Annotated in this window: 75 protein-coding genes and 1 riboswitch; of the genes, 39 read left to right on the top strand and 36 right to left on the bottom strand. The window is 71.1% G+C overall.

The window, feature by feature from the left end:
• From ACIQCZ_RS35505 to ACIQCZ_RS35485, 5 genes are all read right to left on the bottom strand, one after another.
• A partial coding sequence (locus ACIQCZ_RS35505; protein WP_402288940.1) for a carbohydrate ABC transporter permease occupies nucleotides 1-738 on the bottom strand: 738 nt, incomplete at its 3' end.
• A 110-nt stretch (nucleotides 739-848) separates the two neighbouring features.
• Entirely contained in the window at nucleotides 849-2,108 is a 1,260-nt protein-coding gene (locus ACIQCZ_RS35500) for an extracellular solute-binding protein (RefSeq protein WP_402288938.1), read from the bottom strand.
• Nucleotides 2,109-2,191: 83 nt separating this feature from the next.
• Nucleotides 2,192-3,448: a Gfo/Idh/MocA family protein gene (locus ACIQCZ_RS35495; protein WP_402288936.1), complete on the bottom strand. Its 1,257-nt coding sequence runs from the start codon at nucleotides 3,446-3,448 to the stop codon at nucleotides 2,192-2,194.
• Nucleotides 3,449-3,543: 95 nt separating this feature from the next.
• Nucleotides 3,544-5,694, bottom strand: a complete 2,151-nt coding sequence (locus ACIQCZ_RS35490) for a peptidase C14 (RefSeq protein ID WP_402288934.1) — start codon at nucleotides 5,692-5,694, stop codon at nucleotides 3,544-3,546.
• Between the two features lie 208 nt (nucleotides 5,695-5,902).
• On the bottom strand, nucleotides 5,903-6,760 hold the full coding sequence (locus ACIQCZ_RS35485; protein ID WP_402288932.1) for an IclR family transcriptional regulator: 858 nt from the start codon (nucleotides 6,758-6,760) through the stop codon (nucleotides 5,903-5,905).
• Nucleotides 6,761-7,051: 291 nt separating this feature from the next.
• Here ACIQCZ_RS35485 and ACIQCZ_RS35480 point away from each other — a divergent pair, with 291 nt between their 5' ends.
• The 6 genes from ACIQCZ_RS35480 to ACIQCZ_RS35455 all read left to right on the top strand — a co-directional run bounded on the left by ACIQCZ_RS35480 (nucleotide 7,052) and on the right by ACIQCZ_RS35455 (nucleotide 14,789).
• Complete coding sequence (locus tag ACIQCZ_RS35480; RefSeq protein WP_402288930.1) at nucleotides 7,052-8,422, top strand: aspartate aminotransferase family protein; 1,371 nt, start codon at nucleotides 7,052-7,054, stop codon at nucleotides 8,420-8,422.
• The gene (locus ACIQCZ_RS35475) at nucleotides 8,422-9,609 is read left to right on the top strand and encodes a mandelate racemase/muconate lactonizing enzyme family protein (RefSeq protein WP_402288928.1); all 1,188 of its coding nucleotides are present in this window, start codon (nucleotides 8,422-8,424) and stop codon (nucleotides 9,607-9,609) included. Before ACIQCZ_RS35480 ends, ACIQCZ_RS35475 begins: the two co-directional genes overlap by 1 nt.
• On the top strand, nucleotides 9,606-10,451 hold the full coding sequence (locus ACIQCZ_RS35470) for an amidohydrolase family protein (RefSeq protein WP_402288926.1): 846 nt from the start codon (nucleotides 9,606-9,608) through the stop codon (nucleotides 10,449-10,451). Before ACIQCZ_RS35475 ends, ACIQCZ_RS35470 begins: the two co-directional genes overlap by 4 nt.
• A gap of 189 nt (nucleotides 10,452-10,640) precedes the next feature.
• Nucleotides 10,641-11,480, top strand: a complete 840-nt coding sequence (locus ACIQCZ_RS35465; protein WP_402288924.1) for an SDR family NAD(P)-dependent oxidoreductase — start codon at nucleotides 10,641-10,643, stop codon at nucleotides 11,478-11,480.
• A gap of 220 nt (nucleotides 11,481-11,700) precedes the next feature.
• Nucleotides 11,701-13,860 (top strand): peptidase C14, encoded by a 2,160-nt coding sequence (locus tag ACIQCZ_RS35460; protein WP_402288922.1) that lies wholly within the window; start codon nucleotides 11,701-11,703, stop codon nucleotides 13,858-13,860.
• Nucleotides 13,857-14,789 (top strand): GNAT family N-acetyltransferase, encoded by a 933-nt coding sequence (locus ACIQCZ_RS35455; protein WP_402288919.1) that lies wholly within the window; start codon nucleotides 13,857-13,859, stop codon nucleotides 14,787-14,789. The genes ACIQCZ_RS35460 and ACIQCZ_RS35455 overlap by 4 nt, the downstream gene beginning before the upstream one ends.
• 71 nt (nucleotides 14,790-14,860) lie before the next feature.
• Here the strand turns inward: ACIQCZ_RS35455 and ACIQCZ_RS35450 are convergent, their stop codons facing one another.
• Both ACIQCZ_RS35450 and ACIQCZ_RS35445 read right to left on the bottom strand, forming a co-directional pair.
• Nucleotides 14,861-16,252: a uracil-xanthine permease family protein gene (locus tag ACIQCZ_RS35450; RefSeq protein WP_402288917.1), complete on the bottom strand. Its 1,392-nt coding sequence runs from the start codon at nucleotides 16,250-16,252 to the stop codon at nucleotides 14,861-14,863.
• Nucleotides 16,253-16,714: 462 nt separating this feature from the next.
• Entirely contained in the window at nucleotides 16,715-17,956 is a 1,242-nt protein-coding gene (locus tag ACIQCZ_RS35445) for an MFS transporter (protein ID WP_402288915.1), read from the bottom strand.
• Between the two features lie 145 nt (nucleotides 17,957-18,101).
• Here ACIQCZ_RS35445 and ACIQCZ_RS35440 point away from each other — a divergent pair, with 145 nt between their 5' ends.
• The 11 genes from ACIQCZ_RS35440 (at nucleotide 18,102) to ACIQCZ_RS35390 (ending at nucleotide 28,662) form a co-directional block, all read left to right on the top strand.
• Nucleotides 18,102-19,292, top strand: coding sequence for an ROK family transcriptional regulator (locus ACIQCZ_RS35440; RefSeq protein ID WP_402288912.1), 1,191 nt, complete (start codon nucleotides 18,102-18,104; stop codon nucleotides 19,290-19,292).
• Between the two features lie 521 nt (nucleotides 19,293-19,813).
• A riboswitch (FMN riboswitch) is annotated at nucleotides 19,814-19,944 on the top strand.
• A 159-nt stretch (nucleotides 19,945-20,103) separates the two neighbouring features.
• Nucleotides 20,104-21,204, top strand: coding sequence for a bifunctional diaminohydroxyphosphoribosylaminopyrimidine deaminase/5-amino-6-(5-phosphoribosylamino)uracil reductase RibD (gene ribD / locus ACIQCZ_RS35435; RefSeq protein ID WP_402288910.1), 1,101 nt, complete (start codon nucleotides 20,104-20,106; stop codon nucleotides 21,202-21,204).
• On the top strand, nucleotides 21,205-21,822 hold the full coding sequence (locus tag ACIQCZ_RS35430; protein WP_402288907.1) for a riboflavin synthase: 618 nt from the start codon (nucleotides 21,205-21,207) through the stop codon (nucleotides 21,820-21,822).
• A complete protein-coding gene (locus ACIQCZ_RS35425) occupies nucleotides 21,819-22,463 on the top strand; it encodes a nicotinamide riboside transporter PnuC (RefSeq protein WP_376216868.1) in 645 nt (214 codons plus the stop codon). Before ACIQCZ_RS35430 ends, ACIQCZ_RS35425 begins: the two co-directional genes overlap by 4 nt.
• A complete protein-coding gene (locus ACIQCZ_RS35420; protein ID WP_351084347.1) occupies nucleotides 22,460-23,758 on the top strand; it encodes a bifunctional 3,4-dihydroxy-2-butanone-4-phosphate synthase/GTP cyclohydrolase II in 1,299 nt (432 codons plus the stop codon). The genes ACIQCZ_RS35425 and ACIQCZ_RS35420 overlap by 4 nt, the downstream gene beginning before the upstream one ends.
• Nucleotides 23,759-23,788: 30 nt before the next feature.
• A complete protein-coding gene (gene ribH, locus ACIQCZ_RS35415) occupies nucleotides 23,789-24,274 on the top strand; it encodes a 6,7-dimethyl-8-ribityllumazine synthase (RefSeq protein ID WP_402288903.1) in 486 nt (161 codons plus the stop codon).
• Nucleotides 24,275-24,309: 35 nt separating this feature from the next.
• Nucleotides 24,310-24,582: a phosphoribosyl-ATP diphosphatase gene (locus ACIQCZ_RS35410; protein ID WP_073739434.1), complete on the top strand. Its 273-nt coding sequence runs from the start codon at nucleotides 24,310-24,312 to the stop codon at nucleotides 24,580-24,582.
• A gap of 83 nt (nucleotides 24,583-24,665) precedes the next feature.
• Entirely contained in the window at nucleotides 24,666-25,514 is an 849-nt protein-coding gene (hisG, locus tag ACIQCZ_RS35405) for an ATP phosphoribosyltransferase (protein WP_361458207.1), read from the top strand.
• 34 nt (nucleotides 25,515-25,548) lie between these two features.
• On the top strand, nucleotides 25,549-26,013 hold the full coding sequence (locus ACIQCZ_RS35400) for a PH domain-containing protein (RefSeq protein WP_402288901.1): 465 nt from the start codon (nucleotides 25,549-25,551) through the stop codon (nucleotides 26,011-26,013).
• 184 nt (nucleotides 26,014-26,197) lie between these two features.
• The gene (locus tag ACIQCZ_RS35395) at nucleotides 26,198-27,568 is read left to right on the top strand and encodes a hemolysin family protein (RefSeq protein WP_402288899.1); all 1,371 of its coding nucleotides are present in this window, start codon (nucleotides 26,198-26,200) and stop codon (nucleotides 27,566-27,568) included.
• Nucleotides 27,565-28,662: a hemolysin family protein gene (locus ACIQCZ_RS35390; RefSeq protein WP_402288896.1), complete on the top strand. Its 1,098-nt coding sequence runs from the start codon at nucleotides 27,565-27,567 to the stop codon at nucleotides 28,660-28,662. The genes ACIQCZ_RS35395 and ACIQCZ_RS35390 overlap by 4 nt, the downstream gene beginning before the upstream one ends.
• Nucleotides 28,663-28,719: 57 nt before the next feature.
• On the opposite strand, the gene ACIQCZ_RS35385 is transcribed toward ACIQCZ_RS35390, so the two are convergent.
• Nucleotides 28,720-30,624, bottom strand: coding sequence for an AAA family ATPase (locus ACIQCZ_RS35385; protein ID WP_402288893.1), 1,905 nt, complete (start codon nucleotides 30,622-30,624; stop codon nucleotides 28,720-28,722).
• Nucleotides 30,625-30,984: 360 nt separating this feature from the next.
• Nucleotides 30,985-31,614 carry a uridine kinase gene (locus tag ACIQCZ_RS35380; RefSeq protein WP_402288890.1) on the bottom strand — a complete coding sequence of 210 codons (630 nt, stop codon included), beginning with the start codon at nucleotides 31,612-31,614 and terminating at the stop codon, nucleotides 30,985-30,987.
• Between the two features lie 175 nt (nucleotides 31,615-31,789).
• On the opposite strand from ACIQCZ_RS35380, the gene ACIQCZ_RS35375 reads away from it, so the two are divergent.
• Together ACIQCZ_RS35375 and ACIQCZ_RS35370 are read left to right on the top strand one after the other, a co-directional pair.
• A complete protein-coding gene (locus tag ACIQCZ_RS35375; RefSeq protein WP_402288888.1) occupies nucleotides 31,790-33,154 on the top strand; it encodes a peptidase C39 family protein in 1,365 nt (454 codons plus the stop codon).
• Between the two features lie 245 nt (nucleotides 33,155-33,399).
• A complete protein-coding gene (locus ACIQCZ_RS35370) occupies nucleotides 33,400-33,558 on the top strand; it encodes an SCO1431 family membrane protein (protein ID WP_402288886.1) in 159 nt (52 codons plus the stop codon).
• An 18-nt stretch (nucleotides 33,559-33,576) separates the two neighbouring features.
• Here ACIQCZ_RS35370 and ACIQCZ_RS35365 read toward each other — a convergent pair whose 3' ends face one another.
• From ACIQCZ_RS35365 to eccD, 11 genes are all read right to left on the bottom strand, one after another.
• Nucleotides 33,577-34,944, bottom strand: a complete 1,368-nt coding sequence (locus tag ACIQCZ_RS35365; protein ID WP_402288883.1) for a hypothetical protein — start codon at nucleotides 34,942-34,944, stop codon at nucleotides 33,577-33,579.
• Nucleotides 34,941-35,633, bottom strand: a complete 693-nt coding sequence (locus tag ACIQCZ_RS35360) for a type VII secretion system-associated protein (RefSeq protein WP_402288881.1) — start codon at nucleotides 35,631-35,633, stop codon at nucleotides 34,941-34,943. Before ACIQCZ_RS35360 ends, ACIQCZ_RS35365 begins: the two co-directional genes overlap by 4 nt.
• Nucleotides 35,630-49,180: a hypothetical protein gene (locus ACIQCZ_RS35355; RefSeq protein WP_402288878.1), complete on the bottom strand. Its 13,551-nt coding sequence runs from the start codon at nucleotides 49,178-49,180 to the stop codon at nucleotides 35,630-35,632. Before ACIQCZ_RS35355 ends, ACIQCZ_RS35360 begins: the two co-directional genes overlap by 4 nt.
• Before the next feature lie 18 nt (nucleotides 49,181-49,198).
• Nucleotides 49,199-49,543 (bottom strand): hypothetical protein, encoded by a 345-nt coding sequence (locus ACIQCZ_RS35350; RefSeq protein WP_402288876.1) that lies wholly within the window; start codon nucleotides 49,541-49,543, stop codon nucleotides 49,199-49,201.
• 7 nt (nucleotides 49,544-49,550) lie between these two features.
• The gene (locus ACIQCZ_RS35345; protein ID WP_402288874.1) at nucleotides 49,551-50,051 is read right to left on the bottom strand and encodes a YbaB/EbfC family nucleoid-associated protein; all 501 of its coding nucleotides are present in this window, start codon (nucleotides 50,049-50,051) and stop codon (nucleotides 49,551-49,553) included.
• Between the two features lie 8 nt (nucleotides 50,052-50,059).
• The gene (locus tag ACIQCZ_RS35340; protein WP_402288872.1) at nucleotides 50,060-52,732 is read right to left on the bottom strand and encodes an AAWKG family protein; all 2,673 of its coding nucleotides are present in this window, start codon (nucleotides 52,730-52,732) and stop codon (nucleotides 50,060-50,062) included.
• 120 nt (nucleotides 52,733-52,852) lie between these two features.
• Nucleotides 52,853-53,296 carry a type VII secretion system-associated protein gene (locus ACIQCZ_RS35335; RefSeq protein ID WP_402288870.1) on the bottom strand — a complete coding sequence of 148 codons (444 nt, stop codon included), beginning with the start codon at nucleotides 53,294-53,296 and terminating at the stop codon, nucleotides 52,853-52,855.
• 13 nt (nucleotides 53,297-53,309) lie between these two features.
• Entirely contained in the window at nucleotides 53,310-53,633 is a 324-nt protein-coding gene (locus tag ACIQCZ_RS35330) for a WXG100 family type VII secretion target (RefSeq protein WP_402288867.1), read from the bottom strand.
• 126 nt (nucleotides 53,634-53,759) lie between these two features.
• Entirely contained in the window at nucleotides 53,760-54,125 is a 366-nt protein-coding gene (locus tag ACIQCZ_RS35325) for a hypothetical protein (protein WP_361453918.1), read from the bottom strand.
• Between the two features lie 103 nt (nucleotides 54,126-54,228).
• A complete protein-coding gene (eccB, locus tag ACIQCZ_RS35320; protein ID WP_402288864.1) occupies nucleotides 54,229-55,791 on the bottom strand; it encodes a type VII secretion protein EccB in 1,563 nt (520 codons plus the stop codon).
• Between the two features lie 17 nt (nucleotides 55,792-55,808).
• The gene (gene eccD / locus ACIQCZ_RS35315) at nucleotides 55,809-57,209 is read right to left on the bottom strand and encodes a type VII secretion integral membrane protein EccD (protein ID WP_402288862.1); all 1,401 of its coding nucleotides are present in this window, start codon (nucleotides 57,207-57,209) and stop codon (nucleotides 55,809-55,811) included.
• Nucleotides 57,210-57,508: 299 nt separating this feature from the next.
• Between eccD and eccCa the strand changes: the two genes are divergently transcribed.
• Nucleotides 57,509-61,453, top strand: coding sequence for a type VII secretion protein EccCa (eccCa, locus tag ACIQCZ_RS35310; RefSeq protein WP_402288943.1), 3,945 nt, complete (start codon nucleotides 57,509-57,511; stop codon nucleotides 61,451-61,453).
• A gap of 66 nt (nucleotides 61,454-61,519) precedes the next feature.
• Here eccCa and ACIQCZ_RS35305 read toward each other — a convergent pair whose 3' ends face one another.
• The 3 genes from ACIQCZ_RS35305 to ACIQCZ_RS35295 all read right to left on the bottom strand — a co-directional run bounded on the left by ACIQCZ_RS35305 (nucleotide 61,520) and on the right by ACIQCZ_RS35295 (nucleotide 67,654).
• Nucleotides 61,520-62,770, bottom strand: a complete 1,251-nt coding sequence (locus ACIQCZ_RS35305; protein WP_402288860.1) for a S8 family serine peptidase — start codon at nucleotides 62,768-62,770, stop codon at nucleotides 61,520-61,522.
• Entirely contained in the window at nucleotides 62,767-66,096 is a 3,330-nt protein-coding gene (locus tag ACIQCZ_RS35300; protein ID WP_402288858.1) for a right-handed parallel beta-helix repeat-containing protein, read from the bottom strand. The genes ACIQCZ_RS35305 and ACIQCZ_RS35300 overlap by 4 nt, the downstream gene beginning before the upstream one ends.
• Nucleotides 66,097-66,379: 283 nt before the next feature.
• Nucleotides 66,380-67,654: a glycoside hydrolase family 18 protein gene (locus ACIQCZ_RS35295; protein ID WP_402288856.1), complete on the bottom strand. Its 1,275-nt coding sequence runs from the start codon at nucleotides 67,652-67,654 to the stop codon at nucleotides 66,380-66,382.
• Between the two features lie 375 nt (nucleotides 67,655-68,029).
• Here ACIQCZ_RS35295 and ACIQCZ_RS35290 point away from each other — a divergent pair, with 375 nt between their 5' ends.
• A complete protein-coding gene (locus ACIQCZ_RS35290) occupies nucleotides 68,030-69,202 on the top strand; it encodes an acyl-CoA dehydrogenase family protein (RefSeq protein ID WP_402288854.1) in 1,173 nt (390 codons plus the stop codon).
• A 463-nt stretch (nucleotides 69,203-69,665) separates the two neighbouring features.
• Here ACIQCZ_RS35290 and ACIQCZ_RS35285 read toward each other — a convergent pair whose 3' ends face one another.
• Nucleotides 69,666-70,055, bottom strand: coding sequence for a hypothetical protein (locus tag ACIQCZ_RS35285; protein WP_351084316.1), 390 nt, complete (start codon nucleotides 70,053-70,055; stop codon nucleotides 69,666-69,668).
• 203 nt (nucleotides 70,056-70,258) lie between these two features.
• Here ACIQCZ_RS35285 and ACIQCZ_RS35280 point away from each other — a divergent pair, with 203 nt between their 5' ends.
• The 4 genes from ACIQCZ_RS35280 (at nucleotide 70,259) to fxsA (ending at nucleotide 74,385) form a co-directional block, all read left to right on the top strand.
• Nucleotides 70,259-70,699 carry an Lrp/AsnC family transcriptional regulator gene (locus ACIQCZ_RS35280; RefSeq protein WP_328892807.1) on the top strand — a complete coding sequence of 147 codons (441 nt, stop codon included), beginning with the start codon at nucleotides 70,259-70,261 and terminating at the stop codon, nucleotides 70,697-70,699.
• A gap of 46 nt (nucleotides 70,700-70,745) precedes the next feature.
• Entirely contained in the window at nucleotides 70,746-72,392 is a 1,647-nt protein-coding gene (locus ACIQCZ_RS35275) for an amidohydrolase (RefSeq protein ID WP_402288851.1), read from the top strand.
• 549 nt (nucleotides 72,393-72,941) lie between these two features.
• Entirely contained in the window at nucleotides 72,942-73,709 is a 768-nt protein-coding gene (locus ACIQCZ_RS35270) for a polyprenol monophosphomannose synthase (protein ID WP_402288849.1), read from the top strand.
• Nucleotides 73,710-73,794: 85 nt separating this feature from the next.
• Entirely contained in the window at nucleotides 73,795-74,385 is a 591-nt protein-coding gene (gene fxsA / locus ACIQCZ_RS35265; protein WP_402288846.1) for an FxsA family membrane protein, read from the top strand.
• A gap of 90 nt (nucleotides 74,386-74,475) precedes the next feature.
• On the opposite strand, the gene ACIQCZ_RS35260 is transcribed toward fxsA, so the two are convergent.
• The 4 genes from ACIQCZ_RS35260 to ACIQCZ_RS35245 form a co-directional block, all read right to left on the bottom strand.
• Nucleotides 74,476-74,850 (bottom strand): RNA polymerase-binding protein RbpA, encoded by a 375-nt coding sequence (locus ACIQCZ_RS35260; RefSeq protein WP_007262928.1) that lies wholly within the window; start codon nucleotides 74,848-74,850, stop codon nucleotides 74,476-74,478.
• Nucleotides 74,851-75,124: 274 nt separating this feature from the next.
• Nucleotides 75,125-76,489 carry an MFS transporter gene (locus tag ACIQCZ_RS35255; protein WP_402288844.1) on the bottom strand — a complete coding sequence of 455 codons (1,365 nt, stop codon included), beginning with the start codon at nucleotides 76,487-76,489 and terminating at the stop codon, nucleotides 75,125-75,127.
• A gap of 46 nt (nucleotides 76,490-76,535) precedes the next feature.
• The gene (locus ACIQCZ_RS35250; RefSeq protein ID WP_402288841.1) at nucleotides 76,536-77,300 is read right to left on the bottom strand and encodes a glycerophosphodiester phosphodiesterase; all 765 of its coding nucleotides are present in this window, start codon (nucleotides 77,298-77,300) and stop codon (nucleotides 76,536-76,538) included.
• Nucleotides 77,297-78,022, bottom strand: coding sequence for a YitT family protein (locus ACIQCZ_RS35245; RefSeq protein ID WP_402288840.1), 726 nt, complete (start codon nucleotides 78,020-78,022; stop codon nucleotides 77,297-77,299). The genes ACIQCZ_RS35250 and ACIQCZ_RS35245 overlap by 4 nt, the downstream gene beginning before the upstream one ends.
• Before the next feature lie 103 nt (nucleotides 78,023-78,125).
• On the opposite strand from ACIQCZ_RS35245, the gene ACIQCZ_RS35240 reads away from it, so the two are divergent.
• A complete protein-coding gene (locus ACIQCZ_RS35240; protein WP_402288837.1) occupies nucleotides 78,126-79,625 on the top strand; it encodes a PLP-dependent aminotransferase family protein in 1,500 nt (499 codons plus the stop codon).
• Between the two features lie 59 nt (nucleotides 79,626-79,684).
• On the opposite strand, the gene ACIQCZ_RS35235 is transcribed toward ACIQCZ_RS35240, so the two are convergent.
• Together ACIQCZ_RS35235 and ACIQCZ_RS35230 are read right to left on the bottom strand one after the other, a co-directional pair.
• The gene (locus ACIQCZ_RS35235; RefSeq protein WP_402288836.1) at nucleotides 79,685-81,319 is read right to left on the bottom strand and encodes a hypothetical protein; all 1,635 of its coding nucleotides are present in this window, start codon (nucleotides 81,317-81,319) and stop codon (nucleotides 79,685-79,687) included.
• Between the two features lie 37 nt (nucleotides 81,320-81,356).
• The gene (locus tag ACIQCZ_RS35230) at nucleotides 81,357-81,551 is read right to left on the bottom strand and encodes a hypothetical protein (RefSeq protein ID WP_018103962.1); all 195 of its coding nucleotides are present in this window, start codon (nucleotides 81,549-81,551) and stop codon (nucleotides 81,357-81,359) included.
• A gap of 325 nt (nucleotides 81,552-81,876) precedes the next feature.
• Between ACIQCZ_RS35230 and ACIQCZ_RS35225 the strand changes: the two genes are divergently transcribed.
• The 6 genes from ACIQCZ_RS35225 (at nucleotide 81,877) to ACIQCZ_RS35200 (ending at nucleotide 95,515) form a co-directional block, all read left to right on the top strand.
• The gene (locus ACIQCZ_RS35225; protein ID WP_351083750.1) at nucleotides 81,877-82,269 is read left to right on the top strand and encodes an ankyrin repeat domain-containing protein; all 393 of its coding nucleotides are present in this window, start codon (nucleotides 81,877-81,879) and stop codon (nucleotides 82,267-82,269) included.
• A gap of 219 nt (nucleotides 82,270-82,488) precedes the next feature.
• Nucleotides 82,489-83,907 (top strand): HEAT repeat domain-containing protein, encoded by a 1,419-nt coding sequence (locus ACIQCZ_RS35220; protein ID WP_402288834.1) that lies wholly within the window; start codon nucleotides 82,489-82,491, stop codon nucleotides 83,905-83,907.
• Between the two features lie 353 nt (nucleotides 83,908-84,260).
• A complete protein-coding gene (locus ACIQCZ_RS35215) occupies nucleotides 84,261-87,917 on the top strand; it encodes a hydantoinase B/oxoprolinase family protein (protein ID WP_402288832.1) in 3,657 nt (1,218 codons plus the stop codon).
• Between the two features lie 83 nt (nucleotides 87,918-88,000).
• Nucleotides 88,001-89,527 (top strand): hypothetical protein, encoded by a 1,527-nt coding sequence (locus ACIQCZ_RS35210; protein ID WP_402288830.1) that lies wholly within the window; start codon nucleotides 88,001-88,003, stop codon nucleotides 89,525-89,527.
• Nucleotides 89,528-89,708: 181 nt separating this feature from the next.
• Nucleotides 89,709-90,638 (top strand): hypothetical protein, encoded by a 930-nt coding sequence (locus ACIQCZ_RS35205; protein ID WP_376281685.1) that lies wholly within the window; start codon nucleotides 89,709-89,711, stop codon nucleotides 90,636-90,638.
• 59 nt (nucleotides 90,639-90,697) lie between these two features.
• Complete coding sequence (locus ACIQCZ_RS35200) at nucleotides 90,698-95,515, top strand: hypothetical protein (protein ID WP_402288827.1); 4,818 nt, start codon at nucleotides 90,698-90,700, stop codon at nucleotides 95,513-95,515.
• Between the two features lie 223 nt (nucleotides 95,516-95,738).
• On the opposite strand, the gene ACIQCZ_RS35195 is transcribed toward ACIQCZ_RS35200, so the two are convergent.
• Nucleotides 95,739-96,191 (bottom strand): hypothetical protein, encoded by a 453-nt coding sequence (locus ACIQCZ_RS35195; protein WP_402288825.1) that lies wholly within the window; start codon nucleotides 96,189-96,191, stop codon nucleotides 95,739-95,741.
• A gap of 429 nt (nucleotides 96,192-96,620) precedes the next feature.
• On the opposite strand from ACIQCZ_RS35195, the gene ACIQCZ_RS35190 reads away from it, so the two are divergent.
• Genes ACIQCZ_RS35190 through ACIQCZ_RS35175 form a run of 4 tightly spaced genes read left to right on the top strand, consistent with a single transcriptional unit; the run spans nucleotide 96,621 to nucleotide 101,033 of the window.
• Nucleotides 96,621-99,575, top strand: a complete 2,955-nt coding sequence (locus ACIQCZ_RS35190; protein ID WP_402288823.1) for a nitrate- and nitrite sensing domain-containing protein — start codon at nucleotides 96,621-96,623, stop codon at nucleotides 99,573-99,575.
• Nucleotides 99,572-100,015 carry a roadblock/LC7 domain-containing protein gene (locus ACIQCZ_RS35185; RefSeq protein ID WP_402288820.1) on the top strand — a complete coding sequence of 148 codons (444 nt, stop codon included), beginning with the start codon at nucleotides 99,572-99,574 and terminating at the stop codon, nucleotides 100,013-100,015. The genes ACIQCZ_RS35190 and ACIQCZ_RS35185 overlap by 4 nt, the downstream gene beginning before the upstream one ends.
• 9 nt (nucleotides 100,016-100,024) lie before the next feature.
• The gene (locus tag ACIQCZ_RS35180; protein ID WP_351083770.1) at nucleotides 100,025-100,447 is read left to right on the top strand and encodes a DUF742 domain-containing protein; all 423 of its coding nucleotides are present in this window, start codon (nucleotides 100,025-100,027) and stop codon (nucleotides 100,445-100,447) included.
• Nucleotides 100,428-101,033 (top strand): ATP/GTP-binding protein, encoded by a 606-nt coding sequence (locus ACIQCZ_RS35175; RefSeq protein ID WP_351083773.1) that lies wholly within the window; start codon nucleotides 100,428-100,430, stop codon nucleotides 101,031-101,033. The genes ACIQCZ_RS35180 and ACIQCZ_RS35175 overlap by 20 nt, the downstream gene beginning before the upstream one ends.
• Before the next feature lie 457 nt (nucleotides 101,034-101,490).
• Here ACIQCZ_RS35175 and ACIQCZ_RS35170 read toward each other — a convergent pair whose 3' ends face one another.
• Entirely contained in the window at nucleotides 101,491-101,838 is a 348-nt protein-coding gene (locus ACIQCZ_RS35170) for an Mpo1-like protein (protein WP_376281694.1), read from the bottom strand.
• A 105-nt stretch (nucleotides 101,839-101,943) separates the two neighbouring features.
• Nucleotides 101,944-102,750, bottom strand: a complete 807-nt coding sequence (locus ACIQCZ_RS35165; RefSeq protein ID WP_402288816.1) for a M15 family metallopeptidase — start codon at nucleotides 102,748-102,750, stop codon at nucleotides 101,944-101,946.
• A 57-nt stretch (nucleotides 102,751-102,807) separates the two neighbouring features.
• On the opposite strand from ACIQCZ_RS35165, the gene ACIQCZ_RS35160 reads away from it, so the two are divergent.
• Complete coding sequence (locus tag ACIQCZ_RS35160; protein WP_402288814.1) at nucleotides 102,808-103,350, top strand: NUDIX domain-containing protein; 543 nt, start codon at nucleotides 102,808-102,810, stop codon at nucleotides 103,348-103,350.
• A 33-nt stretch (nucleotides 103,351-103,383) separates the two neighbouring features.
• Here ACIQCZ_RS35160 and ACIQCZ_RS35155 read toward each other — a convergent pair whose 3' ends face one another.
• Nucleotides 103,384-105,735 carry a glycoside hydrolase family 31 protein gene (locus tag ACIQCZ_RS35155; protein ID WP_402288811.1) on the bottom strand — a complete coding sequence of 784 codons (2,352 nt, stop codon included), beginning with the start codon at nucleotides 105,733-105,735 and terminating at the stop codon, nucleotides 103,384-103,386.
• Nucleotides 105,736-105,957: 222 nt separating this feature from the next.
• Between ACIQCZ_RS35155 and ACIQCZ_RS35150 the strand changes: the two genes are divergently transcribed.
• The gene (locus ACIQCZ_RS35150) at nucleotides 105,958-107,934 is read left to right on the top strand and encodes an acetoacetate--CoA ligase (protein WP_402288809.1); all 1,977 of its coding nucleotides are present in this window, start codon (nucleotides 105,958-105,960) and stop codon (nucleotides 107,932-107,934) included.
• A gap of 67 nt (nucleotides 107,935-108,001) precedes the next feature.
• A complete protein-coding gene (locus ACIQCZ_RS35145) occupies nucleotides 108,002-108,928 on the top strand; it encodes a hypothetical protein (protein WP_402288807.1) in 927 nt (308 codons plus the stop codon).
• 61 nt (nucleotides 108,929-108,989) lie between these two features.
• Here ACIQCZ_RS35145 and ptsP read toward each other — a convergent pair whose 3' ends face one another.
• The gene (ptsP, locus tag ACIQCZ_RS35140) at nucleotides 108,990-110,660 is read right to left on the bottom strand and encodes a phosphoenolpyruvate--protein phosphotransferase (protein ID WP_402288805.1); all 1,671 of its coding nucleotides are present in this window, start codon (nucleotides 110,658-110,660) and stop codon (nucleotides 108,990-108,992) included.
• 76 nt (nucleotides 110,661-110,736) lie between these two features.
• Nucleotides 110,737-111,186, bottom strand: a complete 450-nt coding sequence (locus tag ACIQCZ_RS35135) for a PTS glucose transporter subunit IIA (protein ID WP_402288803.1) — start codon at nucleotides 111,184-111,186, stop codon at nucleotides 110,737-110,739.
• Between the last annotated feature and the right edge of the window lie 413 nt (nucleotides 111,187-111,599).

The following is a 111,599-nucleotide window of genomic DNA, read 5'->3' as shown; positions in this document are numbered from 1 at the left end:
CATCGTGTAGACCGCGTCGAAGACCTGGAACGAGGCCGTCGTCTCGATCACGGCGAGGAAGAACAGGGCGGGCTTGAGCTGGGGCAGCACGATGTGCCGGAAGCGCTGCCAGGGGCCAGCGCCGTCGGTGAGGGCCGCCTCCTCCAGTTCGCGCGGGATGTCCTGCATGCGGGCCAGCAGGATGAGCATCCCGTACCCGAAGCGGGACCAGACGCCGACGATCGCGAGCGCGGGCAGCACCAGCACGTCGTCGGAGAGCCAGGAGCCCTCCGACATCCCGAACCAGCCCATCAGGGTGGACCACGGGCCGCCGGTCGAGAAGATCCAGACGAAGACGGTGGCGGCCAGCACCAGCGAGGTGACGACCGGCAGGAAGAACACCGAACGGAAGAACCTCGCGCCGCGGAACGCACGGCGGGTGATCAGCGCCAGCGACACCGACACGATCAGCGTGCCCGGCACCGCGAGCACGGTGTACAGAACGGTGACCTTCAGCGCCTGCCAGAACAGCGGGTCGTCCCACAGGCGGGTGAAGTTGTCCAGCCCGACGAAGCTGCCGCCGCCGGTCAGGGAGTAGTCGGTGAAGCTCATCAGCACACCGGCGATGCCCGGACCGAACCGGAAGGCCAGGAAGAGCAGGAAGCACGGCAGGACGAAGAGCAGGCCGATCCGGGCCTCGCGGCGCGCCTGCGGCCCGCTGCGACGGCCCCGGCGGGTGGGTTCCGCGACGACTGCCACGGGGATCTCCTTGCGGTACGGGGGAATTGCGGGGGGGCCGGGGGAGCGTGCTCCCCCGGAGGGTGCGGGGCCGGGGTCCGGGTGCGGCCGGACCCCGGCCCCGCGTGTGATCAGCGGCCGAGCATCGCCTGCGCGGCCTTCTGCGCGGCGTTCAGCGCCTCCTGCGGGCTCTTCTTGCCCAGCAGCGCCGCCTGGATCTCCGGTGCGAGCACGCCCTGGACCTCACGGGCCTTGTCCTGGAGCGGACCCACGGTCATGCTCGGCAGCGTCGCGCCGACCGCCGTCTGCAGCGCGTCGTCCGGGTACAGGTCGCCGCCGGACTTGCGGGCCGGGAAGTAGCCGGCGGTCTTCTGCAGACCGGCCGCGTTCTTCGACTCGGCGACGAAGTTCAGCCAGTCGCCGGTGTTCTTCTTGTCGGCGCCCTTCAGCATCGACAGGGCGCCCACGGTGCCGTAGCCGACCGACTCGACGTCCTTCAGCGGCGGCTGGACGACGATGTTCTCCTTGCCCCAGAACGGCTCGACGTCCGCCGGGGTGTTCTGCCAGGTACAGGCGATCTTGCCCTTGGCGGTGGGGGTCTGCTCCAGCTTGGGCGTGGTGGTGACCAGGTCCTTGTCGGTGTAGCCGCCGTCGACGAGCTCCTTCAGGTACGTCAGGGCCTTGACGCCCGCCGCGTCGTTGAAGGTGACGGTCTTGCCGTCCTCGGAGAAGACGTCCCCGCCGGCCTGCCACAGCAGCGGGTAGAAGGTCATGTTGAGGGTCTGCTGGGTGTCGCCGTAATAGGTGGTGGCGTAGTAGCCCTTCTTCTTCAGCTTCGGGGCCAGCGCCTGAAGGTCCGCCCAGCTCGTCGGGTAGTTCTTCTCGCCGATCGCGGCGAACACCCGCTTGTCGCAGATCAGCGGGTTGGCGCTGGTCAGGATCGGGGTGGCGAGCGCCTTGCCGTCGATGGTGACGGACTTCAGCGCGAAGTCCGTGTAGTCCGACTTGGCGTCGGACGGCATGTACTCGTCGGCCGGGACGATGCTCTTGGCGTACTTCGGCAGCTGGTCCGGGATCAGGTAGACCGCGTCCGGACCCTTGCCGGAGGCGATCGCGGTGGCCAGGGCGGTGTCGCGGTTGGCCCACGGGAAGGTCTCCACCTTCACCTTGACGCCCGAGTGCTTCTTCTCGAACGCCTTGATCAGACCGTCCCAGTAGGCCTTGTTCTTGGCCTCGTCGAAGATGACGGGGTAGGTCCACATGGTGACGGTGTTGTCGCCGCCGCCGCCGCTGCCGGAGCAGCCGGCCAGCACGCCGGCGGCGAGGGCGGTGGCGAGGACGGGGGCGGCGACGGCGCGCACTCTGGAACGGCGGCTGAGGAGACGGGACATGAGGTGGTCCTCCGAGGACGTGAGGGTGGGGCGGGAAGAGGGCGAGCCCGGTCCGGTCGGAACGACAGGCTCTTCAGGGGGAGTCACTGCGCCGGGACCGTCTGGACGGTGCCGGTGTGCCGGGCACGTTCCGCGGCGAACGCCGCGAGATGGCTGCCGAGCGAGGTGGCGGGACCGGAGCGGACGGCCCCGGCGTCACCGGTGGCGACGGCGGTGACGAACGCCTCCACGAGCGCGGCGTCCCCGCCGCCGTGCCCGTCGGCCGCGTTCGACCCGGACGCGCCGAGTTCGTGGACGGTGGTCTCGCCGGTGCGGAAGTCCTGCACCGTGACCCGCTCGCCGTCACCGATGAGCCAGCCGTGCGAGCCGAAGATCCGGGTCTGCCGGTGCGTCTGCTCGGTGAACGCCACCATCTGGAAGGTCGCGGTCACCCCGCCCGTCAGCTGCATCGCCAGGACCTGGTGGTCGACCACGTCGTTGTCGCCGCGGTACGCGCAGACGCCGTACGGCCCCTCGCGAAGCGCCTGCACGAGACCGGCCTCGTCGGTCGCCTCGGTGACATGGGTGACCGGCCACACGGCGCCCTTCTCGCGCAGTGTCGGCAGGTACAGCTTCAGTGCGCTGTACGGGCAGCCGGACTCGACCGCACAGTCCAGACAGCGGTCGGCCGACCCGGCCGGGGCGTTCTCGGGCCGGAAGTGCTTCAGTCCGCCGAAGCTCGTGACCTGTTCGATCCGGCCGCCCATGACGTACGTGATCCAGTCCAGGTCGTGGCAGGACTTGGCGAGCAGCATCGGGGAGGAGTCCTTCTCGCTGCGCCAGGGCCCGCGCACATAGCTGTGGGCGTAGTGCCACCAGCCGACCGGTTCCAGATGGTCGAGGGAGACCAGTTGACCGAGCACGCCGGAGTCCACGACCTCCTTCACCAGATCGGTGTACGGGGTGTACCGCATGACGTGGCACACGGCGAAGAGGACCCCGGCCCGCTCCACACCCTCGACGATCCGCCGGGTCTCGTCCTCGGTCGGGGCGAGGGGCTTCTCGGCGAGGATCGCGTATCCGGCCTCGGCCAGGGCCAGTACCGGCTCCACGTGGAAACGGTCCTGGGTGGCGACGACGACGGCGTCGGCGATGCGGTTGTCGACGAGCGGCCGCCAGTCGTCGAACTCGACGGGTGCGCCGGCGGCGGCCCGCGCCGCGGGACGCGGATCGGCGACGGCGACGAGTTCGGCGCGCTCGGGGTGCGCCTTGATCCACTCGGCGTACGTCAGACCGCGGTTGCCGGCGCCGACGAGCGCGACCCGTACGGGGCGGCCGGTGATCGGGGTATGCGTGGACACGGGAATCCCTGGTGCTCGATGGGTTGGGGTCTTCCGTCTGGATCAGGCCGGACCTCGGGAGCCCGGCCTGATCCGAACGAGAGTGCCCGAGGTGGTCAGAAGCGCAGCGTGGCCGCGGTGTGAGCGACCCGGTCGCCTTCGTCGGGCAGTGCGGTGCGTTCGGTGCCGTCCTCGACGCAGCCGGTGTGCAGCAGATGGCTGGTGGTGCCGCCGAACGCCGCGGGCCGCAGTTCGAGCCGTCCGCCGGTGAAGGTGGAGCCGGTGGCCCGGTAGCGGTTGGGGCCCTCGGTGACCAGCACATGGGCGGTGCCCTTGGGCGCGGTCGAGTCGAGGCCGGTCAGCTGCCAGTCGACGGTCCGTCCGGAGCCGGTACGGGCCAGCAGGGCGCCGTCCTTGTTGGTGCCGGTCAGCCGCGTGCCGTCGACGCGCAGTCGCTGGTCCTTGGACGACGTCAGTTTCAGCCCGGAGTCGCGGAGTTCGCCGCCGAGGACGGTGATGTCGGTGTGCGCGAGCGAGACCGGGGCGGTGTCCTTGGAGCCGGTCAGGGTGCACTGGTCCAGGACGAGCGGCCCGGTGCCGTTGAAGACCGCGCCGTCGACGCCCTTCAGTGTGCTGCGCTGCAGGGTGAGCGGCGCGGTCACATTGGCCTGGGTTATCTCCGCGCCCGCTGAGAACGCGAACGAGGAGTCGGCGATCACATTGGGGCGGGCGGACAGGTCGGATGCCCGGGAGACGATCAGCGGACCGGTGGCGGTGCAGCCGCGCATCTGCACACCGTCGGCGTTGACCCAGAGCATGCCGGAGCCGGAGAGCGACTTCTTGCCGATGACCAGGACGTCTTCCAGCGTCAGATCGGTGATCTTGACCCGGGCGACGAACCAGGAGCAGGCATGTCTGCGGACGGTGATCCGCTTGGCCCTGCCGCCCCAGGCGGCACCGGAGTTGGCGAACGTCATCAGTCCGGAGTTGCCGGTGTAGACGAGGTCGTGCTCGAACTGGCCGTGCGTCACGAACGGACCCTCGTCGTCACCGTCGCCGTGGCAGTTGGTGACATAGCAGTAGGCGGAGGCCGTGAAGTCGTTGAGATGACGGGCGTTGGAGGTGTGACAGTCCTCGACGTGCCCGTACAGGCAGTAGATCTGCTGGGTGAGGTAGCCCGCGCCGCCGTACGTGACGGACTTGGGGTTGGTCAGCGAGCACTGCTCGGTGCGGTAGTACGTGCACCAGCGGCGCATCACGACCGGCCAGAAGGTGCCGATCGCCTCGATGCCGGAGACGTCGCAGCGGACCGCGTACTCGTACGCGACCGGGTGCGAGCCGGTCATCTCGTCGTCGCCCCAGCCCTCGAAGACCATGTTGCGGACATGGGCGCGGTCGACGGGTTCGATCCGGGTCCAGGTGAGGGTGCGGCCGGCGGCCAGGTCCCAGCCGATCTGGTAGTTGACCCGGACGTGCGTCGAGTCGACGACGTCGGTGACCTGGACGAGGCGCTGGATCTCCTTCTCGTACTTCCCCGCCAGGGCGTTGATCTCCACGGCCCACCACTGGCCGACGGCGAACTTCGACGAGTCGCCCACCTCGAACAGGTCCGAGAGGTCCGGCATCGCCGCGCTCAGGGTGTGTTGGACGGTGGTGTCGGTGACGGTGCCGCGGAAGGAGAGGACGGCGCCGAAGGGGTTGTCGTGGGTGTTCTTCTCGATGCCTTCGGTGCGTATGCGGTGGCCGCCGAAGTCGAGTTCGATGTGGGAGCGGTCGAAGAGGTGGCGTTCGGTGAACAGGAGGTCGGTGTGGGCCTCGATGCGGTGGATGCTCTTGTCGTCGATCATCGCGTCGAGGGCGGCGTCGGCGGGTTCCTCGGCGTCGAAGTGGCCGAAGGTGCGGAAGTCGACGGTGCCGTGGTGGAGCTGGTGCCAGCGGCCGGACTTGGTGTCGGTGGGTGCGATGACCGTTCCGCCGTTGTGCGCGGCGTCGGACTTCTTGTTCCAGCGCACGGCCATCGCGCCGCCGTCGCCGGGGGCGTGGTATCCGGCGATCAGGACCTGGGTGCCGTCGTCGAGCGGCCTGGTGCTCAGCGCGCGCAGCTCGGCGACCGTGTCGAGGCACAGTACGTCGCCGGTGTGCGACGGCGCGGCCTGGGCCGTGCCGGAGGCCACGGCCGAACCGGCCATGACCAGACCGGCCAGACCCGAAGCCCGCAGCAGCGTACGACGCGACGAGGCGGAGGTGTGGTGGTGCGGAACGCTCATGCGGACTTCGCCTTCCGAGAAGTGCCGAAAGTGAGGGAGCGTTCCTGCGGTGGACTGCCGTGAGGCGGATGGCTGAAAAGGGTCCGGCCGTCGAATGTCCATGACGCGACGGGCAGGCGTCGGAAGCGGGCCGGAAGGGGTAAATCGCCAGTGACGAAAGAATGTCACCGCGGTTGGCAGGGAACCTACGGCGGGTTACATCGATCGGTCAAGGCCTGAATCCGTCGGAATTCGAGGTGTCACCGTCGGACGCCTCGTCCTCCGCGTCGTCGACCCAGCCGAGCGAGACGCTGATCCGGCGGGCCGCGTCCCGGACCTGGCCGCCCAGTTCCTGGTAGCGCCAGGCCGGCAGGCCGAGCTTGAGACCGGTGATGGAGATGGCCCCGGCGCACACCGACCGGTCGTCGAAGACCGGCGCACCGATGCAGATGATGCCCTCGGCGTCCTCCTCGTCGTCCAGGGCGTAGCCGACCCGGGCGATGTCCCGCAGATGCGACAGGAAGGTGGCCGGGTCGGTGATCGTGCGGGAGGTGCGCCGGGGCAGCCCGAACCGCTCGACGACCGCGGCGGCCTCGCTCTGCGGCATGGCGGAGAGCAGGGCCTTGCCCAGCCCCGTGCAGTGCGGCAGCTCGCGCTGGCCCATCCGCAGATCGAGCCGGACGCGCTGGTCGAGCTCGACCTGGTCCACGACGACCGCGTGGCCGTCCTCGGGCACGGCGAGCCGGGACGCCATGCCGGTGGTCCGGGTGAGCTCGCTCAGCACGGGCTGGGCCACCCCGCGCAGGGAGACCTGGGAGCGGGCCCGGTCTCCGAGCCGGGCCAGGCTCATGCCGAGCCGGTAGCGGCGGTTCATGCCCTCGCCGTCGTCCGAGACGAGGCCGTAGGCGCGCAGGGTCTGGAGCATGCCGAAGGCGGCGCTCTTGGAGATCGAGCAGGCCTGGCCGACCTCCGTGACGCTCAGGCCGTTGCCCTGCGTGGGGGCGGCGAGCGCTTCGAGGATGTCCGCTGCCCTGGCCACGCTCTTGACCCAGTACTTCGGTTCTTCTGTGGCAGAGCTGTTCGTCATAGCAGAACAGCGTAGTGCCTTCGGGGGAGCCGGAAGGCGCTTTCGTCGTGAAAAAAGCACGACAGTCGGCCTTTCGATGCCTGGAGGGGGGTTGACCGGCCCCGGTGCCGCACGTAATATCCAGACACTGTTCTGCTCTACAGAACAGTGTTCGGAAAAAGCGAGACGCACCACCCAAGCACCACGGATCAACCTCTTCCTGCGGCGACTGCCGGGCGGATGGCGCCAGGGACTCACGGGCCGGGCAGGGCCTGCGAAAACCGACGACTTTCGACGCAAGGAGCAAGCGATATGAGTTCAGGCCCGGTAGGCAACGATTCCGGAGCCCGACTCGCCGAGCGCGCCCGCCAGGTCGTACCCGGCGGCGTGAACAGCGGTCAGCGCAGCGTTCCCGGACTGACCGACCTGGTCGTCACCGGGACCGACGGCGCACGGTTCCGTACCGCCGACGGACGCGAGTACACCGACTTCCACTCGGCGTTCGGCCCGCCGCTGCTCGGTCACAACGACCCCGACGTGGCCCGCGCCACTGCCGAGGCCGGTGCCGCCCTCGGCCACATGGGCGTCGGCGTCACCGAGGGCGAGGTCCTCCTCGCCGAACAGCTCACCGAGCTGATCCCGTCGATCGAGAAGGTGCTGCTCACCAGCACCGGCAGCGAGGCCACGTTCCACGCGCTGCGCGTCTCCCGCGCCGCCACCGGCCGCCGTCTGGTCGTCAAGTTCCAGGGCTGCTACCACGGCTGGCACGACGCGGTCAGCCTCAACGTCATCTCCGCCCCCGAGAAGGTCGGCGGCCACGACCCGATCTCGACCGGCATCCTGCCCGAGGTCCTCGAAGCCACCCTCGTCCTGCCGTTCAACGACAGCGAGGCCGTCCGCCGCACCTTCGCCGAGCACGGCGCCGACATCGCCGCCGTCATCGTCGAACCCGTTCCGCACAACGTCGGCGCACTCCTGCCGTACCAGGAGTTCCTCACCACGCTGCGCGAGGAGACGACCAGGGCCGGCAGTGTCCTGATCTTCGACGAGGTCATCACCGGCTTCCGGCACGACATCGGCGGCTGGCAGAAGATCTCCGGCGTCACCCCCGACCTCACCACCCTCGGCAAGGCCATCGCCAACGGCGCCCCCGTCGGTGCGATCGGCGGCCGCGCCGACCTGATGGACCTCTTCTCCACCCGTCCCGGCGCCCCCGCCTTCTTCGCGGGCACCTACAACGGCCACCCGTCCGTGGTCGCCGCCGCCCTCGCCACCCTGCGCAAGCTCCGCGAGGAACCGGTCCACGAGCACGTCTTCCGGCTCGGCGAGCGCGTCCGCACCGAACTGACCGGACTCTACGAGCGCCTCGGCGTCCCCGCCGTCGTCACCGGTTACGGCTCCGTCTTCGTCAGCTACTTCATGCCGGGCGAGACCCCCCGTACCTATGCGGACCTGCTGAACAACGATGCCTCCCTGTTCGTCGGCTACCGTCGCAAGCTCCTCGACCACGGCCTGTTCGAGCTGCCGCTCAACCTCAAGCGCAGCCACATCAGCTACGCCCACACCGATGCCGACGTGGACCGCCTGATCGAGGGCACCGAGGCCGCGGTCCGGGCCGTCCTCGCCGACGGCGGCGCCCGCGACCTGGAGAACACCTCGACCATGGGCGGAGCGACCCGCTGATGCTGACCGTCAACCGCACCCGCCCCGCAGGCCCCGCCGGACGCATCGCCCGCGTCGAGACCCTGATGCTCGGCACCTCCTGGCGCGACTTCGGCTACGTCCGGGTCCACACCGACGAGGGCCTGACCGGCATCGGCGAGATCACCCACCCCTACCGGGTCCGCGAGGTCTGCGAGCTCACCGAGGCACTGGCGCGGCGCCATCTCATCGGCGCCGACCCCTTCGACATCGAGGAACTCTGGCTCCGCGTCTACCAGGGCGACTTCCTGCGCGGCGGCGACATGGGCGGTGTCGCCCTGTCCGGCCTCGACCAGGCGATGTACGACCTGATGGGCAAGGCGCTCGGCGTCCCCGCGTACCGGCTGACCGGCGGAGCCTGCCGCGACAGCGTCCGTGTGTACGCCAACGGCTGGTACACCGGCGAGCGCGAGCCCGAGACCTTCGCCGCCAAGGCGAAGGAGACCGTGGCGAAGGGCTTCACCGCCCTCAAGTTCGACCCGTTCGGCCCCGGGCTGCACGAGCTGGAGCGTGCCGAACTGCGTCGCTCCATCGACCTCGTGGCCGCCGTCCGCGAAGCGATCGGGCCGGACGTCGACCTGTTCATCGAGGGCCATGCGCGGTTCGCCATGCCGACCGCCGCCCGACTGGTGCGCGAGCTGGAACCGTTCGACATCGGCTGGTTCGAGGAGCCGATGCCCTGGACCCACATCGAGCGCTACGCGGAGCTGCGCCATCGCGCCGCGTTCCCGATCTCCGGCGGCGAACACTTCCACAACCGGTACGAGTACAAGCAGCTCTTCGCCACCGACGCGGTCGACATCATCCAGCCCGACCTCTCGATGGCCGGCGGCTTCACCGAGGTCAGGAAGCTCGCCGCGATCGCCGACACCCACGGCATGCTCGTGGCCCCGCACAACTCCAACTCGCCGCTCTGCACCACCGTCTCGGTGCACGCGACGCTCGGAATCCCCAACTTCAAGATCCTCGAAACCTTCGACGGGCTCCTGGAGGACTACGTCTTCGACGCCCTCAAGGGCACCCTCCCGATCGTCGACGGCCACATCGGCCTGCCGACCGCTCCGGGGCTCGGTGTCGAACTCGTCGACGAGGTCTTCGAGGAACACCCGCCCAGCCACCGCTTCTGGAACATGTTCGCGGACGGCTGGGAGAAGCGGAACCGGACATGATCGTCGACGTCCACTCGCACCTCTTCCGGCACAGCCACGACTTCACCGACCCGTTCGAGTCCGACTCCGCCCGCGCCCACGCGGGCGAGGTCGACCTCACGGTGAAGTGGGAGGAGTACGCCGCCACGGCGCCCGAGGGCACCCGCACGATCGTCGTCGGCGGCAAGGCGCGGCGCAGCGGGCTCTGGGTCGACGACGCGGCCGTCGCCTCGTACGTCGGACAGCACCCCGACCGGCTCATCGGCTACCTCTCCCTCGACCCCACCCAGCCCGGCTGGCAGGACGAACTCCGTTACGGCCACCAGGAACTGGGTCTGCGCGGCATCAAACTGATGCCGATGTACGCGGGCTTCGACCCGGCCGCCGAGGAGTACGACGAGCTGTACGGCTACGCCGAACGGCACGGACTCCCGCTCCTGGTGCACACCGGCACGACCTTCGTGTCGAAGGCGCCCCTGGAGTGGGCGATGCCCCGCCACCTGGACGCGGTCGCCATCCGCCACCCCGAACTGCGGATGGTCCTCGCCCACCTCGGCCACCCCTTCGAGGGCGAGTGCATCGCGGTCATCCGCAAGCACCCGCACGTGTACGCGGACATCAGCGCTCTGCACTACCGGCCCTTCCAGCTCTGGCACAGCCTCCGGCTCGTCCAGGACTACGGGGTCTTCGACAAGCTGATGTTCGGCAGCGACTACCCGTTCACGACGGTCGACGACTCGGTGAAGGGGCTGCGGGAGATCGCCCGCATCCCCGGCATCCCCGGACTGCCGCCGCTCGACGTGGACGCGGTGGAGGAGATCATCCACCGGCCGTCGCTGGACCTGCTGGGGCTGAGCGGCTGACCCGGCCGTTCCCCACGAACCTGTCGGCCGACGCCCGGGGCCACCCCCCTGTCCGAGGGCGCCGGCCGGCAGCCGGGCCGCCGCGCTCCCACCCCAGTGTCCCTGCGCGGCGGCCCGGACCCCTCCGGCGGACCAGGGCCGGAACCACCGCACCTCTCTTCGTACCTCTCCGTCTGGAGGAACCCCGTCATGACCGCAGCCGTCCCGCCCCGCGGAACCGACCGCTTCGACCTGACCGGCCGCACCGCGGTCGTGACCGGGGCAGCCCGGGGTCTGGGCCGGTCCTTCGCCGTCGGTCTCGCCGAGGCGGGCGCCGATCTGGTCCTCGTCGACCTGCCCGGTGCCGACGGCGTCGCCGAGACCGCGGCGGCCGTCGAGGCGCTCGGCCGCCGGGCCCGCACCTACGGCCAGGATCTCGCGGACATCGACGCGCTGCCCGGCTTCGTCGATGCCGTACGCGCCGAGGCCGGACCGTTGCACATCCTGGTCAACAACGCGGGAACGGCGGCGCTGGAACGCTTCAACGAGATCACCCCCGCGAGCTGGTCGCACATCATGCGGGTCAACGTCGACGCCGTCTTCTTCCTCAGTCAGCGCATCGCCGAACACATGACAGCGGACGCCGTCGCCGGCCGCATCATCACCATCACCTCGAAGAACGCCCTGGTGGCTGAGGCGGGCCTGGCGCACTACAACGCCTCGAAGGCCGCCGCCCAACTGCTCACCGAGACCCTGGCGGTCGAACTCGCCCCGCACGGCATCACCGCCAACACCCTCGCCCCCGGCATGGTCGAGACCCCCATCGACGGAGAGTTCCCCCTCGACCGGGAAGCCTTCGAATCCGCCTACCGCGAGCGCATCCCGCTGGGCAGGTACGCACAGCCCGACGAATGCGTGGGCGCACTGCTGCTGCTCGCCTCGGACGCCGGGGCGTATCTCACCGGGGCGCGGATCGTCGTCGACGGGGGAGTGCTGGCCGACCAGATGCCGCGCATGCGCTTCATGCCGCCGTACCGCAACACGATCTGACGTCCGCGCCTCGTCCCGCCGCACCGGGCTTCCGTCCGACGTCCGCGCTTCGTCCCGGCGTACCGCAACACGATCTGACGTCCGCGCCTCGTCCTGCCGCACCCCGCTTCCGCCCGACGGCCGCGCCTCGTCCCGGCGTACCGCAACACGATCCGACCGCGACCGACCGGCAGTCGGTCCTCACCGAGCACGCATCGACACAGCGAGGAGCACCTCCGCCATGTCCGTCAATGCATCGTCCCCGAACCCGTCCTCCGCCTCGTCGCGTCGTACGCTGCTGCGGGCTTCGGGTCTGGCCGGTCTGGTCATGGCCGGTTCGGCCGTGGCCTCCGGCACGGCCCAGGCCGCACCGTCGCACACCGGCGACGTACTGTGCCTCGACACGGTCGCCGAACTGCGCGCGCTGAACACCAGGCCGCTCGACGACGGCACCCAGGCCCTGATCGCCGGATACCACGCCCCCGGCGACGGCGGCGCGATGGCCGTGCGCTGGAACAAGAAGTCCGACGCCGCGCACAACGGCGGAACGGTCATCGCACCCACCGACACCAAGTCCGGCCGCTGGCACCAGCTCCACCACGGCACCGTCGACTTCCGCACCTTCGGCCACTTCGACGCCGAGGAACCCGCCGACGCCGCCCTCGACGCGATGATCGACGACAAGAGCATCCACCGCATCGAGGCCCACACCGACCTCCTGTTCACCGAACGCCACCTCTTCGACCGCTCCCACATCGAACTCGACTTCGGCGGCCACCGCATACGCACCGAAGGCATCGAGAAGAACACCCACGACAACCCCTTCGGCGCCGTCCTCTCCTTCCGCGGCACCGTCACCGACACCACCGTCCAACACGCGCTCTCCGGCAAGGTCATCGAACTCACCGACACCTTCCCGGTCCCCGACGCCAAGGCGTTCGAGGTCGGCCAGTGGTGGTCGGTCCAGGTCGATCCGGTCGCGGGCGGCGGCCGCGACGAACGCGAACTGCAGAAGCTCGTCGAGATCACCGAGATCGTCGACGCGCACCACATCCGGATCGGCTACCTCAACGGCTGGGAGCTCGCCGCGGGCCGCACCCTGACCTGGACCCGCGTCGAGCCGGTCCGTGACAGCCACGTCCGCAACATGGTCTTCGAGGGCGCCGGCCCCGACGAGTACACCGGCTCGCACCCCGTCAGCTTCGAGTACGCCGTCGGCTGCGACGTCTCCGGAATCCACGCCACCGGGACCTTCTGGCCGGTCATCATGCGCCGCTGGTGCACCCGGTTCCGCACCGAGGACTGCTCCCTGAAGAACCCGCCCACCGTCGAGTACGGCGGCGCGGGCTACCTCACTCAGCAGATCTACTGCCTGTACGGACGGGTCGCGGACTGCACGACCAGCAACGTCCGTCATCTCAACGACCTCACCGCCTCCGCCTACTGCACCGTCGTGAACTGCCACGGCGACGGCGACGACGCGGGCGGCAACCCCTTCACCACCCACGGCCAGTACGAGCACGACCTGCTCTTCGACGGCAACTCGGGACTGATGGACATAGCCAACTCCGGTGCGCAGTGGGGGATTTCCGCCAAGCGGATCACCGTACGCAGACATGTCTGCTCCTGGTTCACCGCCAACACCAAGATCACCGATCTGACGCTCGAGGACATCACGGTGATCGCGCGCCCCACCTTCGACCAGGCCGGCACCCTCACCGTCAACGCCGACGGCGCCCAGGTCCGCGGCTGCACGGCCAAGACCTTCGCCGTCGCCCAGCGCTCCGCCCGCTCCACCCGGCCGACCACCATCAGCGACTGCTCCTTCGAGCCGCCCGCGGGCGCCGTCCTCGTCCAGACCCCGGTCACCGCGCCCGTCCACTTCGTACGTTGCGTCTTCAAGGGCGTCGACGGCGCGATCCTGCGCGGTGCGGGGCCCGTCCGCTTCACCGACTGCACCGTCACCGGCCTGGAGGACGCGGCCCCGCTCTCGGTCGGATCGGCGGATCTGCGGATCGACGGCGGCAGTTACGACAACACCGGCATCGAGCTCAGTGCCGTGCGCGACCAGCGGATCACCGTCACCGGCGGCGCCCGGCTCACCGGCAGCAACAAGGCCAAGGCGCTGCTCGGCCGCGCGGTCGGGCCCGGCAAGGTGACCTGGGACATCTCCGCGCTCGGCAGCACCGCCTCCGGACCGGACACCGCGCACGTGCGCATCGCCGACGGCACGAACCACTACGCGGCGACCGGCAGCCGCTTCACCGGCGGCACGCTCCACCTCGCCCCGGAAGCCCTGGACTCGGTCCTGCACACCGCGTGCGTCGAGGACGGCACCCGGCGCAGCGCGATGCCCGCGAACGGCGACTCCGTACGCACCGACGGGAACCTGACCCTGTGACCGCCGTCGTCAGGACAGCGACCCCGGCCGACGACCCGGCCCTGGCAGCGCTGTGGCAGCGCTGCTTCGACGCTCCCCAGATCCCCCGCCTGCACGCGCTGGATCCCGACCGCCACCGCCACACGTTCGTTGCGCAGAACGGTCCGGAAGGCAGGATCGACGCCGTTGTCGTCTATGTGCCGAGGCTGATCCGCGACGCGCACGGCACGCCGCAGCGGGTCGGCGGCATCGGCAGCGTCGCCACCCGCCCCGAGGCCCGCGGCCAGGGGCTGGTGCGGCGGCTGCTGGTGGAGGCCGAGCGCACCATGACGGCCGAACGATGCGCCTGGTCCCTGCTGTTCACCGGGACGCCCGGCGTCTACCGGGGCTCGGGGTGGCAGGAATTCGGCAGTACGTACACCGAGGGGGTGCTGGTGCCCCCGGCCGCCTCCGGGGCGTTCCTGGTCCGCGGGGCCACCGCGCGGGACGCCGTGGAGGTGACCGCGCTGCACCACGCGTACAACGCGAACAGGCCGCTCAGCTCGTTGCGCGGACCGGAGGACTGGGCGGTGCGCGTCCCCGCCTGGTACGGCGCGCCCGATCGCTCGCTCGTCGCGGTGGACCCCGCGACGGGGACGCTCGTCGGCTGGATCGTGGCCCAGCACGAGGGGGAGTACGTGGAGGTGCGCGAATTCGCGGGTGCGCCCGAGTGCCTGGGTGAGCTGCTGGCCGCCGTCGGTGCGCGGGGCCGGGCCGCAGGGCTGACCCGCGCGAGGGTCAGGCTCCCGGACGGTCCCGAGGTACGGGCGGCCCTGCCGGCTCTGCTGGCCGACCCTCGGACGGTGGCGGAGCACGTGGGCATGGCACGCCCGCTGCACGCCACCGCCGAAGCCGTCCGGGCCACGGTCACGGCACCGGGCGCGGTCCACTGGTACGGGGACTGTTTCTGAGGGCCGGGCGGTCGTCGGAACGGGGGAACGGCCGTGACACCCACCGGTCCGGCCGGGTACGCCGTGGCGTACTACGCCTTGTCCGTCGGCGTCGGCTCGTCGTACGCAGACGTCCCCGAGTCCAGCAGGGGCTCCTGGGTCTTGAGGTGGGCCGGGGCGAAGGCCCGCAGCGCGTGGTAGCCGGTGATCACCACGATGGTGCCCAGCGCGATGCCGCTCAGCTCGAAGTTGTCGGTGATCTTGAGACCGACCCCGCCGACGCCGATGATGATGCCCGCCGCGGCCGGAACCAGGTTCAGCGGGTTGCGCAGATCGACCTTGGCGTTCAGCCAGATCTGGGCGCCGAGGAGGCCGATCATGCCGTACAGGATGACGGTGATGCCGCCGAGCACACCGCCGGGGATGGCGGCGACCACCGCACCGAACTTGGGGCAGAGCCCGAAGAGCAGGGCGAAGCAGGCGGCGGCCCAGTACGCGGCGGTGGAGTAGACGCGGGTCGCGGCCATGACGCCGATGTTCTCCGAGTACGTGGTGTTCGGCGGACCGCCCACCGCCGTCGACAGCATCGACGCGGCGCCGTCGGCGGCGATCGCGGTGCCCAGCTTGTCGTCCAGCGAGGCGCCGGTCATCTCGCCGACGGCCTTGACGTGCCCGGCGTTCTCGGCGATCAGAGCGATGACCACCGGCAGGGCGACAAGGATCGCCGACCACTCGAAGCTCGGCGCGTGGAAGGACGGGAGCCCGATCCAGTCGGCCTTGGCGACGCCCGACAGATCGAGCCGCCAGTGGTCGACGGCCTCGGCGCCGCCCGCCGGAGAGTGGATCTTGCCGAAGATCCGGTCGAGGACCCAGGACAGCGCGTACCCGAAGACCAGGCCCAGGAAGATCGCGATGCGTGAGAAGAATCCGCGCAGGCACACCACGGCCAGTCCGGTGAACAGCATCACCAGCAGTGCCGTCCACTGGTCCTGCGGCCAGTACGTCGACGCGGTCACCGGAGCCAGGTTGAACCCGATCAGCATGACGACGGCGCCGGTGACCACCGGCGGCATCGCCGCATGGATGATCCGCGCGCCGAACCGCTGCACGGCGAGACCAGCGAGGAAGAGCACCACACCGACGACGAACACCGCGCCGGTGACCACGGCGCTGCTGCCGCCGCTCGCCCGGATCGTCGCGGCGACCCCGACGAACGAGAGCGAACAGCCGAGGTAGCTGGGTACCTGCCCGCGCGTGGCCAGCAGGAAGATGGCCGTCGCGACACCCGACATCATGATCGCCAGGTTCGGGTCCAGGCCCATGAGCACCGGGGCGACGAACGACGCACCGAACATCGCGACCACGTGCTGGGCGCCGAGCCCGAACGTACGGGGCCAGGAGAGCCTTTCGTCCGGCCGGACCACGGCCCCCGGTGCGGGGGTCTTCCCGTCGCCGTGCAAGGTCCAGCGCACGCCGAGGCCCATGGTCGCTCCCTGTGTGTAGGTGCGGAGTCCAGTGCCTCGCCCGGCATGGTGCTCACCGCAGAAATGATCAGCGCAATGGTAATGCCGGGACGCCCCGCGCTCACGGCCGGGCTGCGGGCCGGCCGCCCCGCGCGCGAAGGGCCGCAGAGGCGGGGCGGGGCTGTGGACCGGCCGCCCCGCGCACGAAGGGCCGCAGGGACAGAGCCTGTCCGAGGCGGTCGGCCGTCCGCTGCCCGCCGCGACGGGGGCCGCCCCTGGCCCCACCCGGAGCCCGAGTGCCACCGGCACGCGGCCGGTGACAACGTGCACGCCGCCGACGACACCGGCGACGCGAAGGCCCGCGCCGCCCTCGGACGGCTCCGGGCGCCGCCCGACGGAGAGCTGTGGGCGCAGCGCTCGTAGCGGAACAGCTCGACTCGACCGCCGGCCGAACCGCCCGCCGCGCCCCGCGGAGCCGAGGGCTCAGGGGCGCGGCTCGGCGGCCGTCGCGCTCGGAGCGCCGGCGTCCGAGGACGACACCGACGACACCGTCCGGCGGTCACCCGCCCGCAGCACCCCGGCGCCCAGCACCAGGCCGAACGCCAGCACCGTCACCAGGCCGAACGACACGACCAGCGAGGTCGCCTCGGCCAGCGAGCCGATCGCGGACGGGGCGATGAGCCCGGAGGTGTACGTGATGGTGGCGACGCCCGCGATCGCCTGACTCGGGTTCGGCCCGCTGCGCCCGGCCGCCGCGAAGGCGAGCGGGACGACCACGGCGACGCCGAGGCCCAGGAGACCGAAGCCGCACATCGCGAGCGGCGCGCTCGGTGATGTGACCACCAGGAGTCCTCCCACCGTCGCCAGGGCGCCGCCCACCCGCACGGTCCTGACCGCTCCGAAACGGTCGACGACCTTGTCGCCGACGATCCGGGCGACCGCCATGGTGAGCGCGAACGCCGTCGTGGACGCCGCGGCGAGCCCGGCGGAGGTGTCCATGATGTCCCGCAGATAGACCGCCGACCAGTCCAGGCTGGCCCCCTCCGCGAACACCGCGCAGAAGCCCACCGCGCCGATGATCAGCGCCGACTTCGGCGGCAGCGTGAAGCGCGGCGGCGGCTCCTCGTCCGGCTCGCTGCGCAGATCCAGTACGCCGCGGCAGGCGATCAGGCCGAGCGCGGTGAGAACGAGGGAGGCGAGGGAGTGGTGCAGCCGGGCGTCGGCGCCCAGATGCGCGGCGACGGTACCGGCGGCCGAGCCGATGAGCGCGCCCACGCTCCACATCCCGTGCAGCCCGGACATGATCGACTTGTCGAGGCGGTTCTCCACCTCGACGCCGAGGGCGTTCATCGCCACGTCCGACATGCCGGCCGTCGCGCCGTAGAAGAAGAGCGCCGCGCACAGCGTCAGCAGATTCGGTGCCAGCGCGGGGAGGACCAGCGCCAGCGTCCACAGGGCCAGCAGTCCGCGCAGCGCGGTCCTGGCGCCGAAGCGATGGCTGATCGCGCCGGCCAGCGGCATCGAGAGCGAGGCGCCGATCGCCGGGAAGGCGAGGGCGAGACCGAGCTGCCCGGCGCTCACCCCGGCATGCTCCTGGATCCAGGGAACCCGGGTGGCGAAGCTGCCGGTCACCGCGCCGTGCACGGTGAAGACCGCGGCCACGGCGAACCTGGCCCGCCGCACCTGTTCCATGCCGAAGACCGTCTCGGTGGAATCCGTTGTCATACCGCCGTGCCCTCCCCTGGGAATCTCTGTCACCGGCCACCCCGGTGCCCGTCTTCGCGGTGCGCGCAGTAAACTATCAGGAACCCTGCCTGATAAATAGCCCACCCGCTCCACCGGTGCGGCAGCGATCTGGAAGGATCCCGGCATGCCCGCATCACCGAGCACCGCCCGGGCCATCAACGACCGGCTCGCCCTGCGACTGCTCCAGCAGGACGGCCCGCTGACGGCCACGCAGTTGAAGACCCTGACCGGTCTCTCCCGCCCCACCGTCGCCGACCTCCTCGAACGGCTCCAGGGGGCCGGCCTGGTCCGGGTGGTCGGCGAGTCGGGCGCCGAGCGCCGCGGTCCCAACGCCCGGCTCTACGGGATCGTCGCCGACCGTGCCCACCTCGCCGCGCTGGACGTGCGCACCGGCAGCGTCGCCGTGGTCGTCGCCGACCTCCTCGGCGCCACGCTGGCCGAGGCCACCCTGCCCATCGATGGCGACACCGGCACCGAGGCCGCCGCCGAACAGGCCGCGGCACTGCTGGAACGCACCGTCCGCGAGGCGGGCGCCGCCCCGCTGCACAGCGTCGGCATCGGCGCGCCCGGCCTGATCGACCCCGTCACCGGCGAACTGCGCGACACCACCGGACTGCCCGCCTGGCACCGGCGACTGGTGCGCGTGCTCCAGCAACGGCTGCCCGCCACCGTGCTGGTCGAGAACGAGACCAATCTCGCCGCCGTCGCGGAGTACCGCATCGGCGCGGCCCGCGAACGCGACACCTTCGTCCTCTTCTGGCTCGGGCACGGCGTGGGCGCGGCCGTCATGCTGGACGGGAAGCTGCGCCGCGGGGCCTCCGGCGGCGCGGGCGAGATCGGATTCCTGCCGGTCCCCGGCGCGATCGGCGCCCCGTCGGCCGTCAATTGCGACGGAGGTTTTCACTCGCTGGTGGGTTCCGCCCCCGTCTGTGCACTGGCCGCCGCCCACGGCATCGCGGCGCCTGCTGAGACGTCCGACGGGGACAAGGAACCGGGCGCCGCGTTCGCCGTGCGGGCCGCGCTGGCGGGGGAGGGGGAGAGCGAGGCGTTCCTGGACGCCCTCGCCGAGCGGCTCGCACTCGGCGCCGCCGCGATCGCCTCGGTCCTCGACCCGGGCTGTGTGCTGCTGGCGGGCGAGGTCGGCCACGCGGGCGGCGACGCGCTCGCGGCACGGGTCGAGGAGCGGCTGGCCGGAATGTCCCCGCTGCGCACCGAGGTCAGGGCCGGGCGGCTCGGCGGTGCCGCGGTGCTCCGCGGCGCGCTGCTCGCCGCACGGGAGTCGGCCCAGGACGAACTGTTCGCCCCGGCCGGCTGAGCCGCTCGGCGGGGAAGGCACTCGAACAGCGCCTTCCCCGCCGTCCGTTCCGGGCCGGGAGAGGTCCCCACCGTCCGGCAGGCCCCTGGCCGCCGGGTGCCGGGGCGGCTGGTGTCCGGGCGCCCGCGGCCGGGGCTGCTCCGTCCGAGCGCGGGTGGACGCGGCGGTGGCCGATGGCGAACCGGTCACCGCAGGGCGGTCGGGGAGGGCCAACAGGCCCCGAGGTCCTGCCGGGCCCCCCGCTCACCGGTGGATCCGGGCGTCTCGCCCTCCGGCCGGCACGTGGCCTTCCGCCGGTGCGAGCCGTGGCCGACCGTCGTACCGGCGCCGTACTCGGAGCCCGCGCTCCGGGCGGGGGGCGCTGCAACCGCCACCGCCGGGGCTGGTGGGGGACAGCACGTCGGGTTCCTGCCGGGGAGGTTCCGTTGCGGCCCGCGTTCCGCGCCGCCTGTGAGCCACTCCACAGGCGCTCACCCATATGGCCCATCGGTGGGCATGGCACACTGATCGTGTACCAGCAGCAGCGCACTCCGGGGTCGGTGTAATTCCGAACCGGCGGTTATAGTCCGCGACCCGTCCGCATCCAGCGGCCGGTTGACCAGGTGGGATTCCTGGACCGACGGTTAAAGTCCGGATGGGAGGCAGTGCGCGGCGGGCCGTTTCACGGGTACGCCGCCGTCGGCGGATGGTTTTCGGGCGACCGATCCATCCGTTTGTTCCGGCATTCGGGCGTCCCCGCGTCGCGTTCCCGCTTTCTTCTGTCGTCATCGACAGGCCCCGGAGTCCGTGCCCGAAGAGGCAGGAGGACCCGGTGGCCACCGCAGCCGACATCACCGCCATGCGCCGAGCGATCACGCTCGCGGCCCGCGGTCTCGGCTCCACCAGTCCCAACCCGGTCGTCGGCTGTGTCGTCCTCGACGCCGCGGGACACCAGGTCGGGGAAGGATTCCACCAGCGCGCCGGCGGGCCGCACGCCGAGATCCACGCCCTGCGCGCCGCAGGCGACGGGGCCCGGGGCGGCACCGCCTACGTCACCCTCGAACCCTGTAACCACACCGGCCGCACCGGCCCCTGCGCCCAGGCTCTCGTCGAGGCCGGTGTCGCCCGGGTCGTCTACGCGGTCGGTGACCCGAACCCGCAGGCCACCGGCGGTGCGGACACGCTGCGCGCGGCCGGGATCAAGGCCGAGCAGGGGCTACTGGCGGACGAGGCCGCGGCCGGCAACACGGCCTGGCTGACCTCGGTGCGCCTCGGTCGCCCGTACGTCCTGTGGAAGTACGCGGCGACCCTGGACGGCCGGATCGCGGCCGCCGACGCCACCAGCCGCTGGATCACCTCTCCCGAATCCCGCGCCGACGTCCACCGGCTGCGCGCCGAGGCCGACGCGGTCGTGGTCGGCTCCGGCACCGCCCGTACCGACGACCCCCAGCTCGGTGCACGGGGCGTCGACGGCGCGGTGCAGCCCCTGCGGGTGGTCGTGGACACCGACGCCACCGCCGTACGCCCCGGGGCCCGGGTTCTCGACGACACCGCGCCCACCCTGATCGCCGTCGCCGACGACGCCGACACCCGCCGTCTCCCCGAAGGGGCCGTCCTGCGGCTGCCGCGCGCCGCCACCGGCCCCGGCCTGGACGTCCCCGCCCTGCTCGCCGCCCTGTACGGGCGCGGCGTCCGCTCCGTACTCCTCGAAGGCGGCCCGACCCTGGCCGGGTCGTTCGTCGCCGCGGGAACGGTCGACAAGGTCGTCGGCTATCTCGCACCCGTACTGCTCGGCGCCGGCCCCGCGGCCCTCGCCGACGCCGGAATCTCCACCATCGCCGAGGCGTTGCGCCTCGATGTGACCGAGACCGTCCGAATCGGCCCCGATCTGCGCATCACCGCCGTCCCCGGCCCTGCCCGGAAGGGAAACTGAGTGTTCACCGGAATTGTCGAAGAACTGGGTGAGGTCACCGCCGTCGAGGAACTCGGCGACGCCTCCCGCTTCCGCCTGCGCGGTCCCGTGGTCACCGAAGGCGCCAAGCACGGCGACTCCATCGCCGTCAACGGCGTCTGCCTCACCGTCGTCGACCTCGGCGACGGCGAGTTCACCGCCGACGTGATGGCCGAGACCCTGAACCGGTCCAGCCTCGGCGCCCTGGAAACGGGATCCCGGGTCAACCTGGAACGCCCCATGGCGGTCGGCGGCAGGCTGGGCGGCCACATCGTCCAGGGCCATGTCGACGGCACCGGGCGCATCGTCGAGCGCAAGATCTCCGAGAACTGGGAGATCGTGAAGATCTCCCTCCCGGCGGACCTGAGCCGTTACGTGGTGGAGAAGGGGTCGATCACCGTCGACGGGGTCAGCCTGACCGTCGTGGACGCCGGACCCGACTACTTCACCATCAGCCTCATCCCCACCACCCTCGCGCTGACCACGCTCGGCATCAAGGGGCCCGGCGACCCGGTCAACCTGGAGGTGGACGTCATCGCGAAGTACGTCGAGCGGCTGCTCGGCCACACTCCGCGGCAGCCCGAGGAGCCGGCGAAGTGACCGCGCTGAACTGGCTGAACTCGCAGGCGTTCACCGTCTTCGGTCAGCACATCATCTGGTCCGACATGATCGGCAACACGGTCGGTCTGATCGCGCTCACCCTCGGCTGGCTCCGCTCGATCTGGACCTGGCCCGCCCAGCTCCTGTCCGGTGTCGTCCTGGTCGCCGCCAACGTGTCCGTGCACCAGGCGGGCAGCGTCGGCAAGCAGCTCGTGGTCATCGCCGTCGCCGTCTGGGGCTGGCAGCAGTGGACCCGGGGCAGGCGGCAGGCCCAGGACGGCTCCATCGCCGTACGGTTCGCCACCTGGCGCGAGCGCGGCTTCCTGCTGGGCGGCGCCGCCCTCGGCACCCTCGCGGTCGGCGGCCTGTTCACCGCGTTCCCCTCGCTCTCCTGGAGCCCGTGGGCGGACGCGTACATATTCGCCGGAACGCTCGTCGCGATGTTCGCCCAGGCGCGCGGCATGGTCGAGTTCTGGTTCGCCTGGCTGCTGGTCGACCTGGTCGGCGTACCGCTGAACTTCCACAGCGGACTCGCCTTCTCCGGACTCATCTACGTCGTGTACGGCGCCCTTGTCCTGTGGGGCATGCGCGACTGGTGGCTGCGTTCGCGGACACCCGCTCTGGAAGGAGCCACGGCATGACTGCCCAGCCCACCTGGTTGCACCGGGACCACGGGAGCGCCGTCGAGGACCTCACGCTCGACCCCGTCGAGCAGGCCATTCGCGACATCGCCGCCGGACGGCCCGTCGTGGTCGTCGACGACGAGGACCGCGAGAACGAGGGCGACCTCGTCCTCGCGGCCGAGAAGGCCACCCCCGAGATCGTCGCGTTCATGATGAGCGAGTGCCGCGGTCTGATCTGCGCCCCCATGGAGAACGACGAGCTGGAACGGCTCGAACTTCCGCAGATGGTCGACCACAACACCGAGTCGATGCGTACGGCGTTCACCGTCTCCGTCGACGCGTCGGCGGCCCACGGCGTGACCACCGGCATCTCCGCCGCCGACCGGGCCGCCACCCTCCGGCTGCTGGCCGGCGGCGAGGCGGGCCCCGGCGACTTCGTACGGCCCGGTCACATCTTCCCGCTCCGCGCCCGCTCCGGCGGTGTGCTGGTCCGCAACGGCCACACCGAGGCCGCTGTCGACCTCGCCCGGCTCGCCGGGCTGCGGCCCGCCGGAGCGATCGTCGAGATCGCCGGCGAGGACGGTGTGATGCTGCGGCTGCCCCAGCTGATCCCGTTCGCCCGCAAGCACGGCCTCACGATCATCTCCATCGAGGACCTGATCGCCTACCGCCGCACCTCGGAGCCGACCGTCCGCCGCGAGGCCGAGGTGCGGCTGCCGACGGGCTTCGGCGCGTTCACCGCGTACGGCTACCGCTCCACGGCCGACGGCGTCGAGCACGTCGCGCTCGTCCACGGCGACATCGCGGACGGCGACGACGTCCTGGTGCGGATCCACTCCGAGTGCCTGACCGGCGACATCTTCCAGTCGCAGCGCTGTGACTGCGGGCCCCAGCTGCACGCCTCCATGCGACGGATCGCCGAGCGGGGCCGCGGCGTCGTCGTCTACCTGAGAGGTCACGAGGGGCGCGGCATCGGTCTGCTGTCCAAGCTGCGCGCCTACGAACTCCAGGAGCGCGGCGTCGACACCCTCGACGCCAACCTGGAGCTCGGTCTGCCGGCCGACGCCCGGGACTACGCGGCGGGTGCCCAGATCCTCAAGGACCTCGGCGTCCGGAGCCTGCGGCTGATGACCAACAACCCCGACAAGACGGCCGCCGTCCTGCGGCACGGTCTGGCCGTCACCGGCCGCGAGCCGATGCCCGTCCAGGCCGGCGAACACAATCTGAGCTACCTGCGCACCAAGCGCGACCGCATGGGGCACGACCTGCCCTGGCTCGACGCCGCCCCGGTGTCGACCTGCGGCAACCAGTGAACGATCACGGAAACGAGTGGTGGGAGAGACATGAGCGGCAAGGGCGCACCCGAACTGTCCGTACGCAACTGCGGTGACCTGCGCGTGGCGGTCGTCGCCGCGCAATGGCACGAGAAGGTCATGGACGGGCTCGTCGACGGCGCCCTGCGCGCCCTGCACGAGCTGGGCATCGACGAGCCGACCCTGCTCCGGGTACCCGGCAGCTTCGAACTCCCGGTGGTCGCCAAGGTCCTCGCAGGCCGGGGCTACGACGCGATCGTCGCCCTCGGAGTGATCATCCGCGGCGGCACCCCGCACTTCGAATACGTGTCCCACGGGGTCACCAACGGTCTCACCCAGGTCGCCGTCGACACCGGAGTCCCGGTCGGCTTCGGCGTACTCACGTGCGACACCGAGGAGCAGGCGTTCGACCGGGCCGGGCTGGAAGGGTCCAACGAGGACAAGGGGCACGAAGCCGTCACCGCGGCCGTCGCCACCGCCGCCACACTGCGCACCGTCAGCGAGCCCTGGCGCTGAGTGGAGGGGGTGGACCCCGTACCCTAAGGACCATCATGGCGAACAAAACCTTTGAAGAGCTCTTCGCCGAGCTGCAGCTCAAGGCCGCCGACGGCGACCCCTCCACCTCCCGCACCGCCGAGCTGGTGGACAAGGGCGTCCATGCCATCGGCAAGAAGGTCGTCGAAGAGGCCGCCGAGGTCTGGATGGCCGCCGAGCACGAGAGCAAGGACGCCGCCGCCGAGGAGATCTCGCAGCTCCTGTACCACGTCCAGGTGATGATGGTCGCCCGCGGGATCTCGCTCGACGACGTCTACGCCCATCTCTGAGCACGGCCTTCGCACCGCACTCCGTACGACCGCACATCGCATACCCGGACAAGACTCCCTCCTCGCAAAGGAAACCTGACCTCATGCTGCGCATCGCCGTCCCCAACAAGGGTTCACTCTCCGGGCCTGCGATGGCGATGCTCCATGAGGCCGGCTACCAGCAGCGCAAGGAGTCCAAGGAACTCGTCCTCGTCGACCCCGAGAACGAGGTCGAGTTCTTCTACCTGCGGCCCCGCGACATCGCGATCTACGTCAGCTCCGGCCGCCTCGACATCGGCATCACCGGCCGGGACCTGCTGCTGGACTCCGGCGCCGACTCCGAGGAGATCCTCCAGCTCGGCTTCGCCCGCTCCACCTTCCGTTACGCCACCAAGCCCGGCACGGCCCAGGGCCCGCAGGACTTCGACGGCAAGACGATCGCCACCTCCTACGAGGGCATCGTCGCCAAGCACCTCGCCGACGTCGGTGTCAACGCCTCCGTCGTCCACCTCGACGGCGCGGTCGAGACGGCCATCGAACTCGGTGTCGCCCAGGTCATCGCCGACGTCGTGGAGACCGGCACCAGCCTGCGCAACGCCGGGCTCGAAGTCATCGGTGAGCCGATCATGAAGTCGGAGGCCGTCGTCATCCGGCGCACCGGCGCTCCGGACGACGACCCCAAGGTGCGGCAGTTCCTCCGCCGCCTCCAGGGCGTCCTGGTCGCCCGCTCCTACGTGATGATGGACTACGACTGCCGTGTCGAGCACCTGGAGCGCGCGGTCGCCCTCACCCCGGGCCTGGAGTCGCCGACCATCTCCCCGCTGCACCACGAGGGCTGGGTCGCCGTCCGTTCCATGGTCGCCGCCCGGGAGGCCCAGCGGATCATGGACGATCTGTACGACCTCGGGGCCCGCGCCATCCTCACCACCGCCATCCACGCCTGCCGCCTCTGACGGCCGGCGACCACCGGAAGACAGAAGAAACACGATGTCCGCCCCCGCGCCCCGGCCCGAACTCCCCGCACTCCCGGTCACGTTCCGGCCGACCCGAACCCGGGTGGTCCTGCTGACCGTGGGGGCGGCGATGTTCGTCGTCATCACCGTCATCGCCATGACCCTGGAACAGCTGAGCGCGGGGGAGCGGTCCAGCTTCGTCTTCACCGCGCTGCTCTTCTTCGGCGTGCTTGCGCTGCTCAGCCGCCCGAAGGTGGTCGCCCACGAGGACGGGGTGACCGTGGTCAATCTCACCCGAACGCGCCGGTTGTCCTGGGCCGAGATCCTCCGTGTCAACCTGCGCGTGGGTGACCCCTGGGTCTTTCTCGACCTGAGCGACGGGACCAGCATGCCCGCCCTCGGCATCCAGCCGGGAATCGCCAAGCAGCAGGCCATCCGCGACGCCCACACGCTCCGCGCCCTGGCCGAGAACCGCGGCACCGGTACGGACAACGGCTGAGCCCCCTGCCCCGCAGGGCCGCTTCTTGTTTACTCTGGAGGACGGCGGCGCTCCGCGCGCCCCGCCCCGCACGAGAGGTCCATGAGGCCGGCGGGGCTTTCCTGCGACCCAAGGAGTGACTCCTTCCAGCAATGGACGGATCGTCCGGTAGTACCTGCGCCGCCCCTTCCCCGGAGGCGGCGGAATGACCATCCCCCTGCTGCTGCTCGGCGCAGCGTTCCTTCTCATCCTCGCCAACGGATTCTTCGTGGCAGCCGAATTCGGGCTCGTCACGGTGGAGCGGCCGGACGCCGAGCGCGCCGCCGCGGCGGGCGACCCGCGGTCCCGCACCGTCGTCGAAGCCCTGCGTGAACTCTCCTTCCAGCTCTCCGGCACCCAGCTCGGCATCACCATCACCTCGCTGGTGGTCGGCATGCTCGCCGAACCGGCACTGGCCCAGCTGCTGGACGGCCCCCTCACCGCCACCGGTCTGCCCGACGGTGCCGTGTCCGGCATCAGCGTGGTGATCGGGATGATGGTGGCCTCCGCCGTGCAGATGGTCATCGGCGAACTCGTGCCGAAGAACTGGGCGGTCTCCCGGCCGCTCCAGGTCGCCCGGTTCGTGGCCGGCCCCCAGCACCGGTTCTCCGCGGCTCTCCGGCCGGTGATCAGCCTGCTGAACACCGTCGCCAACCGGATGGTCCGGCTGCTGGGCGTCGAACCCACCGATGAGCTGGCCTCCGCCCGCACCCCCGGGGAACTGGTCTCCCTGGCCCGCCACTCGGCCGAGGCCGGCACCCTCGAACAGGACACCGCGGATCTCTTCGTGCGGACCCTGTCGCTCGCCGGACTCACCGCTCAGCACGTCATGACCCCGCGGGTGAAGGTCAGCGCCCTGCAGTCCTCGGCGACCGCGCAGGACGTCCTCAATCTCACCCGCGCCACCGGCCTCTCCCGCTTCCCGGTCTACCGGGAGCGCATCGACGAGGTCATCGGCATGATCCACCTCAAGGACGCCCTCGCCGTGCCTGCCCAGGACCGGCTGCGCACCTCGGCCGGCCGGATCGCCGTACCGCCGCTGCTGGTGCCCGAGACCCTGCCCGTCGAACAGCTGCTCCAGCGGCTGCGCAACGAGCAACCGATCGCCGTCGTGGTCGACGAGTACGGCGGCACCGCCGGAGTGGTCACCCTTGAGGACATCATCGAGGAGCTCGTCGGCGAGGTCCGGGACGAGCACGACGCCGAAGGCGCCGACCGGCCCGAACTGGCCCCCGCCGCTCCCGAGGACGGCCGCCCGGCCTGGGACGCCGACGGCAGCTGCCGGGTCCTGACCCTGCGCCGGATAGGACTCGACGTACCCGACGGCCCGTACGAGACCGTGGCCGGACTCGTCGCCGATCTGCTGGGACGCATCCCCGCCCCCGGTGACCGGGCCGAACTGCCCGGCTGGCGGATCTCCGTCCGCCAGGTCGGCCACTACCGCGCCGAGAAGGTCCGCTTCGTACGCACGGTGGAGGCGGCCGATCCGGTGACCGCGGCCCCGCTGTCCCAGGACGCACTGGAGGCCGTGCGATGAGCCTCGTCCAACTGATCTTCGCCGGGCTTCTCGTCTTGGCGAACGGCTTCTTCGTCGGGGCCGAGTTCGCGCTCGTCTCCGTACGGCGCAGCCAGATCGAACCGCTCGCGGCGGCCGGCTCGGGCCGGGCCCGCCGGACGCTGTACGGGCTGGAGAACCTGCCGCAGATGATGGCCGCCGCCCAGTTCGGCATCACCGTCTGCTCGCTGACCCTCGGCGCCGTCGCCGAACCGACCGTGGCCCATCTGCTGGAGCCGGTCTTCCAGGCGATCCACCTGCCCGAGGGCCTCATTCATCCGCTCGGCTACGTCCTGGCGCTGGTCTTCGTGGTCTTCCTCCACCTCGTCATCGGCGAAATGGTCCCGAAGAACCTCGCGATGGCGGCGCCGGAGAAGACCGCGCTCTGGCTCAGCCCCGGCCTCGTGGGCTTCGCCCGTGCCTGCCGCCCGGTCACCTCCGCGCTGGGCGCCTGCGCCCGGCTGGTGCTCCGGCTCTTCGGCGTCGAACCGAAGGACGAGGTGGAGGCCGTCTTCACCAGCGAGCAGCTCAACCGGCTCGTCGAGGACTCCGGTCAGGCCGGGCTGCTGGAGCCCGAGGCGCAGGAGCGGCTTGAGGACGCGCTGGAGTTGGGCAGCAGGCCCGTCACCGATGTGCTGCTCAGCCGGGCCTCACTGGTGACGGTGGACCCCTCCGTCACCCCGCGCCGGATCGAGGAGCTGACCGTACGGACCGGCTACTCGCGTTTTCCCGTGTGCGCGGAGGGCGGCGGCCCGTTCATGGGCTATCTGCACGTCAAGGACGTGCTGGACCTGGAGGACGGCGAGCGGGCCGTCCCCCAGCACGTGTGGCGGCCGATGGCGACCGTGCGGGCCGAGCTGCCCCTGGACGACGCCCTGACCGTGATGCGCCGCGCGGCGACGCATCTGGCGCAGGTCGCCGACGCGTCGGGCCGGGTCCTGGGGCTGGTCGCCATGGAGGACGTGCTGGAGATGCTGGTCGGTGAGGTACGCGACCCGGCCCACCGGGTCTCCGTACCCCGCCGGACGGCGGAGACGGCCACCGGCCACGGCGAACTCACCGCAGCGGTCCGCTGACCACGCCGTGCTCCGCGATGCCGGAGGGCCGACCCCGGCCCTCCGGCATCGCCCACGTCACAGCGTCGGCGGCTCCTGCGGCCCCCGGTCCACCGGCCCACGGCCGGACAGCACCTCGCCGTACGCCTGCATCAGGTCCGGCAGCCGCAGCGTGGCCAGGTCGTCCCGGCCCGGTTCGGCCGCGTAACCGGAGAGCCGCAGGTCGCGGTAGGCGCAGCTCTTCTCGTACAGCGTGCGCAGGAACCGCCCGTTGCCCAGCTCGTCGATCCAGCCCTGCTCGACCACATGGCCGCTGATGGAGCGCAGCTCCTCCAGGGACTCCTCGTCCCACGCGTCGCCGTTCTCCGCGGCCAGCACCTCACCGATCGAGGTGAGTTCCAGCGGCCGGTAGCTCGGGAAGTCCACCCGGGTGGTGAACCGTGAGGAGAGCCCCGGATTGGTGGCCAGCAGCCGGTCCATGCCTTCCGGATAGCCCGCGAGGATGACGACGAGATGGTCCCGGTTGTCCTCCGCACGTTTGAGGAGCACCTGGAGGGCCTCGTCGCCGTACGCGTCGCCCTTGCTGTAGCCGGTGTTGGAGAGGCTGTACGCCTCGTCCACGAAGAGCACCCCGCCGAGGGCCGAGTCGATCAGCTCATTGGCCTTCACGGCGGTCTGCCCGAGGAACTCGCCCACCAGATCCGCGCGCTGGGCCTCGACGAGATGGTCGCCCCCCAGCAGGCCGAGTGCGTAGAAGACCCGGCCCAGGATGCGGGCCACCGTGGTCTTACCGGTCCCGGAAGGGCCGGAGAAGACGAAATGGCGTTTGGGCGGCTGCACGGGCAACCCCTGGCCCGCCCGCAGGCGTGCCATGTTCAGCTGCGCCGACAACGCCTTGACCTGGCGTTTGACGGGCTCCAGGCCGACCATGCGCTCCAGCTCCGCCAGCGCTTTTGCGAGCAGCACCGGATCGCTGGACCCGGCGGGGAAGGGCGCCGACGGCTGACCGGGCACCGCCGTCTTGCGCCGGGTTCCGTCGGACGGCGGCATTCCATTGCCCACGAGCCCCGGGATCTCGCCGCCGGGCCGCAGCTCCCGACCGTCCACCAGATCGGTGCCGAGCAGCGACTCCCCGTCCGGCTGCGCCTCCGCCGCGGTGTCCGTGCCCAATCCGGCCAGGGACAGGGCGGTGAGACCGGCCTCGTCGCTGCCTTCGAGACCGTCGTAGTCCGCGATCGCGGCGAGCCGTGCCGAGGTGTCCATGAACGCGGGGTCGATGCGGTGCACCGCCCGGTAGAGCGGCAGGGCGGCCGCGCTGCGGCCGGTGCCCTCGTGCGCGCGGGCCAGCCAGTAGCGCAGCTCCTTGCGCTGCGGCTGTTCGCTCCGGCAGCGCATCAGGGCGGTGGAGAGCAGCGGTTCGGCCTGTCCGTACATCTCCAGCCGCACCCGTGCCATCCCGCCGAACAGCCCCGCCTCGATGCCGAGCATCGGATCGTCGGTCAGCTGCTCGGTGTTGCGCACGAGCTGCTCCCAGTCCTTGACCAGATAGGAGCGGCAGGCGTGCAGGAAGCGCACCTGCGGGTCCGCGTCCACCGGCGGCAGGCCGGCCAGCGCGCGGTCCAGCTCGGGGACATGGCGTCCGTCCAGCCAGTGCGAGGCGTGCGCGAGGAGCAGATCGCGCGGGCTCTCCAGCACCGGTTGCACCCACCAGCCCAGCCAGTACCAGGAGTTGAGCGTGCGCCGATGGCGGGTGCGCTGCTCGCCGAAGCGGTCGCGATGACGGTACATGCGCAGCAGCGCCGTCGTGGTGTCGATCCTCAGCGCATGGAGGCCGAGCCAGCCGTCCGCCATGCCGGGATCGACCCGTACCGCAGCCCTGAACTCCTCCTCGGCCTGTGGGTAGGCGCCCATGGTGTAGGCGTCCACGCCGCGCAGCCAGGCGAGGTCGGCCGGGGCCTGTGCGCCCTGCGTGCCGATGTCCATCTGGTCCCCCACAAACCGTGCCCCCAGGATGTCCCGCCGCACGACCCGCCCGCCGAGGCGCGCCGAATCACTGGGCCACGGACGGGAATTGACCGCACCGAGAGGCATCGTACCTGCGCAGGGAGTGCGCGACTAAGAGCGTCGTAGGCAGAAGGGAGACCGTGACCGAGGGTGAGCGGAATCCGTCGAACCGGCGCAGGGGAGGGGGTGCGAGGGCAGAACGAAGCCCCCGATCACGGGGGAACAACCGGGGGCTTCGTGTTTGGGAGGGCTCCGAAAAGCCGCACATTGAGAACGTAAGACCTGTACCGCCCTCGGGTCAAGCGGAGTTGAGGTACTTCCGAGCCGATTTCCGGGCACTCAGGACAGGGGGACGACGCGCTCACGATCCGTGACGGAATGGTTCGTTCCTGCTGCCGCGCCGGGCCCCTCCAGCCACTCGTACCCCACGGGCAACTGCCGTATCAGGGCATCCGCGTGGGAGCGCGAGGGATCGGCCGAGAAATGCTCCGCCTCGGCCGCAGTCCACCCGTCCCAGAAGGCCGAAAGGGCCGGCCCGTCCCGGCGGCGGCCCCGTTCCCAGGACTCCGCGGCGGCGAGATCCATCCACAGCAGCCGCGCCAGGTGGGACCGCAGCGCCCTGCGGCCCGCTCCCACCCCTTCGATCAGGACCACCGGCGCGGGCTCCAGGGCGCGCGGCGCCGTGAACGTCCGCGCGGTCCAGTCGTACGGCGCGTAGTGCGCGCGCTCCCCGCGCGACAGCGGCCCGATCACCTGCTCCCGCAGCCGGTCCACCCAGGTGAAGAAGGACTCATGGGTGGCCAGATCGTCCAGATGCAGGACGGGGGCTCCGTCGAGCGCGGCGGCGAGGCGGGATGCGAAGGTGCTCTTCCCCGATCCCGCGTGGCCGTCGACGGCGATCAGCCGCACCGGCCCGCAGGACGGCGCCAGGGCGCGGAGCCGGGTGGCGAGGGGGGCGAGGTCGTTCATACGCCCCAGCCTACGAGCCGCTCGGAAACAAGCGCAGGTCACGCCAGTGGATCAGACCAATATTGGTTTCCTGGCATGAGGCGAATCGCTGGCCGAATCCGGCCGCGACCCGCGATAGTTGGCGCACTGTCGTGCACCCGCAACCCCATTCCGCTTACGACCGGGGGTCTCGCCCATGAACAGACTGACCTCGCGCAGGACCGTGCTGACCGCCGCGCTCGCGGCAGCGGCCACCGCCGGTACGGTGTCGTCCGGCTCCGCGCACGCCGCCGTCCCCTCCGCCGCCCCGCCCCGCGCCCCCTCGGCCGCCCCGTCCGTGGACAACCACTCCTGGCACACGTACAGGGACTGGCGCAGCGGTTCCGGCGCCGGGACACGGGCCGTCGCGGGCCGTCGCCCCGGCCTGGTGATCGGCCACGCCGAGGGGCGCACCGACTACCCGGATCCGCACACCGGCGTAACCGCCACCTGGGAGTACGCGACCTGGACCTCGCCCGTCCACCGGTCCGCCGTCCCGGCGACCGAGGTGATCGCCTCGTGGAACGCCGACACCCCGGAGGGCACCTGGATCCAGATCGAACTCCAGGGTCGCTACTCGGACGCCACCTCGACACCGTGGTACGTCATGGGCCGCTGGGCGGCGGGCGACGGCGACATCCGCCGGACGTCCGTGGACGACCAGAGCGACGGCAGGAGTTCCATCTGGACCGACACCTTCTCGGTGGACGACGCGGCCGGCGGGCTGCGGCTGGACTCCTACCGACTGCGGCTCACGCTCCACCGCACACCGGGGACCCGTCTCACCCCCACCGTGTGGCGGATCGGCGCGATGGCGTCCGACGTCCCGGACCGCTTCACCGTGCCCGCCAGCACCCCCGGCCTCACTCGGGAACTCCTGGTGCCGCGCTACTCGCAGAACATCCACGCGGGCCAGTACCCGGAGTACGACAACGGCGGCGAGGCCTGGTGCAGCCCCACCTCCTCACAGATGATCATCGAGTACTGGGGACGGCGGCCCACCGCCGAGGACCTCGCCTGGGTGGAGCCGGGGCTGGCCGACCCGCAGGTCTGTCACGCCGCCCGGTTCACGTACGACTACCAGTACGAGGGCTGCGGCAACTGGCCGTTCAACGCCGCGTACGCGGCGACGTACCACGGCATGAGCGCGGCCGTGACCCGGCTCGGCTCGCTGACGGACCTGGAGACGCTGATCCGGGCCGGCATTCCGGCCATAACGTCACAGTCCTTCCTGAAGCAGGAGCTCACCGGCGCGGGCTACGGGACCTCCGGCCATCTGATGACCGTGATCGGGTTCACCGCGGACGGTGACGTGATCGCGAACGACCCGGCCTCGCCGAACGACGAGGCCGTGCGCCGGGTCTACAAGCGCCGGGAGTGGGAGAACATCTGGCTCCGCACCAAGCGCTACGACGCGAACGGCAAGGTCAGAAGCGGTACGGGTGGTGTCTGCTATCTCTACTGGCCCGCTCGTCCGACACCGGCTCAGCGCCGGGTTCTGAGGTCGTTCGGCCTGCTGTGAGCCGGGACGGCGTGGGCGCCGCGATCTCGGCGGTGGTGTGGTTTGCGCCACAAGCGGCGTCCGCGGCCCGTCCTTTCCGGCGTACCCGCCACCGGTCCCGGAGCGGGATCCGGCCGTCCGTCGGCGTCCACCGACACGGAGCGGGGCCCCGGGGCGGTGACGGACGTCTCTACCCCCGGGGCCCGTGTTTCCGGCACAGTGGTCGGGTCCTCGGGGGACACCCACCGCCGACCGAGCGAGATGCCATGACCGCGACTGCTGCCGAAGCCGCCACCGCCCCTGTCACCCGCCGCCGTGCGCGGACCGGCGGTCCCGCGGACGGACCGAAGCTCCTGGAGACCGTGCTGGGCTGGATCCTCGTCGTGGTGATCGCCGTGTTCGTCACCAGGGCCGGCCTCATGTGAGAAGCCGGCCCCGGTGGGTCAGGACCGGCAGGTCACCTTCATCTGGGCGGCTGCGTGGTGGGCCTTCTCCCAGCCGTCGGACCAGTCGTCACCCCGGTCGAGCAGCTTCACTCCGATCGTGGCGCCCTTCATGGCGAAGGTGCCCGCATCGACCCACTGGCCGCGGTGAGCCACCTGGTTGATCCTGAAACTGCTGTACTTGGTCGTACGGTCGTTGGCGTTCACCAGCACGTGATACGTCGTGGGGTGCCCGCCCACATTCAGGATGGTGCCGCTGTTCGGGATGAAGACGGAGATCTGACAGGTACGGGCCTTCGTGCCGGGGTTCCACCACCACTTGACGCGGGCGTCGTGATCCTGGTCGGTGTCGCCGGACATGGGGACGGCGGAGTAGCTCCCGTTGCAGCCGTTGCCCGTCCAGCCGCCGGAGGAACGGGTGTTCCAGCCGTTGCTGCCGTCGCTGTAGTAGCCGTCCTGCTGGAAGCCGCCGCCGGCGGGGGTGGGGCAGCCATGACCGGCCACGCCGGTATAGACCACGGTCGACTGCGGCGCGGTCTTCTGCGTGGTGCCGGTCGATGCGCTGCCGCTCCCGCTCCCGGTCGCGGTCGTCTTTCCGCTCGTGGTCGTCTTCCCGGTCGTGGAAGTCTTCCCGGTCGTCCTTCCGCCCTCGTCCGGCTTCCGGTCGGTGGCGTCGGCTCCCGCGGTGCCCCCGCCCTCGTTGATCGGTCCGGATCGGTGCGCACCGTCGACGGAGGGGCCGCCGTCCTCCTTGACGCCCTTGCCGACCGGTGAGTGCTTGCTCCGGTCCTCGCGGGGCGAGGGCACCGCGGACGCGAACGCGCCGGGTATGTCCCCCGTGCCGGAGCCGAGAACGGTACCGGGTGCCTCGCTGTTGCCCGTGGCGCGCTTGCCGTCGTCGCCCCCGCCCGCGTGGACCAGGAACGGGACCGTCACCAGCAGGACCCCGGCGATGGCGGCGCCCGCGAGGAGCGCCTTGTTCGGCCGGCCGGCCTTGTCGGGAGCCTTGGTGGCGGCGGTGGCGGTGGCGGTGGTCTCCGCTTCGGCTTCGGATTCGGATTCGGCGGTGGCGGTCTCCGCTTCGGCGGTGGCCGGGGTTTCGGCGGTGGCGGACTGCGTGGTCGCGGGCTCGCTCCCGGCTTCCTTCTCGCCCTCCTGCCCCGTTTCCTTCTCCGCCTTCTTCCCGGCCCGCTTCCCCGCCTCGGCGCCGCCCGTCGTCGTGCTCGCGGCCTCGGACGCGGCCGTTCCCTCCGCGGGAGCGGCGGGAGCGGTCCGTACCGAGGTCTCGCCCGATCCGGTGGCCTCGGCGGTGGCAGGGACCTCCGCCTCGGAGGCGGCCGCGGTCTTTTCGTTCCTGGACGTGGTCATGGGGTCCTCTGGGTGACGGGACTGGTGGGGGCGGTGCTGGGGGGCTCGGCGGAACTCGCGGCAGGGGAGGACCCGGTGGGGACAACGGCGTCGAGCACCTGCCGCGCGTCGAGCAACAGACGAGCGGGGCCTGCGGGATTGACGGAGATGCGGCCGTCGGCGGGGGCGATGAGCCGGACCAGTTCGGCGACAGCGACCGTATCGTGTGCCAGCGCGCCTTCGAACACCTGGTGGGGTGCCGAGGTGAAGACCGGTACCGCGGGTTCCCCGTCCTCCCCGGCGACGGTCAGCGGACCGCCGTCGGGTGCCCGAAGCACCGTCACTTCCGCGTCGGCCAGAGCCGTTACGGCGTCACCCAGGAGTCCGTACCCGGTGACGGCCAGTTGTACGGCGGCGTCCACCGGGTCGGTGGGCTCCGCCCAGCCGAGGGTCGGCGGCGACGGCCGGTAGTTGTCATTGGGCCGCCACTCCACGACCTCGCCGTCGGGCCCGGAACGCCACTCCCCGGCCACCGCCCAGGGGGGCGGCGGGGCCGGATCGGTCCAGCCGGGGTCGACGACGCCGAGCCAGTGGTCGGGCGCCTGCCGGGCCGCCTCGCGGATGTGGTCCGGGACCGGCGGCAGCGGCGATCCGTCCGGCCGCACCCGGGACTCCGGTTCGTGACCCGGCTCATCGCTCCGGTCCGTCATGACGCACCGAGCAGATAGTCGACGATCTTCTTCACGTCCTCGGTCATGAATCCCTTTTCCAGGTCCTTCAGTTCCTTCGGCTTCTCGGCGCGCGGCCCGGGATACCCGAAGACGAACGGAGGTCGCTCCACGTTCCAGCCGAGTTCCGAGCCGTCCGTCTGCGACGCACGCTTCCCGACGAGATATTTGCCGGTGCGGGTGGGGGGTTCGTGGACAATGATGCGCTCGTATCCGATGGATATCGATTTCGGCAGATGTGCTCTCTTCGAGTTCGCGTCGTGCCATTTCTCCATCCGTGCGCCGCCGCTGCTGCCGGGTTCCTCCAGGTAGCGGACCTCGTGTCCGGACAGTGCCATCGCCTCAAGGTTTCCGCTGCGGAACCCGAGGTGCCGCAGAGGAGCGCTGTTGCGGTGCAGATATTCGTAGAGCCGCATCTGTCCGATACGGGTGTCACCGCCCCAGGCGGCGTGCGAGGCCGACGCGTCCTCCCAGAAATGGGTGAGGTTGTGGACATCGAGTCCCTGTGCGCGCATCTTCCGCACGGAATCCACGTACTTGCCCTGGTGCCGGGGGTCCGCGTACGCATCGCCCGCGATGATGACCAGCGGGTTCCTGCCCTGCTCCGCCGCCTGCCGCCGTATTCCCTCCAGGAGCTGAGTCATGCCCGTGTAGCTGGTGTCGTGCTCGCTGTGGATGTCGCCCTTCTTTCCGCTGAAGCGCGACCAGAGGACGATCGTCTCGCGGTCCTCGGACACCTCGATGTCCCGGTTCCGGAGCCAGGTCTCCACGGCTGTCCGGTCGGTTTCGGAGAAGTGGTCGTCGTTCAGCTTCCAGGCGGCGCGGATCCGGTCGCGTATGTCTTCGTCGAAATTCTCGCCGATCCACGTCGTGCCGGATCCGACCGGAATGACGTGGGCGTCGAGCTTCTTGTTGGAGAGATTCCTGCTTTCGGGGAACCTGATCCTGAACTGCTCCTGCACGACCTTCTTTCCCGCCTTCACGGAATCGGTCCGGAAGAGGAGGACACGGTCGGGCGAGATACCGCTTCGGATGAGGAAATCCCGGATGGCGGGGCCCTTGTCCCTCGGGTCGTGCCCCTCCGCACCGCGCTCGGGCCCGGTGACGATCAGGCAGTACCGCTCGGGGTCGCCGATGAGCATGGCAGCGATGCCGAACTGGTCGCCGGTCGCGTAGCCCGGCATCCACACCATGGTGGGCGGCGTGGACGGCGTGGGCGGGGGAGACGAGGACGTCGACGGCTGCGGATCCGATCCGGGGCCGTGTTCGTGCTTGCCGATGCTGTTCAGACCCTCCAGTACGCCGGGGCGGTCCCGGAGGAGATCCGCGTTGCGCCGGAGCAGGGCGCGCACCTGGACGTCCTTGATGTCCAGGTCCGCGATCTTCACCTTCGCACCCAGGGCGAGGGTGGCGCTCACGCCCGTGTTCGCGGTGAGCAGGGGCCTGCCCTCCCTGCCGAGGCGGCGCACCTGCGCATCCCCGACCTCGATGTCCCTGAGTCCGTGCTCGTCCAGGAACCGGCTCAGCGGGTCCGGCGTGCTCGGGTCGTCGTCGGCGCTCTCGCTGATCACTCCGGTGGTCGTCTCCTCGGCAGGGCCGACCGGTGGTCTGGGCCGGGCCGTCAGGAAGTCCGAGCCGCGTCGGAACAGCGTCACCACGGGCCTGTTCCGCTCGTCGGCCAGGGAGTCCGGGTCCGACGGGGCGTAGGTGCGGGACGTACCGTCCTCGTTCACCACGACGATCGTGATCCCGCGCCCGTCCGCGGCGAGCCGGATCGCGGTCTGCGTCGTCCCGTCGTTCCAGCGGCGTTCCTCCAGCAGGTCCTTTCCGACGGACTCGGGCAGCGAGCGGTTCGCGACCAGGGCGGTGGCGGTGCCCGTCGGGCTCGGGGGGAGTGCCTGGGCCAGGGCCGACCAGAAGCCGTGACCGGTACCGCTGCCGGGGCCGGTCGGCGCGACGAGATCATGGACGATGCCGGAGGGGTCGGTGAGCGTCATCGCGCGGGCGTCGACGATGTGGCCCGATCGGTCCGGCTCATCGGTGGCTCGGCGCTTCCACGGCGGAGTCGTCCAGGAAGGCCGCGGCGGCGTGGCCTCCTTCGGAGTGACGGAGGCCTTCGTGACGGGTGCGACCGGTGCGGGCAGCGGCGGACCGTCCCCCGCCGGGGGCACGCCGTCGAGCGCCGCCCACCGGTAGTGCCTGTCCTTGAGGAACAGCACGATGTGCGGTGCCGCGGAGTCCGAGTCCGTGGGTGGGGCGAACTCCTGGAAGGTGCCGTCGTCGCGCACGACGGTGACCCGGGCCCGGAAGGTGCGCGCCGCGAGCGCGGGCAGCAGGTCCGCGGCACCGTGGTCCCAGCCGCTGTTGCCGGCGGCGGCACCGGGCCGCTTCAGCTGGGCGGCGGCGAGGGCCGCGCGCTCCCGCGGATCCGGCAGCGTCGCGTACAACGGGATCCTGCCGAGCTTCTCGAACTCCCGCCCCTCGGGGGAGTCCTGGGCGAACCGAGGCCCGCCGGACTCCAACTCCTCCTGCGTGAAGGTGTCCGGCCGGTCGGGCAGGACGAATTTCAGCAGACTGCGATTGCGCGGGTGCTGGACCGCACCGGCCATGAGCGCGCGCAGTCCGGTGACGAGCGACGCCCGGTCGGTCGCCTGCACCTGGTCGCTCAGCGACGTGGGGGCGGTGTGGTGCAGCGACTCCGCCAGCGCGTGGTAGAAACCGTCGCCGTCCTCGGGCACGTCGTTCAGGACGTAGGTCTCCCCGGTGGGGGAGACGAGGGTGGCCGGACCGAAGTCGGCACCTGCGGTCTCGTCCGTGTCCGTGTCGAAGGCCGTACCGGTGTACTTGGGAACCGGAGGTCGTGCCTGCTCCTCGGCCGTGGCGGGCGGCTCGTAGGTCACCGCCTCGGGTGCGGTCAGGCCCTCGCGCCTGTCGGCGGGCAGCCGGTGCCAGCGCGTCAGCCGGTCGGCCGCGGCCCGGATCCGGTGGAACTCGGCGGCCGCCTCGTCCGCCGTGGCCAGCAGATCCGCCAGGGCGGTCACCCGCCGGTCGCGTTCCGCCACGTCGGCGGGCCGGTCGCGCAATGCCTTCCTGGCCGCTTTCAACTTCGCGTTCAGTGCGGCGAGTTCCTCGGCGGTGGCGAGGTCGTGCGGTGAGCGGTCGCCCGCGGTGCCCGGCTGGGCGAGGCCCGTGTACCCGGCCAGCGACCGGGCCCTGCGGACATCGGCCCGCTCCCGTTCGAGCCGGTTGATCTCGTTCCGCATCTCGGTCAGGGAGGGAATCTCGCTGATCTCGCGCCGCGCCGCCCAGTACTTCTTGTCGGCGTCGACCCAGGCACCGGTCGCGTCCTTCACCGCCGTCCAGGCGTCGGAGACCGACTCGGGGAAGGAGTCGTCGCCGATGAGCCCGTACTGCCGTGCCACGTCCTCGCGCACCCAGGCCAGCACGTGCGTCTCGAACTCGACGGCCTGGGGGCCCGGCTTGGTGTAGCCGAACGGACCGAGGGCCCTGCCCATCCACGCGCCGGCGGAGCTGTCCTTGAAGCTGCGCTCCACCTCGGCCACGCCCAGCCAGGCGGTGGGGATCGAGAACAGGAAGGACCGGCCCGTCCTGGGCTTCACGTTGAACTGCGAGCCGGTGGCGTCGGTGGCCTTGTTGCCGGTGCCCTCACCGGCGTTGATGCCGTTCCCGGCGGGCGCGGGCCCGGTGGAACCCGCCGCCGGGGTCGCCAGGTTCGGCTGGAGCCCGAGCGTCGACGACTCGGTGCCGCCGAGCGTGATCGTGGTGTCGGACCCCTCCGTGTAGCGCTCCGGGCTCTCCATGGTGCTCTCGGGCGCCACGGTCAGAAGAGTCGCCCGGTCGAGGTGGGGCTTGGAGTACAGGCGGTAGCTGCCGTTGGCACCCCCGGCGAAGGTGTTCTCGGACAGCCCGGCCACCACGTACCCGTCCTCGTCGGTGCTGTCGCCGAAGAACGCCGCGAGCTGGGTGGGCTGAAGGCCGTCGGTCACCGCCTGGGCGGCGGCCGTGCCCGGCCGGACCAGACCGGATCGGCGGGCTTTGCCCACGGCCGTGACCAGCGGCGCGCCGGTGTACTTCTCGGCGTCGGGCAGTCCGGTGCCGTACGCCTTGGCGATGGCGAGGTCCGCGGCCTGGCGCATGGTGGGCAGATTGGTGACACGACGGACGTGGAACCCGTTGGACGGAAGCGAGAACGGGCGGGTCGTACCGTCGGGCTGTTTCGTCGACTGCCAGGCGGCGACGGACTCCGGGGTGACCGCGGCGGACGGCCAGAACGTGACCTCCGGGACCGGATCGACCACCTCCGGATCGCCGAGGTCATCGGGTTCGCCGAGGTCATCAGGTCCGTCCGGTGCGTCCTCGTGCTGGATCCGGGGGGCGGACAGGCTCAGCGGCACCTGCTCGCGCAGTGTCCCCGCGTCGCCCGACTCCTCGATGCTGCTCCCGTCACCGAAGTCGAGGGTGAGCCGGATCCGGTAGGGCGTGAGGAAGTCCGCGTACGGCTCGTTCGGATAGAAGGTGAAGCCCTTCAGACGGGTGATCGAGGTGGTGACCGAGGTCTGCTGGGACGAGTTGCCCGACTCACTGTACGAGGGGGTGACGGCCGTGGCTTTCTCGTTCCCGGTGCGGATCCCCTCGGACACCGAGACGCCGAGCGCCTTCGACACGCCCTTGGTCTGCGCCACGTCGATCGTCTCGGCGGCGGCCAGATTGTCCTGGAACGTGGCGCTGTGGTCGAGCCCGTCGAACTTCGGCTCTCCCGGGATCAGCTCCATCCGCAGTACGGCGTCCCGGGAGCCGATCCTGACCGGTCCGAGACCCAGCCGGTGCACCCGGCCCCGTGCGGTCATGCCGGCGGGAGAGGCCATCTGCTGTCGCAGCGCGAGCAGCGCGCGCGGAGTGACGAGGGAACGGACCCGCTCCCGGCTCACCGAGTCGACCTTCGCCGCTTTCATGCTCCGGTCGAAGGCGCTCAACGCCGCGGTGGGATCGAGGGAGTTGACGGGAAACGAGCCGAACGGATTGCGTCGCAGCCAATTCGGCAGATACCAGGGCGACTTCGTGTAGAGCGGCACCTCGCCGAGGCCGTCATTGACCAGCCCCAGCCGATGTGCGGCCTTCTCCGGTACGTGGGCGAGCAGGTCGGAGCCGAACATGAGCTGCCGACCACGCCGGGACAGCCGGGTCAGGTGCGTCAGCTTGTCCAGCGGAGCGAGGAGTCCGTCGGGGGCCGAGGCGACGGCGATCTCGTGCACCGTGTCGGCGGACACCAGATACTTGCGGCTCTCGTCGTCCCGGTCGATCTCGGCCGTGACCGTGCGGTTGACGGTGTCCGCCTGCGCCCTGGCCCGCGCCCAGCGGGCCTGCAGCCCGTACGCGCCGGCGAGCGAAGGGCCCACCGGATGGCTGCGGGTGAGCGAGAAGACGCCGCTGACAGTGAAGACACGGGTGGTGACGACCGCGTGCGACACCTGGATGTCGCTGCCGACGGTCTGCTCGGTCTCGATGCCGATCGACTCCGACACGACCACCGGATTGCGTGCCTGCGTCCGGTGGACCAGTTCGCCGACGCGGTTCAGATAGGGGCCGGAGCCGAAGAGCCCGGTCGTACGCGCGCCCGTCTTCGCGGACGACTGGTCGAACGCCGACGTCAGGTACTGCGACTGGAACTGGCGCACCATGGCGTCGTGCGCCGCCGAGCCGGTCCGGGCGAAGTGCCACGAATCGCCGGATGCCTGAGCCATCAGTTCTTCGGCGGTCCGCGCGAGTTCGTCATGGCCCGCGACGCTGATGAGCTGGTACGGCAGATCACCGAAGGGGCTCAGTTCGTGTCCCTCGGCCAGACCGTCCGGATTCCCGGTCAGCAGGGCCAGCGTCCGCTGATCGGACAGGGCAGTGGTGACAGGCGGTTCGGCGACCGGCTCGACCGGCTCGGTGCGCGGGCTGTGCTCGTCCGGCACGTTGAGCAGAACATGTCCGGTGATGGGCTGTCCCGCCGTGCCTCCGATGAGATCGCGGCTCTTCTCCACCCGGACGAACGGTCCCGTGCCGAGAACCCCCAGCGAGCCGATGCCCCGCAGCATGCCGCGGAACCGCCAGTAGCCGCCGCTCTTCACGGTCAGCTTCAACCGGTACCCGAACACGTGCGACGGCGAGGCACTCGCGTGCAGTGACTCGTACGAAGCCGTGGCACCCGACCCGGTGCGCCGGCCCTTCTGCCGTGTCCAGCGGAATCCGGCCTGCACGGCGCCGGCGTTCATCGGCATGCCGCTGGAGTCCTTGACGGAGTCGCGTACGGCCAGGCTGACGTCGAAGCCCCCCTCCTTCGTCCTGACCACGTTCTCCGAGCCGTCGAGCCGCTCCGAGCCCGCGGCACTGGTGCGCAGAATCAGATCGTCGCGCGTCCCCACGTACTGGCGGCCGGCCAGCTCGCCGTCGATCCAGATCCACCGCTTCGCCCGCGTGGCGCGGTGCGGGTCGGTCAATCCGATCCGTATGCCCGTGGTGACCAGCGTCTCCAGCCTGCCGGCCATGCTGTGGTGATTGAGCGTATTGACGAGCGTGAGCGTGTTCTGCAGCGCGATCCGGTAGTGCGTGCTGCCGCGCCACCGGCTGTGCTCGGGGTCGCCGAAGTGCTCCAGCGGAGCGACCATGCCGGGGTAGGCCTGTGCGATCGCCTCGATCGTGCGGTCCGTGAACGTGTCCAGGAAGTTCCGGTCCGGGACCGGACCCGGGCGCTCCTGGCCGTTGGACATCTCGTGCTCGTGCAGGAACGTCTCGGCGCGACTCATCCCCAGCGTGATGGGATTCCTGTCGGTCAGATAGGGCGGCGCGAAGGGTTCCTCGGTGTCCCGGCGCAGCGTGGACCCGTCGTCCCACTTGGCGAGCCTGCGGGCCTCCGCCCGCGTCATCCGGTCCAGGCTCCACGTGGTGATCGACTTGGTCTCGGACGTTCCGACCATGCGCACCCGCACCGTCTTCGGCACCAGATACAGATCGGTCGGCACCTTCTTGGCCCGCCCGACTGTCTTCCTGCTCCCGGAGCCGCCGAACACGACGGTGCGCGTGGCGCTGCGCCCGTACCGGCCGAAGAGTCCCGCCATGGCCCGCAGCCCGGCGGGCGGTCCGAAGAACGAGGTGATGTCGAAACTGGGACCGAGGATCGCCTGGAGCTCCTGGCTCGTCGTCCGCGACAGGCTCCGGTCGTTCTTGATCACCTGCTGGAGGGTGTTGCGCAGCTCGGCGAGGGTCGTCTCGGAGAGCAGCAGCGCTTTGCCGGGCACCACCCGGTCGATGACGAACGCGCCGAGCGGTGTCGCGGACCTGTCCTCCTTGAAAAGTGGTTGACCGGTGACCCTGCCCTTGGCCATCCGGTCCGCCATCCGATGGAAGTTCTCGGAGCTGAAGAACCTGGTCAGTTCGGCATGGGTGGAGCTGCCCGGCTCGGCGCCCGTGACGCCGACGGCCCACTCCAGGAGCCCTTGTACGGGACCGAAACCTTCGGTGTGCACGTTCCGGTAGTCGGACGACGCGTCCAGTTCCATCGTCGGCGGCGCGTGCAGGGAGGTGCTCTTCGTGGTGAGGCTGTCGGAGATCCTGACCAGCAGACCGTGGCGGACGCCGAACGTGCTCCGTTCCGTGGATGCGTCGGGCTTGGTGAGGTCCTCGGTCCACACCTCGTACTGCACGTCGTCCAGATACAGATGGGACTCGTCGGCCAGCCGGGTCTCGACCTGGCTGAGGGTCTGGTCCTGCGTGTTGTACTCATAGGTGCGCTGGCTGCCGAAGGCGGCCCCGACCCTGCCGTAGGCGGCGACCCCGCCGGGCGGCCCGACCGGCAGGCTCGCCGCCAACTGCCGTGCGGTGGAGACGGACTTCGTGCCGCCCGTCGTGATCTGACTGCGCTGGACCTGGTCGACCTTCACCGGGTTGCCCTCGGGGTCGGTGAACCGTTCCCAGGCGTTGTGCGGCCGCTGGACGACGCGCAGGACGCGCTTTCGCCCGTCCGCGTCCTCGAAGGCGGGCGAGGTCCAGCCGTCGCCGTGGAACACCTGCGGGGTCAGGTGCAGCGCCTTGTCGAGCGCGGTGAGGGGATGCCTCGGTCCGGGTGGGCCGGGCGGCAGACGCAGTCCGGTACGGCCCGCGATCTCGCCGACCGCCAGGTCGACACCGCGGAGGGTGACGTGGCTCTGGCCGTAGGTACTCCCCGAATCGGGCTTCTCTCCGTCTCCGGTCAGATAGGTGGGGAGCTCGCTGCCGTTCTCGAAGACCACAGGGCTTCCGACGGGGGGCGGCGACGGCATGTCGGGGACCACCCGCGCCGGACGGTGGAGGTCGAGCTCGTCGGCGAAGGGGAGAGGCGTCCCGGCGGACGGGGACGGGGTCGTCCTGGCGGAGGGAGGCTCGGGGGCGGGGCCGGTGACCGAATCCTCCGGGGCCGAGTCCGAGTCGGGCTCCGGGTTCGGGACCGTCGTGGGCGCGGGGAGGGTGAGGGAGAGCAGTTCGGCGTAACGCTCCTTGAGGCCGGCGAGACCCTGGTCCCCGTCGGGCCGCGACAGGTCGACCAGCTCCATCACGGAGCCGCGAGACGTTCCTTCCACCGGACCGGTCCGTCCGCCCGTCCGCGGGGGAGCCGTGGAGTCCGCCGCGGGTGCCGCGGCCACGTCGTGACTGATCCGGCGCAGAAGCTCGGGGGTCATCCGTCCGTTCCGGTACGGCGCCCAGAACGCGTCACCACCGAACCGTGCGGAGTCCAGCTCGGCCAGGGATCTCAGCAGGTCGGGGTAGCGGGGTGAGCGTTCGACTTCGATGCCGAACGTCCCCCGCAGCGTACGGACCAGTTGCAGGGTCCGGGTCCGGGCCCAGGGATCGAGCGGCTGCGTCCCCTCGTGCAGCCCCGCCGCGGCGGCGAGCCCGGTGAGCGTCGCGCCGGTCGGTTCGGGGTGGAGGGCCACCCACGAGCCCGGCGTGCCCTGCTCGTCGAGGTAGAGAATCGGCTCCACGCGGCCGTTCACGAGCGCGGTGCCGGCGTCCGTGGTGGGCGCGTACACGACCCGTCCGGTCAGGTTGGCCACATGTTGTGCGGCGGACAGGCCGCCGTGCGTGGGGGCGCCGCCCGTGGAGCAGGAGTACAGCACGATCGGTTGGCCCTGCGGCCCGAGTTCCTGGGTACGGAGCAGGTAACGGCCCAGCTCCTTGCCGGTGACCGGGACCTTCGTACCGTCGGTGCGCGTCAGGGTGATCCGGGTTGGCGTGCCGTGCGCGGCGAAGAAAGAGACCTTCCGGCCCTTCCACGGCACGGTGTGGCGGTCGCGGAGGACGGCGGCCTTGTGACGGTGGTGGTCGCGGTAGGTGTCCGCGCCGACGACGGTGGGGAAACGGTTCGAGCGCTGCTTCCAGTCGCTGTCCGAGTGCGAGGCGGAGCCCACCTGTCCGTTCTCGGCGTCGACCAGGAGCTGACGCACGAGATCGCTGTCGGACACCGTGCTGTCGTCCAGCCCCAGGACGGACGAGGCGGGCCGGGTGACGATACGGGGCCGGGCGTGGGGCTGCGCAGCGGTGACCGGTTGCGAGGTGCCGGCGACAGGAACGGATTCGATCTCGGACTCGGCGCCGCTGTCGAGCAGACTTCCGAAGGTCTCGCCGCCGAAGTCGTCGTCGGAAGCGGCGGCTGTGTCGTCGAGGAGGGAGCCGATGGTCCCGAAGCCGGCGTCGGACGATCCGGGTTCGTCGTCCAGCAGCGATCCGAAGTTCCCGAACTCTTCGTCGGATTCTGATTCGGTCTGCACCGGGCCGGCCGTCGAGATCACCTGCACCGGAGTCGGCGACTTCATGGGCGCGGGAGTGACCGCCGACACCTTTCCCTGCTGATCCCGGTCCTGGGTCCGGAGCAGCGTCGGCGCCTGGGACCGGACCGGGGGCCGGAGAGTCTCCCGGGACTCCGTGACCACCGGGGACGGCGCCGCGGTTCGTTTCGGCTGCACGGGTACAGGCAGTGGCTGACGGCTTGTCAGGACGACCCGCAGGGCCTGGAGCGTCTGATCGTTGTACGGGTCGCGAGCCCTGGACCTCAGATCCTGGTAGTACGCGTACAGCGCCGAACCCGGATCGCGCATGTCCCTGAGGGCGTCGGTGATGATCGCCGTCTGCCGGGCACTCGGAGTCACCGAGTAGCCCTCGGTCTCTTCGCGTACGGATTCGAGATGCTGTTCGTGCCGCGCCCGCACCAAGGCCCGCAGCCGTTCCACCTGGGCGGGCGTGATGTGGATCGGCGGGGGCGGGGTCACCGTGCGCTTGTCCTCGGCCTCGTACGCGAGCATGGCGTCGAGGCCGCTGGAACCCCGCAGGGTCCCGGCGACCTGGGCCGGTTCCAGGACGTCGTACCTACGTTTCCGGTCGGGGTTCCTGGAACCGTCGTCCCTGGCGAGAAGCCGGGCCATCTCGTCCTGGGTCAGCTTCAGGTTCGCCGGGCCGTCCTCGGCCGGCGGCAGGGCCTTGAGAACCGACAGAGCGGTCGTCGTACGTTCGGCCCGTGGCCAGCCGTCCGTGAATTCGAGCTCCTCACCCCACTCGGTGTAGTGGGTGACCGCGTCGGTGACCTTCTGCAGGCGGTCCGCCTGATCCGGCTCGAAGGAGTCGTACGGGGTGTGCTTGGTGACCGCCGACAGGTACGGGCGCCCGAGAAGCTGCATCAGGTTGCTGGTGTTGGCACCCTCGACGACGGCGGGCAGGTCGCCCAGCCGGAAGATCTGCCGGAACACGTCCTGGGGCAGCTTGTCTCCGTCCACGACTAGGACGTGGTCCGGACCGAGACCGCTCAGCTTCTCGCCCAGACGCTCATCACCCAGTGTCGTGGTGTGCAGCCAGCCCCGCTCGTACTTCCTGGCGCCCTCCACCGCCACCGCACCGAACGTCAGGATCACCGACGGCTTGCCCAGCCGGGCGTCGTGGATGCCCTGCGCCAAGGAGCTGAGCGACGAGGCACGCGCCTGCGGTTCCAGGTTGTGCAGCCCGTACACCGGCATCAGGTCGACGGCGCCGTTGCGGACGGCCTCGGCCAGGGCCTTGAGACCCGCCGCGCGTTGCGGGGGAGCGATGTCCTCGTGCTGGTCGATCAGCCGGTTCAGTGCGTCGCCGGTCAACAGTGGCGTGGGGAAGTTGAACAGCGCCTTCGCCGGTACGGTCCGGTCCGGTGCGCTGTCGGTGTCCGCGCCGCTCCCGCTCGGTTCCAGATCCGTCACCGTGACCGCCGACGCGGCGTTCTGCCGGGAGTACAGAAGCCGGTGCGAGGTCTCCCAGGCGTACGGCTTCAGAATGACGGCCCGGTCCGTGTCCATGAAGTCGAGGAACTTGCGGGCGATGTCGGGTTCCCCCGAGAGCCGGTCGCTCGCCGCCACGAGGACGAGCTGCCTGTCACCGGTCCGGGGACCGGATCCGGCGGAGTGGGAGGGGAACGGAGCGATCTGCGTGCCGTGGCTGAGGTCGAAGGTGCCCGTCAGCCATTGGACACGCTGCCTGAGGTCCTCGTTGAGCAGCAGTTCGAGCCGCTTCTGGACGCCGGCGTCGGCGACGGCCGTGATGGGGCCCGTGTATCCGAGCGCGTTGAGGGAGTCCATCAGCATGGTCGCGGCGGCCTGGTGGCCGAAGTTGGCGGCGTCGTCGACATAGATGACGACACCCTCGTCCAGTTCGTGGAGCCGGCTGAGCAGGTCCCTGCGCAGATTGACCTCGTCGAGCGTGGGAGGTGGTGTGCCGCGCTCCTCGCCGATCCGGTCGAGCAGGTGCTGCTGCTCGTCGGTGAGGGAGACGATGTCCTGACCCGGATCACCGGGAGACTTGTCGAAGAGTTGCTTCCACACCTCGTGTTCAGGGGTCGGCGAGGTCTGCCCGGAGGGCGGGGAGAAGTTGCTCGGGCCCTGCTGGGAGGGCGGGGTGGTGTCCCCCTGAGTGAGGACATCGCTGCTGGACTCGGTGTCGGTGTCGGTGTCGGTGTCGCGGGCGGTCTCGTCGGTGCTGGCTGCGTCGTTGTGCTCGCTGTCGTTCTCGTTGGTGGCGTCGTCCTTGTCCACGACGTGGTCGGACCGGATGTCGCCCTGGTGCCCGCTGTTGTGAGCGGCTCCGGGCCGCCCGGTGGAACCGGGTTGTTGGGCGGACGCAGGGTCGTGCTCGGTTGCCTGCTCGGTCTCGTGCTCGCTGTTGTTCTCCGGGGGAGTGTCCGTTTCGGGACCGTCGAGCGTGTTCGGATCCGGCGACTGCTGTGTGGAACTCGTCGGTGGGCGTGTCGAGCCGTTGGGGTTCGACGGGGCCGGGACGGGGGAGTTCCCGGTCCTCTCCTCGTCGTGCTGGTCGTTCCCGCCGTCCGGGCCGGGCTTGAGGTCATGGGCCGGATCGGACACGGTGGTCGTTCTCGACGTCGCGCCCGTGCCGGCGCCGGTGCCGGTCTTCGTACTCGTCCCGGCTCCGGATCCGGTCCCCGTGCTGTCGGCCGAGCCCCCACTGCTCGACGTAGTCACCTTCATCCCGGTGAAGTTGTTCCTCACCCAGGTGCCTGGCTTGGACGCACTGTGGCTGAGCGCCGATTCCGCCTTGCTGCTGATTCCGGAACCGAGGAACGTGTCCCAGGTCGTGGTCCAGTTCCCGGTCGTGAGCCCGCCCGCCACGACCTCCGCGACGGACTCCGAGCCACCGGAGACCAGGAAATCCTTGGCGTCGTTCAGCGCCGTGTTGCCCCAGTTCTTCGTCCGGCTCGGATCGGGAGCCTTGCCGGTCACGTCCTTGGCAAGGTTCTTGACCGGGACCGGCCCCGCTCCCGTGACGTTCTTGAGGAGTTTCCCGAGCCCGGACGAGAACGCGCCGTGAAAGAACCCCGCGAAGCCGCCGAAGACGCCGTCCTGTGCGATGGCCTTCCAGTCGAACCCTTTGGGCCGCCGCCCGTCGGGCCCCGCCACCATCATGGCGAGACGTACCGCGAACGTCTGGAACGCCTCCTCGAACGCCTCGCTCAGGCTCGGCATCAGATGCGTACGCTTCAGCAGTGTGTCCAGCACCGTGAGCACCACCACCCGGCTGCGGGCCTTCGCCACGGCGGCGTCGCTCGCCGAGGTTCCCGCGGAGAAGAACGACATCACGAAGATGATCAGCAGTTCGATCAACAGCCGGATCAGCTCGGCGATGATCTGCCACTTGGACTCGGTGATGTTCATCGACGTCTCGGTGCGCCCGTCGCCGATGTTCTTCAACTGATCGGAGAAGTCGCGCAGATGGTTGGTTCCACCGTTGTCGATGAAGAGCTTCATCGACTGCAGATAGTGCGCACCGACCTGGGGCGGCAGCGACCGGCTGATCCCGACGACCGACTGCTCGATGTCGGAGGACAGGTCCGTGAGACGGTCCGCGAGCCGGTGGTACGGACGCCGGCTCGCGTACGCGAGATCCTCGTCGGCCTGGAGCAGCCGTTCACCGATGAGCACGAACAGGAGATTGTTCAGCTCGGGCGACGCCTTGATCGACATGGGGCCGTGCTCTCTGCCTCAGCGCTTGCCGCTGTTGGTGGGGCTGATCCGGTGATCCCGGATGGCGTCCAGGATGTTGTTCTGGTTGGACCGGATCGAGGTCAGGTTGACCGACGTCCCGTGAGCCACCCCGTGCACCGCGTCGGACAGGGCGATCGCCGTCTCGGTACTGCTCTCCCGCTCCTTCTGTTCCTGGGGGATGACCTCCAGGGCGAAACTGTCGTCCTGACCGGGCCAGTCACGCGTCGCACGCACATCGACGACGAAGTCGTCGACCATCGACCCGATCGACGAACTGATCGAGAACATCTGCCGCAGACCGGCCTGGATCCGGGCCGGCTCGGCGAAATAGGCGTCGCTCATGCCGCGTTCAGTGCTCCTCGTCCTCGTCGATCTCGTCACGCAGCCGGTGCCCCGAGGCCTGCTGGGCCCGGTCGTCCGGATCCTGGAGCACCTCCGGCCCGAAGATCTTCGCCCAGTCGATGTCCACACCGGTGAGCTCGGGCACCTCGGCGCTCGGCCGGGTGAACGGCTCGAAGGTCTCCATCACCTGCCGGGCGATCTCCGTACGAGCCCGTCCGAACGCCTCCAGCACCGAACCGGACAGCTCGCCGGGAGACATCGTCCGGTACTTCCCGTCCAGGAACCGCAGATCGGTCAGCTCGCCCTGGGACCCCACGGTCACCTCGACCGACCGGTCCGCCGAGCGCACGCTGCGCGTCGCCCGCCGCAGTTCGGCCTCGGCCTTCGCCACCCCCTTCTGGGTGGCCTCCAGTTCAGCCATCGCCGCGGCCAGCCGGGCCTCCACGGACCGGGCGTAGGGCGAGACCTCGCCACGCCCCGCCGAGGAGCCCTCCGCCGACTCGTTCATCGCGCCGCTCACCGTCCGATCACCGTGGGCGTGCCGCCCTCCTCGGTACCCCACACGTCCTCGTCCTCGGCCACCCAGTGCACCCGGTCGCGCTCACCGCTGCCGGTCGCCTGCCCGCCCTGGGTGCCGCCCGTCGCACCACCGGCGACCGGCGTGGAAGTGGTTGCCGTGCGGACCCGACGGGGGCTCCGCTCCCGATCGGTGCCGCGCCGTCCCTCGCCGGAACGGCCGGAGCCCCCGCGCGTACCGGTGCCGCTCTCCGTCAGGACATTGCGCACGCGTTCCCCCGACGATCCGCCGGCCTGCCCACCGGCACCCATGCCTCCCATACCCCCCATGCCGCCCATCGGCATGGGGTTGAGGGGCGTGGTACCCGCCGGGTCGGAGCCTGTGCCCGAAGCGCCGGTGCCCGATGTGCCGAGAGCCCCGGAGCCGTTGGCACCGGGCGGCGCGCCGAGCGTGCCACCGGGATGGAAGGTGCTGTCGTACTCCTCGTAGTCGCCCCCGCCCGCGGTGTGGGTGCCACCGGATGTCCGGCCACCGCCGGACGAGGAAGTGTTCAGCGAGCTGTGGTCGGTCCCGCCGAGGGAGTTGAGATCTCGGTGGAGGTTCCCGCCGTGGTCCCCGCCGAGATCGCGGTTGAGGTCCCGGTTGAGGTTCCGGTTCAGATCGTGGTTGAGATCGCTGTGCGTCGGCGGCGGCGTGAGGTGGGTGTTGCGGTCCGGCGGCCACTGGAGACCGGTCCTCGATCCGTTGAGATCGGTGACCGTCTCCTTGCCGTTCTTGTCGATGTTCGTGACCTTGCCGGTGTCCGGATCGATGGTCTGCCGGCTGCCGTCCTCGAACGTCGTGGTGAGCGTCCCGTCCTTGTTCCGTCGGGTGACGCTGCCGTCCGGATTGGTCACGCTCTGACCGGGGTTGAGGTCCTGCACCGTGGTCCTGCCCTGCGCGGGGGTGATCGTGTACTTCCCGGTCCTCGGGTCGTACACGGACCGAGCCCCGTTCGGGTACGTGGTGACCAGGTTGCCGTTCCCGTCGAGGGAGGTGACCCCGCCGCCCGGCCCCTGAACGGAGCCGTTGGACACGGTGGGCGGGGGGACCAGGGGGTTCAGCGGACCGGTCTGTGTCGAGTCCCCGCCACCGTTCGTGAGGTTGTTGTTCAGGTCCTTGGTCAGGTCCGCGGCCAGGTTCTTGCCGGTGTTCGGGTCCGGGCCCTTGTCCGTGTTCCCGTTGAGGTCCTTCGTCTCGCTGTCGGAATTGCCCAGCAGATCATTCAGCCCGCCCGGTCCGTTCCCGCCGCCCAGATCGTTGAGGGTGTCGGTGACGCCCTTGCTCATGTCGCCGATGCCCTTGTTGAGGTTCTCCAGCGTCTTGTTGAAATCCTCGCTGTGTTTGTCCGCCTCTTCCTTGGCCTTCTCCGTCTGTTCCTTGGTGTAGAACTCCGTCAGCGTATTGGTGTTCTTGGTGGTGAGATCCGATTCGAACGGTGTGGCGGCGTCGATCCAGGAGTTGTTGAGATCGGACAGCACCTGCTGAGCGGTGCCGTTCAGGCCCAGCTCCAGCCCGGGGAGTTCCGGATGGGGGGCGTCGATGAACTGGTTCCAGCGCCGGACGGCCTCCTCTCCCACCTTGGCCCAGTTCTGGATGTCGTTCAGATCGCCGTAGCTCGGATGCGGCTCCTGGAAGCCCGGCTTGGTGGAGTACGACGTGCTGTAGCTCTCCTTGCCGGTCTGGCGGGTGGTCACCGAGATGTACGGAATGTTGTTCTGGTTCAGCCAGGCCAGGATCTCGTTCAGGGTCTGGATGAGGAAGTGGTGCGGGTCGTGCTCGTTCTGCGCCATCCAGGTGTCCCACGCGGTCCACATGGTCCGCGCCTTGCCCAGCAGGGTCTGCTGGGCCTGCATCAGGTGGTTCGAGTGGTTGGACTTCGGTGTGTACGCGGGGTCGCCGATGGGGGAGAACTTCTGGTCTGCGCCGAGCTGCTGCACGTAGTTGTCGTAGTTCCCGTGCAACTGGTGCACCAACTGCCAGAAAATACCTGCGGCTTGACCCTTCCAGGCCGACTGCTCGCTGCCCAGGGACTTCTCCCAGCCGTCCAGGGTCTGCGCCTGGTCCACGAAGAACTGGGCGGCCCGGTCGAAGGCCTGGGCGGTCTGCTGGAACGAATCGAGGTCCACCGAGTCGGCGTCGGGGACCGTCGCCCCGTTGTACGAGGTACCGCGCGTCGTCTTCGACGTGATGAGGGCGTCCAGGGCCGCACCGGGTCCGCCCATGTACTGGCCCAGCGGGCCGATGTCGAAGTCGTCGCCGTACTTGCCCTTGTACTTTCCCCCGGACAGCGACTCATGGGCGTCCAGCCCGCGGCTGCGGCCGTTCTCCGACATGAAGGAACCGATGAAGACCAGCCGCGCGTGGTACATCTCCACTTTGCCGTTGGCGTTGGAGTAGAAGTACAGGTCGTAGTCCTGTCCCTCGCTCTTCAGCGACCCCTGCTTCGCCGCGTCCACGACCGACTGGACGGAGATCTTGTCCAGGCTCATCCGGAACAGCGGGCTCTTCTCCTTGCTGCTCAGGCCGGTGAACAGGCCCTTGCGGCTGGGCATCGGATAGCCGGTGAGCTTGGTGACGCCCTGTCCCCAGTAGTCGTCGGCGTCGTAGGCGGGGGAGGTCGGGGTCGACATGCGGAACGCTCCGGGGCGAAGAAGGGGATCGGGGCGGGCGGGAGAGGGCGTGGACGGGTCGGCCCGGGAGCGGCCCGGGGGATCGCCGGAGCGGACCGTCCCCGTGCGGGGACGGCCGGGTCAGGTACCGGTCCTGGTGGTCGGGCCGAGCTCCTTGTCCACGTCCGAGAAGATGTCGAGCAACGAGGCACCGTCGATCGACTCGAGGCTCTTGCCCTGGGTGTCGAGCAGCTTCGTGATCGTCTCCTGCAGATCGAGCTCGATGTGCTTGAACAGCGTGTGCTGGCTGTCGAAGACTCCGTCGACCGAGCCGGCCGCCTTCTTGACCGCCGTGACGAGGGACTGCCCGTGCACGACGTCGTCCTTGCCCATCAGACCGATCGCCAGCGCCGGGTCCTGCTGGAGGTGCTGGGGGTCCGTACGGCCGTCGAGAATGCTCTTGAGCGCCTTGATCCCGGCGCTCGAGTCCTTGCGGATGTCGTCCAGCGCCTTGATGAATTCCGCGACGTCGTGGTCGGTGAACGTCTTCAGTGTCTTGCCGTCGAGATGCGTCAGGTCGGCCATCGGTGGCTACCGCTCAGCGACCGATGGTGATCTCGGACCACATCTGCGACAGCGAGTTCTCGCTGTACTTGTAGTTGCCCGAGATGTCGGACAGCAGGGCCGCGTGCGAGTTCAGCAGCGTCTCCATGTTCTTCACCGCCTGGTCCCAGGCGGCCTGCTTCTGCCGGTAGACGTCGGCGTCGGAGCCGTACCACGTCTTGCGCAGCTCGGCGAGCTCCGCCTCCAGCGACGCAAGGGTCCGGGCGATCGCCTGGGTCTGGCGGACCATGTCGTCGCCGGCGTTGTTCATGTGGCCGTAGTCGACCAGGATGTAACCGTCGGTCAGGTTCTCGGACATCGGGGGAGACCTCGCTTCGCTGCCTGGGAAGGTGCCTCGCCGCCGGTGGCGACGAGGGGTGCCGGACGACCGGCGGGCGGAACGACGGGACACGCGGTACGCGATCACGCCGTTCGGCGCGGCGGGCTACGCCATCAGGTCGTCGAACGCCTTCTGCGAGGCGCTGTAGGCCTGGTTGATGGCGTCGTTGGACGACCCCTGCGTCCTGCCGTGCTCCACCAGGCTCGTGTTGAGCTTGTCGACCATGTCTTCCAGGTTCTTCAGGATGATGTTGACCTGGTCGTCCCACTGCTTGAGCAGGGCGCCGTACTGGCCGCCGTCGCTGCCCTGGTAGCCCTTGCTCAGGTTGTTGCGGGTGTCGTCGACATCCTGCCGGGACTTGAGAATCCCGCTGTAGGCCGCCTCAAGGGCCTGAATGCCGTTCCGTGTCGAGCTCTCGCTCGACTGCTGGAGGTTGCCGCCCGGCCCCGTCTGCGCGCCTTCGTCTGCCACGGTGTCTCCCATGCCTCAAGTGCTGGATGCTCGCGATCCTATGATCAGATCCGTGGTGTGCTCAACGATCCTCGGTGGCATCTGAGCTTTTCCTGAGCAACCATCAACTTCTTTTACCCGAAGGCAATCCGCCGTTGTCCGAACGGCCCCCCTTGTTCCCGTCCGTTCCCGGGCACGACGGCGCCGTCGTGCCCACGCCGCGTCCCGCCGCGGCCGCCTCCGGGCTCAGATCGGGCCCGGACGGCAGCATGGCCAGGAGCGGCGACGGGAGCGCCTGCGGGGTGGCGCCGTCGTACCCCAGCGCCTTCTGCGCGGCCTGGGACAGAAGCCGGTACTTCACCCCGTTGTCGGCGACGAAGTAGGTGGTTGCGCCGATGTCGGTGCCGCCCGCGCCGAGCGCCTTGACCAGCGCGCCGTGACCGGGACGCACGGCCGTCGCGTCCACCGGCAGACAGGCCTGGGTGATCTCCTCCGGCGACGCGGCGGAGGCAGGGGGGAGCGCGGTGAGCGGAACCAGCGCGCCGGTCACCCGGGTGCCGTCCCCGTGGTCGGGCCGCACCCGTGCACAGGCCGCCCACCCCGCCGGCACGGTCTCGGCACGCGGCGGCGTCCCGGGCAGCCCGGCCGGGAGGGGCTCACTGCCTTCCGCACCGGGCGCCAGGCGGGCCTTCACCTCGGCCGCACCGATCACCGTCGCGGCGGGTGCCGCCCCGCCGTACGCGGAGTCCCTGGTCGCGCCGTCACCGAGCACCAGCGCGGCTCCGGTCTCCGTCAACGGGACCAGCCCCTCCTTGCGCAGCAGGTAGTACTGGCGCGCGGCCCCCGGTGCGCGCGACTGGAAGACCTGCCCCAGCTTCGACGGACGCCCGCCCAGCGAAGGACCGGCACCGCCACGGCCGGGCACGGCGGGCGGCACCAGATCCGGTCCCCGCACCAACGCGTCCAGGAACGCGGCGGACACCGGCCGGGGCGTCACCGACCCGTACCCCAGCGACACCGCGGCGCCCGCGCCGCGGTCCAGCCGCAGCCGACTGCCCTGCCAGACCAGATACCGCGCCCGGTCCGGCCCCGACACCACCAGGCCCTGTCCCGCACCCATCCCGCGCCCTTCCACCGGCGCACCGGCCACCAGCGCCGTGAACGCACCGCCGGAACCCCCCGGGCCGCCGGCACCGCCCGGAGTGCCCGCGCCCGCCTCCGACGCGAGCACCGAGCAGACCTGCCACGGATCCCTCTCCAGGTCCCGCACGCCCGGGACGGAGTCCGGGGCGCCGGGTATGCCGACCGGGGCGCCCACCGCTGTGCCCTTCAACGACGCCGTGCTCACGTCCTCGGACTTCAGCTTCCCTTCGCCGACCAGCAGCGCGGAGGCGTAATTGCGCACCGGGCGCAGCCGGCCCCCCACGTACACGTAACGGGCCCCGGTCTCCCGGTTCACCACCAGCGTCCCCGGGGCCCGCCACGCGTCGTCGCCCCCCGGGGACATGAAGCCGTACACCAGCGAACCGGCCGCCACCAGCGCCGTGATCACGACACCGATCAGCACCCCCCGGGTGGTCCGCCCCAGCGGGCTCTCCGGGGCGTCCGGATCGGCCAGCAGCATCCCCGAGGTCAGCCGGCCCATCACGAAGGTGTGCGCCTGGACCTGGTCACGCTTGGACTGCATGTCGCATACCTTCCGGGTCAGCCGTTGATCGCCCGGAGCGCGGCGAAGACGCCGAGCACCCAGAGCGCGAGCGGCAGCAGGCTGATCGCCAGTGCCGAGTGCAGCAGTTCGGCCGCGCGGCCCCAGTACGGCACCAGACGACGGCCGGGCACCGTCCAGGACACGATCACCAGCAGCGCGGTGAACGCGACGAGGCACGCGACCAGCAGCGGGCGCTCATCAGGGGTCAGTGACGTCGCCGACGCCACGGTCAGCAGCAGCGCACCCCAGACGCCGGGCAGCAGCAGCGCGAGGCGCTGCGGCACATTGACCATGCCGCGCCCGTGCAGCAGCAGAAGCAGTGAGAGCACAGAGGCGGTCAGGGTCTCCGGCAGGTTCGGGTCGTCGGCCAGCACCACGAGGCACGCCGCGCAGACGGCGCCCGCCGCCCCGTACAGCGCGGTCATCCAGCCGCCCGCCAGCTCGGTTCGGGCGGTCACCTCGCCACCGGCGTACGGTTCGATGCCCTCCTGCAACTGCTGGGGGTTGGTCGGTAGCGCGGGCATCCGCATCCCCGCCAGCTTGAACGCCAGAGCCGGTACGAAGCCGCCCAGCACCACCGCCAGCGCGGCGAGCACCGTCGCCGCTCCGTCCATCGTCAGATCCGCGGGCCCGGCGAGCGCCCCGCCCAGTGCGACGGCACACCAGAACACCGCCGTCGCCAGGAAGAACGGCACGGACACGGCCGCGAGGGCGAGCCCGAGCACCGCACCGCCCGCCCCGGCGGCCCCCGCGGCCAACAGCCGGGCGCCGAGCACCTCATGCACGTTCGGGCCGCTCAGATCGCCGCCCGGCAACAGCCAGCCGGCCAGCGCCAGATACGGACTCGCCATCGCCCCGAGCACCGCCGCGGCGGCCGCGTCGCCCACCGCGCGACTCGCCGAGGCGGCCCCGGCCAGCAGCAGCGCACCCACCGCGCCCGCTCCGGCGGCGCGGACGCCGACCGGGCCGCCCGGCCGGGCCAGCAGCGCGAGGCCGGTCAGCAGAGTCAGCACGCACAGGGCGCGCAGCAGCCGCCTGCTGGAGTCGGCGGTCCAGCCGTGGAGCCGGTCGCGCACCACACTGGCGATGCCGTCGACCAGGTCGTCCAGGCGTACTTCGGGAAGGGCATCGGTGTGCGGGCGCAGGTACAGCACCTCACCGTCCTTGAGATCGAGGGTCTCCAGGGTTCCCTCGTCGTCCAGGGCCGGTCCGCCCAGCCGTTGCAGCACCCAGCCGCCGTGGTCCAGGCCGTTCTCCTCCAGTCCCTCACCCGCGTAACGCAGCACGGTGGGAAGGAGATCGGCCACCGGCACATCGGCGGGCACCGCAAGGTCGATGGTCTTTTCGGGGGCACGTATGGTGAGGCGGCACAGGCCCGCCACGGAGCTGTCGGTCACGGTGAGGGCTCGCGTTCTCGGGGGACTTGTCGGATGCGACGTGGACGCGCTTGGTGATCGGATGCAGACTACTGATCATCATTCGGACCGTTGTCAACGGACCTCTCGGCAGTCCCTGTTGATCCGGAACCGTCCGGCTTGTGCGCGTGTCGGCGCCACGTGTGCCCGTGCCGGCCCGGTCCACCCGTCACGGCGGGCGGTTCGCCGCCGTTACGCGGCCCGCCGTCGCCGTCGTCGAAGGAGTCTGTTCGTTGAGTGTGGTCCTCTTCCGCCGCCCAGCCCGCCGCCGCGGCCCGGACATGCCCGAAGGAGAGCTGAACCTCCAGGAGCCACCGACCCTGCCGGAGACGGTTCCCGACTCCTCGGCGATCTGGACCTATCTGCCGATGGCCATGATGTCGGTGTCCATGATGCTGATGTTCATGCGTCCGGGCGGCGGCAGCAGCGTCTTCACGTACCTGGCGCTCGGCATGATGGTCACCGCGTCGGCCGCCATGCTCATTGGCCAGGTGATGCGCAAGGGCGGCGAGCGCAAGCAGCGGCTGCGCGGCGAACGCCGCGACTACCTGCGCTATCTCTCGCAGATCCGGCGGCAGGTCCACGAGGCGGTCGGCGACCAGCAGCAGGCCCTCGCCTGGCGGCACCCCGAGCCCAGGGTGCTGCGCACCATGGTCCGCTCCACCCGGCTCTGGGAACGCCGCACCGCCGACGACGACTTCGCCGAGGTACGGATAGCCGTCGGCGACCAGCAGCTCGCGTTGCGCCTCACCCCGACATCCACCAAGCCGGTCGAGGACCTCGAACCGCTCTGCGCCCATGCGCTGCGCCGGTTCATCAAGGCGTACGGAATCGTCCCCGAGCAGCCCACGGGGCTCTATCTGCGTTCCTGGACCCGGATCCTGTTCCGCGGTGACGACAGGGCCGTCCGCGACACCGTTCGCGCGGTCCTGTCCCAACTGGCCTTCTTCCACCCGCCGGAGGAGCTCTGGATCGCCCTGTGCGTCGCCGACGAGCGGCGCACCGAATGGGAATGGGTGAAATGGCTCCCGCACAGCCAGCACGCCCAGGAACAGGACGGCGCGGGACCCTCCCGGATGGTCGCCTCCACCTTCCGCGATCTGGAGGACCTGCTCGGCGCCGAGTTCTCCGAGCGGCCCGCCTTCGACCCCGAGGCCGTACCCGGCCGCGACGAACCCTTCACCGTGATCGTCGTCGACGGCACCACCGTGCCCGCGGGCCACCGCCTGGACGGCCCCGGCCTGCGCAACGCCGTCGTTCTCGACCTGTCCGGCGCCCTCAGCTGGCGTCCCGGGCGCACCACGCTGCGTCTGGACATCCAGCCCGACAGCCTGCACCTCGTCCGTACCGACCGCAGCCGCAAGGAGCAGACCACCCTCCTCGGCCGTCCCGACGCCATGGGCCCCGGCTCCGCCGAAGCGCTGGCCAGGCTGCTCGCCCCGTACCGGATGAGTCTGTCCTCGGACGCCGCCCAGCCGCTGGACACCGACGTCGAACTCACCACCCTGCTCGGCATCCCCGATCTGTACCGGCACGACCCGGCCACCCTCTGGGAACGCTCCACCGGCGCCGCCCGGCTGCGTGTCCCGGTCGCGGTCGGCGCCGACGGGGTGCCGGTGGAGCTGGACATCAAGGAGTCCGCGCAGGGCGGCATGGGCCCGCACGGCATGCTGATCGGCGCCACCGGATCCGGCAAGAGCGAGCTGCTGCGCACCCTGGTACTCGGCCTCGCCCTCACGAACTCTTCCGAAACACTCAACTTCATCCTGGTGGACTTCAAGGGCGGCGCCACCTTCCTCGGCCTCGACGAACTCCCGCACACCTCAGCGGTGATCACCAACCTGGCCGACGAAGTCGCGCTCGTGGAGCGCATGCAGGACGCCCTGCACGGTGAACTCGTCCGCCGCCAGGAGCTTTTGCGCAGCGCCGGCAATCACACCTCCGCGCTGGAGTACGAGAAGGCCCGAGCGGCCGGCGCCGACCTCGCACCGCTCCCCAGCCTCTTCGTCGTCGTCGACGAGTTCAGCGAACTGCTCTCCGCGCACCGCGAGTTCATGGACCTCTTCGTGATGATCGGCCGGCTCGGCCGGTCACTCGGCGTCCATCTGCTGCTCGCCTCCCAGCGCCTGGACGAAGGACGCATGCACCAGCTGGAGAGCCACCTCTCCTACCGGGTGGGGCTGCGGACCTTCTCCGCGATGGAGTCACGCGGTGTCCTCGGTGTCCCCGACGCCTACCAGTTGCCCTCCCAGCCCGGCAGCGGCTTCCTCAAGAGCGGTGTCGACGCGCTGACCCGGTTCCGGGCCGCCTACGTCTCCGGTCCGTACCGCAAGCGGCGCGGCGCCGCCGTCCAGGCCAGGGTCGCCAGTCAGGTGATGCCCTGGACCACCGACTGGGTGGTTCCCCGGGCCCCCGCGCGGACGCCCGATCCCGAACCCGCCGCCTCGGCCGAGGAGTCCGGCAACGGCGACACGCTGCTCTCCGTCGCCCTGGACCGGCTGCGTGCCTCGGGACCGCCCGCCCACCAGGTGTGGCTGCCGCCGCTGGACCTGCCGCCCGCCCTGGACCTGCTGCTGCCGTCCCCCGAGCCCGACCCGGAGCGCGGCCTCACTCCGGCGGGAACACGGGGACCGGGCGCGCTCAAGGTGCCGCTGGGTCTGGTGGACATGCCGTTCGAGCAGCGCCGCGATCCGCTGATGGTGGATCTCTCCGCGTCCGGCGGCCATGTCGCGATCGCGGGTGGCTCGCAGAGCGGCAAGTCGACCGTCGTACGGACCCTGATCAGCGCGCTCGCTCTCACCCACACCCCGCGCGAAGTGCAGTTCTACTGCTTGGACTTCGGCGGTGGCGCACTGTCCGCGCTGTCCCGGCTCCCGCATGTCGGCGGCGTCGCGGGCAGGCTCGACACCGAACGGATCAGCCGTACGGTGGCCGAGGTCACCGGCGTGCTCAACGAGCGCGAGCAGTTCTTCCAGGACAGCGGCATCGACTCGATGGCCTCCTACCGGCGCCGCCGCGCCGCCGGGGAATTCCCCGACGAGCCCCATGGCGATGTCTTCCTGGTCGTCGACGGCTGGTCCACGGTCAAGCAGGACTTCGACTCGCTGATCCCCACCTTCCATCAGATCGCCGCCCGCGGCCTCAACTACGGCGTCCACCTCGTCGTCACCACCGCCCGCTGGATCGAGCTGCCCGCCCAGGTCCGTGACCAGTCCCTGACCCGTCTCGAACTCAAGCTCGGCGACCCGATGGACTCGGTGATCGACATCCGCAAGGCGGCCACCGTGCCCCGCGGCGCCGGGCGCGGCCTCACCACGGACGGCAAGCTCCACTTCCTGACCGCCCTGCCCCGCATCGACGGCAGCGACAGCGCGGACGACCTCGCCGAGGGCGTCGCCGACCTGGTCGACCGGATCGCCGGACACTGGCAAGGGCCGCCGGCACCACCGGTACGGATGCTGCCGCACCGTCTCCCGGCCGCCGGGCTCCCTGAGCCGGAGCGCACCGAGGGGCTGCGCGTCCCGCTCGGCCTGGACGAGGAGACCCTCTCGCCCGTCTGGCACGACTTCGGCCGCACGCCGCACCTGATCGGCGTGGGCGACAGCGAGAGCGGCAAGACCAATCTGCTGCGCCTGCTGGTCCGTGCCGTCACCGCGCGGTACACCGCGGCCGAGGCACGCATCCTGGTGGTCGACTACCGACGCGAACTCGTCGACGCCGTACCCGAGGAGTACCGCCTCGGACACGTCGTCGCGGTCGACTCCCTGCGCGAACTGGTCGGCGGCGCGGCCCGCGCCATCAAGACCAGGCTCCCCGGCCCGGACATCGCCCCGTCCCGGATGCGGCAGTGCGACTGGTGGACCGGCCCGCGGCTGTTCGTCCTGGTCGACGATTACGACATGGTCGGTGGCACCGGCTCGTACGACCACCCGTTCGCCCCGCTCCTGGACCATCTCGCGCTCGGCTACGAGGTCGGTCTGCACGTGGTCGCCGTGCGCTCGGCGACCGGCGCGGGCCGTGGTCTCAACGACCAGTTGCTGCGCCGCCTGGACGAGGTCAACACCCCCGGCATGCTGCTGTCCTGCCCGCCGTCGGAGGGCTATGTGTTCGGCAACGTGAAGCCGCGCAATCTGCCGCCGGGCCGGGCCCAGTACATCGTCCGGCGCAAGGCCGCCCTCGTGCAGACCGCACTGGCGGACGAGCCCGGGGCGCCGCCCGCGGGCTGATCCGGACGAGAGGCCCGAGGGCCCCGGGGTGCCGCACCCCGGGGCCCTCGGCCCTCCGTACGGCCGTCAGTCGCCCGGCGTACCGGTCCCCGCCCCGGCCACCCGACGGCGGGCCGCGGGACGCCAGCCGCGCGAACGGCCGCGGGGCACGATCAGCGCGGCCCAGGCGACCAGCAGCGCGAGGGAGCCACCGGCCACCGTGATCCACACCGCCCTGCGGGTGGCGCCCTCACTGCCGTTCCCCGGCGGCAGCACCACGGAGTCGTCCCGCTCTGCCCGGGTGTGCTCGGCCGGATCCTGTACGGAGGTGACGGCGGCGTACGGGTCCAGGTGCGGCACGTCCGCCGGATAGGCGGTGCGGGTCAGCCGTCGTGCGGTGGCCGCGGCCGATAGCTCCGGGTGCGCCGACCGTACGAGGGCGGCCGTGCCCGCGGCGTAGGCGGCGGCGAACGACGCGCCCGAACCGATGAAGTGCCCTCTTCCGCGCGGCCCGACGCCCACGACCCCGTCGCCGGGGGCGGCGAGATCCGCGCCGAGCGTGGCCGGCGCGTCGTCCGGACGGGCGCCCTGGGAGTCCATGTCGATGACGGAGAGGACCCCGGGCGCCGACGCGGGCCAGTAGTCGCGCGGCGGCTCGGGCTCCCGGCCCGGCGTCGAGCCCATCGGGTCGGGGGTCGCGGCGGCCACGATCAGCGCGTCGTGGGCGGCCGCGTACCGCACGGCCGACGTGAGCGCGGGCGAGCCGGAGGCCAGCGCGGGGGAGACCTGGACGACCTTCGCCCCCACGTCGGTCGCCGCCCGGATCCCGGCGGCGACCGACGCCGCGGTCGCGGTCCCGCGCTCGTTCGTGCCCCGTACCGCGATGATCCGGGACTCCTGGGCGACGCCCGCGACGCGCACGTTCTCGGCGGGGGCCGCCGCGATCAGCCCGGCCACGAACGTGCCGTGGCCGACACAGTCCGTCCCGGCTCCACCGACCGCCGAGACCCGGCCCGCGAGGCTGGGCGCGTCGGCCGAGACCCCGGTGTCCACCACCGCGACCTTCACCCCCGCCCCCTTGCCGAACGCCCAGGTACGGGCGAGCTGGAGGTTCTGCTGCTCCCACGGCACCGCCGTGGCCCGCGCCTTCGACCCACCGGTGCACGGATCACCGTCCTCGAGCCGTGCGGGCATCACCGGCAGCCTGACCTTCTGCCCGTCGGCCGCGGTCGCGGGACCGGCTCCCGGCAGGACCAGAGCCGCGGCGAGGAGCGCCGCGGCCGGAAGGCGACCGGTGCGGCGCCGCAGGCCGCGCCGTCCACGGGGGCCGGGCGTCATTCGGGCACCGCCTGCGGACGCACGACATCCTCCGGGAGCAGCAGCCGCAGATCGTCCAGACCCGGTGCCGCCATGGCGCTCACCCGGCCCGCCTGGCGCGTCATCATGCCTTCCAGAACCTGCCGGGCAAGCCGCGCGTTGCCGAACGAACGGTCCCTGGGCAGCGCGTCGAAGTACTTCCGCATGACGGCACCCGCCCCCGGACCGCACTCGTATCCGGACGCGGTCGCGTGCTGGCGGACGATGGTGACCAGTTCGTCCGAGGAGTAGTCGGCGAACTCCACCCGCCGGGAGAACCGCGAGGAGAGGCCGGGGTTGGACGCCAGGAAGCGTTCCATCTCACCGGTGTAGCCGGCGACGATCACCACCACCTCGTCGCGGTGGTCCTCCATCAGCTTCAGCAGCGTGTCGACCGCCTCACGGCCGAAGTCGCCGCCGCCCGAGGGGCCTTCCGGAGTCAGCGTGTACGCCTCGTCGACGAACAGCACCCCGCCCCTGGCCCGGTCGAACACCTCCCGGGTGAGCTGGGCGGTGTGTCCCACGTACCGGCCGACCAGGTCCGCCCTGGCCACTTCGACGAGCTGACCGCGCGGCAGCACACCGAGCGACTTCAGCAGCTCGCCGTAGAGCCGGGCGACCGTGGTCTTGCCGGTGCCGGGCGGCCCGGTGAAGACCAGGTGGTGGCTGATCCGCGGCGCGGGCAGCCCGGCCGCCTCCCGCTTCTTCGCGGTGGCCAGCAGATTGACCAGATCGGTGACATCACGTTTGACGGCGGCCAGTCCCACCATGCCCCCGAGCCGGGCGAGCGGATCGCTCTCCGTCCCGCCGTCGGCCGACTGCCCGGACACCGCGGCGGCGGCCTCCTCGCCGACGTCCTCGGGCAGCAGCCGGGTGAGGTCCAGTTCATCGGCGTCGGGGAGCGCGGCCAGCCGGTACGCCTGACGGTCCACCATCTCCTCGAACACCTGCCGGGCGGCCCGGCCGTTGCCGAAGCCGGCGTCCCTGGGCATCCGCTCGAAGTGCACGGCGAGCGCGGTGAGTGTCGACTCGTCGAGCTCGTACCGGTGATGGGCACACATGCTCTCGATGATCGCGACCAGTTCGGGGACCGCGTAGTTCTCGAACTCGACCGTACGGGAGAAGCGCGAGGCGAGCCCCGGGTTGGAACCGAGGAAATCACGCATCTCGTCGGCGTATCCGGCGGCCACCACGACCACGTCGTCGCGGTGGTCCTCCATCAGCTTCAGGAGGGTGTCGACGGCCTCACGGCCGAAGTCGGCGCCCGAGCCACGCCCGTCCGACAGCAGGCTGTACGCCTCGTCGATGAACAGCACCCCGCCCAGGGCCCGTTTGAACGTCTCGGTGGTCTTGATGGCGGTCCCGCCGACGATCTGTGCCACCAGGTCCGCGCGCGAGACCTCCACCAAGTGACCGGAGGGCAGCGCACCCAGTTCGGCGAGGATCGCCCCGTACAGCCGTGCCACGGTCGTCTTGCCGGTGCCGGGCGGCCCGGAGAAGACGAGATGGCGGCTCATCGGCGGAGCCGGCAGGCCGAGGCGGGCACGCCGCTGGGCGAGCTGGATCAGATTGACCAGCGTGCGCACCTGGTGCTTGACGTTCTCCAGGCCGATCAGCGCGTCGAGTTCGGCCAGCGGGCCGTCCTCGCGGGCCGTCCCGGCATCGCCCCCCGAGGCGCCCGTCCCGGCCGGGTCGGTGCCCTCGGCCTCGCCGAGCCCCCAGGCGTCCCGCTTGCCGTTGCCCGTACTGGTCAGCTGCTCGACCGCCAGGCGGTCGCCCGCCAGAGCCTGCACCAGACCGCCGCCCTCGTTGTCCCGGGCGGTGCAGTTGACCACCGACACCGCGGCCGTGGTCTCCACCCGGAAGCCGTCCCGGCCCGAGCCGCCTACCTCGCAGGCGGTGAAGGCGCCCCGGCCGCCCTGGGCCAGCAGCACACCGTGTCCCGCCGCTGCGGTGACCCGCAGCCGGGTCGCGGTCAGCTCGCCGCCGTCCTCGACCAGGACACCTGTGTCCGTGGACTCCTGGACGTCGCAGTCCCGGACGGTGACACTGCCGCCCGCCGCCACGGACATGCCGTGCGCGGCACCGCGCACGGCGCCCCCGCCGACGTAGACGCTGCCGTCGTCGGCGACCCGGATCCCGGCGTCACCGGGGCGGTCGATCTCGCAGTCCTCCAGACGGCCGCGGCCGTCCTTGACGACCTCCACGCCGTTCCCCTTCGGCGCGCCGATCCTGGCCCTGCGCACCAGCGGGTTGGCGCCGGACCGTATCCGGACGCCCGTGCCGCCGGCGTCGAGCACTTCGAGGCGGTCCAGCTCGGCGACCGACTCCTCCTCCAGCAGTACGCCCGTCTGCGCGCAGTCCCGGACGGTCAACCCGATGAGCACCGGGGACGCCGAGCCCCGCACATGCAGCGCGGCGTCCTGCGCCGAGTCCAGCCAGCAGTCCTCGAAGGTGCCCCGGGCCCGGTCCGAGACGAGCAGACCGGGGCCCTTCGTACGGGCGGTGCGGCACCGGCGCAGCAGCGGATCGGTACCGCCCGACAGGACGATGCCCGGCCCGCTCGTGCCGGTCACCCGGATGTCCTCCAGCACCGTCCGGGCCGACGAGGAGAGATGGAGGCCGACACCGGTGTCGTGGACCACGGTCCGCAGCACCTGGGTGGTGCTGTGCTCCTCCAGCGCGATGGACGGCTTGTCGGTGGAGGAGATGTCGCACTCCTCGACCGAGCCCTGGCCCTCGCCGTTGGCGAGAACTCCGTTGGCGCGGGCGTCGCGGATGGTGCAGCCCCGCAACGTGATCCGGCCGCGTTCGCCGATCACCACACCCGAGGTGCCCAGGTGTTCCACCGTGCAGGACTCGGCGGAACTCTCCACCGCCGAGGTCACCACCAGCCCCGCGCCGCGCGGATTGCTCACCCGGCAGTCCCGCAGGGCCAAAGAGCCGGCACCGCGGGCCAGCAGGGCGGTCCACGAGGCGCCGGTGATGTCGCAGCCGTCCATCGCGATCTGGCCGCGTGGGGCGTCCACGACCGGCAGCTCCTCGTCCCGGCCGCGCAGCACCAGATCGGTGAGCATCACGGCTTCGGCCTGGAGCACCACGGCGCTGCCGTGCGGCGGGCATATCTCGACGCTGCCGCGGGACTGCTCGGCGACGACGGTGACGGGGACGGTGATGACCAGACTCTCGGCATAGGTGCCGGAACGGACGCTGATCACCGCGCCGTTGCGCGCCCTGGCCAGCGCCTCCCCGATCGTTCGAAAGCCGTCGGGCCGCTCTGGACAGACCGTCAGAACCTGGCGTGACAAGCGGAATCCTCCTCCTTGGGGCCACACCTCGGTCCGGGGAACACAGTGTCGGAGCGGGTGCGGCACCATCATGCCGGAGTGGGCCGCGGGAGCTTCGTCCGGAGCGGGAACGCCGCGTGAACCACCGCCGGTCGGACCCTTCTGGGACCGACCCGACGCGGACGGAACGGGGCGGAAGGCCGATCGGCCCGCCGCCCCGCTCCTTCTGCCGCGACCTCTCGTCCGGATCGTGCCGGACCCGCGTGCCCCGCTCGCCGATCCGGCCTGATCCGAACGAAAGAACCTAGTCGATGGCCTTGATGAGCTCGCCGTCGGCGGTGTCGCCGCTGAGCTCCCAGAGGAAGGTGCCGCCCAGTCCCTGCCGGCTCTTGTAGGCCATCTTGGTGGCGATGGTGGCCGGGGTGTCGTAGCTCCACCAGTCGGTGCCGCAGTGCGCGTACGCCGTACCGGCGATCGTGCCGGTGGCGGGGCAGCTGTTCTTGAGCACCTTGTAGTCCTCGATGCCCGCCTCGTACGTGCCGGGTGCGGCGCCGGTCGCGGTGCCGCCGGGCGCGTCCTGGGTGACCCCGGTCCAGCCGCGGCCGTAGAAGCCGATGCCGAGCAGCAGCTTCGAGGCGGGGACGCCCTGGGACTTCAGCTTGTCGATGGCGGCCTCGCTGTTGAAGCCCTCCTTCGGAATGCCGCTGTAGGAGGTCAGCGGGGAGTGCGGGGCGGTCGGCCCCTTGGCGTCCCAGGCGCCGAAGAAGTCGTACGTCATCGGGTTGTACCAGTCGACGTACTTCGCCGCGCCGCCGTAGTCGACGGCGTCGAGCTTTCCGCCGTCGGAGCCGTCGGCGGAGATCGCCGAGGTGACGAGACGGTCCGCACCGAACTCGGAGCGCAGCGCGGCGAGCAGGTTGCCGTAGGCGTCACGTCCGCTGGTGTCGCAGGTCGGACCGCAGGCGTTGGGGTACTCCCAGTCGATGTCGATGCCGTCGAAGACATCGGCCCAGCGGGGGTCCTCCACCAGGTTGTAGCAGGACTCGGCGAAGGCGGCCGGGTTCTTCGCGGCCTCGCCGAAGCCGCCGGACCAGGTCCAGCCGCCGAACGACCAGATGACCTTGAGGTTCGGATGAAGCTTCTTCAGTTTGCGCAGCTGGTTGAAGTTGCCGCGCAGGTCCTGGTCCCACGTGTCCGCCACACCGTCGACCGACTGGTCGGCCGTGTAGGCCTTCTCGTAGTCGGCGTAGGAGTCACCGATCGCGCACTTGCCGCCGGTCACGTTGCCGAAGGCGTAGTTGATGTGCGTGAGCTTGTCGGCCGAGCCCGAGGTCTCGATGTTCCGGACGTGGTAATTGCGCTGGTAGACACCCCAGTTGGTGAAGTAACCGACCACCTTGTCGCCGGCCGCTGTGGGGGCGGCCCGGTCGGCCGCGGGGGCCGCGGCCCGCGGAGTGGTGGGGGCCGCGCCGGCCGGTGCGCTGCCCGCGGCACCCAGCAGGGCGGCGCCGAGGGCGGCGGTACAGGTGGCTGCGGCGAGCGCCCGGAATCGGGCGCGGGGACGCTGCGGTCCAAACATCTTGTCTCCTCGTGGGGGAGGGAACTCGCGAGTGGGGGGCGTGCTTCCGGCCGTCCGGTCGATTTGGCATGAACGCGGAAGGGCTGGTTGGGGTGGAACCGTAGATGGACTAGACCAGTTGGGTCAATGGTTCGGACCAACCTCGGTGATCGTCCCGCCCGCCGCCGAGTCGCTCCGTCACCCCGTGACGGATATCGTCCGATCGGGCATACTCAAGCCGCCACAGCCGCTGGCCAGCAGCTCTCGTAATCCGAGGGGTGGGCATCGGTTGAGCAGCAGTGCTCTTCCGGGCCCCGCCCGGAAGCCCCCCGGCGGCGCCGCCCACACCCCGCGCGCGCGACCGTCGCAACGCCCGACAGGGAGGAGAGCGCCGTCATGTCCGACCGTGCCCCGCAATTGGTGGAACGCCGTCTGCCCACCGAGGAGTCCCGGCAGCTCGTCGCACTCGTGCGCGACATAGCCCAGCGAGAGATCGCGCCACGGGCGGCCGAGGAGGAGGACGCGGGCCGGTTCCCGCGCGAGGTCTTCACCCTCCTCTCCGAATCCGGACTGCTCGGCCTGCCCTACGACTCGGCCCACGGCGGTGGTGACCAGCCGTACGAGGTCTATCTCCAGGTCCTGGAGGAGCTCGCGACCGCCCGGCTCACCGTCGGTCTCGGCGTCAGCGTCCACTCCCTCGCCTGCCACGCCCTCGCCGGATACGGCACCAAGGAGCAGCAGGCCGAACACCTCCCGGCGATGCTCGGAGGGGGTCTACTGGGTGCCTACTGCCTCTCCGAACCCGCCTCCGGCTCCGACGCCGCCTCGCTCCGCACGAAGGCCGTACGGGACGGCGACGACTGGGTCCTCACCGGCACCAAGGCGTGGATCACCCACGGCGGCATCGCCGACTTCTACACGGTGCTCGCCCGCACCGGGGCCGAAGGCCCCCGGGGCATCACCGCCTTCCTGGTCCCGGGCGACGCCGAGGGGCTGAACGCGGCCGCTCCCGAGAAGAAGATGGGCATGAAGGGCTCGCCCACCGCCCAGCTGAACTTCGACGGCGTACGGGTCGCCGACGCGCGCCGGATCGGCGAGGAGGGCCAGGGCTTCGCGATCGCCCTGTCCGCGCTCGACTCCGGCCGCCTGGGCATCGCCGCCTGCGCGATCGGAGTCGCCCAGGCGGCCCTGGGCGAGGCCGTCGCCTATGCCACCGGACGGCAGCAGTTCGGCCGTCCCATCGCGGACTTCCAAGGCCTGCGCTTCATGCTCGCCGACATGGCCACGCAGATCGAGGCGGGCCGTGCGTTGTATCTGGAGGCGGCCCGGCTGCGCGACGGGGGAAAGCCCTTCTCGCGCCAGGCGGCCATGGCCAAGCTGTTCTGCACGGACGCGGCCATGCGGGTCACCGTCGATGCCGTCCAGGTGCTCGGCGGATACGGCTACACCCTCGACTTCCCCGTCGAGCGGCTGATGCGCGAGGCCAAGGTGCTGCAGATCGTCGAGGGCACCAATCAGATCCAGCGGATGGTCATCGCGCGCCACCTCGCGGGTCCTGAGACACGCTGATCCGCAGCGGCCGCTCCGACCACACGGGCGTCGTCATGATCCGGTTCCACTCCTGGTCGTGGCGGCCCGGCAGGGTCCGGCCGGAGCCCTCCCAATGACGGAGCAGGGCCCGGTAGATGGGCGGATCGGTGGAGTGCGGCACCGTTCGCGGCGTCGGCCGGGGAGGCGCGGGCTGCGGCACCGGCTGTGAACCGGGCTGCGGAACCGATTCTTCGGCGGTGGGATCGGCGAGACGGCGACGACCGGGACCGGCCGTTGAATGCAGCAGGGTCATGCCTGGCCAACGGCGCCGGGCGGGCCCTGGTCACTGCCCGGCCGATTCGCGAGCCCGTTCGCCCGGGTCCCCGGGCGGCGGAGTCTTCGGCAGCGGGCACCACGCCGGTCGGGCCGTCGTGGTGCGGCACAGCTGTGTCGTGCGGGCCCGGAGGGATCCGGGCGGTCCCGCGCGGACGCGGGGGCGGTCTCAGGCGGCTTCGCGCCGTATCCGCAACGGCCGCGACCCGGGGCCGCCGGCGTGCGAGAACGGCTGCATCCGCCAGTCGAACCCCTGAGGAAGCGTCAACAGCAGCCCCGTCTCCTGCTCCTGGAGGTCGAGCGACTCGTCGGCGGGCCGGGCGTGCGACGCCGCGCGGCCCGTACCGTCGCAGACCGTCAGGACGAACGGGTTCCACGGGGTCGGGCACAGCGCGTGCTCCGGCAGTACGTCCTCGTCCGCCAGCAGCGCGATCGGCTGCGCGCAGTCCGGGCAGATCACTCGGTACATCTCGAGCGTGTCGTACGCGTCGGGAGCGATGTCCTCGACCGGATCAGCGGGATCCGGCTCGGTACGGCGGGTGAGCTTCAGGCTCTGCATGGGAAATTCCCCCCTCGGGTGGGCCGACAAGGCGCCACGGCCTCGACCACAGCAAGCACTTCCCGTCGCGCCTCGGCCGTAACCGCCAGTGGGGTGGCTACCGCCCCGTAAACCTGTGGCATTCGTCACACGCTCGCCTCGGGTGCCCTTCCGGGTCCCTCGCCGCTGTGCCTGGAGGCGCCCGGGGCAATAGATTGATCCACATGGAGGAGCTGGACCGACAGATCGTGGAGTTGCTCGTCAAGGACGGGCGGATGAGCTACACCGACCTGGGCAAGGCCACGGGCCTGTCCACCTCGGCCGTTCATCAGCGTGTCCGCAGGCTGGAACAGCGCGGGGTGATCCGGGGCTATGCCGCGGTCGTCGACCCCGAGGCCGTCGGCCTGCCGCTCACCGCCTTCATCTCGGTGAAACCCTTCGACCCGAGCGCGCCGGACGACATCGCGGACCGGCTCGCGGGCGTACCGGAGCTGGAGGCGTGCCACAGCGTCGCGGGTGACGAGAACTACATCCTCAAGGTGCGGGTCGCGACGCCGCTGGAGCTGGAGCACCTGCTCACCCGGATCCGTTCGCTGGCCGGCGTGTCCACCCGGACCACCGTCGTCCTCTCCACGCCGTACGAGGCCCGGCCCCCGCAGATCTGAGGGGGCCGCGCAGCGGGCGGGTCCGGGCAGGCGCGAGACTGGTCCCATGACCGAGAGCACCGCCCCCCAGAGCGAACACCGCACCGTGCTGCTGCGCGGTGGAGACGTCCACAGCCCCGCCGATCCGTTCGCCACCGCCATGGTCGTCGAACGCGGCCATGTCGCCTGGGTGGGCTCGGAAGGAGCCGCCGACGCCTTCGCGAGCGGCGTCGACGAGGTGATCGACCTCGAAGGCGCGCTGGTCACCCCCGCGTTCACCGACGCCCACGTCCACACCACATCGACCGGACTGGCCCTCACCGGCCTCGACCTCTCCGGTGCCCGGACCCTCGGCGAATCGCTCGGCCTGCTGCGCGCGTACGTGGCGGCGCACCCGGCGGACCGGGTCGTCCTCGGCCATGGCTGGGACGCCACGCGATGGCCGGAGCAGCGCCCGCCGTCGCGCGCCGAACTCGACGCCGCCGCCGGCGGACGGCCGGTCTACCTGCCCCGTGTCGATGTGCACTCCGCGGTGGTCACCACCGCCCTGCTCGATCTGGTCCCCGGGGTCACCGCACTGACCGGGTACCACCCCGACGCCCCGCTGACCGGCGCCGCCCACCACGCGGTGCGCTCCGCGGCCCACGGCGCCGTCTCGCCGCAGCAGCGCGCCGACGCCCAGCGCGCCGCCCTGCGCCACGCCGCGTCGCTCGGCATCGGCACCGTCCACGAGTGCGGCGGCCCCGACATCTCCGACGAGGAGGACTTCGTCGCGCTGCTGAAGCTCGCCGCCGCGGAGAACGGACCGCGGGTCTTCGGCTACTGGGCCGAGCGGGTCGCCGACGAGAAGGACGCGCGTCGCATCCGGGAACTCGGCGCGATCGGCGCGGCCGGGGACCTCTTCGTCGACGGCTCCCTCGGCTCGCACACCGCCTGCCTGCACGAGCCGTACGCCGACGGTCCGGCCGGACATACGGGTACCGCCCACCTGGACGCGGCAGGGATCGCCGCCCACGTCACCGCCTGCACCGAGGCCGGGCTGCAGGCCGGCTTCCACGCCATCGGCGACGCGGCGGTCACCGCCGTGGTGGAGGGCGTCCGAGCCGCCTCCGAGACGCTGGGCCTGGCCCGGATCCGGGCCGCCCGGCACCGCGTCGAGCACGCCGAGATGCTCACGCCCGAGACCGTGGCCGCCTTCGCGGAACTGGGCCTGACCGCCTCCGTGCAGCCCGCCTTCGACGCGGCCTGGGGCGGCGAGGAGGGCATGTACGTCCAGCGGCTCGGGGCCGAACGGGCCAGGACCCTCAACCCGTACGCGGCGCTCCTGCGGGCCGGTGTGCCGCTGGCCTTCGGCTCGGACAGCCCGGTGACCCCGCTGGACCCGTGGGGGACCGTGCGGGCCGCCGCCTTCCACCGCACGCCCGAGCACCGGATCTCCGTGCGGGCCGGCTTCACCGCCCACACCAGGGGCGGTTGGCGGGCCGTCGGCCGCGACGACGCGGGGACCCTGGTGCCCGGCGCCCCGGCCGACTACGCGATCTGGCGCACCTCCGACCTGGTGGTTCAGGCACCGGACGACCGGGTGGCCCGCTGGTCGACCGACCCGAGGTCGGGAACGCCCGGACTGCCGGATCTCACCCCGGGCGCGGAGCTCCCGGTCTGCCTTCGCACCGTGGTCTTCGGACAAACGGTCTTCGTACGGCCGAACGAGTGACGTCCGGACATTTCGTACCGCCGATCGAAGAAGCCCCTGTTCCGCCGCGACCTGCGGATCTTCGCTACTGACCAGGCAAGTTCCATAAACATTGCAGGTCAGGAGGCTATTGACAGAACGCGCCCACCGGCCGGTAGGTTCGGCCGAGTCCACCACAGGACGTCCGACCGGTTAAACCTCCACGCAGTCGTCGAACGCCGCTGGGTCATGGGGTGGTGTGCCGCACCGGCGCACCACCACTGACAGCCAGGTTCAGCGCCCGCGCCTCGGGGGCGAGGGAAGGTTTCAGCCGGACGGTAGGTGCGACCCGGGTGGGGCCCGGACGTTCAGTAGACAACGGCTCTAGGTCGATCCGCAGCCAGCGGGTCCCAGGTCGGCCCGAAGGGCGCTGGGCCCCCATCCGTAGTTCCCGTCGTTCCCCCCAGGGAGTCTGTCCGCACTTCCCTCCATCTGTCCGCGGCGGTGCCCGTTCCCGGCCGACCGTGTCGGCAACGGGCCCCCGCGCGCTGGATATGGTGTGCACCTGCGTACGGACTTAAGGGGCAGTAAGTGAACGACGGCGGTCAGAGGCGATACGGCCCGCTGGGCAGAACCTTGGTGATCATTCCGACCTACAACGAGGCCGAGAACATCAAGCCGATCGTCAGCCGGGTGCGCGCCGCTGTGCCGGAAGCCGACATCCTGGTCGCCGACGACAACAGCCCCGACGGCACGGGCAAGATCGCCGACGAGCTCGCCTCCGCGGACAGTCAGGTCCAGGTGCTGCATCGCAAGGGCAAGGAAGGGCTGGGCGCGGCCTACCTCGCGGGGTTCGACTGGGGCATCGAGCACGGTTACGGCGTGCTCGTGGAGATGGACGCCGACGGCTCCCACCAGCCCGAGGAACTGCCCCGGCTGCTCACCGCGCTCAAGGGCGCGGACCTGGTGCTGGGCTCCCGCTGGGTGCCGGGCGGACGCGTGGTCAACTGGCCCAAGTCCCGCGAAATGATCTCCCGTGGCGGCAGCACGTACTCCCGGCTCCTCCTCGGCCTGCAGACCAGGGACGTCACCGGTGGGTACCGGGCCTTCCGCGCCGAGACCCTGCAGGGAATCGGTCTCGACCGGGTCGCCTCGCAGGGCTACTGCTTCCAGGTCGACCTGGCCCGCCGTGCCATCGATGCCGGATATCACGTCGTCGAGGTTCCGATCACCTTCGTCGACCGTGAGGTCGGCGACTCGAAGATGAGCCGCGACATCCTGGTCGAGGCGCTCTGGCGGGTCACCTCGTGGGGGGTCGCCTCCCGTACGAACCGGGTCCTCGGCCGCAAGGCGACCTGATCCGGCGGGGGCGGCGGGCTCCGGTCCGCCGCTCGTGATCACCCCCATACGCCGCTCGGACGCGGGTACGGGCACACTGGGGACCATGACGACCGGCAGCACACCGCCCCCGACCGCCCCGAGGCGCTCTCGCGCCCGCACCTTCATCCCCCTCGCCATCGCCGCCTGGGCGGTGCTGGAGATCTGGCTGCTCACCGTCGTGGCCGACGCGGCGGGCGGTTTCACCGTGCTGCTGCTTCTGGTCGCGGGGATCGTGCTCGGGGCTGCGGTGATGAAGCGGGCCGGCCGCCGGGCCTTCCGCAATCTCACCGAGACGCTCCAGCGGATGCCGGGGCAGCCCGGGGCCGCCGCTCCGCAGACCGGGCCCCAGGGAAGCAGGGGCAATGGCTTCCTGATGCTCGGCGGGCTGCTGCTGATGATCCCGGGGCTGATCTCCGACGTCGCGGGGCTCCTGCTGCTGGTGCCGCCGGTCCGTTCGGCGCTGGGCCGGTACGCGGAGCGGTCGCTGGAACGCCGGATGCGTGCGGCGACCCCCGGCAGCCTCTCCGACGCCTTCCAGCAGGCCAGGATTCACCGGCCGGACGGAAAGGTCGTGCAGGGTGAGGTCATCCGTCAGGACGGTGCACAGCCGGGTTCCCGTCCCGACGAGGGCCCCCGGCCGCCGCTGACCCCCTGAGGACCACCCGCGACACGACAGAGCCGCGGGCTGCGACACACACTCGGTGTGTCACAGCCCGCGGCCCTCTCGCGCTGCGATGCCCTGCGGTCAGGCAGACTTCCTGCTGTCCCGCGGATGCACGGCGATGTTCATGGCTCCGGAGCGCAGAACCGCCAGCCTCTCGGCCAGCACCTCCTCCAGCTCCTCGCGTGTGCGCCGCTCCATGAGCATGTCCCAGTGCGTACGCGCAGGCTTGCCCTTCTTCTCCTCGGGGCCATCCCCGTCCACCAGGAGTGCCATGGCGCCGCACGCCTTGCACTCCCACTCCGGCGGAATTTCCGCCTCTACCGAGAACGGCATCTCAAATCGATGTCCGTTCTGGCATGCGTACTCCACCGCCTGGCGCGGGGCCAGATCGATGCCGCGGTCCGTCTCGTAGCTGGTAACCACGAGTCGCGTGCCGCGGAGAGCTCGCTCACTCATGAATCGTGCCTCCCGGGCTTGTCGCCCACAGGACAGGTGTCGCTGTCGTCGTCATCCGGTCAACGTCCGGTCGGCGGTAAAGATTCCCGTTGCCGGTCATGCGTCGCCCGTCGTGCCGCTGCTTATTCAGGTTTCCCAGGGTTCAAGTACCCGCCGATGCCCGGTTTGTCACATCTGGCAGAAGTTGTCACCCAACGGTTCGGCTTCTCCCACTCGCAGTAACGGTCCTCCGGGCAGGCCAAAGGCGTACACTACCGGCCTTTCACTTCAACGTCTAAATCCGTTCCGGAACGGGATTGCCCGCAGCCGCCACGGCCTGCCGGACAGGCACCCTCGCGAGCAGTACGGAACCGATCACGAAGAAGATCACCAACGAGATGATCGCATCCCGGTAGCTCCCGGTCAGCTGATACGCGAGACCGAACACCAGCGGTCCCAGCCAGCTCAGTCCGCGGTCGCTCATCTCGTACGCGGAGAAGTACTCGGCCTCCTTGCCGCGCGGGACCAGATGGGAGAACAGCGAGCGCGACAGCGCCTGGCTGCCGCCGAGCACCAGACCGATCGCCGAGGCCAGCACGTAGAAGAAGACCGGTGCGTCGGCGGGCAGGAAGTAGCCGGCCACGAGAATCAGCGTCCAGACGGCGAGCGAGCCGAGGATCGTGCTCTTCGCGCCGTACACCCGGGCCAGCCGGCCCATCGCCAGCGCTCCGGCCACCGCCAGCACCTGCACCAGCAGTACGGCTGTGATCAGCGTCGTCTGGTCGAGCCCCAGTTCCTCGGAGCCGTACACCGAGGCTTGGGAGATCACCGTCTGCACACCGTCGTTGTAGACGAGATACGCCAGCAGGAACGAGAGTGTCAGCGGATGGCGGCGCATGTCGCGCAGGGTGGCCAGCAGCTGCCGCCACCCCGAACCGACCGCCCCCTCGCCGCCCGGCGTCACCCGCCGGTCGCGCAGTCGGCGCAGCGGCACGACGGTGAAGGCGCCCCACCACACGCCGGCCGACGCGAGACAGATCCGCACCGCGTCGGACTCGGAGAGGCCGAAGGAGTCGTGGCCCGTGTACAGGACCAGATTCAGGACGAGGACGAAGGCGCCCGAGGTGTACCCGAAGGCCCAGCCGCGGGAGGAGACCGCGTCCCGTTCGTCGGGCTCGGCGATCTGCGGCAGATAGGCGTTGTAGAGCACCATCGACACGGAGATCGAGGCGTTCGCCACGATCAGCAGGAACGCGCCCAGCAGATAGCGGTGACCGTCCAGGAAGAACATGCCGGTGGTCGCGGCGGCGCCCACGTAGGCGGCGGCCGCGAGCAGCGGCTTCTTCCGCCCCGTCCGGTCCGCGGCGGCACCCACGACCGGCATCACGATCACCGCGACGACGACGGACACGGAGACCGCGTAGGCGAAGAGCGATCCGGCGCGCACGGGTATGCCGAGCGGATGGACGAAACCGTCGGCGTCGGCGGCCGCCTTGGCGACCGACGTCAGATAGGGGCCGAGGAACACCGTCAGCACGCTCGTCGAGTAGACGGAGCAGGCGAAGTCGTAGAAATACCAGCCGCGCTGCTCGCGTCTGCGGCTCGCGGCGTCGGCGGAACCCGTCGTGAGTCCCGTCGGCTCGGCGGTGTCGGCGCTCAAGGCGCACCCCCTCGTCTCTCCCCGTGGAGACCCCGCACGGCCGGCGTCAGGCCCAGGCCCCCCGCTCGCTCAGCACCGTGCGCAGCGTCTCGATGTGATCGGTCATGATGCCATCCACACCGAGGTCGAGGAGCGCTGCCATCCGCTCCGGTTCGTTCACCGTCCAGACGTGCACCTGGAGTCCGCGTGCGTGCGCCTCGCGCACGAAGCGCCGGTCGACCACCCTGATGCCGTTCTGGCTCTCCGGCACCTGCACGCACACCGCGCCGGAGCGCACGGCCGCCGGGATGCCGTACGAGCGCAGCCGCAGGCCGAGCACGCCGCGCACGCCGTAGGAGGTGGCCAGCCGGGGCCCGCCGAGGCGGTGCGCCCTGGCCACCCGGGCCTCCGAGAACGAGCCGACGCACACCCGGTCCCAGGCATCCGTCCGGTGGATCAGACCGATCAGCGGGACCAGGGCGGACTCGGCCTTGATGTCGACGTTCCAGCGGGCCTCGGGGAACGTCTCCAGCAGCTCCTCGAACAGCGGCAGCGGCTCCCGGCCGGCGACCCTGGCCCGCCGCACCTCGCTCCACGGCAGCTCGGCCATCCGGCCCCGGGCGTCCGTCACCCGGTCCAGAGTGCTGTCGTGGAAGGCGACCAGGCGGCCGTCCGCCGTGGTGTGCACATCGGTCTCGAAGTAGCGGTACCCGGCGTCGGCGGCCCGGCGGAACGCGGCCGTCGTGTTCTCGATCCCGCCCGCCGCACCGCCGCGGTGCGCGAAGGGGATCGTCGCGGGATGGTCCAGGTAGGGGTGGCGTACGGAGGTCACTTCGGCAGTATGACTCGATCCGGTGTCCGGGCGGTGACGGCGGCGTCGCCGCCGTCCGGCCCGCAGCCGTCGGTGGCGCTCTCGCCGGACGCGGCGGCCGGCTCCACGGCCGGCTTTCCGCCGATGGCGAAGAAACGCAGGAAGAACTGGGCGAGCGGGCCGATGGTCAGGGCGTACAGCACCGTGCCCGCGCCGAGGGAGCCGCCGAGCACGAAGCCGGTGACCACGACCGCCACCTCGATCAGGGTGCGGACGAGCCGGATGGAGCGGCCGGTACGCAGATGCAGGCCGGTCATGAGCCCGTCGCGCGGTCCCGGGCCGAAGCGCGCGGCGATGTACAGCCCCGTCGCGACACCGTTGACCGCGATGCCCGCGACCATCACGGCGATCCGTGCGGCGAGGCCGTGCACATCCGGTACGAGCGCGAGGGTGCCGTCCATGGCGATGCCCACGGCGAAGACGTTGGAGACGGTGCCGAGGCCGGGGCGCTGCCTGATCGGTATCCACAGCAGCAGAACGACGGCGCCGACGATGATCGATACGACCCCGATGGACACCCCGGTGCGCTCCGCGAGCCCCTGATGCAGCACCCCCCAGGGTTCGAGACCGAGGCCGGCGCGGACCAGGAGCGCCGAACTCGCCCCGTACAGCGCGAGGCCGACGTACAGCTGGATGAGCCTGCGTGTGACGTGCGCCCCGCGAGGGACGGGCGTGATGGACAAGAGGTGCCCCCCTGATGTGGTGGTAGTGGACCGGCGCATGTCACTCTGTGGCAGGGGATTGGCTGCCAACTATGGCCAATCCGAGGAAGGTGGACTGATTTTCATGGCGCAGTGGACTTCGGCGGTCGGCGCGGCACAGCTCGCCCGGCAGCTCCAGGCCCAACAGTCCCGGTCCGCCGTACCGGGTGCTCGCCGGCCGCCCGCGTATCGCGCGCTGGCCGACGGGGTGCGTCTGCTCGTCCTCGAAGGCCGGGTGCCGGTCGCCGCCCGGCTCCCCGCCGAGCGCGAACTGGCGCTCGCGCTGTCCGTCAGCCGCACGACCGTCGCCGCGGCGTACGAGGCGCTGCGGACCGAAGGGTTCCTGGAATCCCGCCGGGGGGCCGGCAGCTGGACCGCCGTGCCCGCGGGCAACCCGCTGCCCGCACGCGGCCTCGAACCGCTTCCCCCGGAGTCGCTCGGTTCGATGATCGATCTGGGCTGCGCCTCGCTGCCCGCCCCCGAACCGTGGCTGACCCGGGCGGTCCAGGGAGCCCTGGGGGAGCTCGCACCGTACGCCCACACCCACGGCGACTACCCGGCAGGTCTGCCCGCGCTGCGGCAGATGATCGCCGACCGCTACACCGGCCGCGGCATCCCGACCATGCCCGAACAGATCATGGTCACCACCGGTGCGATGGGCGCGATCGACGCGATCTGTCACCTCTTCGCGGGCCGCGGCGAGCGGATCGCGGTGGAGTCCCCCAGCTACGCCAACATCCTGCAGCTGATGCGGGAGGCGGGTGCCCGGCTGGTGCCGGTGGCGATGGAGGAGGGGCTCGGCGGCTGGGACATGAACCGGTGGCGGCAGGTCCTGCGTGACGCGGCGCCGCGGCTGGCCTATGTCGTCGCCGACTTCCACAACCCCACCGGTGCGCTGGCCGACGAGGACCGGCGGCGCGATCTGGTGGAGGCCGCCCGTTCCGCCGGTACGGTCCTGGTCGTCGACGAGACCATGAACGAGCTGTATCTCGACCCCGACGTGCAGATGCCGCGCCGGGTCTGCGCCTTCGATCCGGCGGGCTCCACCGTGCTCACCGTCGGATCGGCGAGCAAGGCCTTCTGGGCCGGCATGCGGATCGGCTGGGTGCGCGCGGCCCCCGATGTGATCCGCAGCCTGGTGGCCGCCCGCGCCTACGCCGACATGGGGACGCCCGTCCTGGAGCAGCTCGCCGTCAACTGGCTGATGCGCACCGGAGGCTGGGAGGAGGCCGTGCAGGTCCGCCGTGAACAGGCGCGGGACAACCGGGACTCGCTCGTCGCCGCCCTCCGCCGGGAGCTGCCGGACTGGGAGTTCTCCGTTCCGCGCGGCGGGCTGACGCTCTGGGTGCGCACGGGCGGACTCTCCGGTTCCCGTCTCGCGGTGGCGGGGGAGCGGGTAGGCGTACGCGTGCCCTCCGGACCCCGGTTCGGTGTCGACGGCGCCTTCGAGGGGTATGTGCGGCTGCCGTTCACGGTCGGCGGGCCGGTCGCGGACGAGGCGGCGGCGCGGCTCGCGGCGGCGGCGCGGCTGGTGGGTTCGGGGGCGGGCGCGGGGGTGGAGGCGCCGAGGACGTTCGTCGCCTGACCGGCGGGGGCGCGGGGGTGACGGGCCGGGTCGGCCGTACACCCCCGCGCCCGCCCCGTTCAGTCGCCGACCTTCACGCACTCGACGGCGACGGCCGCGGTCGGGGGGTGCGGCATCGCCGGGTCCGGGACGCTCACGACCGGCACGGGCTCTTCGGCGGCCTCGACCGCGACGGCCGCCCCGTCCGGCGCCTGCCGCCCGGGAAGCAGGCCGAGGACCGCCTGCCGCTGCGCCTCACTGGTCGCCTCGTCGTACGGGTCGGGGGTGGCCGGAACCTGGAGCCGCAGCACGGGACCGGTGCCGAGCCGTGCGTACCCCCGGCCGGGCGGGACGTCCGGCGTCGGGGTGGTGTGCGGCTCCACGCCGAGCACCGACTCGACCTGGTCGCGGGAGCAGTGGCCGAGGACGACCCGGGCCCGGGTATGGGTCCGTACGGTCTCGCCGAGGGCGTCCAGGCTGTCGAACTGGTCGGTCATGACCACGGTGACGTTGGCCGCCCTGCCGTGCCGCAGCGGCACCTGGAGCAGTTCCTGGGGGTCCGGTCTGCCGTCGGCCGCCGCCAGATGGCCGAGGACGCCGGGCCGGTCCAGCAGGATCCAGAGCGGGCGTCTGATGTCGTCGGGGGCGGGGTGGCCGGACTGCCGTGCCCGGTTCGCGGCGATCAGTCGCCGCTCCGTCTCGTGGGCCGCCCACTCCAGGGTCGCCAGTGCGCCGGCCAGCCCGCACTCCACGGCCAGCACGCCGTCGCGTCCGGTCAGGCAGGCGTACTCGCCGGTCCCGCTGCCTTCGATGATCAGGATGTCGCCGTGCTGGAGGGCCTGCAGGGCGATGGCGCGCATCAGTGTGGTGGTGCCGCTGCCGGGCTGCCCCACGGCCAGCAGATGCGGCTCGGTGGAGCGGGCCCCCGTCCGCCAGACGACCGGTGGCGCGTCGCGGGTCGTGTCGCCGTCGTGCACGGGAACGGTGCGCTGCACCGCGTCGCCGTCCGTGAACCCCAGCACGGTCTCACCGGGTGCGGTGACGAAGCGCTGGGCCCCGATCGAGGTGGGCAGGGCGTCGAGCACGGTCATGACGAGTTGATTGCCCTCCTCGTTCCAGGCGAAGTGGTACTCCCGGCCGCGGCCCGACTTCGCGTGCAGCAGCCGCTCGATCCTGCCGCGGGAGGCGGCCTCGCTGTCGGTGAAGTAGGCGGGGTACGTCACCCGGAGACGCGTCAGGCGCCCGTCGCCGTCGAACTCGTATTCGCTGAAGGCCTTGTCCCAGTCACCGCCGTGGGAGAACAGCGGGCTCGGGTCCTCGGCCACGGAGAAGTACGGCACGAGTGCTTCGTACAGCGACCGGAGCCGCCCGGTCTCGGCCTCGCCGGGACCGGTCTTCACAGGGGTGCGCTCCCGCCCCTTCCACGCGGCGGCACCCATCACCGCGACCAGGGTGATCACGGACCCGTACGGGATCGTCGCGACGACGAGCAGGCAGGCCGCGACGGAGAACAGCGCCGGGCCACGCTTGTCCTTGGGCGTCGCGGCCCACTTCTGCCGTCCGGCACCGGCGAGCAGCCGCAGACCACGAGTGATCGTGATCAGCGGATGGAGGACGTCGGTGGCGTTGTCGGTGGCCGTGCGCGCGTACTCGCGACTGCGAGCGATCGGGGCGCTGCCGCTGCTCAGAATGCGGGGGAGTGGTCGCCGGGCCACGTCGGTCTCCTGAAGGGGTGGGAGCGGTCGCGGGGGGTCAGAACTTGATCCCGCCCAGGAGGCCGGCGAGACTCGCGCCGCCCGCCGTGATGCTCGGGGCGATGGCGGTGCCCGCCAGGTAGAAGCCGAACAGGGCAGTGACGAGGGCGTGCGACGCCTTGAGGCCGTCCTTCCTGAAGAACAGGAAGACGATGATGCCGAGGATGACTACGCCTGACATGGACAGGATCATGAGAAGTTCTCCTGGTTGGGGGGACAGTCACCATGAGTCCTTCCAGGTTCACCAGAAGTATCTATACGATAAAAGCCGCATTCGAGTGAAAAGTCTGTATTTTCACTGGATTGGCCGACAAGGGTTGTCGTCGGGGTGCCGGGGTGACGGAACATGCGGAGCCGCGTGTTCCGCCGCCGTCGCGGGATGTGATCCTCTGCCTCGGGCGGGCCGGGCCATGTGCGCGGCCGGGCAGTACCCTGTCGGTTCACTCGTACGGCCCCCACGGCGTACGGCCCGGCAGGTCAACAGTGGTGAAACCGGATAATGGAAGGCGGTCCGTCCGATGAGTGAAACCCCCGATCCCGAGGTGGTCGAGCTGGCGACGAAGGTCTTCGACCTGGCCCGCCGGGGGGAGACGGACACACTCGCCGCGTATGTCGACGCCGGAGTCCCCGCGAACCTGACCAACGACCGCGGCGACTCGCTGGTGATGCTGGCCGCCTATCACGGTCACGCCGCCGCGGTCACCGCCCTCGTCGCCCGCGGCGCCGACCCGGACCGGGCCAACGACCGGGGGCAGACGCCGCTCGCCGGAGCCGTCTTCAAGGGCGAGGGTGCGGTGATCGAGGCGCTGCTCGCCGCAGGGGCCGACCCGGCGTCCGGAACACCCTCCGCGCTGGACACCGCGCGCATGTTCGGCAAGGCCGACCTGCTGGAACTCTTCGGCGCCCGCTGACCGGGTACGCCGTAAATGTGGTCGCGGTGGCGAAATGGCTGGGTCATCATGACGTCTCGGGCCCGGTTCGGGCCACGGACGAGAGGCAGAGGAAGATGGTCTACACCAAGCAGAAGACGGCGGTCGGCCGATCATGTTGCTGCGCGGCGTAGTGCCCCACCCGGCACTTGGAACTGCACAGTCCCGGTTGCGTCGACAGCTTGATGTGAGGCTTTTTCCATGTTTGATCCGTTCATAGCGCCGAGCGGCACCCTGCTCGGCCTGCTGCAGAGGGGCCGTGGCGACGGCACGCTCCACGCACTCGCCGCACCACGCCCCGAGGCCCTGGCGGCTCTCAACCACTGCGTCCTGAGCGATCCGCGCCACGACTGGCAGGTGGAGAACCGCTCGCTCTACTACGCACGCCTGTATCTCGACCTCGACGGCGGCATCGAGGAGATCGAGCGCCACCTGTGCGATCCCGACGACCACCTCGACACCGACGACTCCCGCACGGGGCTGGCCCTCGCCGTGCTCGGCCACCTCGCCTCGTACGGACGGGACGACGCGCTGGCCCTGCTGCGGCGGTACGCCGCCACCGGGACCAACTGGGCCTGGGCCCTGGACGAGCTCGCCCTGCGCGACGACGACGCGGGGCTGCGCGCCCTCGCCGTACCCGTGCTCGGCCGGTTCCCGGACACCGAGGACGGCGCCGCCGAGCTGGCTGCGGCCGTACGGGACGCCTTCGAGCCCCGCCCCTGGCGGCTCTGGGCCGACGACCCGCGCGAAGCGGTCGGGGCCAGGATCAGGGCTGCCTCGGAACAGGGCTCCTTCGACCGCTGGCAGCGGCAGATGCGGCCCGGCGGCCCCCGTCCCGGCTGGAGCGTCCAGGCCGTCTTCGACTGGGCCCAGCAGGGAATCGAACGCGGCAGTGTCCTCCATGTCCCGGCCGCGCGCTGCCTCGCCGCCGTCGCCGGTCCCGAGGACCGGTCCGCGATCGTCGAGGCCGCCCGCAGCGGCCCCGACGGCGCCCGCTGCGCCGCGCTGCACTACCTTGCCGAGGCCAGGGATCCCGCTGTGCTCGACCTGATCGAGGCCGCCGCGGTCAGCGTCTCGCGCACCGTCGCCGACGCGGCGGTCGCCGCCTTCGAGCGGATGTGCGGTGACGCGGCGGTGGACCGAGCCAGGCGCTGGGCCAGGCGGCCCGACGCGCTCGGTGCCTCCGCGGCCGGTGTGCTCGCCTGCCGGGGCGGGGCCCAGGACGCCCCACTGGTCCTCGGCGCACTCCGCGAGGCCGTGAGGGGCGAGGGGCCGGACGCCCCACGCCTGTGGACCCTCGTCGACGGAACGGGCCGACTGGGCATCGCCTGTGCCGCCCCCGTGCTGCGCCATGTCTACCGGGAGACGTCCTCCTCGCATCTGCGCGGACGGGCGGCCCGCGCACTGGCCGCGACCGACCCCTCCTTCGCCACCGGCTTCGCCGTCGAATGCCTGTGGGACTGCGAGGAGACCACCCGTGAGGTCGCCGCACTCCATGCGGAGACCGGCGACATCAGGGTCGCCGAGCGACTGCGCCGGCTGGCTGCCGACCCGGCCGAGGAGGCAGAGGTGCAGACGGCGGTACGCAGCAGGATCGGGCCCGACACCCCGGCGGTCTGACCCGGGTACGCACAGCGGCGCGCGTCGGGGGCGCGCGGTGCGAAGGGGCGAGCGCTGCCCCGGACACGGAAGGGGCGAGCGCTGCCCCGGACACGGGAGAGGCGTTCGCCGCCGCGGTACGGGAGTTGCTCGGGCGCCCGCAGGACGAGCGCCGGGCCATGGCGAGACGACGGGCCGAACTCTTCGGCTGGGACCGCTCGGTGGCCGCGTTCCTGGCCGCGCACGGCGTGCCGTACCTGGGCGGGATCGCGGAGGCACGGGCATGAGCGGTGCGGCGTTCCACGACCGTGCGTCACCGGGGAGCCGCCCGTGCCGCCTGGCCCGTCGCCCGTGGAACGGGCCAGTATGGGGGGATGAGCGGACGCTGGGACTTCTGGATCGACCGTGGCGGGACGTTCACCGATGTCGTGGGGCGGGACCCCGACGGACACCTGGTCACCCGCAAGCTGCTCTCCCACGACCCGGACCGCTACCGCGACGCCGCCGTGGCCGGCATCCGGGGCCTGCTCGGCCTCGGCCCCGCCGACCCGGTCCCCGCCGACCGGGTCGGCACGGTGAAGATCGGCACGACGGTCGCCACCAACGCCCTGCTGGAGCGGCACGGCGAACCGACCGTCCTGGTCATCACGGAAGGCTTCCGGGACGCTCTGCGCATCGCCTACCAGAACAGGCCGAGGCTCTTCGACCGCCGGATCCTGCTGCCCGAGGCCGTGTACGAGCGGGTGATCGAGGTCCCCGAACGGATCGACGCCCGCGGCGGGGTCGTGACCCCGCTGGACCGGGAAGCGGTGGCCGAGCGGCTCAAGGCCGCGCGGGCCGACGGTCTGCGCAGCGCGGCCGTCGTCCTGATGCACGGCTACCGCCACCCCGCGCACGAGAGCGCCGTGGCAGCCGTGGCCCGCGAGGCGGGCTTCACCCAGGTCAGCTGCTCGCACGAAGTGAGCCCGCTGATCAAGCTCGTGCCACGCGGTGACACCACCGTCGTCGACGCCTACCTCTCGCCGATCCTGCGCAGGTACGTCGACGAGGTCGCCCGCGAACTCAAGGGCATCCGGCTGATGTTCATGCAGTCCAACGGCGGACTGCGCGAGGCCTCCCACTTCCGGGGCAAGGACGCGGTGCTCTCCGGTCCCGCCGGTGGTGTGGTCGGCATGGCCCGTACGTCCGAACAGGCCGGATTCGACCGGGTCATCGGCTTCGACATGGGTGGCACATCCACCGACGTGTCGCACTACGCGGGCGCGTTCGAACGCGAACTCGGCACCCAGGTCGCCGGTGTGCGGATGCGCGCCCCCATGATGAACATCCACACCGTCGCGGCCGGCGGCGGCTCCGTCCTGCACTTCGACGGCCATCGCTACCGGGTGGGCCCCGACTCCGCGGGCGCGGTTCCCGGCCCGGCCTGCTACCGCCGTGGCGGGCCGCTGACAGTCACCGACGCCAATGTGATGCTCGGCCGGGTCCAGCCCGCACACTTCCCCGCCGTCTTCGGACCGGACGGCGACCTCCCCCTCGACGCGGACCTCGTCCGCGAACGCTTCGACGCGCTCGCCGAGGACGTGGCGCGTGCCACCGGAACACGGCGCACGGCTGCCGAGGTCGCCGCCGGATTCCTGGAGATCGCCGTGCTCAACATGGCCAACGCGGTCAAGAAGATCTCCGTGCAGCGGGGGCACGACATCACCCGCTACGCCCTGACGGGCTTCGGCGGCGCCGGAGGCCAGCACGTCTGCGCCGTCGCCGACGCCCTGGGCATCGACACCGTCCTCGTACCGCCCCTGGCCGGTGTGCTGTCCGCGTACGGCATCGGTCTCGCCGACGCCACCGCCATGCGCGAACAGTCCGTGGAGGCGGAACTGAACGGGGCGACGTGGACCCGGCTCGGCGGACTCTGCGACGAACTCGCCGCCCGCACCCGCGCCGAACTGCGGGCCGACGCCGTCCCCGACAGCGCGATCAGCACCCATGCCCGGGTCCTCCTGCGCTACGCCGGTACGGACTCCAGCCTGTCCGTCGACCTGGACACCGCATCCGCCATGGCCGAGGCGTTCACCGCGCAGCACCGCGCACGCTACGCCTTCACCATGGACAAGCCCCTGGTCGTCGAGGCGGTGTCGGTCGAGGCGACCGGAACGGCGGGGCGGTACGCACCGGGCCCGGCCGACCGTGCTCCTCGTGCGAGCTCACCGCCCCGACCCCACGACACCGTAAGGATGTTCGCGGAAGGCCGATGGCAGCAGACCCCGCTCCACCGACGTGAGGAACTGCGCCCCGCGGCCACCGTGACCGGCCCCGCGGTCATCGCGGAGGCGGATGCCACCACCGTCGTCGACCCCGGCTGGCAGGCCATCCGCGCCGACACCGGGCATCTCCTGCTCACCCGCGTCCGCCCGCGCCCGGACCGGACGGCCGTCGGTACCCGCGTCGACCCCGTCATGCTGGAGATCTTCAACAACCTCTTCATGTCGATCGCCGAACAGATGGGCGTGCGACTGGAGAACACGGCACACTCCGTCAACATCAAGGAGCGGCTCGACTTCTCCTGTGCCCTTTTCGACGCGGAGGGCAATCTGATCGCCAACGCCCCGCACATTCCCGTCCACCTCGGCTCGATGGGGGAGTCCATCAAGGAGGTGCTCCGGCGCAACGGCGGAGCGATGCGGCCCGGCGACGTGTACGCCATCAACGATCCCTACCACGGGGGCACGCACCTGCCCGATGTGACCGTGGTGACACCCGTGTTCGACGAGCGCGGTGACGAAGGACCCCGGCTCCGCTTCCTCGTCGCCTCACGCGGACACCACGCCGAGATCGGCGGCATCACCCCCGGCTCGATGCCCGCCTTCAGCCGCACCATCCACGAGGAGGGGGTGCTCTTCGACAACTGGCTGCTGGTACGGGACGGCAGGCTCCGCGAGGCCGAGACGCGCGAGCTGCTCACCGGTGCCGCCCACCCCTCCCGCGACCCGGACACCAACCTCGCCGACCTGCGCGCCCAGATCGCCGCGAACGAGAAGGGCATCGCCGAACTGCGCCGCATGGTGGAGCAGTTCGGCCCGGAGGCGGTCGCCGCGTACATGGGACACGTACAGGACAACGCCGAGGAGTCCGTCCGCCGGATCATCGCCGAACTGCGCGACGGCAGCTACCGCTACGAGACCGACAACGGCGCGGTCATCGAGGTCGCCCTCACCGTGGACCGGGCCACGCGCGGTGCGGTCGTCGACTTCACCGGCACCTCACCGCAGCAGCCGGGGAACTTCAACGCGCCGACATCCGTGGTCATGGCGGCCGTGCTGTACGTCTTCCGGACCCTGGTCGCCGACGACATCCCGCTCAACAGCGGCTGCCTCAAGCCCCTGGAGGTCAGAATTCCGCAGGGCTCCATGCTCGCCCCCGTCCATCCGGCGGCCACCGTCGCGGGAAACGTGGAGACGTCCCAGGCCGTCACCGGCGCCCTGTACGCGGCGCTCGGCATCCAGGCAGAGGGTTCGGGAACCATGAACAACCTCACCTTCGGCAACGAACGGGTCCAGTACTACGAGACCGTGGCGAGCGGATCGGGCGCGGGCGACGGCTTCGACGGCGCGGACGCCGTGCAGACCCACATGACCAACTCCCGTCTCACCGACCCCGAAGTCCTCGAATGGCGCTACCCCGTGCTGCTGGAGAGCTTCCGGGTACGGGACGGCAGCGGGGGCGCGGGGCGCTGGCACGGCGGTTGCGGCGTGGAGCGGCGCATCCGTTTTCTCGAACCCGTCACGGTGGCGCTGCTCTGCGGACACCGCCGGGTCCGGCCCTACGGAATGGCGGGCGGCGAACCCGGCGCCGCGGGCGAGCAGTACGTCGAGCGCGCGGACGGCCGGACCGTCACGCCGCTGCGAGGCTGTGACACGGCCGACCTGCGGCGAGGGGACGTACTCGTGCTCCGCACACCGGGCGGCGGGGGCTACGGAGCCCCGGATCCGGCCCCGGACGGCCGTCCCGGGCGCCTTGCCGAACAAGGGTGAGGTTGCCGTCTGCGCACTTCCGGCAACGGGTCGCTTCTGCGCCGTTTCGACCGTTGTCGGTCCGAGGACCTAATCTGTGCAGCGTGACTTCGCCTGCCTACACGGACAACGCTGCGCCCCAGCTCAGCGCGGGGCCGCGGCCCGCCCCGGGCCCGGCCGCCGACGAGGGGCTCTCGCGGCGGCTGCGAGCGCTCGCCTGCACGGCGCCGCTGCACGACCTCGATGTGCGCAAGGCGAATCTGGCCGGTGAGTACACGATCTACACGATGGCCGAGATCGCGCTCGCCGCCATCGACCTCGTCACCCTCAACATGGACTTCGACACGGGTGCCGACCACGACCAGATAGTGACCAGGGTCCTTCCCCGCGTCGCCGCCCAGGCTCCGGACCGCCCGGCCGTCGAGCACGAGCGGGTCGCCCGCTGGGTGCTGGAGAACCTGATCAATGTCGGCAGCGTCGACCGTGGATTCCGTGCGGTGTACGGCACTTTCGGCCCTGATGGGGTATATGTTCGCCGCGATTACGACTTCAAGCTGATCGAAGAGGTCCCGGGGCACGGCGGCACCGTCTTTCTCCGGGCCACCGACGAAGCGGTCAACGTCCTGGTCGGAGCCCTCGACACGGACGTCACCAGCGCCCAGATCGCCGCCGAGGTGAAGCTGGAGGTCCTCATCAGCCGGGGCCGCCTCGCGGACGCACAGCTCGCCGCCGAGCAGGCCCGTTACCGCACCGTGCAGTACGCGGAGACCCTGCGCAAGACGCTGGAGGCCACCCGGCGCAACGTCCGGGCCGTCGACTGGCTCAACGCCGTACCCGACATGATCGCCGAAGCGCTCGACCACGTCGCCGACCGCTACCGCCACGAGAACGCGATCCTCACCAACATCCGCAAGGCGCGCGACGAGGCGGAGGAGCCCGAGCACAAGCGGCGCGCCGCCGAGCTCGTGGACATCGTCAAGGACTGCATCCGCCGCCACACCCAGCTGCAGTCCCGGCTGCTGGAAGCCGGACCGCTGTTCCGCGCCGAACAGGACCGGCAGGCGTTCGCCACGCCTGCGGCCCGCACCGGCCTCGATCTGTACGGTCAGCTGGTCGGCCCGCTGCTCCCGCTCCCCGTCGAACACGCCATCCGTGTCACGGACGCCTTCTTCGCCCACGGCACCGGACTGCGCACCCCCACCTCGGTGCGGGTGGGCGACCTCGTCGACATGCTGCTCACACCACCCCTGGAACGCGAGCACCTGGGCGCCGAGATGCCCGAACCCGACCTGATCGCCACTCCGGACGACAGCAGGTTCAGCGAGGAGCAGCTCGCGAGCGCCATGGAACTCCTGGATCTGGAGCACGACGCCCCGCGCCGGCTCTCCGGACTCCTCGCCGAGGCCCGGCGCCGCGACCCCGAACTGCCGTATCTGGTCGCCCTGCTCGCGGTGCACGCCGCGAGCCCGCCGGTCGGCACCGCCTACCGGCAGGGCGAGCAGCGTCTGTTGTTCTCCGTCGACGACGGGACACAGCTCGACGACCCGGAGTTCGGCGGTGCGGACCTGATAGTGGGTACGGCCCTGCTGGACGCGGCCGGGATGGCCGCGGACCGCTCGGAGGCGTCATGAGGGGCGCGCCGCAGGAGGCGCACGAGTCGCCGATCCGGCCGGCGCACCTCGTCCCGGAGCGTCGCCGCCTTGCCGGTGGACCGGCCGGAGCCGCGCCGCTCGGGACGGAGGGGGCGAGAGCCGGCGCCGTCCACCCCGTCCACCCCGTACCGAAGAGTTTCCGCAGCAAGGAGCGACAGTCGTGAGCGACCACCGCGCACAGCACGCCGACGCGTGGAGCGAGCCGACCGCCGCGTACGCGACCGAGAGCACGGCCTGTGCGGACCCGGCCGGGCCCGCCGCCACCGCACCCGTCACCCCGGCCGACGCGGCCGACGCCGCCCGGCTCGTCGCCTTCGGGCTCCAGCCCAAACTGCTGCCCGCACGTGACGCCGAATACGCCGAACTGCTCCGTCGCTACCGGGAGGAGCCCGCTTTCGCCCGGCTCGCCGACGCCGTGGCGACCGGACTCGGCCTGGTCGTGCTGGAGGTGTCCACCCGCGCCGGGATGGCCGTCACCGCCGGTGAGGACTCGGTCTTCGCCGTCCGCATGGGCGACTACGCCCGTCGCGCGTCGTCCGACTCCGCCGACCGGTTCCTGCACGGCCTCGCACACCTCGCCGTCGCCGCGATGGCCTTCCCCCGTCCCGAGGACCTCGCCGACGACGCGTACATCGGCCGGATCACCGTCAACGGCGTCGACTCGTTCGTACGCCAGGCGTGCCATCGGCTGGAGGAGCGCGCGGAGGAGCAGGGCGACAACACCGACCCGGCCACCGACGCCCCCGGACTGGAGGCGGCCTGGCGTATCTACGCCCGGCGCAGCGCCACCGGAGCCACGAAGGACGCCCGAAGGCTGGCCGGTTCCACCACCGGCATCGTCGGCAAGGCCGTCGCCTTCCTCACCGATTCGGGCTTCCTCCAGCGCACCGGGGACGACGCCGGAGGCGCCTTCCGCACCACCGCGCGCTACCAGCTCCAGGTCCGTGACATGGCCGGTGGCGCCGCCATGGCCGAGCTGCTGGAGCTCGGAGTCGTACCGGTCACCGACGGAACGGCGACGCTGCTGCCACCGCCCGACGCCGACGACCTGGAGCTGGCCGCCGACGCCGGTCTGCCCTTCCACGCCTGACCGGTCCGCCCCACCACCGCCGTCTGCCCCCGCTCCCTGAACGACGAGAGTCCGCCGCCATGTACGAGCTGTCCCGGGTCCGCCTCTACTCCATCGGGCCTGCCGGCGCGCGCTATGCCGACACCGTGCTCGACCTGCGCGGAGTGGGCGAACCCGTGCCCAACCCCGCCCCGGCCCAGGCGGAGTTCTTCGAGGAGGAGCCGGTCGGCCCGCCGCGCCGCCCCGCCCCCGCCGGGGTGCTCTTCCTGGAGAACGGCGGCGGGAAGTCGGTGCTGCTGAAGCTGATCTTCTCGGTGATGCTGCCAGGCCACCGCAACACCCTGGGCGGCGCCAGCTCCGGTGTGCTGCGCAAGTTCCTGCTCGCCGACGACTGCGGGCATGTCGCCCTGGAATGGCAGCACACCCTCACCGGCGAATGCGTGGTCGTCGGCAAGGTCAGCGAGTGGCGTGGACGCCAGGTCTCCAACGACCCCAGGAAGTTCGCCGAGGCCTGGTACTCCTTCCGCCCCGGGCCCGGACTCAGCCTGGACTCCCTGCCGGTCGCCGAGGCCACCTCCGTGCACCGCCCGGTCGAAGGCGTCTCCGGCGCACAGGGCCGACGGCGGACGATGAAGGGCTTCCGCGACGCCCTGACCGAGGCCGGCAAGTTCTACCAGCACCTCGATGTCCACTGGGAGGAGATCCACGACCGCTGGAACGAGCACCTCGGCGACCTCGGACTCGACCCCGAACTCTTCCGCTACCAGCGAGAGATGAACGCCGACGAGGGCGAGGCGGCCGGCCTCTTCGCGGTCAAGAAGGACTCCGACTTCACCGACCTGCTGCTCCGCGCCGTCACCGACACCCGCGACACGGACGGCCTCGCCGACCTGGTGAGCGGCTTCGGCAACAAGCTGGGCCGCCGGGCGGAGCTGACCGCGGAGCGCGACTTCACCGCGGGCTCGGTCGATCTGCTCGGCCGGATCGTGGAGGCCACCGCCACTCGTTCCCGTGCCAGGGACATCCACGCGGGGGCCGAACGCCGCACCCGTACGCTCGCCCGCAGGCTCTCCGCCCGCGCGGGCCAGGAGCGCGGCCGGACCGCCGAACTGGCCCAGCAGGTGACGGCCGCCGCGCACACCGTCACCACGGCCGAGGAGGCCCGCAGCCGCAGCGCCCTGATCGCCGCCGAACTGGCCTACCGGCACGCCTCGCTGGCCCTGACCGCGGCGGAGAAGGGCGCGGCCGCCCAGCGTCGCGAGCTGGGTGACGCCCGCACGCTGCACTCCGCCTGGCAGGCCGCCGAGGCCGTGCTGCGCCACCGCGCCGCCGCCGACCGGTCCGCGCGGGTCGCCGTCGCCATCCGCGAGGCCGAGCGGGACGCCGCGCCCGCGCTCGCCGCCCGGGCAGAGGCCGCCGCCGATCTCGTACGGGCCCTGCACACCGCGGCGGAGGCCGGTGAGCAACTGGCCAACGAGGAGGAGGAGCGCTCCGGCACTCTCCAGGCCGTGGGCGAGACCGCCCACCGCGACGCCACCACCGCCGCCACCGAGGCCCAGCGCGCCCGCAGCGAGGCGGGACATCTGCGCCAGCGCCTCGCCGAGGTCGAGCAGGAGACGGCGCAGGCGGTACGGGCCGGCTGGCTCGACGACACCGCGCCGGACGCCGACCCGGCGCGCGCCGCCCTCGCCGCGAGCGACGCCGAGCAGTCCGCCGTCGCCGCATGGGACACCGCCAGGGAAGCCGCCCGCGCTGCGGCCGATCTGGCCAGGGAGGCAACCGCCGCCGAGAGCCGCACCGAACTCGCCGCCGCCCGCGCCGCCGACGCCGCACAGGCCGCGGAACAGTCGTACGAGGCCGAGCTCAACGCAGCCGAGTCCCTCGCATCCGACCACCGCCTGGCCGACCTGCTCGGCCTGCCCTGCGCGCAGGGAACCGGCGTGCCCCGGCCCCGTGGCGCGGCGGCCGGCACGGAGACGGACCCCGACGCCCCGTACGGCCGGGGAACGGACACCGCCCCGACCGGGCCCGCCGCCACCGCCGCCACCGAGCAGGGGGGTCGGACAGGGCAGCCCGCCCACGGCACGCACACCGTCACGGCCGAACAGCCCGACGCCCACCAACAGCCTCTCACCGCCCAGGAGTTCGACCGCAGCGCCGACGAATTGCGGGAGCTCCTGGATCAGGGCATCGCCTCGGCCGAGCGCCGCCTCTTCGAACTGCGCACCGCAGCCGCCGACGACTCCCGCATCCTCGGCGCACTCGGCGACGGCGGACTGCTGCCGCCCGGCCCCGATGTCCTCGCCACGGTCGAGTACCTCGGCGAGCACGGCATCCCGGCCCTGCCCGGCTGGCGTTACCTCGCCCAGGCCGTCGACCCCGCCGACCACGCCTCCGTACTCGCCGCCCGCCCCGAACTCGTCGACGGTGTGGTCATCACCGACCCCGACTCGCACGCCCGCGCCCGCGACGTCCTGAGCGGCGCCGCCCTGCTGCCGCGGTCCGCCGTCGCCGTGGGCACCGCCGCCGCACTGCTCGCACCCGTCCCGCCGACCGGAGCGGGCTCGGCCGCGAGCACCGAAGGGGTGTTCCTCGTCCCGCCGAACCCGGCGATGCACGACGAACACGCGGCCGACGAGGAGCGGCAGGCCCTCAGGAGCAGGGCCGCCGCTCGCGACGAGGACATCCGGATCCTCGCGGCCCGCCTGGCCGGTGACCGCTCCCTCGCCGCCCGTATCGGGTCCTGGCGTGCCGACTGCCCTCCGGGCATGCTGGCCGAGCTGGCCGAGGCCGCGGACACCGCCCGTGAGGCCGCCGAGTCCGCAGAGGCCGCCCTCGCCGAGGCCCGTACCGTGCGGGCCGAGGCCGACGAGGCCGCCGCGGACACCGCCCGTGTCCGTGAGGAACGCCAGGAGGCCGCCCAGCGCGCACGCCGCGCGGCCGATGCCCTCGCGGGCCTCGCCTTCCGGCTCCGCGAACGCGCGGGCTGGCAGGCGAAACTGCGTGAACTGGTCGACGAGGCGGCCGAGTCCGAGGCCCGTGCCACGGTCTGCCTGGAGCGGGCCCGTGCCGCCGACGAGGACCGCAGGGCCGCCCAGCGCGCCGCCGACGACGCCCGGCGCACCGCCCGTGCGCTGCGTGCCGAACGCGCCGAGATCGCGGGCGCGCCGGAGCACCTCCCGGAGCCCGTGGGCGACACCCCGCGCCCCGCACTTCCGGCACTGCGGGAGGCGTACCGGGCCGCGTCCCAGCTGTACGAGAAGGTGGGCGTGGGCGCCGATCTGCGCGCCGAGCAGGCCCGTGCGGAGAGCGACGAGAGCGCCGCCCTTGCCGAGCTGGACCGGCTCACCAACAAGGTCCGCACCCGGGCGGCCCAGCTTCTCGAAGGCACGGACGGCGCCGACGGCCCGTCCCGGCAGGCCGCAGCCGCCCGCGCCGAGTCCCTGGTCCACCTGCTGGAGACCAGGGCCTCCACCGCGAGCGAGCAGTTGGGCCGCCTGCGCGGCGAGGCCGAGCGCCTGGCCCCGGTCGACGGCGAGACCCATCACACCGAACTCCCCGACGAACTGGTCCCGGCCGACGCCGAGCAGGCCCAGAACCTCCTGCGCACCGCCACGGCCGAACTGGCCTCCGCCACCGCGGCCCTGGACACCGCGCGCGCCGCCCACGCCGAGCTGCTGCACGCCCACCGCACCGCCGAGGACTCGGCAGGCGGCTTCGACGAGACCGCGGCACTTCTGCGCGACCTCCTCAGGGACCACGGCGCGGACGACGACACCGAGGCCCCCGAGCCCTACCCGGGCAGCCTCGACGAGGCCCGGCAGTCGGCCGCCGAGGCCCGCCGTTCGCTGCGCGGCTGCGCCGCCGACCTGTCCGCGGCCGAGAGCGCCGTGAGGGAAGCGAGCGACGTCCTCGTACGGCACGCCAACTCCACCCGCTACGAACAGGTCCGTACGCCCGCCCGGCAGCAGATCCGCGAGCTGCCGGCCGCGGCGCTGCCCGAGCACGCCGAGAAGTGGGCGGCGGCCTTCGCGCCCCGGCTGCGCGTCCTCACCGACGAGCTGGCCCAGTTGGAGCGCAATCGCGACTCCATCGTCGACCGGCTCCGCGGCCTCGTGGAGTCCGCGCTCACCACCCTCCGCTCCGCCCAGCGGCTCTCCCAGCTCCCCGAAGGACTGGGGGAGTGGTCGGGCCAGGAGTTCCTCCGGATCCGTTTCGAGGAACCCGACCAGGCGACGCTCACCGAACGGCTCGGCGAGGTCATCGACGAGGCCACCCGCGCCGCCCTGAAGAAGAACTCCGATCTGCGCAGGGACGGCATGTCGCTCCTGCTGCGCGGTGTGCAGGCGGCACTGGAACCCAGGGGCATCGCCGTGGAGATCCTCAAGCCGGACGCGGTGCTCCGTGCCGAACGCGTCCCGGTCGGTCAGATGGGCGATGTCTTCTCCGGCGGCCAGCTGCTCACCGCCGCCATCGCCCTGTACTGCACGATGGCCGCGCTGCGCAGCAACGACCGGGGCCGTGACCGGCACCAGCACCGGCACGCGGGCACGCTGTTCCTGGACAATCCCATCGGCCGTGCCAATGCCACCTATCTGTTGGAGCTCCAGCGCGCGGTGTCGGACGCCCTCGGCGTGCAGCTGCTCTACACGACCGGGCTGTTCGACACCACGGCACTCGCCGAGTTCCCGCTGGTCATCCGCTTGCGCAACGACGCGGACCTACGGGCCGGGCTGAAGTACATCAGCGTGGAGGAGCACCTGCGTCCCGGGCTGCCGCAGCAGGACCCGAACGGTGGGACGGTGCACGGCGAGATCACCGCCACCCGCATGTTCAAGCGCTCGACGACACCGCCCGAGAGCGCCCGGATCCCCTCCCCGGGTCCGTCCGACGAGTGAGCACGACGAGCAGGCGCGAAACGAGCACGACGAGCCGGCACCACGAGACAGGCGCGGGGAACGGGCGCGGCGGGTGAGCACGGTGGGCAGGAGCTAGGAACAGGGACACCTTGCGGCGCCCGTCCCTCGATGACACCCCGCCGGGGTCCGGACCTCTCCGCCGGACAGGGCCCGGAGCCCGCCGAGCACCGGTGACCCTGTCCGGCGGGCAGGGCCGATGTCCTCAGGCCCGCGAGAGGCTGCCCGCGCCCCGGCGGCGTATCCGGCCTTCCTCACGCTGTGCGGTCCGCGCCGCCCGGCGGGCTCTGCGGCGCTCTCGGCGCAACTGCCGCGCCGAACTGCTCGGCATGGACACCACGCCATTGCGTTGATTCCAGACCTGCCGGGTGATCCAGACGTCCAGCACCGACCAGGTTGCCACCACCGTGCTGCCCACGCTGCTCAGCACCATCGGAAAGGCCAGCCAGGAGCCCGTCAGCGTGCAGAGGAACGCCACCATGGCCTGGATGATCGTCAGCGACATGATGAGTACGGCACGCACGGCGGCGGTACGGACCGGGTCCGGCATCCGCCGCCGCGTCGCAGGCTCCTCCACCCAGAGTTGCCGCCGCTGGCGCGGGATATTCGCCCCGACGGCCGCCGCCGGGGCCGTCGTCGCGGCCGGTGCCGACGGCACCGGTCTCCGACGCTCTTCCGTGTCCAAGGAACCTCAACTCCCCACCGCTGTCCGACCTCAGGGTTGCTGCCCGGCATGTGTCGTTTCTACGCGAGCGGATCGGACCATCCTGCCCCGGGCACTTCCCGTGTTGTCCCTGCCCCGTACAGAGAGACGAGTGAACAGCCGTGAAGATTCCCACGAACCGTCATCGAGCGAAGAATTCCAGCCAACTGCCCCGCCGGGCAACGTGAAGCTCTGACAGGTCTCTTCTGTCGCTTTCGTGAATTTCATTGCCCGGAATACCGGGACAACTCATGATCGACGCCGAGGAGCGCGGCTGAAAATCGTCCGGACATCTCTTCGGGTTGTCTCTCTGTCGGTAGTAGGCTCGCGCCGTTTGTTGACGGAACACGACCCCCGCCCCGTGGGGTCGGGCTGGGGGAGGCCATGCGCTTTCGCGGGAAGTCCATCCGCAGGAAGATCGTGGCGCTGCTCCTGGTGCCGCTCGTCTCCCTCACCGGGCTCTGGGGTTTCGCCACCTTCCTGACGGGCCGTGAGGCCGGCCACCTGATGAGTGCGAGCACTGTCGTGGAGAAGGTCGGTCATCCTCTGGAGGACACCGTCCGGGCGATTCAGGACGAGCGCCGTCAGACTCTCGTCTTCCTCGCCGATCCCCGGGCCTCCGACGCCCTCCCCCTCCTGCAGCGCCGACGCACGAACACCGACCGTGTCGTCGCGGACGTCCGGGACAGTGCACGGCAGCGGGACATTCGCGACGCGCTGCGACCCGAGGACGAAACGCAGCTGAACTCGGTGCTCGGCACGGTCGAGGGTCTGGGTGCGCTCCGCGAATCGGTCGACAAACGCACCATCGACCGCCTGAAGGCAATGGAGTTCTACGACCGGCTCATAGATCCCTGCTACCGCTTTCTGACCGGTCTCCGCACGATGGAGAACGTGTCGATGGACAAGCAGGTCCGTGCGCTGGTCGGCATCTCACGAGCCCGCGAAATGCTCTCCCGCGAGGACGCCCTGGTCGCGTCTGCACTCATCGCCGGGCGGCTGACCGGCTCCGAACTGCGCCAGATCTCCGACCTCGTCGCCAATCGCAAGCTGCTCTACGAGATCAACGGCGAGATGCTGCCCGCGTCGGAGCGCCGACGCGTGGAGCAGTACTGGGCGAGCCCGGACAGCGAAGCGCTGAGGACCACGGAGAACACCCTCATCGCCGCCGGTCCCACCGACGAACCACGTGCGGTCGACGCCGAGCGTTGGCAGGAAGTGGCACCCCCGGTCCTGGACCGGCTGGCCAACGACTCCACCGAACTGAACAACCGCTTCCAGGACCGTGGGAAGCCGGCCGGCTACAGCGTTCTGATCAAGGCCGGGATCGCGGGCGTCCTCGGCTTCCTTGCCCTGCTCGCCTCGGTGTTCGTCTCCGTGCGCATCGGCCGGGAGCTCATCCGCGACCTCTCCCGGCTCCGCAAGGACGCCCATGAGGTCTCCGGGATACGGCTGCCGAGCGTGATGCGCAGGCTCGCCGCGGGCGAACAGGTCGACGTCGAGACCGAAGCACCGCACCTGCAGTACGAGCGCGACGAGATCGGCCAGGTCGGCCAGGCCCTCAACACCCTGCAGCGGGCCGCTGTCGAAGCCGCGGTCAAGCAGGCGGAGATGCGGCGCGGGGTGTCCGAGGTCTTCGTCAACCTCGCCCGCCGCAACCAGGTGCTCCTGCATCGGCAGCTGACGCTCCTGGACGCGATGGAGCGCCGCACCGAGAACACGGACGAACTCGCGGACCTCTTCCGTCTCGACCACCTGACCACCCGTATGCGGCGCCACGCCGAGGGTCTGGTGATCCTCTCCGGTGCCGCACCCTCCCGTCAGTGGCGCAAACCGATCCAGCTGATGGACGTGGTACGGGCGGCGGTCGCCGAGGTTGAGGACTACGAACGGATCGAGGTCCGTCGGCTCCCCCGCATCGGAGTGGGCGGCCCCGCCGTCGCCGACCTCACCCATCTGATCGCCGAACTCCTGGAGAACGCCACCGTGTTCTCGCCCCCGCACACCGCGGTCCAGGTGCACGGTGAACGCGTCGCCAACGGCTTCACGCTGGAGATCCACGACCGTGGTCTCGGCATGCCCGCCGACGTCCTCCTCGACGCCAACCTGAGGCTCGCCGAGACCCCCGAGTTCGAACTCTCCGACACCGACCGGCTGGGCCTCTTCGTGGTCAGCCGCCTCGCCCAGCGGCAGAACGTCCGTGTCTCGCTGCAGAAGTCCCCGTACGGCGGCACGACCGCCGTCGTCTTCATCCCTGCGGCGCTGCTCACGGACGCCCCGGAGACGCACGGCACCGGATTCCGCCTCGACCGCCGGTCCGAGAAGGCGATCGGCGGTGGTGCGCGGGCAGCCGGTCAGGGACCGGGAAGCGACAAGGACCGCAGGGACGGGGGGCCGGACCGTCGGGCCAACGCCAGGCCTTCCGGTCTCGCCCCCGTCCCCACCGGCCTCGTCGACCCGGCCCTCCTGGACGGCCCGGTCGAGCTCGAAGGGCCCGTGGGAGCAATGGGCTTCGAGAACGACCCGGTGCTCGACGCGGGTCTGGCCCCCCTGCTGCGCGGTGCTTCCGACCTCGACGACACCGAGAGCGAACGCGGCGGAATCTTCCGCGCCCGCGATCTGCGGCGCGACGGTGATCGCGAGCAGCACCAGCAGGCCTCCGACCAGGTGGGGGAACCGGCGGCCGGTGCACGGGCGAAGCAGCCCGTCGGCCCGGTGCCGCTGCCGCGCCGCAAACCTCCGACGCTGGTCACCGAGAACGGCCGCCGGGTCGACGGGGCGGGCCGCTCCCATGCGCCGAGCGCCGAGCGCGATCCCGCACCCGGCCCGGCCGACGCCGACGGCCCCGCTGCCGACACCGGGGTCAGGCCCGTGGCCGCCGGTCCCAGGCGCCCCGCGGCCGGAACCGGCGGGTCCACCGAGCCGCGACACCCCACAGGACCCCGGCAGCCCACCGGCTTCCGGAAACCCAGCGAGCCGGGCGCACCGCCGCGGTCCGTTCCACCGGCCGAGCCCGGTGCACCCGCAGAGCCCGACTCACCCACCGACCCCGCGCCCCCGGCGGCCCCGGGCCCGGCCCGCGAGACCGTGGGCGGCCTGCCGCGGCGCATCCGGCAGGCCAGCCTCGCCCCGCAGCTTCGCGAGGTCACCGGTGGCCGTGACACGGAGCCGACCGGAACGGAATCGGCTCAGGACTTCGAACGGGACGCGGACGAGGTACGCAGCCGCATGGCTTCGCTCCAGCGCGGCTGGCAGCGCGGCCGTCGGCAGAACGCCGAGGACGTGACCGGTCCCGGTGACACAGCACAAGGAACCACTTCGGGAGGGGACGGTCGATGACCGCACCGAACGCCGCAGCACCCGACGCCGCACGCCGGGGCTCAGGCCAGCTCAACTGGCTCCTCGACGAACTCGTCGAGCGCGTCGCCAGCATCCACAAGGCGCTGGTGCTCTCCAGCGACGGCCTCGCCACCGGAACGTCCAAGGACCTGACCCGCGAGGACAGCGAGCATCTGGCGGCCGTCGCCTCCGGATTCCACAGCCTCGCCAAGGGTGTGGGGCGCCACTTCGACGCGGGCCGGGTCCGCCAGACCGTCGTGGAGCTCGACGAGGCGTTCCTCTTCGTCACGGCGGCCGGTGACGGCAGCTGTCTCGCCGTGCTCGCCGACGCCGACTCCGACGTCGGTCTGGTGGCCTACGAGATGACGCTGATGGTGAAGCGCGTCGGTGCCCACCTGGCCAACGCACCCCGGACCACCGGTCAGTCCGCCGGGGGGTGAGTGGACGGCATGAGCGCTGACTCCTCCAGATCACCGGCCACGCCGACGGACCCGCAGGCCTCGCGCTGGTACGACGCCGACGCCGGGCCGGTGGTCCGTCCGTACGCGATGACCCGGGGCCGTACCAGCAGCGCCTCCCGCCATCGGCTCGACCTGATCGCGGTCGTCGTCCCCGAACCCGCGGCCGACGACCCCGGCCGGGACCAGACGCTCTCCCCGGAACACGTGGAGATCGTCGAACTCTGCAGCGACATGCCCCAGTCGATAGCCGAGCTCGCGGCCGGCCTGGATCTCCCCGTCGGAGTGGTCCGGGTACTGGTCGGCGATCTCGTCGAGGACGAGCTGGTGCACGTAACCCGTCCCGTTCCACCGGCCGAACTGCCGGACGTGAACATTCTTCGCGAGGTGATCAATGGCCTTCGGGCGCTCTAGCCGCAACAGGCGGCCCGTGGAGCCCGTTACCCTGAAAATCCTGGTGGCGGGCGGCTTCGGAGTGGGCAAGACGACTCTGGTCGGCGCGGTCAGCGAGATCAGGCCGCTGCGCACGGAGGAGAGACTCAGCGAGGCGGGCCGTCCGGTGGACGACCTGGCGGGTGTGGAGGCGAAGACCACGACCACTGTCGCCATGGACTTCGGCCGGATCACGCTCCGCGAGGACCTGGTGCTCTACCTCTTCGGTACCCCGGGGCAGGACCGGTTCTGGTTCCTGTGGGACGAACTGGCCCAGGGTGCGCTGGGGGCGGTCGTGCTCGCCGACACCAGGCGACTGGAGGACTGCTTCGCGGCGGTCGACTACTTCGAGCGCCGCGCGATCCCGTTCACCGTCGCCGTCAACTGCTTCGAGGGGGCCGACACGTTCCCCATCGAGACGGTACAAGCGGCACTGGACCTCGATCCGGAGGTACCGGTGGTCATGTGCGACGCACGCGACCGCTCCTCCGCACGGGACGTACTCGTGACGGTCGTCGAGCACGCGGTGGCCCGCGCGGAGCGGCCTCGCGAGCCCGCGACGACCTAGGACGTGTTTTGAAAGTCCCGCCTGCCAGGCGGCGTCCGGCACGCACGCTCGCTGCGTTGTCGGGCTCGCCCCGATACGACGAGTATCGGGGCGGCCCTCCGCCTTGCGATCGCACGCATCAGACGCCGCCTGGCCCGCCCTGCGGGCGGACGACACGCATTCGGCCACAACGCGGTCAACGCGGCCCGCACCCCCGCCGACCGGGGTGCGGGCCGCGCGTCGTTTCCTGACCGGGCATGGATTTTTCACCCGGGGTGATGGCCCGTCAAGACAGTGGGCAGCACGGGCGCTGCGGGCAGCGGCCGTCCCTGTACGTACGGGACCGTGTCACGCCGCAAGAACGGCACGTCGACCGCCGGCCCGCGCACCGAAGCCGCGTCAGAAGGCGTCCTGACATGGAAAGAAGACCGGCGAGCCGACCCCGACACCCCTGACGCAACGTCATGAAGTCATTGGATCAGCGGTTGTCGGCAAGCCACTTGGCCGCGATCTCCGCCAGCTCCCGGTCGCGGCCCGCCAGCATCATCCGGATCATCTGCACGTCGCCACGCAGTGACCACGCGGGATGCCCGAAGGTGGCCGGATTGTTCTTCTCGATCAGGAAGTGGGCGGGCCAGGCGGTCCCGTACCCGATCAGCGGCAGAGCGGCCGCGTACCTCCGGCGTCCCCGCGCCAGGCCGTAGGCGGTGATCGCGAGTCCGGTGAGAGTGCCCGTCAGATGGACCCAGCGGGTCGCGGCCCTGGAGTGCATCGCGACGTAGTAGGGCCAGAACTCTTCATATGAATCGAACGTCTGCTGTGACATACGGGCACCGTAATGGCTCACATGGCCACCGGAAACGGTCGATCCGTGCCCGAGTGGGGGAACGGGTGGCCGGAACCCGCAGAGGCCACCCGTTCCCCCTCTCCGTCAGTGCCCCGCGACGGACCTCCGGGCCACGGGGAAGTCGAAGTACGTGTCAGGGAACAGTTCGGGCTTGAAGGTGTAGTGCCACCATTCCTCGGCCAGATTCACGAAGCCGGCGTCGGTCAGCGTCTTCTTCAGGAACTGCCGATTGGCTCGCTGGGACCCCTGGACACGCGGGTCATCGGTGTGGGAGAGCGTGTCGAAGCAGTCGAAACCCGTGCCCATGTCCACGGAATTGTCCGGGAAGCGGTCGGCCTGAGGCGCGTAACAGGGCACCTGCTTCCCTCCCGGCAGGTACGGTCCCGTCGGTGCGGCGGGCAGTTTCACCACCGTCAGGTCCACCGTGCTGCCACGGCTGTGCCCGGACTTCTCGGCGATGTAACCGTCGGCGAACAGCCGCGACTTGTCGACCCGGGGATAGAACTCGCCCTTCATCGTCTCGTCGCCGAGATCCTTCGCCCACCGCACGAAGTGGTCGACCGCCCGCTGCGGCCGGTAACAGTCGTACACCTTCAACGAGTAGCCCTGGTGCAGCAGGCGGGTCTGGGCGTGGTGCAGGGCCAGGGCCGCGGGCCGGGTCAGGATGCAGAGCGGTTGGCGGTAGCCGTCCACCGGCACGCCCATGAAGTTGTGCGAGGTGGGGTAACGCATCTCCTGGATGATCGTCGGATCCACCGAGCGCAGTGCGACGAATTCCCCGGGCGCTTTCGGCTCGGGATCCGCCTGCGCGGCGGGGGCGGTGGCCGTGACGGCGAGCAGAGCGGCGGCAGCGGCCGCCAGGGCACGGAGAGCGGAAGCGATACCTGTCATGAGCACATAATCCAGCAATGCGGGGCCACCCGGCGGGCGATCCGGTACAGTCCGCGCGTGTCCGACCCCACGAGCAACTCCGAGAAGCCGGTCAAGGACTCCCACTGCGGGAGCTGCGGAGCGCCGTACGCCGCTTCGACGTCCCCCACCACCTGGCCCCGCACCTGCGCCGTCTGCGGCGACACGGCCTACCGCAACCCGTTGCCGGTCGCCGTGGCCCTGCTTCCCGTCACCGACCGGGACGGCACCGGACTCGTCACCGTCATCCGTGCCATCCCGCCCCGACGCGGCGGAATCGCCCTTCCCGGCGGCTTCATCGACCACGACGAGGACTGGAGGCACGCCGTCGTACGTGAACTCCGTGAGGAGACCGGCATCGAGGCCGACGAACAGGACGTCCGCCTCGCCGACGCCCTCAGCGCCCCGGACGGCCACCTGCTCCTCTTCGGCCTGCTCCCGGAGCGGCCCGCAGCCGAGCTCCCACCCTCCGGGCCGACCGAGGAGACGAGCGGCTTCCGACTGCTCCGCGCACCCACCGAACTCGCCTTCCCGCTGCACACCCTGGCTGCCCGCACCTGGTTCGAGGGCGGATACCACTGACCGGCCTGCCTCCTCGCCGCACGACTGCCCGGCCTACAAGCCGCGTACGCGCACCGGGCGGTCCACCGGTCCCTCCTCGCCGTCCCGCTCCACCAGAACCTTCCCGTCCACCAGCCGCGACGTGTACCGCTCGACCTCCACCCGCTCCCAGCCGTCACCCGCGTCCCGGACCACCGGACCGCCCCCGCTGCGCCCCGCGGCCGGAGCCCACACCTCCAGTTCCACATCCCCGTCCGCACCCCGCACCGGCAGCACCGAACCGGCCCGCGCCAGCACCGGCACCCGTGACAGCGGAGCATCGAGCAACACCTGACCGGGCCCCTCGTACACCTCACCCGTCGCCGTGTCGTACCAACGCCCACGCGGCAACCGCACCGCCCGGCGATCCACGCCGGGCTCCAGCACCGGCGCCACGAGCAGCGCGTCCCCCAGCAAGAAGGCGTCCTCGCACTCCCGCAACGCCCGCTCCCCGGGCGCCCGCCACCAGAGCGGTCGCACATACGGGGCACCGGTCAGCCGGGCCAGCTGCGCCAGCGTCACGAAATACGGACGAAGCCGCTCCCGTTCCTCCAGCGCGGCCCGCGCGTGCTCAAGCACCCGCGGGCCGAACTCCCACGGCTCCCGCCGCCCCGCGTCGATCGCCGCATGGGTACGGAACAGTGGCAGATACGCACCGAGCTGGAACCACCGCAGATACAACTCGGGCGACGGCGACCCGTCGAACCCGCCGATGTCCGGCCCCGAATACGGGACCCCGCACAGCCCCAGCCCCAGCACCAGCGCCAGCGAGGCCCGAAGTCCGGGCCAGCCGGTCCTCACATCACCGGACCAGGTGCCCCCGTACCGCTGCATCCCGGCCCAGCCGGAACGCGAGAACAGAAACGGACGTGTCTCCGGCCGCAGCCGACGAAGCCCTTCGTGCCCGGCACGCGCCATCGCGAGACCGTAGACGTTGTGGGCCTCGCGGTGATCGCCCCCGCGGCCCTCCAGACAATGCCGCGCCGACCGCGGCAGCGTGGGATCCCCGAACGCCGCGAACGACACCGGCTCGTTCATGTCGTGCCACACCCCGGAGAACCCTTGCGCGAGCCGCTCCTCGTACAGGCCGCCCCACCATTCCCGCACCCGCGGATCGGTGAAGTCCGGATACACGCACTCACCCGGCCACACCTCCCCGCGCACCACCCGGCCCCGGGCGTCCCGGACGAACGCGCCACCGCTGCCGACCGCCGTACCCGTGTCGAACACCGGGTTCCCCGGCTCCGCCTTCACCGCGGGATCGACGATCGACACCAGCCGCACCCCGTCCTCACGCAATTCCTTGGCCAGCCCCGGCAGATCGGGAAAGCGCTCACGGTCGACGGTGAAGACCCGATGCGCGTCGTAGTGGTCGATGTCCAGATGCAGCGCGGACAGCGGCAGCCCCCGCTCCCGGTACCCCGCGACGATCCGTCGGACCTCCCGTTCGCTCCCGAACCCCCAACGAGCATGCTGCGGTCCCAACGCCCAGGACGGCGGCAGTGCCGGCGCACCCGTGAGCGCCGTCCAGCTCTGCAGCACCCGTGCCGGAGTACCGGCCATCACCCAACAGCGCAGGGGCCCCCCGTCCATCCGTACCTCACACATCCCCGGCCGGTCATGGCCGGATCCCGCACCCTCCTCGCCCTCCCGCAGCTTCACCTTCCCCGACCAGGTGTTGTCGTGGAACACCAGATGCGTCCCCGCGTCGGAGACCACCAACTGCACCGGCATCGTCAGATACAGCGGATCGTCGTCCGGACCGAAGCGCCCGCCCGGATCGGTGTTCCACAGCGCGTACACCCCGTCGCGCAGCCGAGGCCCGGACGCCCGTCCGCCGAGCCCGAAGAACCGGGCGTCCGCGGGCACCTCGGAACGCTGGACCCACCGCGCGTCTCCACCCGCGACCGGCTCCCACCAGCGCGGCGGCAGCTCGCGCCGGAGCACCACCCCGCCAGGCGTACGCAGCTCCACGGCCCCGTGCCGCGACACCGCGACGGTCAGCCGCTCGGACACCACCTGCCAGCCACCGTCCTTGTCCGGCTCCAGTCCGGCCCGCGGATCCGCCTCGGGCTCCGCACCGGCCAGTGCGTACGACGGCAACGGCTCCGCCCCGTCCCAGCCCCAGAACACCGCACCGCCCACCGACACCCGGACCCGCAGCTCCGAACGCGCGAATCGCACCACACCCCCGCCCGGCTCCGGTTGTGCCTCCACCACCAGGCCCGGCACCCTGGCCCGCTCCGCACCGCGCCGCGGCAGTGCCCGCGCATCCGCGTTCCGGCGGCGCCAGGAGGCGCGCACCGTGCGCAGCCCCTGCACCGAACCGACCATCTTCACCGAGCGCACCAGGTCACGACCGTCCATGCAGCTCACCCTGCCATCCGACGGGGCGGGTGCGGGCTTCGTTCAACTTCCGTTCACCCGTGGCCGGACCACATATCCGGACACGCGACCATGGGTGGTGAACCCTGGTGCGAAAGACGATCACATGGCATCGTCCGTAAAAGCCGCCTCACGCGCACACCCCAGCACGTGTGCGCGGACCCACGCCCACCCCGCGTATCCGTACAGCCAGGGAGCCGCCCCATGACCGCAGCAGCCAACGAAGCCCCCCTCTGGCAGCCCGGCCCCGACCGCATCGCGGCCGCGGCCGTCACCCGCTTCCAGAGCTGGGCGGCCGAGCGGTACGGAGCACCGGCCGATGGCGGCTACCCGGCCCTGCACCGCTGGTCGGTCGACGAACTCGACACCTTCTGGCAGGCCGTCGCCGACTGGTTCGACGTACGCTTCTCCACCCCGTACGAGTCCGTCCTCGGCAACCGCACCATGCCCGGCGCCCAATGGTTCCCCGGCGCCACCCTCAACTACGCCGAACACGCCCTGCGCACCGCGGAAGACCCCCTGCGCGCCGACGCCCCGGCCCTGCTCCACGTCGACGAGACCCACACCCAGGCCGCCGTCTCGTGGTCCGAACTCCGCCGCCGGGTCGGATCGCTCGCCGCCGAACTCCGCGCTCTCGGCGTCACACCGGGCGACCGCGTCAGCGCGTACGTCCCCAACATCCCCCAGGCCGTCGTCGCCTTCCTCGCCACCGCGGCCGTCGGCGGCGTCTGGACGTCCTGCGCCCCCGACTTCGGCGCCCGCAGCGTCCTCGACCGCTTCCAGCAGGTCGAACCCGTCGTCCTCTTCACCGTCGACGGCTACCGCTACGGCGGCAAGGAGCACGACCGCACCGAAACGGTCGCCGAGCTGCGCCGCGAACTGCCCACCCTGCGTGCCGTCGTCCACATTCCGCTGCTGGGCACCGAGGCCCCGGAGGGCGCCCTCGAATGGTCCGCCCTCACCGCCGCGGACACCGCGCCCGTCTTCGAACAGGTCCCCTTCGACCATCCACTGTGGGTGCTGTACTCCTCCGGGACCACCGGGCTCCCGAAGGCGATCGTCCAGTCCCAGGGCGGCATCCTGCTGGAACACTTCAAGCAGATCGGACTGCACTGCGACCTCGGCCCCGACGACCGGTTCTTCTGGTACACCTCCACCGGCTGGATGATGTGGAACTTCCTCGTCTCGGGCCTGCTCACCGGAACCACTCTCGTCCTGTACGACGGAAGCCCCGGCTACCCGGACGTCAGCGCCCAGTGGCGCGTCGCCGAACAGACCGGAACAACCCTCTTCGGCACCTCCGCCGCCTACGTTATGGCTTGCCGCAAGGCCGATATCCACCCGGGCCGCGACTTCGACCTCTCACGCATCCAATGCGTGGCCACCACCGGATCCCCGCTCCCGCCCGACGGATTCCGCTGGCTCCACGACGAAGTCGCGGACGACCTCTGGATCGCCTCCGTCAGCGGCGGGACGGACGTCTGCAGTTGCTTCGCCGGCGCGGTCCCCACCCTGCCGGTGCACATCGGCGAACTCCAGGCCCCCTGCCTCGGTACGGACCTGCGGTCCTGGGACCCCGCGGGCAAGCCACTCGTCGGAGAGGTGGGCGAGCTCGTCGTCACCGCCCCCATGCCCTCCATGCCGATCCGCTTCTGGAACGACCCCGACGGCAGCCGCTACCACGACAGCTACTTCGACATGTACCCCGGCGTCTGGCGCCACGGAGACTGGATCACGCTCACCGAGCACGGCTCGGTCGTCATCCACGGCCGTTCCGACTCCACGCTCAACCGCCAGGGCGTACGGATGGGCTCCGCGGACATCTACGAAGCGGTCGAGCGGCTTCCCGAGATCCGGGAATCCCTCGTCATCGGCATCGAGGAACCCGACGGCGGCTACTGGATGCCGCTCTTCGTCCACCTCGCCGACGGCGCCGCACTCGACGACGACCTGCGCGACAGCATCAAGCGGACCATCCGTGAGAACCTCTCCCCGCGCCATGTTCCGGACGAGGTCATCGAGGTCCCCGGCATCCCGCACACCCTCACCGGCAAGCGCATCGAGGTTCCGGTCAAACGACTTCTCCAAGGCACGGCGCTGGCCAAGGCGGTCAATCCCGGCTCGATCGACAACCTCGAACTCCTCCACTTCTATGAGGACCTCGCCCGCAAGCGTCACTGACCGACCGCGTTGTCAGTGCCCGTGATTACTCTGAGTGAGCAATGATCGACAGCGCACTGGGGGAATCATGGCGCGAACCAGGAACACCAAGCACATCACGACCAGCGGTTCCAGCCCGTCGGGCACATCCATGCGACGCACGCTGCGCCGCGAAGCACCGAGCACCGTCGGCCTCCTGGCCGACGAGCAGGACTTCGCGGCGATGCAGCGCTACCGCACCTTCACCTTCGACGACCACACCGTCTATCTGCGGCAGGTCGAGGGCCTGCTCAAGACCCTCGCCGCACAGGGGATGCACACCACGGTCGCTCTTTTCGACCCGGAGGAGTACGCGGAGTTCTGCAGCGAGTCGGGAATCGCTCCCGACGCCCCCGCCAGCCGCAGCCGCTTCACCGCCGAAATCGCCTCGGCCGGTGCCACTGTCGCGTACACCGGACAGGCCATCGACAGCCTGATCCCGCTCCTGGTCGGCCGAGCCGTCCGCCGGGCGACCTGGGAGTACGCCACGATGCTGCTGGCCGAACTCGGCGAATGCGCGGACTGCGGCCAGGACATCGGCCGCGCCGCCTTCGACCGGGCCTCCCACCTCCTGCTGCGCATGCTGGAGGCGGCCGGACCGGGTACCCACCACCTCGTCTGCAGCACCCCCACCGAGAACGAACACCTGCTCGCCGTCCTGCACACCGAGCGCGACACCGCCGGGCCCGCCCGCCTCGAATCCGCGGAGGGAACGGAGTTCGTCACGGTGCTCGCCGTCGGCATCGCCCTCGAAAAGCCCGGGGGAGTCGTACTCCGCACGAGCAGGGCCGGCACCGACGACCGGGTACACGGCTGGCGGCTGGTCGGCGGCAGCCTGACCCCGCTCACGGCCGGCGAGGTGTTCAGCGCCTACTGCACCGACGCCGACACCGGCGAACCCGTCGCCCCGGAGTCGCGGGTTGAGTACTGCGCGGGCTTCGACCTCGGTGCCGATGAACCGGAGCCGCACCGCTGACCGGCCGAGGGGGCTCCCCGCCATGCGGCAGGAAGCCCCCTCCACCCCGGACGACGCAGGACTACTCGCCCGACAGCACCGCTTGAGCCGCCATCCGCGCCTCTTCGGCGGAGTCCGTCGCGCGCGCGGCAGAGGCGGCACGCTCGCACTGAGCGAGTGTGTACTTCGCCAGCGTGGCACGGACATAGGGAATGGACGCCGCCCCCATCGACAGCGACGTCACACCGAGCCCCGTCAGAACACAGGCGAGCAGCGGATCGGAGGCGGCCTCACCACAGACACCACAGCTCTTGCCCTCGGCCGCGGCCGCCTGCGCCGACAGTGCCACCAGGTCGAGCAGCGCGGGCTGCCACGGATCCTGCAGCCGGGACACCGCACCCACCTGCCGATCGGCGGCAAAGGTGTACTGGGCCAGGTCATTGGTGCCCAGCGAGAGGAACTCCACTTCCCGGAGGATCGAGCGCGCGCGCAGAGCGGCGGACGGGATCTCCACCATCGCACCGAACTTCGCACCCAGCCCGGCCTCACGACAGGCGTCGGCGAAGGCCTTCGCGTCCGCACGGTCCGCCACCATCGGGGCCATGACCTCGAGGTGCACGGGCAGGCCCTCGGCCGCCTTCGCCAGCGCGGTCAGCTGGGTCCGCAGCACATCGGGGTGGTCCAGCAGAGTCCGCAGCCCGCGCACACCCAGAGCGGGGTTCGGTTCGTCCGCCGGGGTCAGGAAGTCCAGCGGCTTGTCGGCGCCGGCGTCCAGGACCCGCACCACGACACGTCCCTCGGGAAATGCCTCGAGGACCGCGCGGTAGGCGGCGACCTGCTTCTCCTCGGACGGCGCCCGCTCGCTGTCGTCCAGAAAGAGAAACTCGGTACGGAACAGTCCCACGCCCTCCGCACCGGCCTCGACCGCCGCCGGCACATCGCCCGGCCCGCCCACATTGGCGAGCAGCGGGATCTTGTGACCGTCCGAAGTCGCACCCGGGCCGGTAGAAGCGGACAGCACGGCCTTGCGGGCCGCAGCGGCGGTCTCCATCTCCGCCCGCTTCTCGGCGCTGGGCTCGACGAAGATCTCACCCGTGCTGCCGTCCACCGCGATGACCGTGCCCTCGGCCAGCTCACCGGCGCCGGGGAGCGCCACCACGGCAGGCACCCCGAGTGCTCGCGCCAGAATCGCGCTGTGGCTGGTGGGCCCGCCCTCCTCGGTCACGAAGCCGAGCACCAGTGCCGGGTCCAGGAGCGCCGTATCGGCGGGCGCGAGATCCCGCGCGATGAGCACGTAGGGCTCGTCGCTGTCCGGCACACCGGGCATCGGCACGCCGAGCAGTCGGGCCACGATCCGGTTGCGCACGTCGTCGAGGTCGGCGACGCGCCCCGCCAGGTACTCCCCGGCGTTGGCCAGCAGCGCCCGGTAGGAGGCGAAGGCGTCGTACACGCCGCGCTCGGCGCTGCTGCCGACGGCAATACGCCGCTCGACATCAGCCATGAGCTCGGGGTCCTGGGCCATCATGGCCTGGGCCTCCAGTACGTGCTGAGCCTCGCCACCGGCGAGATTGCCGCGTGCGATCAGGTCGGCCGCCACGGCCTCCACCGCCTGGCGAGCGCGCCCCTGCTCACGCTCCGCGTCCTCGGCCGGGATCTGCTTGGCCGGCGGTTCGAGTACCGCCGTACCCATATGACGCACCTCGCCGATCGCCACTCCGTGGCTCACACCGACGCCTCGCAGCGTTGTCTCCATGTCACCCGTCTCCGGTCGTGCGGCGGTCCCTGCCCCCGCGATGGATATCCAGTCGGCTGTCACTGTGCCGAGCCCGTCACTGCCAGCCGAACAGTGTGTCACCGAGCTTCACGTCGCCGCCCTCGCGGACGTCGGAGAGGGAATCAGCGGTGGCTTCCAGTGCGACGATCGGGCACACGGGAGACTTTCCGAGCGCCTCGACGCCCGCGGGGTCCCACCGCACGATGCCCTGACCGCGGGTGACCGTGTCCCCCTTGTTCACGAGCAGCTCGAAGCCCTCGCCATTGAGCTGAACGGTGTCGATGCCGAGGTGCACGAGCACGCCGTGCCCGTGCTCGTCCACGACGACGAACGCGTGCGGGTGAAGGGAGACGACGATGCCGTCGACGGGCGAGACCGCCTCGGACGGCTCACGTACGGGATCGATGGCGGTTCCAGGCCCCACCATCGCGCCGGAGAAGACCGGGTCCGGTACGGCGGCGAGCCCGATGGCACGTCCGGCAAGGGGGGACGTCACAGTGGTCATGGGGAACCTCCCAGGGGTGGAGCTCGAATGACGCCGTCACGCCTTGCGGACGACGCCGTGCTGTTCAGCAGAGTAGGTCATGGGAAGTTCCGGTTCCGCCCGAGTCCTGACGGTTCGCGACCTTAGAAGAGCACCGGAAAGGATTTGCCTCGACTCCCTGAGGCCTGTACTGTCGTACCCCTGCCTGGCCCCACTACGACTTCATGTCGGGGGTCGGTGGCGACTTTCAAGACCCGAATCCAAACCCGGATCGGCACCCGCATGCCTGCAGGTGGTTGGTCAAGGGAATGAAAAAGGCCTGATAGAGTCGGACTCGCCGGAAAGGGAAACGCGAAAGCGTGGAACTGGAAAGCGGCCCCGCTTCGACCGGGAATCGGACACGAAAGAGTCTGATAGAGTCGGAAACGCAAGAC

The sequence above is a fragment of the Streptomyces sp. NPDC093149 genome (assembly GCF_044754145.1).
In the GTDB taxonomy this organism is placed as follows: domain Bacteria; phylum Actinomycetota; class Actinomycetes; order Streptomycetales; family Streptomycetaceae; genus Streptomyces.
The sequence above is the reverse complement of the archived record's forward strand: the minus strand, read 5'-3'. Positions and strand labels throughout refer to the sequence as shown.

Bases quoted from the DNA above. Each gene is read 5' to 3' on its own strand.
- ACIQCZ_RS35460 (WP_402288922.1), top strand. From the start codon at position 11,701: ATGTCCGTCAATGCATCGTCCCCGAACCCGTCCTCCGCCTCGTCGCGT.
- ACIQCZ_RS35305 (WP_402288860.1), bottom strand. From the start codon at position 62,770: ATGACGCCCGGCCCCCGTGGACGGCGCGGCCTGCGGCGCCGCACCGGT.
- ACIQCZ_RS35285 (WP_351084316.1), bottom strand. From the start codon at position 70,055: ATGCAGAGCCTGAAGCTCACCCGCCGTACCGAGCCGGATCCCGCTGAT.
- ACIQCZ_RS35380 (WP_402288890.1), bottom strand. From the start codon at position 31,614: ATGAACGACCTCGCCCCCCTCGCCACCCGGCTCCGCGCCCTGGCGCCG.
- ACIQCZ_RS35355 (WP_402288878.1), bottom strand. From the start codon at position 49,180: ATGTCGATCAAGGCGTCGCCCGAGCTGAACAATCTCCTGTTCGTGCTC.
- ACIQCZ_RS35330 (WP_402288867.1), bottom strand. From the start codon at position 53,633: ATGTCCGAGAACCTGACCGACGGTTACATCCTGGTCGACTACGGCCAC.
- eccCa (WP_402288943.1), top strand. From the start codon at position 57,509: ATGCCCGAAGGAGAGCTGAACCTCCAGGAGCCACCGACCCTGCCGGAG.
- ACIQCZ_RS35155 (WP_402288811.1), bottom strand. From the start codon at position 105,735: ATGGACGGTCGTGACCTGGTGCGCTCGGTGAAGATGGTCGGTTCGGTG.
- ACIQCZ_RS35225 (WP_351083750.1), top strand. From the start codon at position 81,877: ATGAGTGAAACCCCCGATCCCGAGGTGGTCGAGCTGGCGACGAAGGTC.
- ACIQCZ_RS35295 (WP_402288856.1), bottom strand. From the start codon at position 67,654: ATGTTTGGACCGCAGCGTCCCCGCGCCCGATTCCGGGCGCTCGCCGCA.
- hisG (WP_361458207.1), top strand. From the start codon at position 24,666: ATGCTGCGCATCGCCGTCCCCAACAAGGGTTCACTCTCCGGGCCTGCG.
- ACIQCZ_RS35365 (WP_402288883.1), bottom strand. From the start codon at position 34,944: ATGACCACGTCCAGGAACGAAAAGACCGCGGCCGCCTCCGAGGCGGAG.
- ACIQCZ_RS35360 (WP_402288881.1), bottom strand. From the start codon at position 35,633: ATGACGGACCGGAGCGATGAGCCGGGTCACGAACCGGAGTCCCGGGTG.
- ACIQCZ_RS35150 (WP_402288809.1), top strand. From the start codon at position 105,958: ATGACCGCAGCAGCCAACGAAGCCCCCCTCTGGCAGCCCGGCCCCGAC.
- ACIQCZ_RS35230 (WP_018103962.1), bottom strand. From the start codon at position 81,551: ATGATCCTGTCCATGTCAGGCGTAGTCATCCTCGGCATCATCGTCTTC.
- ptsP (WP_402288805.1), bottom strand. From the start codon at position 110,660: ATGGAGACAACGCTGCGAGGCGTCGGTGTGAGCCACGGAGTGGCGATC.
- ACIQCZ_RS35350 (WP_402288876.1), bottom strand. From the start codon at position 49,543: ATGAGCGACGCCTATTTCGCCGAGCCGGCCCGGATCCAGGCCGGTCTG.
- ACIQCZ_RS35450 (WP_402288917.1), bottom strand. From the start codon at position 16,252: ATGGGCCTCGGCGTGCGCTGGACCTTGCACGGCGACGGGAAGACCCCC.
- ribH (WP_402288903.1), top strand. From the start codon at position 23,789: ATGAGCGGCAAGGGCGCACCCGAACTGTCCGTACGCAACTGCGGTGAC.
- ACIQCZ_RS35275 (WP_402288851.1), top strand. From the start codon at position 70,746: ATGACCGAGAGCACCGCCCCCCAGAGCGAACACCGCACCGTGCTGCTG.
- ACIQCZ_RS35175 (WP_351083773.1), top strand. From the start codon at position 100,428: ATGGCCTTCGGGCGCTCTAGCCGCAACAGGCGGCCCGTGGAGCCCGTT.
- ACIQCZ_RS35240 (WP_402288837.1), top strand. From the start codon at position 78,126: ATGGCGCAGTGGACTTCGGCGGTCGGCGCGGCACAGCTCGCCCGGCAG.
- ACIQCZ_RS35200 (WP_402288827.1), top strand. From the start codon at position 90,698: ATGTACGAGCTGTCCCGGGTCCGCCTCTACTCCATCGGGCCTGCCGGC.
- ACIQCZ_RS35260 (WP_007262928.1), bottom strand. From the start codon at position 74,850: ATGAGTGAGCGAGCTCTCCGCGGCACGCGACTCGTGGTTACCAGCTAC.
- eccB (WP_402288864.1), bottom strand. From the start codon at position 55,791: ATGCAGTCCAAGCGTGACCAGGTCCAGGCGCACACCTTCGTGATGGGC.
- ACIQCZ_RS35290 (WP_402288854.1), top strand. From the start codon at position 68,030: ATGTCCGACCGTGCCCCGCAATTGGTGGAACGCCGTCTGCCCACCGAG.
- ACIQCZ_RS35340 (WP_402288872.1), bottom strand. From the start codon at position 52,732: ATGTCGACCCCGACCTCCCCCGCCTACGACGCCGACGACTACTGGGGA.
- ACIQCZ_RS35170 (WP_376281694.1), bottom strand. From the start codon at position 101,838: ATGTCACAGCAGACGTTCGATTCATATGAAGAGTTCTGGCCCTACTAC.
- ACIQCZ_RS35410 (WP_073739434.1), top strand. From the start codon at position 24,310: ATGGCGAACAAAACCTTTGAAGAGCTCTTCGCCGAGCTGCAGCTCAAG.
- ACIQCZ_RS35165 (WP_402288816.1), bottom strand. From the start codon at position 102,750: ATGACAGGTATCGCTTCCGCTCTCCGTGCCCTGGCGGCCGCTGCCGCC.
- ACIQCZ_RS35485 (WP_402288932.1), bottom strand. From the start codon at position 6,760: ATGACGAACAGCTCTGCCACAGAAGAACCGAAGTACTGGGTCAAGAGC.
- ACIQCZ_RS35180 (WP_351083770.1), top strand. From the start codon at position 100,025: ATGAGCGCTGACTCCTCCAGATCACCGGCCACGCCGACGGACCCGCAG.
- ACIQCZ_RS35445 (WP_402288915.1), bottom strand. From the start codon at position 17,956: ATGACAACGGATTCCACCGAGACGGTCTTCGGCATGGAACAGGTGCGG.
- ACIQCZ_RS35395 (WP_402288899.1), top strand. From the start codon at position 26,198: ATGACCATCCCCCTGCTGCTGCTCGGCGCAGCGTTCCTTCTCATCCTC.
- ACIQCZ_RS35390 (WP_402288896.1), top strand. From the start codon at position 27,565: ATGAGCCTCGTCCAACTGATCTTCGCCGGGCTTCTCGTCTTGGCGAAC.
- ACIQCZ_RS35465 (WP_402288924.1), top strand. From the start codon at position 10,641: ATGACCGCAGCCGTCCCGCCCCGCGGAACCGACCGCTTCGACCTGACC.
- ACIQCZ_RS35500 (WP_402288938.1), bottom strand. From the start codon at position 2,108: ATGTCCCGTCTCCTCAGCCGCCGTTCCAGAGTGCGCGCCGTCGCCGCC.
- ACIQCZ_RS35480 (WP_402288930.1), top strand. From the start codon at position 7,052: ATGAGTTCAGGCCCGGTAGGCAACGATTCCGGAGCCCGACTCGCCGAG.
- ACIQCZ_RS35470 (WP_402288926.1), top strand. From the start codon at position 9,606: ATGATCGTCGACGTCCACTCGCACCTCTTCCGGCACAGCCACGACTTC.
- ACIQCZ_RS35475 (WP_402288928.1), top strand. From the start codon at position 8,422: ATGCTGACCGTCAACCGCACCCGCCCCGCAGGCCCCGCCGGACGCATC.
- ACIQCZ_RS35490 (WP_402288934.1), bottom strand. From the start codon at position 5,694: ATGAGCGTTCCGCACCACCACACCTCCGCCTCGTCGCGTCGTACGCTG.
- ACIQCZ_RS35440 (WP_402288912.1), top strand. From the start codon at position 18,102: ATGCCCGCATCACCGAGCACCGCCCGGGCCATCAACGACCGGCTCGCC.
- ACIQCZ_RS35220 (WP_402288834.1), top strand. From the start codon at position 82,489: ATGTTTGATCCGTTCATAGCGCCGAGCGGCACCCTGCTCGGCCTGCTG.
- ACIQCZ_RS35215 (WP_402288832.1), top strand. From the start codon at position 84,261: ATGAGCGGACGCTGGGACTTCTGGATCGACCGTGGCGGGACGTTCACC.
- ACIQCZ_RS35345 (WP_402288874.1), bottom strand. From the start codon at position 50,051: ATGAACGAGTCGGCGGAGGGCTCCTCGGCGGGGCGTGGCGAGGTCTCG.
- ACIQCZ_RS35135 (WP_402288803.1), bottom strand. From the start codon at position 111,186: ATGACCACTGTGACGTCCCCCCTTGCCGGACGTGCCATCGGGCTCGCC.
- ACIQCZ_RS35400 (WP_402288901.1), top strand. From the start codon at position 25,549: ATGTCCGCCCCCGCGCCCCGGCCCGAACTCCCCGCACTCCCGGTCACG.
- ACIQCZ_RS35420 (WP_351084347.1), top strand. From the start codon at position 22,460: ATGACTGCCCAGCCCACCTGGTTGCACCGGGACCACGGGAGCGCCGTC.
- ACIQCZ_RS35190 (WP_402288823.1), top strand. From the start codon at position 96,621: ATGCGCTTTCGCGGGAAGTCCATCCGCAGGAAGATCGTGGCGCTGCTC.
- ACIQCZ_RS35335 (WP_402288870.1), bottom strand. From the start codon at position 53,296: ATGGCCGACCTGACGCATCTCGACGGCAAGACACTGAAGACGTTCACC.
- ACIQCZ_RS35185 (WP_402288820.1), top strand. From the start codon at position 99,572: ATGACCGCACCGAACGCCGCAGCACCCGACGCCGCACGCCGGGGCTCA.
- ACIQCZ_RS35385 (WP_402288893.1), bottom strand. From the start codon at position 30,624: ATGGACATCGGCACGCAGGGCGCACAGGCCCCGGCCGACCTCGCCTGG.
- ACIQCZ_RS35375 (WP_402288888.1), top strand. From the start codon at position 31,790: ATGAACAGACTGACCTCGCGCAGGACCGTGCTGACCGCCGCGCTCGCG.
- fxsA (WP_402288846.1), top strand. From the start codon at position 73,795: ATGACGACCGGCAGCACACCGCCCCCGACCGCCCCGAGGCGCTCTCGC.
- ACIQCZ_RS35280 (WP_328892807.1), top strand. From the start codon at position 70,259: ATGGAGGAGCTGGACCGACAGATCGTGGAGTTGCTCGTCAAGGACGGG.
- ACIQCZ_RS35370 (WP_402288886.1), top strand. From the start codon at position 33,400: ATGACCGCGACTGCTGCCGAAGCCGCCACCGCCCCTGTCACCCGCCGC.
- ACIQCZ_RS35145 (WP_402288807.1), top strand. From the start codon at position 108,002: ATGGCGCGAACCAGGAACACCAAGCACATCACGACCAGCGGTTCCAGC.